This window comes from Enterobacter sp. UCD-UG_FMILLET (genome assembly GCF_000762975.1).
Classification (GTDB): Bacteria; Pseudomonadota; Gammaproteobacteria; order Enterobacterales; family Enterobacteriaceae; genus Enterobacter; species Enterobacter dykesii.
Map to the genome: position 1 here is coordinate 1 of NZ_JRJC01000047.1, position 115,343 is coordinate 115,343.

Annotated in this window: 106 protein-coding genes and 3 pseudogenes (1 of these 109 running past the window's edge); 50 read left to right on the top strand and 59 right to left on the bottom strand. The window is 57.3% G+C overall.

What is annotated here, in order from left to right; all coding sequences use genetic code 11:
- Window positions 1-415: 415 nt before the first annotated feature.
- A complete protein-coding gene (locus tag LA04_RS21150) occupies window positions 416-1,369 on the top strand; it encodes a nickel/cobalt transporter (RefSeq protein WP_047653061.1) in 954 nt (317 codons plus the stop codon).
- A 33-nt stretch (window positions 1,370-1,402) separates the two neighbouring features.
- On the opposite strand, the gene proP is transcribed toward LA04_RS21150, so the two are convergent.
- Entirely contained in the window at window positions 1,403-2,905 is a 1,503-nt protein-coding gene (proP, locus tag LA04_RS21155; RefSeq protein ID WP_047653062.1) for a glycine betaine/L-proline transporter ProP, read from the bottom strand.
- Between the two features lie 648 nt (window positions 2,906-3,553).
- Here proP and kdgT point away from each other — a divergent pair.
- Window positions 3,554-4,546, top strand: coding sequence for a 2-keto-3-deoxygluconate transporter (kdgT, locus tag LA04_RS21160; protein ID WP_047653063.1), 993 nt, complete (start codon window positions 3,554-3,556; stop codon window positions 4,544-4,546).
- A 44-nt stretch (window positions 4,547-4,590) separates the two neighbouring features.
- Here kdgT and LA04_RS21165 read toward each other — a convergent pair whose 3' ends face one another.
- Both LA04_RS21165 and crfC read right to left on the bottom strand, forming a co-directional pair.
- Window positions 4,591-5,466, bottom strand: a complete 876-nt coding sequence (locus LA04_RS21165) for a diguanylate cyclase regulator RdcB family protein (protein WP_047653064.1) — start codon at window positions 5,464-5,466, stop codon at window positions 4,591-4,593.
- Entirely contained in the window at window positions 5,463-7,817 is a 2,355-nt protein-coding gene (gene crfC / locus LA04_RS21170; protein ID WP_047653065.1) for a clamp-binding protein CrfC, read from the bottom strand. Before crfC ends, LA04_RS21165 begins: the two co-directional genes overlap by 4 nt.
- Before the next feature lie 595 nt (window positions 7,818-8,412).
- On the opposite strand from crfC, the gene LA04_RS21175 reads away from it, so the two are divergent.
- The 16 genes from LA04_RS21175 (at window position 8,413) to phnP (ending at window position 20,064) form a co-directional block, all read left to right on the top strand.
- Window positions 8,413-8,748, top strand: a complete 336-nt coding sequence (locus tag LA04_RS21175) for a zinc ribbon domain-containing protein YjdM (protein WP_023310096.1) — start codon at window positions 8,413-8,415, stop codon at window positions 8,746-8,748.
- An 80-nt stretch (window positions 8,749-8,828) separates the two neighbouring features.
- Window positions 8,829-9,266 carry a VOC family metalloprotein YjdN gene (gene yjdN / locus LA04_RS21180; protein WP_047653066.1) on the top strand — a complete coding sequence of 146 codons (438 nt, stop codon included), beginning with the start codon at window positions 8,829-8,831 and terminating at the stop codon, window positions 9,264-9,266.
- A gap of 136 nt (window positions 9,267-9,402) precedes the next feature.
- Window positions 9,403-10,191 carry a phosphonate ABC transporter ATP-binding protein gene (phnC, locus tag LA04_RS21185; protein ID WP_023334215.1) on the top strand — a complete coding sequence of 263 codons (789 nt, stop codon included), beginning with the start codon at window positions 9,403-9,405 and terminating at the stop codon, window positions 10,189-10,191.
- Between the two features lie 24 nt (window positions 10,192-10,215).
- Window positions 10,216-11,232 (top strand): phosphonate ABC transporter substrate-binding protein, encoded by a 1,017-nt coding sequence (gene phnD / locus LA04_RS21190; protein ID WP_047653067.1) that lies wholly within the window; start codon window positions 10,216-10,218, stop codon window positions 11,230-11,232.
- A gap of 52 nt (window positions 11,233-11,284) precedes the next feature.
- Window positions 11,285-12,064 carry a phosphonate ABC transporter, permease protein PhnE gene (gene phnE / locus LA04_RS21195; RefSeq protein WP_008500063.1) on the top strand — a complete coding sequence of 260 codons (780 nt, stop codon included), beginning with the start codon at window positions 11,285-11,287 and terminating at the stop codon, window positions 12,062-12,064.
- 20 nt (window positions 12,065-12,084) lie between these two features.
- Entirely contained in the window at window positions 12,085-12,810 is a 726-nt protein-coding gene (gene phnF, locus LA04_RS21200) for a phosphonate metabolism transcriptional regulator PhnF (RefSeq protein ID WP_047653068.1), read from the top strand.
- Window positions 12,811-13,263 carry a phosphonate C-P lyase system protein PhnG gene (gene phnG / locus LA04_RS21205; RefSeq protein WP_047653069.1) on the top strand — a complete coding sequence of 151 codons (453 nt, stop codon included), beginning with the start codon at window positions 12,811-12,813 and terminating at the stop codon, window positions 13,261-13,263.
- On the top strand, window positions 13,260-13,844 hold the full coding sequence (gene phnH, locus LA04_RS21210; protein ID WP_047653070.1) for a phosphonate C-P lyase system protein PhnH: 585 nt from the start codon (window positions 13,260-13,262) through the stop codon (window positions 13,842-13,844). The genes phnG and phnH overlap by 4 nt, the downstream gene beginning before the upstream one ends.
- The gene (locus LA04_RS21215; protein WP_047653071.1) at window positions 13,844-14,908 is read left to right on the top strand and encodes a carbon-phosphorus lyase complex subunit PhnI; all 1,065 of its coding nucleotides are present in this window, start codon (window positions 13,844-13,846) and stop codon (window positions 14,906-14,908) included. Before phnH ends, LA04_RS21215 begins: the two co-directional genes overlap by 1 nt.
- Window positions 14,901-15,746, top strand: a complete 846-nt coding sequence (phnJ, locus tag LA04_RS21220) for an alpha-D-ribose 1-methylphosphonate 5-phosphate C-P-lyase PhnJ (RefSeq protein WP_047653072.1) — start codon at window positions 14,901-14,903, stop codon at window positions 15,744-15,746. The genes LA04_RS21215 and phnJ overlap by 8 nt, the downstream gene beginning before the upstream one ends.
- On the top strand, window positions 15,743-16,498 hold the full coding sequence (gene phnK / locus LA04_RS21225; RefSeq protein ID WP_047653073.1) for a phosphonate C-P lyase system protein PhnK: 756 nt from the start codon (window positions 15,743-15,745) through the stop codon (window positions 16,496-16,498). The genes phnJ and phnK overlap by 4 nt, the downstream gene beginning before the upstream one ends.
- A gap of 9 nt (window positions 16,499-16,507) precedes the next feature.
- Window positions 16,508-17,188 carry a phosphonate C-P lyase system protein PhnL gene (phnL, locus tag LA04_RS21230; RefSeq protein WP_047653074.1) on the top strand — a complete coding sequence of 227 codons (681 nt, stop codon included), beginning with the start codon at window positions 16,508-16,510 and terminating at the stop codon, window positions 17,186-17,188.
- Window positions 17,185-18,321 (top strand): alpha-D-ribose 1-methylphosphonate 5-triphosphate diphosphatase, encoded by a 1,137-nt coding sequence (gene phnM, locus LA04_RS21235; RefSeq protein WP_047653075.1) that lies wholly within the window; start codon window positions 17,185-17,187, stop codon window positions 18,319-18,321. Before phnL ends, phnM begins: the two co-directional genes overlap by 4 nt.
- Entirely contained in the window at window positions 18,318-18,869 is a 552-nt protein-coding gene (gene phnN, locus LA04_RS21240; RefSeq protein WP_152594386.1) for a ribose 1,5-bisphosphokinase, read from the top strand. The genes phnM and phnN overlap by 4 nt, the downstream gene beginning before the upstream one ends.
- Window positions 18,862-19,296 (top strand): aminoalkylphosphonate N-acetyltransferase, encoded by a 435-nt coding sequence (gene phnO / locus LA04_RS21245; protein ID WP_047653076.1) that lies wholly within the window; start codon window positions 18,862-18,864, stop codon window positions 19,294-19,296. Before phnN ends, phnO begins: the two co-directional genes overlap by 8 nt.
- A 9-nt stretch (window positions 19,297-19,305) precedes the next feature.
- Window positions 19,306-20,064 (top strand): phosphonate metabolism protein PhnP, encoded by a 759-nt coding sequence (gene phnP, locus LA04_RS21250; RefSeq protein ID WP_047653077.1) that lies wholly within the window; start codon window positions 19,306-19,308, stop codon window positions 20,062-20,064.
- A gap of 40 nt (window positions 20,065-20,104) precedes the next feature.
- On the opposite strand, the gene yjdP is transcribed toward phnP, so the two are convergent.
- Both yjdP and LA04_RS21260 read right to left on the bottom strand, forming a co-directional pair.
- Window positions 20,105-20,425, bottom strand: coding sequence for a DDRRRQL repeat protein YjdP (gene yjdP / locus LA04_RS21255; protein ID WP_047653078.1), 321 nt, complete (start codon window positions 20,423-20,425; stop codon window positions 20,105-20,107).
- Window positions 20,426-20,494: 69 nt separating this feature from the next.
- Complete coding sequence (locus tag LA04_RS21260; protein WP_047653079.1) at window positions 20,495-22,777, bottom strand: ATP-binding protein; 2,283 nt, start codon at window positions 22,775-22,777, stop codon at window positions 20,495-20,497.
- Between the two features lie 169 nt (window positions 22,778-22,946).
- Between LA04_RS21260 and LA04_RS21265 the strand changes: the two genes are divergently transcribed.
- From LA04_RS21265 to LA04_RS21290, 6 genes are read left to right on the top strand one after another with little or no spacing between them, the layout of a single operon-like run.
- A complete protein-coding gene (locus LA04_RS21265; RefSeq protein ID WP_047653081.1) occupies window positions 22,947-24,467 on the top strand; it encodes a sugar ABC transporter ATP-binding protein in 1,521 nt (506 codons plus the stop codon).
- On the top strand, window positions 24,464-25,459 hold the full coding sequence (locus LA04_RS21270) for an ABC transporter permease subunit (protein ID WP_047653082.1): 996 nt from the start codon (window positions 24,464-24,466) through the stop codon (window positions 25,457-25,459). Before LA04_RS21265 ends, LA04_RS21270 begins: the two co-directional genes overlap by 4 nt.
- A gap of 32 nt (window positions 25,460-25,491) precedes the next feature.
- Complete coding sequence (locus tag LA04_RS21275; RefSeq protein WP_021242935.1) at window positions 25,492-26,433, top strand: ABC transporter substrate-binding protein; 942 nt, start codon at window positions 25,492-25,494, stop codon at window positions 26,431-26,433.
- Between the two features lie 49 nt (window positions 26,434-26,482).
- Window positions 26,483-27,169, top strand: a complete 687-nt coding sequence (locus LA04_RS21280; protein ID WP_047653084.1) for a D-lyxose/D-mannose isomerase — start codon at window positions 26,483-26,485, stop codon at window positions 27,167-27,169.
- A 10-nt stretch (window positions 27,170-27,179) separates the two neighbouring features.
- Window positions 27,180-28,040, top strand: a complete 861-nt coding sequence (locus LA04_RS21285; RefSeq protein WP_047653085.1) for a ketose 1,6-bisphosphate aldolase — start codon at window positions 27,180-27,182, stop codon at window positions 28,038-28,040.
- Window positions 28,040-29,044, top strand: a complete 1,005-nt coding sequence (locus LA04_RS21290) for a carbohydrate kinase family protein (protein ID WP_047653086.1) — start codon at window positions 28,040-28,042, stop codon at window positions 29,042-29,044. The genes LA04_RS21285 and LA04_RS21290 overlap by 1 nt, the downstream gene beginning before the upstream one ends.
- Here LA04_RS21290 and LA04_RS21295 read toward each other — a convergent pair.
- Window positions 29,041-29,772, bottom strand: coding sequence for a response regulator (locus LA04_RS21295; protein WP_029740750.1), 732 nt, complete (start codon window positions 29,770-29,772; stop codon window positions 29,041-29,043). The genes LA04_RS21290 and LA04_RS21295 overlap by 4 nt on opposite strands.
- A gap of 256 nt (window positions 29,773-30,028) precedes the next feature.
- On the opposite strand from LA04_RS21295, the gene fdhF reads away from it, so the two are divergent.
- From fdhF to LA04_RS21315, 3 genes are all read left to right on the top strand, one after another.
- Window positions 30,029-32,176: a formate dehydrogenase subunit alpha gene (gene fdhF / locus LA04_RS21305; protein WP_081957739.1), complete on the top strand. Its 2,148-nt coding sequence runs from the start codon at window positions 30,029-30,031 to the stop codon at window positions 32,174-32,176.
- A gap of 322 nt (window positions 32,177-32,498) precedes the next feature.
- Window positions 32,499-32,651: a Hok/Gef family protein gene (locus LA04_RS21310; protein ID WP_047653088.1), complete on the top strand. Its 153-nt coding sequence runs from the start codon at window positions 32,499-32,501 to the stop codon at window positions 32,649-32,651.
- Between the two features lie 121 nt (window positions 32,652-32,772).
- On the top strand, window positions 32,773-33,447 hold the full coding sequence (locus LA04_RS21315) for a tetratricopeptide repeat protein (RefSeq protein ID WP_047653089.1): 675 nt from the start codon (window positions 32,773-32,775) through the stop codon (window positions 33,445-33,447).
- Window positions 33,448-33,500: 53 nt separating this feature from the next.
- On the opposite strand, the gene gltP is transcribed toward LA04_RS21315, so the two are convergent.
- Window positions 33,501-34,814, bottom strand: a complete 1,314-nt coding sequence (gltP, locus tag LA04_RS21320) for a glutamate/aspartate:proton symporter GltP (RefSeq protein WP_023310067.1) — start codon at window positions 34,812-34,814, stop codon at window positions 33,501-33,503.
- Window positions 34,815-35,237: 423 nt separating this feature from the next.
- Between gltP and acs the strand changes: the two genes are divergently transcribed.
- The 3 genes from acs (at window position 35,238) to actP (ending at window position 39,235) form a co-directional block, all read left to right on the top strand.
- Window positions 35,238-37,196, top strand: coding sequence for an acetate--CoA ligase (gene acs / locus LA04_RS21325; protein WP_047653090.1), 1,959 nt, complete (start codon window positions 35,238-35,240; stop codon window positions 37,194-37,196).
- Between the two features lie 78 nt (window positions 37,197-37,274).
- Window positions 37,275-37,589, top strand: coding sequence for a DUF485 domain-containing protein (locus tag LA04_RS21330; protein ID WP_023310065.1), 315 nt, complete (start codon window positions 37,275-37,277; stop codon window positions 37,587-37,589).
- Window positions 37,586-39,235 carry a cation/acetate symporter ActP gene (actP, locus tag LA04_RS21335; protein WP_047653091.1) on the top strand — a complete coding sequence of 550 codons (1,650 nt, stop codon included), beginning with the start codon at window positions 37,586-37,588 and terminating at the stop codon, window positions 39,233-39,235. Before LA04_RS21330 ends, actP begins: the two co-directional genes overlap by 4 nt.
- A gap of 32 nt (window positions 39,236-39,267) precedes the next feature.
- Here the strand turns inward: actP and LA04_RS21340 are convergent, their stop codons facing one another.
- Entirely contained in the window at window positions 39,268-39,957 is a 690-nt protein-coding gene (locus LA04_RS21340; RefSeq protein ID WP_047653092.1) for an LrgB family protein, read from the bottom strand.
- Entirely contained in the window at window positions 39,950-40,360 is a 411-nt protein-coding gene (locus LA04_RS21345; RefSeq protein WP_047653094.1) for a CidA/LrgA family protein, read from the bottom strand. The genes LA04_RS21340 and LA04_RS21345 overlap by 8 nt, the downstream gene beginning before the upstream one ends.
- Window positions 40,361-40,462: 102 nt before the next feature.
- Between LA04_RS21345 and LA04_RS21350 the strand changes: the two genes are divergently transcribed.
- On the top strand, window positions 40,463-41,350 hold the full coding sequence (locus LA04_RS21350) for a LysR family transcriptional regulator (RefSeq protein ID WP_047653095.1): 888 nt from the start codon (window positions 40,463-40,465) through the stop codon (window positions 41,348-41,350).
- 47 nt (window positions 41,351-41,397) lie between these two features.
- Here the strand turns inward: LA04_RS21350 and LA04_RS21355 are convergent, their stop codons facing one another.
- The 4 genes from LA04_RS21355 to soxR form a co-directional block, all read right to left on the bottom strand.
- On the bottom strand, window positions 41,398-43,044 hold the full coding sequence (locus tag LA04_RS21355) for a Na+/H+ antiporter (RefSeq protein WP_047653096.1): 1,647 nt from the start codon (window positions 43,042-43,044) through the stop codon (window positions 41,398-41,400).
- Between the two features lie 150 nt (window positions 43,045-43,194).
- Entirely contained in the window at window positions 43,195-44,544 is a 1,350-nt protein-coding gene (ghxP, locus tag LA04_RS21360; RefSeq protein WP_023310059.1) for a guanine/hypoxanthine transporter GhxP, read from the bottom strand.
- 294 nt (window positions 44,545-44,838) lie between these two features.
- Window positions 44,839-45,510, bottom strand: a complete 672-nt coding sequence (locus LA04_RS21365) for a glutathione S-transferase family protein (protein WP_047653097.1) — start codon at window positions 45,508-45,510, stop codon at window positions 44,839-44,841.
- Between the two features lie 267 nt (window positions 45,511-45,777).
- Window positions 45,778-46,236, bottom strand: a complete 459-nt coding sequence (soxR, locus tag LA04_RS21370; protein WP_023310057.1) for a redox-sensitive transcriptional activator SoxR — start codon at window positions 46,234-46,236, stop codon at window positions 45,778-45,780.
- A 98-nt stretch (window positions 46,237-46,334) separates the two neighbouring features.
- Here soxR and soxS point away from each other — a divergent pair, with 98 nt between their 5' ends.
- Entirely contained in the window at window positions 46,335-46,661 is a 327-nt protein-coding gene (gene soxS, locus LA04_RS21375) for a superoxide response transcriptional regulator SoxS (RefSeq protein ID WP_013095071.1), read from the top strand.
- 6 nt (window positions 46,662-46,667) lie between these two features.
- Here the strand turns inward: soxS and LA04_RS21380 are convergent, their stop codons facing one another.
- Window positions 46,668-48,233: an EAL domain-containing protein gene (locus LA04_RS21380; RefSeq protein ID WP_047653098.1), complete on the bottom strand. Its 1,566-nt coding sequence runs from the start codon at window positions 48,231-48,233 to the stop codon at window positions 46,668-46,670.
- Window positions 48,234-48,879: 646 nt separating this feature from the next.
- Between LA04_RS21380 and LA04_RS21385 the strand changes: the two genes are divergently transcribed.
- The gene (locus LA04_RS21385; protein ID WP_047653099.1) at window positions 48,880-49,161 is read left to right on the top strand and encodes a YjcB family protein; all 282 of its coding nucleotides are present in this window, start codon (window positions 48,880-48,882) and stop codon (window positions 49,159-49,161) included.
- Between the two features lie 62 nt (window positions 49,162-49,223).
- Here the strand turns inward: LA04_RS21385 and ssb1 are convergent, their stop codons facing one another.
- On the bottom strand, window positions 49,224-49,754 hold the full coding sequence (ssb1, locus tag LA04_RS21390; RefSeq protein ID WP_047653100.1) for a single-stranded DNA-binding protein SSB1: 531 nt from the start codon (window positions 49,752-49,754) through the stop codon (window positions 49,224-49,226).
- Between the two features lie 250 nt (window positions 49,755-50,004).
- Between ssb1 and uvrA the strand changes: the two genes are divergently transcribed.
- Window positions 50,005-52,827: an excinuclease ABC subunit UvrA gene (uvrA, locus tag LA04_RS21395; protein WP_047653101.1), complete on the top strand. Its 2,823-nt coding sequence runs from the start codon at window positions 50,005-50,007 to the stop codon at window positions 52,825-52,827.
- A 3-nt stretch (window positions 52,828-52,830) separates the two neighbouring features.
- Here uvrA and LA04_RS21400 read toward each other — a convergent pair whose 3' ends face one another.
- The 8 genes from LA04_RS21400 to dnaB form a co-directional block, all read right to left on the bottom strand.
- Window positions 52,831-53,184 (bottom strand): MmcQ/YjbR family DNA-binding protein, encoded by a 354-nt coding sequence (locus tag LA04_RS21400; protein ID WP_023310053.1) that lies wholly within the window; start codon window positions 53,182-53,184, stop codon window positions 52,831-52,833.
- A gap of 2 nt (window positions 53,185-53,186) precedes the next feature.
- A complete protein-coding gene (locus tag LA04_RS21405) occupies window positions 53,187-53,603 on the bottom strand; it encodes a secondary thiamine-phosphate synthase enzyme YjbQ (RefSeq protein ID WP_023310052.1) in 417 nt (138 codons plus the stop codon).
- Between the two features lie 113 nt (window positions 53,604-53,716).
- Window positions 53,717-54,430, bottom strand: a complete 714-nt coding sequence (gene aphA / locus LA04_RS21410; RefSeq protein WP_032662578.1) for an acid phosphatase AphA — start codon at window positions 54,428-54,430, stop codon at window positions 53,717-53,719.
- 217 nt (window positions 54,431-54,647) lie between these two features.
- The gene (gene tyrB / locus LA04_RS21415; protein ID WP_047653102.1) at window positions 54,648-55,841 is read right to left on the bottom strand and encodes an aromatic amino acid transaminase; all 1,194 of its coding nucleotides are present in this window, start codon (window positions 55,839-55,841) and stop codon (window positions 54,648-54,650) included.
- A 75-nt stretch (window positions 55,842-55,916) separates the two neighbouring features.
- On the bottom strand, window positions 55,917-56,927 hold the full coding sequence (locus LA04_RS21420; RefSeq protein WP_047653103.1) for an AAA family ATPase: 1,011 nt from the start codon (window positions 56,925-56,927) through the stop codon (window positions 55,917-55,919).
- A complete protein-coding gene (gene pnuC / locus LA04_RS21425) occupies window positions 56,924-57,481 on the bottom strand; it encodes a nicotinamide riboside transporter PnuC (RefSeq protein WP_047653104.1) in 558 nt (185 codons plus the stop codon). The genes LA04_RS21420 and pnuC overlap by 4 nt, the downstream gene beginning before the upstream one ends.
- A 22-nt stretch (window positions 57,482-57,503) precedes the next feature.
- Window positions 57,504-58,583 carry an alanine racemase gene (gene alr / locus LA04_RS21430; protein ID WP_032662599.1) on the bottom strand — a complete coding sequence of 360 codons (1,080 nt, stop codon included), beginning with the start codon at window positions 58,581-58,583 and terminating at the stop codon, window positions 57,504-57,506.
- 16 nt (window positions 58,584-58,599) lie between these two features.
- The gene (dnaB, locus tag LA04_RS21435) at window positions 58,600-60,012 is read right to left on the bottom strand and encodes a replicative DNA helicase (RefSeq protein WP_023310046.1); all 1,413 of its coding nucleotides are present in this window, start codon (window positions 60,010-60,012) and stop codon (window positions 58,600-58,602) included.
- Between the two features lie 66 nt (window positions 60,013-60,078).
- Here dnaB and LA04_RS21440 point away from each other — a divergent pair, with 66 nt between their 5' ends.
- A complete protein-coding gene (locus LA04_RS21440) occupies window positions 60,079-61,062 on the top strand; it encodes a quinone oxidoreductase (RefSeq protein ID WP_047653105.1) in 984 nt (327 codons plus the stop codon).
- Window positions 61,063-61,246: 184 nt separating this feature from the next.
- On the opposite strand, the gene pspG is transcribed toward LA04_RS21440, so the two are convergent.
- The 4 genes from pspG to LA04_RS21460 all read right to left on the bottom strand — a co-directional run bounded on the left by pspG (window position 61,247) and on the right by LA04_RS21460 (window position 64,675).
- The gene (pspG, locus tag LA04_RS21445) at window positions 61,247-61,489 is read right to left on the bottom strand and encodes an envelope stress response protein PspG (RefSeq protein ID WP_023310044.1); all 243 of its coding nucleotides are present in this window, start codon (window positions 61,487-61,489) and stop codon (window positions 61,247-61,249) included.
- 136 nt (window positions 61,490-61,625) lie between these two features.
- Entirely contained in the window at window positions 61,626-62,621 is a 996-nt protein-coding gene (dusA, locus tag LA04_RS21450; protein ID WP_047653106.1) for a tRNA dihydrouridine(20/20a) synthase DusA, read from the bottom strand.
- An 82-nt stretch (window positions 62,622-62,703) separates the two neighbouring features.
- Window positions 62,704-63,963 carry a conjugal transfer protein TraF gene (locus tag LA04_RS21455; protein ID WP_126304323.1) on the bottom strand — a complete coding sequence of 420 codons (1,260 nt, stop codon included), beginning with the start codon at window positions 63,961-63,963 and terminating at the stop codon, window positions 62,704-62,706.
- A gap of 223 nt (window positions 63,964-64,186) precedes the next feature.
- Window positions 64,187-64,675, bottom strand: coding sequence for a cupin domain-containing protein (locus LA04_RS21460; RefSeq protein ID WP_047653107.1), 489 nt, complete (start codon window positions 64,673-64,675; stop codon window positions 64,187-64,189).
- A gap of 115 nt (window positions 64,676-64,790) precedes the next feature.
- On the opposite strand from LA04_RS21460, the gene zur reads away from it, so the two are divergent.
- Window positions 64,791-65,303, top strand: a complete 513-nt coding sequence (gene zur / locus LA04_RS21465; protein ID WP_008503369.1) for a zinc uptake transcriptional repressor Zur — start codon at window positions 64,791-64,793, stop codon at window positions 65,301-65,303.
- A gap of 69 nt (window positions 65,304-65,372) precedes the next feature.
- On the opposite strand, the gene LA04_RS21470 is transcribed toward zur, so the two are convergent.
- The 4 genes from LA04_RS21470 to LA04_RS21485 all read right to left on the bottom strand — a co-directional run bounded on the left by LA04_RS21470 (window position 65,373) and on the right by LA04_RS21485 (window position 68,189).
- Entirely contained in the window at window positions 65,373-65,582 is a 210-nt protein-coding gene (locus LA04_RS21470) for a CsbD family protein (RefSeq protein WP_014830284.1), read from the bottom strand.
- 120 nt (window positions 65,583-65,702) lie between these two features.
- Complete coding sequence (gene dinF / locus LA04_RS21475) at window positions 65,703-67,040, bottom strand: MATE family efflux transporter DinF (RefSeq protein WP_047653108.1); 1,338 nt, start codon at window positions 67,038-67,040, stop codon at window positions 65,703-65,705.
- A 63-nt stretch (window positions 67,041-67,103) separates the two neighbouring features.
- Window positions 67,104-67,712, bottom strand: coding sequence for a transcriptional repressor LexA (gene lexA, locus LA04_RS21480; RefSeq protein ID WP_047653109.1), 609 nt, complete (start codon window positions 67,710-67,712; stop codon window positions 67,104-67,106).
- Window positions 67,713-67,820: 108 nt separating this feature from the next.
- Window positions 67,821-68,189, bottom strand: coding sequence for a diacylglycerol kinase (locus LA04_RS21485; protein ID WP_047653110.1), 369 nt, complete (start codon window positions 68,187-68,189; stop codon window positions 67,821-67,823).
- 154 nt (window positions 68,190-68,343) lie between these two features.
- On the opposite strand from LA04_RS21485, the gene plsB reads away from it, so the two are divergent.
- The gene (gene plsB / locus LA04_RS21490; protein ID WP_047653111.1) at window positions 68,344-70,764 is read left to right on the top strand and encodes a glycerol-3-phosphate 1-O-acyltransferase PlsB; all 2,421 of its coding nucleotides are present in this window, start codon (window positions 68,344-68,346) and stop codon (window positions 70,762-70,764) included.
- A gap of 118 nt (window positions 70,765-70,882) precedes the next feature.
- Here the strand turns inward: plsB and gntU are convergent, their stop codons facing one another.
- From gntU to LA04_RS21515, 5 genes are all read right to left on the bottom strand, one after another.
- Entirely contained in the window at window positions 70,883-72,223 is a 1,341-nt protein-coding gene (gene gntU, locus LA04_RS21495) for a gluconate transporter (protein WP_010436459.1), read from the bottom strand.
- Window positions 72,224-72,226: 3 nt separating this feature from the next.
- Entirely contained in the window at window positions 72,227-72,754 is a 528-nt protein-coding gene (gene gntK, locus LA04_RS21500) for a gluconokinase (RefSeq protein ID WP_008503362.1), read from the bottom strand.
- Window positions 72,755-72,880: 126 nt separating this feature from the next.
- On the bottom strand, window positions 72,881-73,876 hold the full coding sequence (gene gntR, locus LA04_RS21505; RefSeq protein ID WP_024906706.1) for a gluconate operon transcriptional repressor GntR: 996 nt from the start codon (window positions 73,874-73,876) through the stop codon (window positions 72,881-72,883).
- Window positions 73,877-73,977: 101 nt separating this feature from the next.
- Window positions 73,978-74,673: a pirin family protein gene (locus LA04_RS21510; RefSeq protein WP_003861565.1), complete on the bottom strand. Its 696-nt coding sequence runs from the start codon at window positions 74,671-74,673 to the stop codon at window positions 73,978-73,980.
- Between the two features lie 122 nt (window positions 74,674-74,795).
- The gene (locus tag LA04_RS21515) at window positions 74,796-75,833 is read right to left on the bottom strand and encodes an oxidoreductase (protein ID WP_047653112.1); all 1,038 of its coding nucleotides are present in this window, start codon (window positions 75,831-75,833) and stop codon (window positions 74,796-74,798) included.
- A 256-nt stretch (window positions 75,834-76,089) separates the two neighbouring features.
- Between LA04_RS21515 and yhhY the strand changes: the two genes are divergently transcribed.
- A complete protein-coding gene (gene yhhY / locus LA04_RS21520; RefSeq protein WP_047653114.1) occupies window positions 76,090-76,578 on the top strand; it encodes an N-acetyltransferase in 489 nt (162 codons plus the stop codon).
- A gap of 91 nt (window positions 76,579-76,669) precedes the next feature.
- Here the strand turns inward: yhhY and ggt are convergent, their stop codons facing one another.
- Window positions 76,670-78,415, bottom strand: coding sequence for a gamma-glutamyltransferase (gene ggt / locus LA04_RS21525; protein ID WP_200882538.1), 1,746 nt, complete (start codon window positions 78,413-78,415; stop codon window positions 76,670-76,672).
- A 123-nt stretch (window positions 78,416-78,538) separates the two neighbouring features.
- On the opposite strand from ggt, the gene LA04_RS21530 reads away from it, so the two are divergent.
- Complete coding sequence (locus LA04_RS21530) at window positions 78,539-78,916, top strand: DUF2756 family protein (RefSeq protein ID WP_032650582.1); 378 nt, start codon at window positions 78,539-78,541, stop codon at window positions 78,914-78,916.
- Here the strand turns inward: LA04_RS21530 and ugpQ are convergent.
- From ugpQ to livK, 10 genes and pseudogenes are all read right to left on the bottom strand, one after another.
- Window positions 78,900-79,646, bottom strand: coding sequence for a glycerophosphodiester phosphodiesterase (ugpQ, locus tag LA04_RS21535; RefSeq protein ID WP_045888354.1), 747 nt, complete (start codon window positions 79,644-79,646; stop codon window positions 78,900-78,902). The two genes, LA04_RS21530 and ugpQ, sit on opposite strands and share 17 nt — an antisense overlap.
- Window positions 79,643-80,713 (bottom strand): sn-glycerol-3-phosphate import ATP-binding protein UgpC, encoded by a 1,071-nt coding sequence (locus tag LA04_RS21540; RefSeq protein WP_047653115.1) that lies wholly within the window; start codon window positions 80,711-80,713, stop codon window positions 79,643-79,645. Before LA04_RS21540 ends, ugpQ begins: the two co-directional genes overlap by 4 nt.
- A 1-nt stretch (window position 80,714) precedes the next feature.
- The gene (gene ugpE / locus LA04_RS21545; protein WP_013099125.1) at window positions 80,715-81,560 is read right to left on the bottom strand and encodes a sn-glycerol-3-phosphate ABC transporter permease UgpE; all 846 of its coding nucleotides are present in this window, start codon (window positions 81,558-81,560) and stop codon (window positions 80,715-80,717) included.
- Window positions 81,557-82,444 carry a sn-glycerol-3-phosphate ABC transporter permease UgpA gene (gene ugpA / locus LA04_RS21550; protein ID WP_047653116.1) on the bottom strand — a complete coding sequence of 296 codons (888 nt, stop codon included), beginning with the start codon at window positions 82,442-82,444 and terminating at the stop codon, window positions 81,557-81,559. The genes ugpE and ugpA overlap by 4 nt, the downstream gene beginning before the upstream one ends.
- A 120-nt stretch (window positions 82,445-82,564) precedes the next feature.
- A complete protein-coding gene (ugpB, locus tag LA04_RS21555) occupies window positions 82,565-83,881 on the bottom strand; it encodes a sn-glycerol-3-phosphate ABC transporter substrate-binding protein UgpB (RefSeq protein WP_023310025.1) in 1,317 nt (438 codons plus the stop codon).
- A 239-nt stretch (window positions 83,882-84,120) separates the two neighbouring features.
- Complete coding sequence (gene livF / locus LA04_RS21560; protein ID WP_008500102.1) at window positions 84,121-84,834, bottom strand: high-affinity branched-chain amino acid ABC transporter ATP-binding protein LivF; 714 nt, start codon at window positions 84,832-84,834, stop codon at window positions 84,121-84,123.
- A gap of 1 nt (window position 84,835) precedes the next feature.
- Window positions 84,836-85,474: pseudogene (gene livG / locus LA04_RS21565) on the bottom strand (high-affinity branched-chain amino acid ABC transporter ATP-binding protein LivG); the annotation flags it as partial.
- Window positions 85,450-86,673 carry a high-affinity branched-chain amino acid ABC transporter permease LivM gene (locus tag LA04_RS21570; RefSeq protein WP_052119566.1) on the bottom strand — a complete coding sequence of 408 codons (1,224 nt, stop codon included), beginning with the start codon at window positions 86,671-86,673 and terminating at the stop codon, window positions 85,450-85,452. The gene LA04_RS21570 and the pseudogene livG, both read right to left, overlap by 25 nt.
- A complete protein-coding gene (gene livH / locus LA04_RS21575; protein ID WP_013099131.1) occupies window positions 86,670-87,596 on the bottom strand; it encodes a high-affinity branched-chain amino acid ABC transporter permease LivH in 927 nt (308 codons plus the stop codon). Before livH ends, LA04_RS21570 begins: the two co-directional genes overlap by 4 nt.
- A gap of 46 nt (window positions 87,597-87,642) precedes the next feature.
- A complete protein-coding gene (gene livK, locus LA04_RS21580) occupies window positions 87,643-88,752 on the bottom strand; it encodes a high-affinity branched-chain amino acid ABC transporter substrate-binding protein LivK (RefSeq protein WP_047653117.1) in 1,110 nt (369 codons plus the stop codon).
- Window positions 88,753-89,175: 423 nt separating this feature from the next.
- On the opposite strand from livK, the gene panM reads away from it, so the two are divergent.
- Complete coding sequence (gene panM / locus LA04_RS21595) at window positions 89,176-89,565, top strand: aspartate 1-decarboxylase autocleavage activator PanM (RefSeq protein ID WP_023310021.1); 390 nt, start codon at window positions 89,176-89,178, stop codon at window positions 89,563-89,565.
- A 92-nt stretch (window positions 89,566-89,657) separates the two neighbouring features.
- Here the strand turns inward: panM and LA04_RS24600 are convergent.
- From LA04_RS24600 to clpS, 5 genes and pseudogenes are all read right to left on the bottom strand, one after another.
- Window positions 89,658-89,822 (bottom strand): annotated as a pseudogene (locus tag LA04_RS24600) (IS481 family transposase); the annotation flags it as partial.
- A 54-nt stretch (window positions 89,823-89,876) separates the two neighbouring features.
- A complete protein-coding gene (locus LA04_RS21600) occupies window positions 89,877-91,019 on the bottom strand; it encodes an IS481 family transposase (protein WP_047653119.1) in 1,143 nt (380 codons plus the stop codon).
- A gap of 91 nt (window positions 91,020-91,110) precedes the next feature.
- A pseudogene (locus LA04_RS23955) lies at window positions 91,111-91,263 on the bottom strand (helix-turn-helix domain-containing protein); the annotation flags it as partial.
- Between the two features lie 157 nt (window positions 91,264-91,420).
- Window positions 91,421-93,700, bottom strand: coding sequence for an ATP-dependent Clp protease ATP-binding subunit ClpA (gene clpA / locus LA04_RS21605; protein ID WP_014831269.1), 2,280 nt, complete (start codon window positions 93,698-93,700; stop codon window positions 91,421-91,423).
- A 27-nt stretch (window positions 93,701-93,727) separates the two neighbouring features.
- Entirely contained in the window at window positions 93,728-94,048 is a 321-nt protein-coding gene (gene clpS, locus LA04_RS21610; RefSeq protein ID WP_006174393.1) for an ATP-dependent Clp protease adapter ClpS, read from the bottom strand.
- 267 nt (window positions 94,049-94,315) lie between these two features.
- Between clpS and cspD the strand changes: the two genes are divergently transcribed.
- Entirely contained in the window at window positions 94,316-94,537 is a 222-nt protein-coding gene (gene cspD, locus LA04_RS21615) for a cold shock-like protein CspD (protein WP_006809408.1), read from the top strand.
- Between the two features lie 70 nt (window positions 94,538-94,607).
- Here cspD and macB read toward each other — a convergent pair whose 3' ends face one another.
- Window positions 94,608-96,548, bottom strand: a complete 1,941-nt coding sequence (macB, locus tag LA04_RS21620; RefSeq protein WP_047653120.1) for a macrolide ABC transporter ATP-binding protein/permease MacB — start codon at window positions 96,546-96,548, stop codon at window positions 94,608-94,610.
- The gene (gene macA / locus LA04_RS21625) at window positions 96,545-97,660 is read right to left on the bottom strand and encodes a macrolide transporter subunit MacA (RefSeq protein WP_047653122.1); all 1,116 of its coding nucleotides are present in this window, start codon (window positions 97,658-97,660) and stop codon (window positions 96,545-96,547) included. Before macA ends, macB begins: the two co-directional genes overlap by 4 nt.
- Before the next feature lie 159 nt (window positions 97,661-97,819).
- Between macA and LA04_RS21630 the strand changes: the two genes are divergently transcribed.
- Complete coding sequence (locus tag LA04_RS21630) at window positions 97,820-98,776, top strand: VirK/YbjX family protein (RefSeq protein ID WP_047653124.1); 957 nt, start codon at window positions 97,820-97,822, stop codon at window positions 98,774-98,776.
- Here the strand turns inward: LA04_RS21630 and LA04_RS21635 are convergent.
- Window positions 98,773-100,431: an ATP-dependent endonuclease gene (locus LA04_RS21635; protein ID WP_047653126.1), complete on the bottom strand. Its 1,659-nt coding sequence runs from the start codon at window positions 100,429-100,431 to the stop codon at window positions 98,773-98,775. The two genes, LA04_RS21630 and LA04_RS21635, sit on opposite strands and share 4 nt — an antisense overlap.
- Window positions 100,432-100,721: 290 nt before the next feature.
- Here LA04_RS21635 and aqpZ point away from each other — a divergent pair, with 290 nt between their 5' ends.
- The 4 genes from aqpZ (at window position 100,722) to hcr (ending at window position 105,274) form a co-directional block, all read left to right on the top strand.
- Window positions 100,722-101,417, top strand: coding sequence for an aquaporin Z (aqpZ, locus tag LA04_RS21640; protein WP_047653128.1), 696 nt, complete (start codon window positions 100,722-100,724; stop codon window positions 101,415-101,417).
- A gap of 181 nt (window positions 101,418-101,598) precedes the next feature.
- Window positions 101,599-102,498, top strand: a complete 900-nt coding sequence (locus tag LA04_RS21645) for a lysine exporter LysO family protein (protein ID WP_047653130.1) — start codon at window positions 101,599-101,601, stop codon at window positions 102,496-102,498.
- Window positions 102,499-102,642: 144 nt separating this feature from the next.
- On the top strand, window positions 102,643-104,295 hold the full coding sequence (hcp, locus tag LA04_RS21650) for a hydroxylamine reductase (protein ID WP_047653131.1): 1,653 nt from the start codon (window positions 102,643-102,645) through the stop codon (window positions 104,293-104,295).
- Between the two features lie 10 nt (window positions 104,296-104,305).
- Entirely contained in the window at window positions 104,306-105,274 is a 969-nt protein-coding gene (gene hcr / locus LA04_RS21655) for an NADH oxidoreductase (RefSeq protein ID WP_047653132.1), read from the top strand.
- A 45-nt stretch (window positions 105,275-105,319) separates the two neighbouring features.
- Here the strand turns inward: hcr and LA04_RS21660 are convergent, their stop codons facing one another.
- On the bottom strand, window positions 105,320-105,754 hold the full coding sequence (locus LA04_RS21660; protein WP_033145069.1) for a DoxX family protein: 435 nt from the start codon (window positions 105,752-105,754) through the stop codon (window positions 105,320-105,322).
- 151 nt (window positions 105,755-105,905) lie between these two features.
- Here LA04_RS21660 and poxB point away from each other — a divergent pair, with 151 nt between their 5' ends.
- The 4 genes from poxB to LA04_RS21680 all read left to right on the top strand — a co-directional run bounded on the left by poxB (window position 105,906) and on the right by LA04_RS21680 (window position 111,218).
- Window positions 105,906-107,624: a ubiquinone-dependent pyruvate dehydrogenase gene (gene poxB, locus LA04_RS21665; protein ID WP_023310968.1), complete on the top strand. Its 1,719-nt coding sequence runs from the start codon at window positions 105,906-105,908 to the stop codon at window positions 107,622-107,624.
- 39 nt (window positions 107,625-107,663) lie between these two features.
- A complete protein-coding gene (ltaE, locus tag LA04_RS21670) occupies window positions 107,664-108,665 on the top strand; it encodes a low-specificity L-threonine aldolase (protein ID WP_047653133.1) in 1,002 nt (333 codons plus the stop codon).
- Window positions 108,666-108,675: 10 nt separating this feature from the next.
- Window positions 108,676-110,112: an SDR family oxidoreductase gene (locus tag LA04_RS21675; protein WP_047653134.1), complete on the top strand. Its 1,437-nt coding sequence runs from the start codon at window positions 108,676-108,678 to the stop codon at window positions 110,110-110,112.
- 92 nt (window positions 110,113-110,204) lie between these two features.
- Complete coding sequence (locus LA04_RS21680; protein WP_047653249.1) at window positions 110,205-111,218, top strand: NAD-dependent epimerase/dehydratase family protein; 1,014 nt, start codon at window positions 110,205-110,207, stop codon at window positions 111,216-111,218.
- 77 nt (window positions 111,219-111,295) lie between these two features.
- Here LA04_RS21680 and LA04_RS21685 read toward each other — a convergent pair whose 3' ends face one another.
- The 3 genes from LA04_RS21685 to LA04_RS21695 form a co-directional block, all read right to left on the bottom strand.
- Complete coding sequence (locus tag LA04_RS21685; protein ID WP_047653135.1) at window positions 111,296-113,125, bottom strand: chitinase; 1,830 nt, start codon at window positions 113,123-113,125, stop codon at window positions 111,296-111,298.
- Between the two features lie 141 nt (window positions 113,126-113,266).
- Complete coding sequence (gene iagB / locus LA04_RS21690) at window positions 113,267-113,719, bottom strand: type III secretion system invasion protein IagB (RefSeq protein ID WP_047653136.1); 453 nt, start codon at window positions 113,717-113,719, stop codon at window positions 113,267-113,269.
- A 133-nt stretch (window positions 113,720-113,852) separates the two neighbouring features.
- On the bottom strand, window positions 113,853-115,343 hold the 3' portion of the coding sequence (locus LA04_RS21695) for a glycosyl hydrolase family 18 protein (RefSeq protein WP_047653137.1). Its footprint extends 1,278 nt past the window's final position; only the last 1,491 of its 2,769 coding nucleotides appear in the window; its start codon lies off the right edge, out of view; the stop codon is at window positions 113,853-113,855.

The window sequence follows — 115,343 nt, forward strand, 5'->3', positions numbered from 1 at the left end:
CATTAAGAATCCATGTCACTTTGAGTGCCCACACAGATTGTCTGATAAATTGTTAAAGAGCAGTTGCAACGCGGCTTTCGCTCACCGTTGCGAGGTGGCGTATATTACGCTTTCCTCTTTCAGAGTCAACCCGTTATTTCAGGATTTTTTCTCTTCAACCGACCGGGCTGTCTGTGAAGTGATTCACATCCGCCGTGTCGATGGAGGCGCATTATAGGGAGTTCTCAGCAGGCCGCAACCGCTAAATGACAGAAAAATGACTGACTGCTGCATTCCACAGCAAAACCCCGCCTTATACCCTTTTATGCACAAAGTTATCCACAATCATGAGCGGATCGCGATGCGATCCTACGAATTGAACGGGAAGATCAACTATACTAGCGGCAAATACTCTCCTCAGTGCAGGCCCACCCTCATGACCACACAACCCCTCGCCCGCGACTGGCGTCTCCCTACAGCAGGGGTGATGCTGCTGGCACTCCTCTTTGCGGGTTTTACCCTGCATGCGCACTGGAACGCCTTTATCCAGTGGTGTCTCGCCACGCAAATTACGCTGCACCGCTATCTTGTGATGTATCTGCTGCAGCTTAATAACCACCAGTACAGCGGCGGATTATGGCTGTTAACGGGGGCTTTCCTTTATGGTGTCCTTCACGCCATCGGACCCGGGCACGGAAAGTTCATCGTGACGACCTATCTGACCACCAATAAGGAAAGCGAGCTGGCCGCCCGGGTCGTCCCCTTCCTGGGTAGCCTGATGCAGGGCGTCAGCGCCATTCTGTTTGTCTTTATTCTGGCGGTGGGGTTTAACCTCGCCTCAGGGGATATCAGTACCAGCCGCTGGTACGTGGAGAAGATAAGCGCTGTGCTTATTGGCGCTTTTGGTGCGTTTGTTATTTACCAGGCGCTGAAGAGCCTGCGCCCGCGTAGGATGGCTATCTCCGCCATCAAGCCTCTTCATCAGCACGATGAACACTGTGGCTGCGGCCATCACGGCGTAGGTACAGACCTCACGCAGGGCGACTGGAAAACCCGTCTGGGCGTGATTCTGGCAATTGGCGCACGCCCGTGCAGCGGAGCGATCATGATTCTGATGTTTTCGAATGCGCTGGGCATTGTCACCTGGGGAGTGGCCGCGGTCATGACCATGTCTTTGGGAACCGCACTCTCTATTGTGGGGCTTTCACTGGCAGTACGTTACGCCCGCGAGCGCACGGTGAGCTGGTTCGGAGAAAGCGCCTCATTAAGATGGCTCGTACCGGCAGTCAAAATAGCCGGAGGGATAGTCCTGATCCTGTTTGCGACGGTACTGTTCCTGACGGTGATACCCATCAGCGCCAATGGCGACTACATCGCTGCCGGATGCTAATAAAAGAAAACCCGCCGTTGGCGGGTTTCTTTATTACTCGTTGATGCGTGGATGTTGGTCCACCAGTCGGGAGCGTTTTTTCTGCAGCTCTTCAATCTCTGCGTCAATATCCTCAATCTTCTGCTCTACGTTGTCGTAGTGCTCGCGCAGGATCTCTTTCGCTTCCTGGATGTCAGACGCCGCAGGCGTTGCACCTTTCAGAGGACGATTCGCCGTCTCCTTCATGGTAAGACCGGTAATCAAACCAATCACCGCAATCACCATCAGGTAATAAGCCGGCATCATCAGGTTCTGCGTGCTCTCGACCAGCGAGGCGGCAAGCGTCGGGGTCAGACCGGCAATCAGCACCGAGATGTTAAAGGCCGCGGCCAGCGCGCTGTAGCGAATATGCGTCGGGAACATCGCGGGCAGCGTAGAGGCCATCACCCCGATAAAGCAGTTAAGGATCACCGCCAGCATCAGCAGACCGGCAAAAATCAGCCCCAGCACATCACTGTTAATCAGAATGAATGCCGGAATTGCCAGTGCAAACAGCGCAACGCTTCCCAGGATAATGAACGGTCGACGACCAAAACGGTCACTCAACAGGCCCATAATCGGCTGCACAAACAGCATACCCACCATGATGGCGATAATAATCAGCACACCATGATCTTCCGAGTAGTGCAGGTTATGCGACAGGTAGCTCGGCATGTAGGTCAACAGCATGTAGTAGGTCACGTTGGTCGAAATCACCAGACCAATACAGGTCAGCAGGCTGCGCCAGTGCTTAGTGGCAATCTCTTTAAACGACACCTTCGGACCATCCTGCAGCCCTTCGCGGTCACCCTGTTCCAGTTTATCGACGTGCTGCTGGAAAGCAGGCGTCTCTTCCAGCGCATGACGCAGGTAAAGACCAATGATCCCCAGCGGCAATGCCAGGAAGAACGGGATACGCCAGCCCCAGTCGAGGAAGTTATCTTCACCCACCACGGTTGAAATCAGTACGACTACGCCCGCGCCCATGACAAACCCGGCAATCGAGCCGAAGTCCAGCCAGCTCCCCATAAATCCGCGCTTACGGTCCGGGGAATACTCGGCAACGAAGATCGAGGCACCGGTATATTCACCGCCTACGGAGAAGCCCTGCGCCATCTTACAAATCAGCAGCAGAATGGGTGCCCAAATGCCGATGGTGGCGTAAGACGGTATAAGGCCGATACAGAATGTACTGATCGACATAATGACGATGGTGATGGCCAGGATCTTCTGACGACCATATTTATCGCCGAGCATACCGAAGAACAGACCGCCCAGCGGGCGAATCAGGAAGGGAACGGAGAACGTACCCAGTGCGGCAATCATCTGCAGGCTGGGATCGGCCCCGGGGAAAAACACTTTACCTAACGCATAGGCCACAAAGCCGTAGACACCAAAATCGAACCATTCCATCGCGTTACCGAGCGAGGCTGCGGTAATGGCTTTACGCAGCTTTGCGTCATCAATAATGGTGACGTCGCGAAGCGTGATGGGTTTAATCTTTTTCCTTCTCAGCATAGCTATCCTCGTTGACTCGGCCCTGTCTGTTTCACAGTTCAATTAGCGTTCTGTGAATCATGGGATCCGCTCCATGCGAATCGCCTTATTCAAGCGTAGCAGGTTTACTTACATTGACGTTTTACGTCGATACAACCGAACCTGTTGACGCCTGCCTGGGCAGTTAATGACCTTTTTACCCTACCAGCGTTTATATTTGTGATCAACTTCACACATATTTTCGTATCTGGTCAACTCAGGCAAATTTTTGTCAGGGAGTGCCAATAAGTACTTCCTTACCCCACCTGAAGAACATCCTCCCGCACGTCATTATTTCTTTCGTAACAGAAAAACAAACCACGTTAATTCACATCAGATTTACATAAATTTTCATCAACGGGAACCGGCCTCAGGTTTTACATTGAATATGTGATAAAGATAACTAAAACGATGTTTTATTTTCATTGAATCAATATTCCAATGATCGCATCATAAATCCGAGTTCAGCGTTTTACGTGTTTCAGGAAAAGGTTAATTGAGAGCACGCATTTAATTTTGTTGCAGGGCTTTCGAAAAAACACCACAAGCAATACGAGCAATCAATTGAATTTATTGACTAATTTTTAACACCTATCCCCCGTACTGCGGGATCCGATGTGAGGTTTGTCTATGAAGATTAAAGCCACGATAGAACGTATACCCGGCGGTATGATGCTAGTTCCGCTGGTACTGGGCGCGATCCTGAATACCTTTGCTCCCAATACCGGAGCTTATTTTGGCGGTTTCACAAAAGGCATGATAACAGGCACGGTTCCCATTCTTGCCGTCTGGTTTTTTTGTATCGGCGCATCCATTAATTTGCGGGCAACGGGGACAGTATTACGGAAATCCGGCACGCTGGTGATAACCAAAATAGCGGTAGCCTGGGCGGTGGCAATGATATGCGCGACGTTCATGCCGGAGAATGGAATTCAGACCGGGTTTTTTGCGGGTTTATCGGTCCTGGCAATTGTCTCGGCGATGGATATGACCAACGGCGGATTGTACGCCAGCCTGATGAACCAGTACGGGACGAAAGAAGAGTCCGGCGCATTTGTGTTGATGTCTCTGGAGTCCGGCCCGCTTATGACGATGCTGATCCTGGGGTCTGCTGGCCTGGCCTCGTTTGAACCGCACCACTTTGTCGGCGCGATCCTGCCCTTCCTGGTCGGTTTCGCCCTTGGCAATCTCGACCGCGATCTGCGTGATTTCTTCAGCAAAGCCACGCCGGTGCTGATCCCGTTCTTCGGTTTCGCGCTGGGGAACACCATCAACCTGAAGGTCATTCTCGATACCGGCCTGCTGGGTATTGTGCTGGGTATCGCCGTGATCGTCATCACCGGTATTCCGCTGATTATTGCCGATCGCGTAATCGGAGGAGGAAACGGCACGGCCGGCGTCGCCGCCTCTTCAGCCGCCGGTGCTGCTGTTGCAAACCCGGTGATTATTGCCCAAATTAACCCGGCCTTCGAACCGGTCGCCGCTTCAGCGACGGCGCTGGTTGCCGCGAGCGTGATCGTCACCGCGATTCTGGTCCCCATCATCACGGCGCTGTATGCGAAACGCTACGGGAATATGCAAGAGACCCTGCCAGAACCGAAGCCGATAGGAATGAATCATTAACACACCGCTCCGTTCCCTCTCCCAATGGGGAGAGGGGGAAAGATTTACCCAAAAATCTCTTCCACCATCGCGTCCACCAGCCGTTTTGCCGAACAAAGCCTCGGCATGCCCAGCGCGACGGTCTGCCAGTTTTGCGTCACTGACCAGCTCACCGGATGTTGATCCGCCTGACACCAGTCCCCCAGCCAGCCCAGCATGTCTTTATGATCGATTAAACCCGGAGAGGCCGGCGTTGTCAGCCACTGGTGATAGAAATGGCGGGTCGTGGGGGACGCACTGATGCCCTGTGCCAGATAGTTAGCCGCCATGCTGCGCAGGTTATCCTTAAGCATTGCCGCCACATCTTCATTCGCGAGGCGGCATGCGTCACCAAATGCCCCCCAGCGCAGCTCTTCCAGGATGATAAAACAGCGCCCGGCCAGCGACCAGCCATCATAATGCCCGGCCCGCCAGCGGGTAAAAATCTGCTCGCTGTGCTCACCCGCCTGCACCGTCAGTCCGCGCTGGGTTAGCGCCTTCTCTTTATAGGCGGCGCGTTGGGTAAAATGAGAAGCGAGTTCAGCGTACTGCTGCATCAGACCGGGGGACTGCTGGGCGCGCGGGTGCGTCTGCTGGCGCAAAGTAATCAGCTTCTCTGCCATCAGCGTCAGCGCGAGATGACCCGGGTCAAGCATGCCGGCCAGTTTTTCCGCCAGTCCCAGGCGCAGCGCTGCATTTTCATTGAGCATACCCGCCATCGCCCAGGGGCGTAGCCGGGTATGCGTCATGATTTCCTGAGTCAAACGCTCACGAAACTGAAGCTGTTGTGGTCCCAGGTGAGGATGACGCGCCGCGTCCACGCCCTGCACCAGATCGACCATAAATTTTGGATTAATACACTCCAGCGTTCGCCCGGGGCCGTCCAGTAGTGGTGTTGTCATGGTTGCTCTGCCGCGAATAGAGTTTGAATATCATCGCGTAACAGTCGGGTATCTTCCTGTATCCACGTCGCAGTCGTAATGCTTTGCTTCAACAGCTGGCAGAGCGCTCGGGTTGAATGCTCATTCTGTTGACGCACTGCGAGGCTATCACGCAAGCTTTCCTGTAACCCGGTCAGGCACAGCGAAAATTCTGCAAAAAACGTCGCCATTCCTGCCGTAACAGAGACATCGACCTGCGCGGACAAAGCTTTACGTATTTGTTCACAAAACAGCTCAATATGTTGCTTAAATTTGTCATGTAGCTGCGCAATATCGATAACATAACGCGTGCGCGTTTCCACATATTCATCCCAGCCCCAGCCCGGGCTATTGAGCCAACGAGCGACCGTTTCTCGCATGCTGCTCCCGCCTGATGAGGGGCCTGCCTGGCTGTCATCATGTGCTATCGCATCATTAAACAGCGCCCGCGTGTTGAAGTTAAGCTGGTGAGCCTGAAACGCCGGGAAACTGATTCGCGCCCGAAAACCCGCATGGCTCAGATGCTCTTTAATACGCGTTTCGATGGGGCGCATGGCTTCGTTCAGGGAACGCGCCAGCGTAGATTCAAGCTGGTCGAAGCGTAACGCCAGCTCACGGCAGATCTTCGTCTGTGCATCCAGCATCACCCGTTCGCAGGAGGAGCGGATTTTACTCAGCGCGATCTGCGCCTGCCCTTCATCGTCCAGAACCAGCTGCTTCAGCTCGTGCGTCTCCTCACCGTGAGGGGTCTGCCGATCGATGCCAGCCAAATCAAGAATATGCTGAGCGCTGAACACCTCGCCAATCGCCTGGTTAAGCGCGGTTTTTTGCGCTCCTATAAAGTCCGCAGTGGCGTTTAGCGCCTCCTCAACTTCATGTTTCACCTCATCGCTCACCACGCTCTGACGCGTCTGGAGAAGCGCCATGTCCTCTTCCAGACGTGCGATATTCAGTTCCAGCGCCTCAAAGGCAACCGTCAGCCCCTGATAGCGGAAGTCGAGGTACTCCCGGGCATTTTGTGCGTAGTTGAGCAGCTTATGCGAGGCCGAACGCAGCGCGTAAAGCGAGGCATTGGCATAGGCGGCGTAGATCAGCTTGCGTATCGGTTGTTCGAAAAGCGAATCTTCCCAGAGCAAATCGGCAGCATGACGAATATGGTCGATATCGTCCAGGTCCGCCGTACGCCAGCGCCGCCCAAGCGCCGCTTCGGCAAAATCCTGCACCCAGGGTTGCTCCTGATGATCCGGCAGTTGTCCGTGGGTACTCATCTCGTAGCGAGCGCGGTTTGCCAGATAGGCCCACATGGACGAAACGGGGTAGATCTGGCCAGGCGAAATATTGCCTTTCATTAAGGTGCCGGAGATCATCGCCCGGATCTGCTCTTCATCATCGCTATTGCGATCTTTCTGATCGAATTTATTAACCAGCGCATATAGAGGCACGGATTTTCCCGCCGCGGAAATGGCCTGCCGGACTTCTTCATCAGAAATGGATTTAAGCTGGGTATAATCCATCACGGCCAGCACCGCCGACGCGCGGGACAACTGCTCGCTGAGCATTTTTTGCAGATGCGGCTGTCCCGCCTCATTCGGCCCGGGCGTATCGAGCAGCGTCAGCTGCCCGAGGTGAGCATCCAGACCCGCAAGATGCACGAACTCCACTTCAATGACCGGAATGTGTTCGATAGCCGCATATTCAGAGAACGGAAACGCCACGCCTAACGCCCGGGATAGTCTCACCAGATCGTTGAGGCTTTTCAGACAATGAAATATCGGCTGCGCGCCCAGGTGATGCTTCTCAAAAGCCTCTCCTTTTTCAATGCGCTCCAGCAGCGTATTCATGTCTTTATCAATTTCCAGATGCTGGGCCAGCTTCCCGCGATCGTAATCGCATAGCTTTTTCTGGAGCAGTTGGATCAATTCATCAATGGGCGAGGCATGTGAGAAATGCAGCACCGGCTCCTTCTGGCCCGGCGTGTGGCGAATCAGGGTAGGAAGCGCCGTCATCGGACGATTGCGGTTCGGCAACACTTCAGTCCCCACAATCGCATTAATGGTGGTCGATTTCCCCGCTTTCATGGTGCCCACAATAGCCAGGACCATTTCCAGCCGGGTTATTTTTCGTAATTCATTATTCAGCATCGCCTGCTGCGCTTCGACACCACGCGCACTAAAATGCAAAGGTAAAACGTTGTTCTTTTCACCCGTAATAGCAGCCGCGGTGCTCTCCAGCATTGCAGTCGGCATTGATTTCAAGGTATCGAGGTTTTGCAGGGCGAGCTGTAGCAAACGCTCAGCTTCCTGGCTTAATTCAAAAATGGTCTGTGTGTGCATGATAAAAGCCTTTCCTTAACGCAAATTTATTACTTTTATTAAGCCACTGGTATTAATTATGTTGTTCAGGCTTATATGATCACGTGTGGAAAACATGTTCGCCGAAATATAACTGATTGATGATAATCAGAAATATTTCGCTATCCTTGCATGGCGTGTATAGCTCCCCTTCTGGCCTGACGGCCAAAGGAAAAAAGCGTAGCCCAATTTTAAGAAACTTCAGGATATATCATCATTATTTACCCACCTAAAAAGAGAGGTAATACGCCCCTGCCAGAAGATATGGATGGCAGCGAAGTCAGGAGATAAATAACAATGTGTCGCTTCACCTTATCCGAAATGAAGGAGCGTAGCAATTTGCTGCAATAAAATATTCGATATATTTAGCGTCATTTCTTCCCACCGTGTTAATGAGGTAAGCTTCGCTTAACTGACTGACAGGAAGTGTCACTCCCGATACGCTTTTTGCATTTTTTTAATTCACAATGTCACCGACAAACGTGTGGATTTGCGCTATACTTGCCGCCTTTTTCGGCACGCTGCCGTTATTTAGCTGGCACTTTCCAGCGTGTTTACACTTTTTGAGGATACCGATATGTCACTCCCACACTGCCCAAAATGCAATTCTGAATACACCTATGAAGATAATGGCATGTTCATCTGCCCGGAATGCGCTCACGAATGGAATGATGCCGAACCATCACACGATGCTGATGCACTTGTCGTAAAAGATGCAAATGGCAATCTGCTGGCGGACGGCGACAGCGTAACCGTGATTAAAGATCTGAAAGTGAAAGGCAGTTCTTCCATGCTGAAGATCGGCACCAAAGTGAAGAATATCCGTCTGGTTGAAGGCGATCATAATATCGACTGCAAAATTGACGGCTTCGGTCCGATGAAGCTGAAATCAGAGTTCGTGAAAAAGAACTGATTTACCCGCCCGGTGGCGCTTCGCTTACCGGGCTTTCGGGAACTACACTTAACGGGCTTTTCTTACGTGAGGTAAAGATTATGCCGTTAAGTCCCTACATCTCTTTCGCCGGCAACTGTGCAGAAGCCACTTCTTTCTACCAGCAAGCCGTCGGCGCTGAGCTTCTCTATAAAATCACCTTCGGCGAAATGCCAAAAAGCGATAACAGCGATGAAGGCTGTCCGTCCGGCATGCAATTTCCGGATTCGGCTATCGCTCACTCCAACGTCCGCATTGCGGGCAGCGATATCATGATGAGCGACGGGATGCCGCCGGGCAGCAACGCGCAGTACGCGGGCTTCACCCTGGTTCTCGACACCCAGGACGTCCATGAAGGCAAACGCTGGTTCGACAACCTCGCCGCGGGCGGGAATATCGACATGGCCTGGCAGGAAACCTTCTGGGCACACGGTTTCGGTAAAGTCACCGATAAATACGGCGTGCCGTGGATGATTAACGTCGTTAAGCAACAGCACTAATTTTCGGGCGGTGGGCGGTCTGCCTCCGCCTGTCATCAAATTCCGCTCAACTCTTCAAACTCCCGCAACCCAGACTTAACCCAAATGTCACATTGATGCGCCAGCATGAGGCCACATTTATCGTGAGGCCCAGCACATGCAAACCGTCATCCGCGTCGAGAAACTGAGCAAGACCTTCAATCACAATAAGGCTCTGCATGCCGTTGATCTGACCGTCCAGCAGGGCGAAATGGTGGCGCTGCTGGGGCCATCCGGTTCCGGTAAATCCACCCTTCTGCGTCATTTAAGCGGCCTTATCACCTGCGATAAAACGCCGGAAAGCCACGTCGAGCTGCTGGGCAATACCGTGCAACGCGCGGGCCGTCTCGCCAGCGATATCCGCAAGAGCCGCGCCCAGACTGGCTATATCTTCCAGCAGTTCAACCTGGTGAACCGCCTGACTGTGCTGGAGAACGTGCTGATTGGCGCGCTCGGCAGCACCCCGTTCTGGCGCACCTGTCTGCGCTGGTTCTCCCCTTCGCAGAAGCAGGAAGCCTTGCAGGCGCTGACCCGCGTCGGCATGGCGCATTTTGCCCACCAGCGCGTCTCCACCCTGTCCGGTGGACAACAGCAGCGCGTGGCGATTGCGCGTGCGCTGATGCAGAAAGCGCAAATTATTCTCGCTGACGAACCCATCGCCTCGCTGGACCCGGAGTCCGCCCGCATCGTGATGGAAACCCTGCGCGACATTAACCAGAACGACGGCATCACCGTGGTGGTCACGCTGCATCAGGTGGATTACGCCCTGCGCTACTGCGAACGCATTGTCGCCCTGCGTCAGGGACACGTGTTCTTTGATGGCGCGAGCCATCAGTTTGATAACGAACGTTTTGACCATCTCTACCGCAGCATTAACCGCGTCGAAGAGAACGCGCAGGCTGCTTAATTAAACCTGATCCGAGGAAAGTACATGAGCTACAAAGCCGTTGCCGCGCTGGCCTTTACCAGCATGTTCAGCCTCAGCACCCTGTTAAGCCCGGCGTATGCACAAGAGCAGGAAAAAGCGCTGAACTTCGGCATTATTTCGACGGAATCACAGCAAAACCTGAAGCCTCAGTGGGAACCGTTCCTGAAAGATATGGAAACCAAACTGGGGATCAAAGTGAACGCCTTCTTCGCCCCGGACTACGCGGGCATCATCCAGGGGATGCGCTTTAATAAAGTGGACATCGCCTGGTACGGCAACCTCTCCGCCATGGAAGCGGTGGACCGCGCGAACGGCCAGGTCTTTGCCCAGACCGTCGCGGCTGATGGCTCCCCGGGCTACTGGAGCGTGCTGATCGTCAACAAAGACAGCCCGATCAACAACCTCAACGACCTGCTCGCCAAACGCAAAGAGCTGACCTTCGGCAACGGCGACCCGAACTCGACCTCCGGTTACCTAGTCCCTGGCTACTACGTCTTCGCCAAAAACAACGCCTCCGCCAGCGACTTCAAACGCACGGTGAACGCCAGCCACGAAACCAACGCCCTGGCCGTGGCCAACAAGCAGGTGGACGTTGCCACCAACAACACCGAGAACCTCGACAAGCTGAAAACTTCCGCGCCGGACAAGCTGAAAGAGATCAAGGTTATCTGGAAATCGCCGCTGATTCCGGGCGACCCGATCGTCTGGCGTAAAAACCTCTCCGAGAGCACCAAGGACAAGGTTTACGACTTCTTCATGACCTATGGCAAAACGCCGGAAGAGAAAGCGGTCCTGGCGCGTCTGGGCTGGGCACCGTTCCGCCCGTCAAGCGATCTGCAGCTGGTCCCGATTCGCCAGCTGGCGCTGTTTAAAGAGATGCAGGGCGTGAAGGACAACAAAGGGCTGAAGGACGAGGAGAAGACCAGCAAAGTGGCCGCAATTGAGGCCCAGCTGGAAGACCTCGACCGCCTGACCGCCGCGCTCGGCGCGATGACGAGCGTGAATAAAGCGGTGCAGTAGTGCCTTTCTCCCTCTCCCTGTGGGAGAGGGGACTAAACCCAAAGGAGCCAACATGCAAACCATCACACTCCCGCCGCCTAAGCGCAGCTGGTTCTCGCTGATAAGCTGGGCCATCCTGCTGGCGGTGCTGGTTATCTCCTGGAAGGGCGCGGAAATGGATCCGCTGCTGCTCTTCAAAGACGCGGGCAACATGGCGACCTTCGCCGCCGACTTCTTCCCGCCGGACTTCAGCCAGTGGCAGGACTATCTCAGCGAAATGGCGGTCACCCTGCAAATCGCCGTCTGGGGCACCGCGCTGGCCGTTATTCTCTCTATTCCGTTTGGCCTGATGAGCGCCGAAAACATCGTGCCGTGGTGGGTATACCAGCCGATGCGTCGCCTGATGGACGCCTGTCGCGCCATCAATGAAATGGTCTTTGCGATGCTGTTCGTGGTCGCCGTTGGCCTGGGTCCGTTCGCCGGCGTGATGGCGCTGTTCATCCACACCACCGGCGTGCTCTCCAAGCTGCTCTCCGAAGCGGTCGAAGCCATCGAGCCCGGCCCGGTGGAAGGCATCCGCGCAACGGGCGCCAACAAAATCGAAGAGATCCTTTACGGCGTGTTGCCTCAGGTGATGCCGCTGCTGATCTCCTACTCCCTGTACCGATTCGAGTCCAACGTCCGCTCCGCGACGGTGGTCGGCATGGTGGGCGCAGGCGGGATTGGCGTCACCCTGTGGGAAGCGATTCGCGGTTTCCAGTTCCAGCAAACCTGCGCCCTGATGGTGCTCATCATCGTCACCGTCAGCCTGCTGGATTTCCTCTCTCAACGTTTGCGTAAGCACTTCATCTGAGAAGCGAGGCTTTGTTTTGTATGCACTTATCCAGACATCCGACCAGTTACCCCACCCGCTGGCAAGAGATTGCGGCAAAGCTCGAAGTGGAGCTGCGCACGCACTACCGCTGCGGGGACTACCTGCCCGCCGAGCAGCAGCTTGCCGACCGCTATGAGGTGAACCGCCACACCCTGCGTCGCGCCATTGACCAGCTGGTCGAGCGCGGCTGGGTCCAGCGCCGTCAGGGCGTGGGCGTGCTGGTGCTGATGCGCCCGTTCGACTATCCGCTGAACGCCCAAGCGCGCTTTAGCCAGAACCTGCTGGATCAGGGCAGCCACCCGACCAGCGAAAAGCTGCTCTCGGTATTGCGTCCCGCCTCCAGCCACGTGGCGGACGCGCTGGGTATTCAGGAAGGCGACGACGTCATTCACCTGCGCACCCTGCGTCGCGTTAACGGCGTGGCGGTATGCCAGATAGACCACTACTTTGCGGACCTCGCCCTCTGGCCCGTGCTCCAGCATTTCTCCAGCGGCTCGCTGCATGATTTTCTTCAGGATGCGACCGGCATTGCGCTCAAGCGCACCCAGACGCGCATCAGCGCCCGTCGCGCGCAGGCGAAAGAGAGCAAGGTGCTCGAAATCCCCAATATGGCCCCGCTGCTCTGCGTGCGCACCCTCAACCACCGTGACGGCGAGATCGACGCGACGGAATACTCCGTCAGCCTGACCCGCGCCGACATGATCGAATTCACCATGGAGCACTGAATGCACTTCGATACCGCCACCCGACAGCGCTGGATGCGCGTGCTGGCCCACAGCCAGCCTGCTGCGCTGGTTGCCCGCATGTACGCGCTCAGCCTGACGCCAGACTACGACACCCTTCGCGCCCCGGAGATCGGCCTTGTTCAGATCCAGGCGCGCATGGGCGGCACCGGCGAGCGCTTCTTCGCCGGAGACGCCACCCTCACCCGCGCCGCGATCCGTCTGAACAGCGGCACGCTGGGATACAGCTACGTGCTGGGGCGCGATAAGGCGCACGCCGAGCGCTGCGCGGTGATCGACGCGCTTTTACAGGAACAACCCTATTTCCAGTCGTTAATGGAAACCCTTATTGCCCCGCTGGAAGCCGACCGCGCCGCGCGCATTGCCGCGCGTCAGGGCGAAGTGAACACCAGCCGGGTCGACTTCTTTACGCTCGTTCGCGGAGACAACGCATGACGCTTCAACCTGCTTTTACCCTGGCCGTCCAGGATGCCCAACACAGTTTTCGTCGCCTGCTGAAGGCAATGAGCGAGCCGGGCGCGATCGTCTCGCTGCACCAGCTCTCTCAGGGCTGGCTGCCGCTGAACCTGGCGACCACCAGCGTGCTGCTGACGCTTGCCGATAACGACACTCCGGTGTGGCTCTCGGGCGCGCTGTCGAACGATATCGCCAGCCAGAACCTGCGTTTTCACACCAGCGCTCCGCTGGTCGATCAGCCCCAGCAGGCGGTTTTTGCCGTGGCCGATGAGCAAATCAGCCATGAGCAATTGAACGCCCTGAGCGAAGGCAGCGCCGTCGCCCCGGAGACCAGCGCCACGCTGATCCTGCAGGTCTCCAGCCTGAGCGGCGGCCGCATGCTGCGCCTCACGGGGGCAGGCATCGCCGACGAGCGCATGGTCGCGCCGCAGCTGCCGGAGTGCATCATTCACGAGCTGACCGAGCGCCCGCACCCGTTCCCGCTGGGCATTGACCTGATCCTGACCTGCGGCGAGCGCCTGCTGGCAATTCCGCGGACCACCCACGTGGAGGTGTGCTGATGTACGTTGCCGTCAAAGGGGGCGAGAAGGCCATCGCCGCCGCCCATGCGCTACAGGCGCACAGACGACGGGGCGATGAACGGCTTCCCGAGCTGAGCGTCGCCCAGATTGAACAGCAGTTAAACCTCGCCGTTGACCGCGTGATGACCGAGGGCGGCATCGCCGACCGCGAGCTGGCGGCGCTGGCCCTGAAGCAGGCCAGCGGCGACAGCGTGGAAGCCATCTTCCTGCTGCGCGCCTACCGCACCACGCTTGCCAGACTGGCGGTCAGCGAGCCGGTGAATACGGCACAGATGCGTCTGGAACGCCGCATTTCAGCGGTTTATAAAGACGTTCCCGGCGGCCAGCTGCTTGGCCCCACCTATGACTACACCCACCGCCTGCTGGATTTTACCCTGCTGGCGAGCGGCGAAGCGCCGCAGCTCAGCACTTCCGACGCCGAACAGGAACCGTCTCCGCACGTCTTCAGCCTGCTGGCAAAACAGTGCCTGGCGAAGGCGGAAGAAGATTCAGGCGCGCAGCCGGATGACATCACCCGCACGCCGCCGGTTTACCCGTGCTCGCGCTCGTCCCGCCTGCAGCAGCTGATGCGCGGCGACGAAGGCTATCTGCTGGCGCTGGCCTACTCCACCCAGCGCGGCTACGGGCGCAACCACCCGTTTGCCGCCGAAATTCGCAGCGGCTACATCGACGTTGAGATCGTACCGGAAGAGTTGGGTTTTGCGGTGAACGTCGGCGAAATGCTGATGACCGAGTGTGAAATGGTCAACGGTTTCGTCGCTCCGGAAGATGAAGACCCGCACTTTACCCGCGGCTACGGGCTGGTGTTCGGCATGGGCGAGCGCAAGGCCATGGCAATGGCGCTGGTTGACCGCGCCCTGCAGGCACCGGACTACGGCGAGCACATTGCAGGCCCGGCGCAGGACGAAGAGTTCGTGCTGGCCCACGCGGATAACGTTGAGGCCGCCGGCTTCGTCTCGCACCTCAAGCTGCCGCACTACGTCGATTTCCAGGCCGAACTGGAACTGTTGAAACGCCTGCAACGGGAGCGCGCCAATGGCTAACTTAAGCGGCTACAACTTTGCCTATCTGGATGAGCAAACCAAACGCATGATCCGCCGCGCCATTCTCAAAGCGGTGGCGATCCCGGGCTATCAGGTGCCGTTCGGCGGCCGCGAAATGCCAATGCCCTACGGCTGGGGCACGGGCGGTATACAGATCACCGCCAGCGTAATCGGCGAGGCGGACGTGCTGAAGGTCATCGATCAGGGCGCCGACGACACCACTAACGCCGTGTCGATCCGCAGCTTCTTCCAGCGCGTCACCGGCGTCAATACCACCGAAAAAACCGAAGACGCCACGCTGATCCAGACCCGACACCGCATCCCGGAAACCCCGCTCACAGAAGATCAGATTTTGATTTTCCAGGTGCCGATCCCGGAGCCGCTGCGCTTTATCGAGCCGCGCGAAACGGAAACTCGCACCATGCACGCGCTGGAAGAGTACGGCGTCATGCAGGTCAAACTCTATGAAGACATCGCCCGCTTTGGCCATATCGCCACCACCTACGCCTACCCGGTGAAGGTGAACGGGCGCTACGTGATGGACCCGTCGCCAATCCCAAAATTCGATAACCCGAAGATGGACATGATGCCGGCCCTGCAGCTTTTCGGCGCCGGGCGCGAAAAACGCATCTACGCCGTTCCGCCTTACACCCGCGTGGAAAGTCTCGATTTCGACGATCACCCGTTTACGGTGCAGGAGTGGGACGAGCCGTGCGCCATCTGCGGATCCAAACACAGCTATCTGGACGAAGTGGTGCTGGACGATACGGGCAAACGGATGTTTGTCTGCTCCGACACCGATTACTGCCGCCAACAGAGCGAGGCGAAAAGCCAATGAAACCGCTGCTTTCGGTTAATCACCTGACTCACCTGTATGCGCCGGGCAAAGGCTTCAGCGACGTCTCGTTCGAGCTGTGGCCGGGCGAAGTGCTGGGGATCGTCGGCGAGTCCGGCTCCGGCAAAACCACCCTGCTGAAGTCCATCTCCGCGCGCCTGACGCCGCAGAACGGCGACATTCTGTATGAGGGCGCCTCGCTGTACGGCATGAGCGAGGCCGAACGCCGCCGCCTGCTGCGCACCGAGTGGGGCGTGGTGCATCAGCACCCGATGGACGGCCTGCGCCGTCAGGTCTCCGCCGGGGGCAACATCGGTGAACGCCTGATGGCCACCGGCGCGCGCCACTACGGCAACATCCGCGCCACGGCGCAGCACTGGCTGATCGATGTGGAAATCCCCGCCTCGCGCATCGACGACCTGCCCACCACCTTCTCCGGCGGGATGCAGCAGCGCCTGCAGATCGCCCGCAACCTGGTCACCCATCCGAAGCTGGTGTTTATGGATGAACCCACCGGCGGGCTGGACGTCTCGGTGCAGGCGCGCCTGCTCGACCTGCTGCGCGGTCTGGTGGTGGAGCTGAACCTTGCGGTGGTGATTGTCACCCATGATCTGGGCGTCGCGCGCCTGCTGGCGGACCGTCTGCTGGTGATGAAGCAGGGCCAGGTGGTGGAAAGTGGGTTAACCGACCGCGTGCTCGACGATCCACACCATCCGTACACCCAGCTTCTGGTGTCGTCCGTGTTGCAGAACTAAGAGGCCAACATGATCCACGTACAAAACGTAAGTAAGACCTTTGTGCTCCACCAGCAAAACGGCGTGCGTCTGCCGGTGCTGCAAAATGCCTCGTTAGAGGTCAGCAGCGGCGAATGCGTGGTGCTGCACGGCCATTCCGGCAGCGGAAAATCCACCCTGCTACGCTCCCTGTACGCCAACTATCTGCCGGATGAAGGCCACATTCATATTCGCCACAACGATGAGTGGGTCGATCTGGTGCAGGCCCCCGCGCGTAAGGTGCTGGACGTGCGCCGCACGACGATCGGCTGGGTCAGCCAGTTTCTGCGTGTGATCCCGCGGATCTCCGCCCTGGACGTGGTGATGCAGCCGCTGCTGGATCTCGGCGTGCCGCGCGAAGCCTGCGCCGCCAAAGCCGCCAGCCTGCTGACGCGCCTCAACGTGCCGGAGCGCCTGTGGCACCTCGCCCCGTCGACCTTTTCCGGCGGCGAGCAGCAGCGCGTCAATATCGCCCGCGGGTTTATTGTCGACTACCCGATTTTACTTCTGGATGAACCCACCGCCTCGCTCGACGGTAAAAACAGCGCCGCCGTGGTGGAGCTGATCGAACAGGCCAAAGCGCGCGGCGCGGCGATCATCGGGATCTTCCACGACGACGCCGTACGCAGCCGCGTGGCGGACAGACTACACCCGATGGGGGTCCACGCATGATTATCAATAACGTCAGGCTGGTGCTGGAAAATGAAGTCGTTGATGGCTCGGTTGAAGTCCATGAAGGCGTTATTCGCGCGTTTGCTGAAACCCAGAGCCGCTCACCGGAGGCAATGGACGGTGAAGGCGGCTGGCTGCTGCCGGGGCTGATTGAGCTGCACACCGACAATCTGGACAAATTCTTCACCCCTCGCCCGAAGGTCGACTGGCCCGCTCATTCTGCGATGAGCAGCCATGACGCGCTGATGGTCGCCAGCGGCATCACCACCGTGCTGGACGCGGTGGCGATTGGCGACGTGCGCGACGGCGGCGATCGCCTGGAGAATCTTGAGAAGATGATCAACGCCGTGGAGGAGACGCAAAAACGCGGCCTCAACCGCGCCGAGCACCGTCTGCACCTGCGCTGCGAGCTGCCGCACCACACCACCCTGCCGCTGTTTGAAAAGCTGGTCGGACGCGAGCCGGTCTCGCTGGTCTCCCTGATGGACCACTCGCCGGGGCAGCGCCAGTTCGCCAACATTGAAAAGTATCGTGAATACTATCAGGGCAAATATTCTCTCAACGATGCGGAGATGGCCCGCTACGAGGAGGAGCAGCTGGCGCTTGCCGCGCAGTGGTCGCAGCCGAACCGTCTCAGGATTGCCGCGATGTGTCGGGACCGTAATATCGCGCTGGCTAGTCATGACGATGCCACGCACGATCACGTGCGCGAATCCCACCAGCTAGGCAGCGTGATCGCCGAATTTCCCACCACGTTTGAAGCGGCTGAAGCCTCCCGCGGGCACGGCATGAACGTGCTGATGGGCGCACCGAACATCGTGCGCGGCGGCTCGCACTCCGGTAACGTGGCGGCAAGCAGGCTCGCCTCCCTCGGCCTGCTGGATATTCTCTCGTCCGACTACTACCCCGCCAGCCTGCTGGATGCGGCGTTCCGGGTTGCCGAGGACGAGAGCAACAGCTTCACGCTGCCGCAGGCGATTCGCCTGGTGACGAAAAACCCGGCCTCGGCGCTTAATCTTCAGGATCGCGGGGAAATCGCCGAGGGTAAACGCGCGGATCTGGTACTCGCCCACCGCAAGGGCGAGCATGTTCATATCGACCACGTCTGGCGTCAGGGAAAAAGGGTGTTCTGATGGGAAGGCTCATCTGGTTAATGGGGCCCTCGGGCTCCGGTAAGGACAGCCTGCTGTCCGCCTTACGGCAGCGGGAACATCCGCAGCTGCTGGTCGCGCACCGCTATATTACCCGCGCGGCCAATGCCGGGAGTGAAAATCATATCGCCCTGAGCGAGCAGGAGTTTTTCATCCGCGCCGGGCAAAACCTGCTGGCGCTGAGCTGGCATGCCAACGGTTATTACTATGGGATCGGCATTGAGACCGATCTGTGGCTGCACGCGGGCTTCGACGTGCTGGTTAACGGCTCGCGCGCGCATCTGCCACAGGCTCGCGCCCGCTATGAGGCGGCCCTGCTGCCGGTCTGCCTGCAGGTTTCGCCGGACGTTCTGCGCAGCCGGTTGCAGAGTCGGGGGCGTGAATCGGCCCGTGAGATCGATCAGCGGCTTGAGCGGGCGGCCCGCTATGCCCCGTCGGACTGCCACATCCTCAATAACGACGGAAGTTTGCTACAGTCAGTCGATACCTTTTTATCGCTTATCCGCCAGAAGGAGAAACAGCATGCCTGACTGCCAGCTTCGCCCCGCTACTGCCGACGATGCGCAAATCGTTTATGCGTTAATCTGCGAGTTAAAGCAGGCAGAGTTCGACCATCAGGCGTTTCACGCGGGCTATCTTGCCAATCTGCAGGATCGCAACATGCGCTATCAGCTTGCCGAACTGGGCGGGCAGGTCATCGGCATGATCGGCCTGCACCTGCAGTTTCATCTCCATCACGCGCGCTGGATCGGCGAGATCCAGGAGCTGGTGGTGATGCCGCAGGCGCGCGGGTTAAAGGTGGGCAGCCAGCTGCTGGCCTGGGCGGAAGAGGTGGCACGAGAGGCCGGCGCGGAGCTGACCGAACTTTCCACCAGCGTGAAGCGCACCGACGCGCACCGTTTTTACGTTCGTGAAGGATACACGCAGAGCCATTTCCGATTCACCAAACCGCTGTAGAGGTGCGTTATGAGTCTGACCATCACGTTGACGGGAACGGGTGGCGCCCAGCTGGTGCCGGTCTTTGGCTGCGACTGCGCGGCGTGTCGCCGGGCGCGCCTGCAGGATAACTACCGCCGTCGCCCGTGCAGCGCGGTGGTGAAATTCAACGATGCGGTGACCCTGCTGGACGCGGGTATTCCGCACCTGATGGACGACTGGCCGGCGGGCAGCTTCCAGCAGTTTTTGCTCACCCATTACCATATGGATCACGTTCAGGGGCTGTTCCCCCTGCGCTGGGGCGTGGGGGCGACGATTCCGGTTTACGGTCCGCCGGACGAAGCGGGATGCGACGACCTGTTTAAACACCCCGGCATTCTGGATTTCAGCCACACGGTCGACCCCTTTGTGATGTTTGAGCTTCAGGGTCTGCGGGTCACGCCGCTGCCGCTCAACCATTCGAAACTGACCTTCGGGTATTTGCTGGAGTCGGCCCACAGCCGCGTGGCCTGGCTTTCCGACACCGTCGGATTGCCGGAAAAAACGGTAAAGTTCCTGCTCAACAACCAGCCGCAGGCGATGATTATCGACTGCAGCCATGAGCCACGCGAGGAAACACCGCGAAACCATTGCGACTTAAATACCGTGATTGCGTTAAACGAGGCGATTGGCTGCCCGCAGGTGATCCTGACGCACATCAGCCATCAGTTTGACGTGTGGATGATGGATAACCCGCTGCCGCAGGGCATAGAAGCGGGCTATGACGGGATGGTGCTGGTGCTGGATTAGGTTTTCTCCCTCTCCCGTGGGAGAGGGCACCAGGCCGCACTTAGCCTCGATCGTAATCGTCTTCTAACCGCCGCTCATCCTCTTCCAGACGACGTCTGTCGTCATCCAGCTGACGCTGACGTTCATCTAAACGGCGGCGTCTGTCTTCGAGCTGCCGACGACGATCGTCGTACTGTCGGCTGTCGATTTGACGGCTGCGATCGTAACGATCGTCGTCATTGCTGCGGCTGCTGCCGGGGTTATAGGCATCGTTGATCGCCTGCTGAATGTTGCCAATAGCATCATCAACAATATCGGCATGAGCCAGTTGGCTGGTGAGTGACAGCAGACCGAATAACAGAGCAGTTGAGTAACGTTTCATAAGGCCAGACTCGCAGGTGAACTGGCCTTACGATAATGAACGGCGGGAAGCCGGGGTAGCGGAGGAATCTCAAATTACCATAACCTTGCGCAGCGCCTGCGCCAGCTGCACCCGCGTAAACGGCTTACGCAGTAGCTGAACGTCCGGCAGTTGCGGGTTATGCGCGGGACGTAGATCCTGGCCGCTGATCAGCAGTACAGGAAGCAGCGGGTAATGGCTGCGCACATGGTTAATCACCTCGGCGCCGCTGAGGCTGCCGGGCAGCATCAGGTCGCTGATAAACATGCCAATATCCGGTGAAGCCTCCAGCATATTCAGCGCCTGCTCGCCGTTGTCCGCTTCCAGCGTCAGGTAGCCGAGCTGATGCAGCTGCTCGCACAGGGTTTGCCGAACATCGGCCTCATCTTCCAGCACCAGCACCAGCCGCTCGCTATCGACGGAGGCGGTGGCTGACAGCGCTTCATCGTCTGCCGCAGCAGGCAGCACCGAGCGCGGGAGGTGAAGCCGGACGGTCGTTCCCTGCCCCGGCGCGCTTTCAATTTCCACGCGGCCGCCGGACTGACGCACAAAGCCGTAGACCATCGACAGGCCTAACCCGCTCCCGCTTCCGGTTTGCTTGGTAGTGAAGAACGGTTCAAAGACCCGGGATTTTACCTCCTGCGACATGCCGCTGCCGCGGTCAATCACCTCCAGCGCCACCATATCCTGCCTGCGCCCGTCGCTGCGGGTGACGCGCTGATTCCAGGTGCGGATTTTAATCACCCCGCTTTGCCCTTCCATCGCATCGCGCGCGTTCATTACCAGATTGATGATGGCGTTTTCCAGCTGGCTAACATCAATCCACGCGGGCCACGCCGGGGTTTGCGCTTCAATCTCCAGGGTCAGGGTGGCAGGCAGGGAGTGTCGCAGCAGTTCCCGGAGGTTCTCCAGCAGCGGCAGCATCTCTACCGCATGCGGCGTCAGGGATTGCTTGCGGGAAAACGCCAGCAGGCGCTGCGTCAGTAAGGCGCCGCGCTCGGCCGCCTTCAGCGCCCGGGTAATGCGCGGCGCGTCTTTTGATTCGGGGTCGGTGAGCTCAAGGCTGCCGATGATCACCGCCAGCAGGTTGTTAAAATCATGCGCCAGCCCGCCGGTCAGCTGTCCGACCGCCTTCATCTTCTGGCTGTGCAGCAGCGCCTCTTCCAGCCCCTGACGCTCAACGCGGTCGATCTCCATCTGCGTGGTTTTCTCTTTCAGCAGGCGCGTGGTGTGCTCAAGCGAGGCGGTATTACGGGCAAAAACGTTAAACGCGCGCGCCAGCTCGCCCAGCTCATCTCGCCGCTGGAGGGCGGGAACGGAGACATCCTGTTCGCCGTGAGCAAGGCGCGACATCGCCCGGGAAATCGCCGTCAGGTTAGAGGCCAGATTGCGGTAGATATACCAGCAGGCGCACCCGGTAATGATCAGCGCCAGCACGGCGAAGATGCTGATAAACACGCTGATGGACTGCAGCTCGTGATGGCTCTGGGCCGTGCGAAGCCGGGAGGCCTGCGCCACCTGCCCGACGTACTGATTAATGTCGCTGTTGAGGATTGCCACCAGCGCCTTGATGTGGAACATATACCAGCTTATCGCCAGATCGCTCTCTTCCAGCTGCTTCGACAGCGGGGCGAGCTTGCCTAACTCGGCATTAAAATCTGGCAGAACTTCCTTCACGACCGGCTGTACGGCACTCCGGGGCAGCGCAGCGGCCACGGCGTCCAGCTGCTGAACGGTCGCGCGCGGCGAAGGCGTGTCGATGGCGGCAGCGATCAGCCGGTCCATCTCCATCAGCTGCTGCGCATCCGGCACGTTGCTGTCGTAACGGCGGTTAATGTCCTGAAGATGACGCAGGTAGCTCTGACTTTGATACAGCGAACTCAGCAGCGCGTTACGCTCCAGATGGCGCCGCTGGCCGCGCTCAAGCATCTCCGTCACGCTCTGCTGTAGCTCATTGCTTCGTTGAATAATGCGCGCCACCAGCGCTGGCTCCTGCTGCGCCAGCGGCGCATCCGCAAGCTGTTCCAGCGAGCGGCGCAGCGCCATTTGCGTCTGCTTCAGGCGCTCGGCTTCGCCTTTGTACTCCAGCGCCCCGACGACCTGCGAAAGCCGCACCGCCGCCGTCGCCACGTTGGCGGTATCGCGGGCCAGGTTCATGCTGCCGGTCATGTCATCCAGCGTTTGCTGCTGAACCTGCTCCTGGATTTGGCTGGCGTGACGAAAGCCGAGCACCGCCACGCCGCTCACCATCAGCGTCACGGCGACCACCAGCAGATTAAAAATCAGCAGGCGGCCTCGGGCGCTGGCGAAAAAGGGCGGACGGCGTGATGGCATGGGTTTGGGCTCCTGTGCGGTTTGGCGCCCTCACCCACCGGGAGAGGGAAAAGGAAAATGTGATGGCGATTAGCTTTTCATAACTATGACAAATATGAACAGCTTCTGACATTTTGCATTTACGCACCTGTGATGAAGTGCAGATATCGGCATTCGCAGGAGATCCGCCATGAGCAGAACCCCGGTATTAGAGATGCGCAGCATTGCCAAAACGTTTGGCAGTTTCCACGCGCTCAAGGGTGTAGATTTGACGGTCTTTCCCGGAGAGATCCACGCGCTGATGGGCGAAAACGGCGCGGGAAAAAGCACGCTGATGAAAATCCTCGCGGGAGCCTATACCGCCACCAGCGGCGAGATCCTGATCGACGGCCAGCCGTTTCACATTAAAGGGCCGAAAGATGCGCTGGCCGCAGGCATTACCCTGATTTATCAGGAGATGCAGCTCGCGCCCAACCTGACCGTTGCCGAAAATATCTTTCTTGGCAGCGAGCTGTCGCGCGGTGGGATGGTACAGCGCAAAGAGATGGCTGCCCAGGCGCAGGCGGTGATTGACCGCCTCGGCGCGCAGTTCAGCGCCACCGATCTGGTGATGAAGCTGACCATCGCCGAGCAGCAGCAGGTGGAGATCGCCCGCGCGCTGCACCGTAACAGCCGCATTCTGGTGATGGATGAACCCACCGCCGCCCTCTCCTCGCGGGAAACGCATCGCCTGTTTGAACTGATTTTGCGCCTGCGTGATGAAGGGATGGCAATCATCTATATCAGCCACCGGATGGCGGAAGTGTATGAACTCTCTGACCGCGTCAGCGTTCTGCGCGACGGGCAGTACGTCGGCAGCCTGACGCGCGACAAGCTAAACGCCTCCGAGCTGGTGCGCATGATGGTGGGCCGCCCGCTAAGCGATCTGTTCAACAAGGAGCGGGATATTCCCCTCGGCAGCCCGCGTCTCAACGTCCACCACCTCACCGACGGTAAAAAAGTACAGCCCTGCAGCCTGCAGGTACGTTCCGGCGAAATCGTCGGGCTGGCGGGCCTGGTGGGGGCCGGACGCTCCGAGCTGGCGCAGCTCATCTTCGGCGTGCGTAAGGCCACCGGCGGCATGATTGAGGTCGACGGCGAGCCGGTGGTGATCCACTCTCCGCGTGCGGCCATCGAAAACGGCATCGGTTTTCTCACCGAGAACCGCAAGGAGCAGGGGCTATTTCTGGAGCTGGCGGCGCAGGAGAACATCACCATGGCGACGCTGGAGCGCGACGCGACCTTCGGTATGTTAAACCGCAAAAAAGCCCAGTCGATTTCCGATGACGCCATCGCCCTGCTCAACATCCGCGTGCCCCATTCGCAGGTGCGCGCGGGCGGGCTGTCCGGCGGCAATCAGCAGAAGCTGCTCATCTCCCGCTGGGTGGCGATTGGCCCACGCATTCTGATTCTGGACGAACCCACGCGCGGCGTGGACGTCGGCGCGAAAAGCGAGATCTACCGCATCATGAACCAGATGGCGCGCAAAGGGGTGGCGATTTTAATGATCTCCAGCGAGCTGCCGGAAGTGGTGGGCATGAGCGACCGGGTGTACGTGATGCGGGAAGGCAGCATTGCGGGTGAACTCCACGGGCGCGACATCTCTCAGGAAAACATTATGACGCTGGCAACCGGCGTGAACGACACTCATCATCAGGCGGTGCAATCATGACAACTCCAACCCATCCGCAGCAGGTGGCGAAATCCGCCTCCGCCAAAAAAATGCTGATGAGCGATCTGATGCAAACGGTCGGCATCCTGCCGATTCTTATCCTGATAGTGGCGGTATTTGGCTTTATCGCCCCGAACTTCTTCACCGAGAGCAACCTGCTCAACATTACCCGTCAGGCGTCGATCAACATCGTGCTGGCGGCGGGAATGACCTTCATCATTTTAACCGGCGGGATTGACCTCTCCGTGGGCTCGATTCTGGGCACCACGGCGGTAGCGGCGATGGTGGTCTCGCTTATCCCTGAATTTGCCATGCTCTCCATTCCGGCTGCGCTAATGCTCGGCATGGTGCTGGGGCTGTTCAACGGCGCGCTGGTGGCCTTTGCCGGGCTGCCGCCCTTCATCGTGACGCTCGGCACCTATACGGCGCTGCGCGGCGCGGCCTATCTGCTGGCGGACGGCACGACGGTCATTAACTCCAATATTAACTTCGAGTGGATCGGCAATAACTACCTCGGCCCGATCCCGTGGCTGGTTGTCATTGCCCTCGCGGTGATTGCGGTTTGCTGGTTCATCCTGCGCCGCACCACGCTCGGCGTACATATCTATGCGGTGGGCGGCAACATGCAGGCGGCGCGACTGACCGGCATCAAGGTCTGGCTGGTGCTGCTGTTTGTCTACGGCATGAGTGGCCTGCTCTCCGGGCTTGGCGGCGTGATGAGCGCCTCGCGCCTCTACAGCGCCAACGGCAACCTCGGTATGGGTTATGAGCTTGACGCGATTGCGGCGGTGATCCTCGGCGGCACCAGCTTCGTCGGCGGGATCGGCACGATCACCGGCACGCTGGTTGGCGCGCTGATCATCGCCACCCTCAACAACGGCATGACGCTGATGGGCGTCTCCTACTTCTGGCAGCTGGTGATCAAAGGGGCGGTGATCATCATAGCGGTGCTGATCGACAAATACCGTACCCGACACCATCAAAGTGCATAACAACAACACCCTACAGCTTCGAGGAAAACCCTATGCGTTTGAAACCGTTAGTAACCGCGCTCTGTGCTGGCGCACTGCTTGCCGCAACGCCGTTTGCGCAGGCAAAAGATCTGAAGTCCATCGGCGTGACGGTGGGCGACCTGGCCAACCCGTTCTTCGTGCAGATCACCAAAGGTGCCGAGCTGGAAGCGCGCAAGCTGGCTGGCGATAACGTCAAGGTGACGCTGGTCTCCAGCGGTTACGATCTGGGCCAGCAGGTGGCGCAGATCGATAACTTCATCGCCGCGAAGGTGGACATGATCATCCTCAACGCTGCGGATTCCAAAGGGATCGGCCCGGCGGTGAAGCGCGCGAAGGACGCCGGGATCGTGGTCGTTGCGGTTGACGTGGCGGCGGAAGGGGCGGATGCGACCATCACCTCCGATAACACCCAGGCGGGCGAAATGGCCTGTAAGTACATTACCGATCGCCTGAAAGGCAAAGGCAACGTGGTGATCATCAACGGACCGCCGGTCTCTGCGGTGCAAAACCGCGTGGAAGGTTGTCAGACGGAATTCAAAAAACATCCGGATATCAAGGTGCTCTCGGATAACCAGAACGCCAAGGGCAGTCGTGAAGGCGGTCTGGAAGTCATGACCTCCCTGCTGGCGGCCAATCCGAAGATCGACGGCGTGTTTGCGATTAACGATCCGACGGCGATCGGCGCCGATCTGGCCGCGAAGCAGGCTCAGCGCAACGAGTTCTTTATCGTCGGCGTCGATGGCAGCCCGGACGGCGAGGAAGCGCTGAAGCGCGAAAACTCACTGTTTGTCGCGACCCCAGCGCAGGATCCGCAGGTCATGGCGGCAAAAGCGGTGGAGATCGGCTATGACATTCTACAGGGCAAACCTGCGCCGAAAGCGCCCGTGCTGATCCCGGTGACGATGATCGATAAAAAGAACGTCGGCACGTATAAGGGCTGGACGGTTAAATGATCCTTTTCCCTCTCCCGCAGGGAGAGGGAACTGTTTTCAAGGAGTCCCCATGAAACGCTCCGACATCAATGAAATTCTCGGCCACACGCGACAGTTCTTTTCCATGCACGACGTGCATCTCCCGCCGTTTGCCAGCTTCCCGCCCACAAAATGGCAGCAGCTTGACCAGGCAGCATGGCAGGAAGTGTTCGACCTCAAGCTCGGCTGGGACGTGACGGCGTTCGGCGGCAACAGCTTTGCCGCTGAGGGCCTGACGCTGTTTACCCTGCGCAACGGCTCGCCCAACGGCGTGCCTTATGAAAAGTGCTATGCCGAAAAAATTATGCACGTGCGCGACGGCCAGGTGACGCCGATGCATTTTCACTGGCGCAAGCGGGAAGACATCATCAACCGGGGCGGCGGGAATCTGATTATTGAGTTATGGAATGCCGGGGCGCATGAAGAGACGGAAAACACCGACGTGACGGTCACCGTCGACGGCTGTCGTCAGACCCACGCGCCCGGCAGCCAGCTGCGCCTCATGCCAGGGGAAAGCATCTGTCTGACACCCACTCTGTACCACAGCTTCTGGGGCGAACGCGGCTTCGGCGACGTGCTGGTTGGGGAGGTGTCATCGGTAAACGACGACGAGCACGATAACCACTTTTTGCAGCCCGTTGCCCGCTATAACAACATCGAAGAAGACGAACCGGCGCTGCTGGTGCTGTGCAACGAGTACAACCTGTTTCGGATATAAGGAGTAAATGATGCCATTGATCTCTCTTGCCGACGGTCTGGAGCACGCCAGGGCGCATCGCTACGCGCTGGGCGCGTTTAACGTGCTCGACTCCCACTTCCTGCGCGCGCTGTTCGCCGCCGCGAAGCAGGAACGCTCGCCGTTTATCATCAACATCGCCGAAGTACACTTTAAGTACGTGTCTCTGGATTCGCTTGTCGAAGCGGTTAAGTTCGAAGCCGCCCGTCACGATATCCCCGTGGTGCTCAATCTCGACCACGGCCTGCATTTCGAGGCGGTGGTGCGCGCCCTGCGCTTAGGGTTCAGCTCGGTGATGTTCGACGGCTCTACGCTGAGCTATGAGGAGAACATTCGCCAGACGCGGGAGGTGGTGAAGATGTGCCACGCGGTCGGCGTGTCGGTGGAAGCGGAGCTGGGCGCGGTCGGTGGCGATGAAGGCGGCGCGCTGTACGGGCATGCGGATGAAGCCTTCTTTACCGACCCGCAGCTGGCGCGCGAATTTGTCGATTCAACCGGCATCGACGCGCTGGCGGTTGCCATCGGCAACGCGCACGGCAAATACAAGGGCGAGCCAAAGCTTGATTTCCCACGCCTGGACGCCATTCGCCAGCAGACGGGGCTGCCGCTGGTTTTACACGGCGGCTCCGGGATTAGCGATGCCGACTTCCGCCGCGCCATCGAGCTCGGCATTCATAAAATCAACTTCTACACCGGCATGTCGCAGGCCGCACTCGCCGCCGTTGAGCAGCGCATGGCGAACCGCCAGCCGCTGTACGATGAATTTGCCGAGCTGCTGCTGGGGATAGAAGAGGCGATTACCGATACGGTCGCCGAACAGATGCGCATCTTCGGCAGCGCGGGGAAAGCCTGATGGAACGTAAAGGGATCATTGCCGCAGGCAACATGCTGGTGGATCACGTCCACCAGATCGTGCAGTGGCCGGAGCGCGGCTGGCTGGCGGAAATCACCCACAGCGAACGCTCAACCGGCGGCGCGCCGCTCAACGTGCTGCTGACGCTGGCGAAAATGCACGTTGGCCTGCCGCTGCAGGCGGTGGGGCTGATTGGCGAAGACGGCGACGGGGATTACATTCTGGCGATGCTCGACCAGTACCACGTCAACCGTCAGCGCGTTCAGCGCACCACCTTTGCACCGACCTCCATGTCGCAGGTAATGACCGATCCCAGCGGACAGCGCACCTTTTTCCACTCGCCGGGCGCCAACCGCCTGCTGGATCTTCCCGCCTTCGATCGCTTAGACGGATCGATGAAGATCTTCCATCTCGGCTACCTGCTGCTGCTCGACAGCCTGGATATGCCCGATGACGAGTTTGGTACCCGCAGCGCGCGGCTGCTGGCGCAGATGCGCGACCAGGGGTATGAAACGTCGCTCGATCTGGTGTCCCGCAAGGGCGACCCGCGCTATCAGCCGCTGGTGCTCCCTGCCCTACGCCACCTTGATTATCTGGTGATTAACGAGCTGGAAGCCGGGGAGTTTAGCGGACTGGAGATGCGCGACGCCGACGATGCGCTGAATATCGCCCATATCGCCGATGCCGCGACGCAGCTGCTGGCGGCAGGCGTGCGTCAGCGGGTGGTGATCCACTGTCCGGAAGGCGCATGGGGCGAAGCGCCGGGTGAGCAAGGTCGCTGGCTCCCCTCATGGCTACTGGAGCAGAAGGACATTGTCGGCAGCGTCGGTGCGGGCGATGCGTTTTGCGCGGGGTTTTTATACGGCTGCCACGAATCGCTCCCGCTCACGGAGAGCATTTATCTGGCACACGCCTGCGCGCGGGCCAGCCTGCTGGCGGCCAACGCGATTGACGGCGCGAAAACGCTGGCCGAGCTGCAGCTGTTTATCAAAGAGAATACCTAGGCCGCTTTCTCGCTATGGGAAACATCGGTGGCAAACACATAGCCCAGCCCGCGGATAGTTTTGATGAGCGCAGGCTGATGCGGGTTGGCCTCAATCTTCCGGCGCAGGCGCATGATCAACACGTCAATCGTGCGATCGAACACGTCGGCGCTTTCGCTGTGGGTCAGCTCAAGCAGCCGGTCACGGCTCAGCACCCGACGGGCATTTTGCGTGAGCGCCAGCAGCAGGCCGTACTCGCCCTGGGTTAAGGGGACAGGATTACGCTGCGGATCGCTCAGCTCACAGCGGGTGGTATCGAGCGTCCATCCGTTAAAAGCAATGCCCGCTACGGGCGCTGCGGGGACTTCCGCAGCCAGCACGCCCGTACGCCGCAATACCGCTTTTACGCGGGCGACCACCACGCGCGGGTTGAACGGTTTGCCAATATAATCGTCGGCCCCCATCTCCAGCCCCACCACCACGTCTGACTCACTGCCTAGCCCGGTTAACATGATCACCGGTAGCGCCGGGCGCTGCTTTTGCAGCTGCAGCAAAACCTGTAAGCCGTTGATATCCGGCAGCATCATATCCAGCAGCACCAGCGCGATATTCGGCTCCTGCTGTACCTGCCGCAGTGCATCCTGGCCGTTATGGCAGACAAGCACGCTAAAGACGTGCTCGCTCAGCACGTCCTGAAGCAGTTCGCAGACTGCCGTATCGTCATCAACCACCAGGATCGCCGGTTTCATCGTATGCTTCCGTCAGGGGATTATGTTAAGTCTGAACCATTCTGCCGTCGGCTCCAGTCAAATGGTTTTTTCAGTGACGGAAATTCAACCCATGTCACATCCGCTGCCCTGTCGACACGTCAATTTTGACGATTGACTGCTTTTTGTCAGGGTTTTCACCGCGAAGGGACCGTAAAGTCAGGGTATACCCATACAAAAAACATGGCATAGAAGCTGCATAGTGGGTGCGAATGATTCGATTAACTGGAGCAGACTGATGAAAAAAGTCGTCACGGTTTGCCCTTATTGTGCATCAGGTTGCAAGATCCACCTGGTGGTCGATAACGGCAAAATCGTCCGGGCGGAGGCCGCACAGGGGAAAACCAACCAGGGCACGCTGTGCCTGAAAGGTTACTACGGCTGGGATTTTATTAACGATACCCAAATCCTCACCCCGCGCCTGAAAACCCCTATGATCCGCCGCGAGCGCGGCGGCAAGCTGGAAGCCGTCTCCTGGAACGAGGCGCTGGATTACGTCGCCACGCGCCTAAGCGCCATCAAGGCCAAGTATGGCCCGGATGCCATCCAGACTACCGGCTCTTCCCGCGGGACGGGAAATGAAACCAACTATGTGATGCAAAAATTCGCGCGCGCCGTTATTGGTACCAATAACGTCGACTGCTGCGCTCGCGTCTGACACGGCCCATCGGTTGCAGGTCTGCACCAGTCGGTCGGTAACGGCGCAATGAGTAATGCCATCAACGAGATAGATAACACCGATCTCGTCTTCATCTTTGGTTATAACCCTGCGGATTCTCACCCTATCGTCGCGAACCACGTTATTCGCGCTAAACAGAATGGGGCGAAAATCATCGTCTGCGATCCGCGCAAAATTGAAACCGCGCGCATTGCGGATATGCACATCGCGTTGAAAAACGGCTCGAACATCGCGCTGTTGAACGCAATGGGGCACGTCATTATTGAGGAGAACCTGTACGACCAGGCGTTTGTCGCGACCCGTACGGAAGGCTTTGAAGAGTATAGGAAAATTGTCGAAGGCTATACGCCAGAGTCGGTGGAAACGATCACCGGCGTCAGCGCGCAGGAGATCCGCCAGGCGGCACGGATGTATGCCGGGGCGAAAACCGCCGCCATCCTGTGGGGCATGGGCGTGACCCAGTTCTATCAGGGCGTGGAAACCGTGCGTTCTCTGACGAGTCTCGCGATGCTGACCGGCAATCTGGGTAAAGCGCACGTCGGCGTCAACCCGGTACGCGGTCAGAATAACGTCCAGGGCGCCTGCGATATGGGCGCGCTGCCGGACACCTACCCGGGCTACCAGTACGTGAAGTTCCCGGAAAACCGCGAGAAATTCGCGAAGGCCTGGGGCGTGGAAAGCCTGCCAGAACACACCGGATATCGCATCAGCGAGTTGCCGCACCGCGCGGCGCACGGCGAAGTGCGTGCGGCCTACATCATGGGTGAAGATCCGCTCCAGACCGACGCAGAGCTCTCTGCGGTGCGCAAAGGGTTTGAGGATCTGGAGCTGGTGATTGTCCAGGATATTTTCATGACCAAAACCGCGGCGGCGGCGGATGTGATTTTACCGTCGACCTCGTGGGGCGAGCATGAAGGCGTCTACACGGCGGCGGACCGCGGCTTCCAGCGCTTCTTTAAGGCGGTCGATCCGAAGTGGGACCTGAAAACGGACTGGCAGATCATCAGTGAAATCGCCACCCGCATGGGCTACCCGATGCACTACAACAACACCCAGGAGATCTGGGACGAGTTGCGCAGTGTGTGTCCTGACTTCTACGGCGCCACCTATGAAAAAATGGGTGAGCTTGGGTATATCCAGTGGCCGTGTCGCGATGAGTCCGAAGCCGATCAGGGGACGTCATACCTCTTTAAAGAGAAGTTCGACACCCCGAACGGGCTGGCGCAGTTCTTCACCTGCGACTGGGTCGCGCCGATCGATAAACTCACCGATGAGTATCCGATGGTGCTCTCCACCGTGCGTGAAGTGGGCCACTACTCCTGCCGTTCGATGACGGGCAACTGCGCCGCGCTGGCGGCGCTGGCGGACGAACCGGGCTACGCGCAAATCAACACCGCCGACGCAGAGCGCCTCGGCATTGAGGATGAAGCGCTGGTGTGGGTGAATTCGCGCAAAGGCCGGATCATTACCCGTGCGCAGGTCAGCGATCGTCCGAACAAAGGGGCGGTCTATATGACCTACCAGTGGTGGATTGGCGCCTGTAACGAGCTGGTCACGGAGAACTTAAGCCCGATAACCAAAACGCCGGAGTATAAATACTGCGCCGTACGCGTGGAGCCGATTGCGGATCAGCACGCTGCGGAACAGTATGTCATCGACGAATATAACAAGCTGAAAGCCCGGCTGCGCGAAAGCGCAATGGGGTGAAGCCGTTAATTCATCGATGAATAAAGGGAGTGAAATATTCACTCCCTTTTTATTTCCGATTAACTCATCAACGATATTAATTATTGTTCTGGAAAGCGGCTCGCAGAAATAATGTAATTTTCGCGAAAAATAATTACATCTTTGCATTTTAATTCAGAGGGATAAGATGTGCGGCGGGTGCTTAAGACTTTCTGTCTTGAGCATTGTTGAGGGACAGAAAGTAGAAAGCCCCGGGAAATTTTCATTTACCCGAGGCTACTCCCTCAACTCCGAACAAGTTGAGAGTAGCCTCTTATTCTTTTTTTGACAAGGAGTAAAAGGCATGACGCCATTAAAAACTGCGTTAGGCATCGTCTTTATTATTTGCCTGACGATAGTGATCTTTACCTTTATTACTCGAGGTAAGTTATGCGAGTTTTCAATAAAGGGTGAACATCAGGAGGTGGCGGCAAAATTAGCCTGCAACCCAGGCTAACCTCTACGGGCGGAACCACGGTTCCGCCCGGCTTGCAGGATGCTGAGGTCTTAATGCACCCATTTTTTTCTTTCGCCACCGCGATTATACTGCGCGGCGTGTACCCAGATGATAAGAGTCCATGAAAGCCATTTTTCTGTTGTTAGTGTTTTTAACGTCCTTCGCCCGCGCGGATGAGATAGGCAGCCAGTATCTGAAACAGGCAGAAGCCGGCGATGCCCGCGCCCAGTATTATCTTGCCGATACGTACTTCAGCTCTGGTGACATTAAGCAGGCCGCTCTGTGGGCCGAGAAAGCCGCTAAAGGCGGCGATGTCGATGCCATGGGGCTTCTCTCGCAAATCCTCTTTACCCAGGGAAATTATGCGCAAGCTAAGGCACTGGCACAGCAGGCAACCATCGCGGGCAGCAAACGCGGCGCGATCATGCTGGCGCGCGTGCTGGTCAACACTCAGGCTGGTACAACCGACTATCCCCAGGCCATCAAACTGCTGCAAACGGCGACTGAAGATATCGACAACGACTCTGCGGTAGATGCGCAAATGCTGCTGGGGCTGATTTATGCCAACGGCGTTGAAGTGGCCCAGGACGACGTGCAGGCCGCCTCGTGGTTCAAGCGGAGCTCGGCACTTTCACGCACGGGCTACGCCGAGTACTGGGCAGGGATGTTGTTCAGGCAGGGTGAGAAAGGCTTTATCACGCCCAATAAACAGAAAGCGCTGTACTGGTTGAACCTGAGCTGTACGGAAGGGTTTGATACGGGGTGCGAAGAGTTTGATGCGTTGAGCGGGGAATAAAATCCCCTCACCCTAACCCTCTCCCCAAAGGGGAGAGGGAAGAAAACGTTACATTACTGGTCAGCAGTCTTATCAAAACGACCCAGCACCTCGCGTTCATACGCCAGCGCTTTTTTACGATCGAATTTGTGTTCCCACTTGGCGATAACTAGCACCGCCAGGGCATTCCCCACCACGTTCAGCGCGGTACGCGCCATGTCGAGGATACGGTCCACACCGGCGATAAACGCCAGACCTTCCAGCGGAATACCGACGCTGCCAAGCGTCGCCAGCAGCACCACGAAGGAGACGCCTGGAACGCCTGCAATACCTTTGGACGTCACCATCAGCGTCAGCACCAGCACGATCTCCTGCCACAGCGACAGGTCAATACCGTACAGCTGCGCAATAAAGATAGCGGCGATGCTCTGGTACAGCGTCGAACCGTCCAGGTTAAAGGAATAGCCGGTCGGTACCACGAAGCTGGTAATAGAAGCTGGCGCACCGTAGGCTTCCATCTTCTCAATGATGCGAGGCAGCACGCTCTCAGAACTTGCCGTGGAGTACGCCAGAATCAGCTCGTCTTTCAGGATGCGAATCAGGATCCAGATGCTCAGCCCGCACAGACGCGCCACGATCCCCAGCACCACCAGCGCGAAGAACAGAATGGCGAAGTGCACCAGGAGCACCAGCTTCGCCAGCGGCCACAGGGAGGCAAAACCGAAGTTCGCCACGGTGACGGCGATAAGCGCAAACACCCCTACCGGCGCATAACGCATCACCATGTGCGTCACTTTAAACATGGTTTCAGAGATAGAGCGGAACACGGTCACCAGCGGCTCACGGTGCGTCGCCGGCAGGGAAGAGAGCCCCAGACCGAACAGCACCGAGAAGAAGATGATAGGCAACATCTCGCCCTTCGCCATTGACGCCACAATGTTGGTCGGCACCAGCGACAGGATAGTGCCCATCAGGCCGTGCGCATGGCTTTGCACGTCAGCGGTCGTGCTTTGGTATTTCGAAATATCCACCGTCGCCAGCTGCGACATATCAATCCCGGAACCCGGCTGGAACACGTTCGCCAGCGTGATACCGAGGATAATCGCAACCGTAGTGATCACTTCGAAATAGATAATGGTTTTCGCGCCAATACGGCCTAACTGCTTCGCATCGCCGACGCCCGCAATACCGACCACCAGCGTCGAGATCACAATCGGTACCACAATCATCTTGATCAGATGAATAAAGATATCCCCTGCCGGTGAAAGCAGGTTCGCAATCAGCCATTCGCGGCTGTCGCTATGATAGTGGAGGTAACTGCCCAGCAAGATGCCCAGCACAAGGGCGATTAAGATCTGCCAGGCAAGGCTGACTTTAACGTTTTTCATAGAAACTGACTTCCTCAATGAAGCGCCTTATTCACTCAAACTGCATGAATATGGAGACATACTGAAAGGGTATGAATTGTGTTGCGTTGGTTTATGGGATTTTTTAACGCGGCGTATGAGTATCATTTGCGCGACCTGTTGCGCAAGCCTTAAAGAACGACGCGTTTCACTCACAAAAGCGACGATGACGGGAGTTTGTTCTAATTCTGATAAATAACCTTTTGTTATAAAAACGCTTTTTTAAACATAAATGTGAATAATCGTCTGCATAAATTATTTCCCTTCAAAGATTCATTCGCTCAATTTTCATACTCTTCAAACAATGCGTGATCTGCAGCCCAAATAATAAACAAAGCTTGTAAAGCCCCTACAATTAACGTTTTTGCGACATATTATTAACATCTTACAAGGAGAAAAAAAGCCATGAGCCAAATACACAAACATGACATTCCCGCAAACATTGCGGACCGTTGCCTGATCACCCCGGAGCAGTACCACGAGAAATATCAGCAATCTATCACCGCCCCGGACACCTTCTGGGGTGAGCAGGGCCATATCCTTGACTGGATCAAACCTTATCAGAAGGTGAAGAACACCTCCTTTGCACCCGGCAATGTCTCCATTAAATGGTATGAAGATGGCACCCTGAACCTGGCGGCGAACTGCCTCGATCGTCATCTCGCCGAGCGCGGGAATGAGACGGCCATCATCTGGGAAGGCGATGACGCCTCGCAGAGCAAACACATTACCTACAAAGAGCTGCACCGCGACGTGTGCCGCTTCGCCAACGTCCTGCTGGATAAAGGCATTAAAAAAGGCGACGTGGTCGCTATCTATATGCCGATGGTGCCGGAAGCGGCGGTGGCCATGCTGGCCTGCGCGCGTATCGGCGCGATCCACTCGGTGATTTTTGGCGGGTTCTCGCCAGAGGCGGTAGCGGGCCGTATTGTCGATTCCAGTTCAAAACTGGTGATCACCGCCGATGAAGGCGTGCGCGCCGGGCGCGGTATCCCACTGAAGAAAAACGTCGACGAAGCGCTGAAAAACCCGAACGTCAAAACGGTCAGTAACGTCATCGTCCTTAAGCGTACCGGCGGCAAAATCGACTGGAACGAGGGGCGCGACCTGTGGTGGAGCGACCTGATTGAGAAAGCGAGCGACCAGCATCAGCCTGAAGAGATGAACGCAGAAGATCCGCTGTTCATTCTTTACACCTCCGGCTCGACCGGTAAGCCGAAAGGCGTTCTGCACACCACCGGCGGCTATCTGGTCTATGCGGCCACCACCTTCAAATACGTCTTCGACTACCATCCGGGCGACATCTACTGGTGTACCGCCGACGTGGGCTGGGTTACCGGACATAGCTATCTGCTGTACGGCCCGCTGGCCTGTGGCGCAACAACGCTGATGTTTGAGGGCGTACCGAACTGGCCGACCCCGGCGCGGATGTGCCAGGTGGTCGACAAACACCAGGTCAACATTCTCTACACCGCACCAACGGCGATCCGCGCACTGATGGCGGAAGGCGATAAAGCCATCGAAGGCACCGACCGCTCTTCATTGCGCATCCTCGGTTCCGTGGGCGAGCCAATCAACCCGGAAGCCTGGGAGTGGTACTGGAAGAAAATCGGCAACGAGAAATGCCCGGTAATGGACACCTGGTGGCAGACCGAAACCGGCGGCTTCATGATCACCCCAATGCCGGGCGCCACGCAGCTGAAGGCCGGTTCCGCAACCCGTCCGTTCTTCGGCGTGCAGCCTGCGCTGGTGGATAACGAAGGCAACCCGCTGGAAGGCGCCACCGAAGGCAACCTGGTGATCACGGACTCCTGGCCGGGTCAGGCGCGTACCCTGTTCGGCGATCACGATCGCTTCGAGCAGACCTACTTCTCGACCTTTAAAAACATGTACTTCAGCGGCGACGGCGCGCGTCGTGACGAAGATGGCTATTACTGGATAACCGGGCGCGTGGACGACGTGCTGAACGTCTCCGGTCACCGTCTGGGCACCGCTGAGATTGAATCGGCGCTAGTGTCGCATCCGAAGATTGCCGAAGCGGCGGTTGTGGGCATTCCGCATAACATCAAAGGCCAGGCGATTTACGCCTATGTCACTCTGAACCACGGTGAAGAACCGTCGCCAGAGCTCTACGCTGAGGTGCGCAACTGGGTACGTAAAGAGATTGGCCCGCTGGCGACGCCGGACGTGCTGCACTGGACCGACTCGCTGCCGAAAACCCGTTCCGGCAAAATTATGCGTCGTATCTTGCGCAAAATCGCGGCTGGAGACACCAGCAACCTCGGTGATACCTCAACGCTCGCGGACCCTGGCGTGGTGGAAAAACTGCTCGAAGAGAAGCAGGCCATCGCGATGCCATCGTAACCCCCTTACCCTAACCCTCTCCCTCAAGGGAGAGGGAACAATAAAACCTCCCCTACAAATACTTCTGGAGACTCTGTGATGAATAACGATATTTGTCAGCAGATAGAGAATAGTGCGCACTACAGGGAGCTCGTCGATAAGCGGCAACGGTTTGCCTTCATCCTTTCCATCATCATGCTGGTTATCTACGTCGGCTTTATTCTGCTGATCGCCTTTGCCCCGCACTGGCTGGGCACCCCGCTGCACGAGGGGACCAGCGTGACGCGCGGTATTCCGATTGGCATTGGCGTGATTGTGATTTCATTCCTGCTGACCGGCGTCTACGTCTGGCGCGCGAACGGTGAATTCGATCGACTTAATAAAGCGGTACTGCAAGAGGTAAAAGCATCATGAAGAGAGTTCTGACGGCGCTCGCCGCCACGCTTCCCTTTGCCGCCCACGCGGCGGATGCCATTACCGGCGAAGTACAGCGCCAGCCAACCAACTGGCAGGCCATTGTGATGTTCCTGATTTTCGTCCTGCTGACGCTGTACATCACTTACTGGGCGTCGAAACGCGTGCGCTCCCGTAACGATTACTACACCGCAGGCGGCAACATTACCGGCTTCCAGAACGGGCTGGCGATTGCGGGTGACTTTATGTCCGCCGCCTCTTTCCTCGGGATCTCCGCGCTGGTCTACACCTCCGGCTATGACGGCCTGATCTACTCTCTCGGCTTCCTCGTCGGCTGGCCGATCATCCTGTTCCTGATTGCCGAGCGCCTGCGTAACCTGGGCCGCTATACCTTCGCAGACGTGGCCTCGTATCGCCTGAAGCAGGGGCCGATTCGCACCCTCTCCGCCTGCGGTTCGCTGGTGGTGGTGGCACTGTACCTGATTGCGCAGATGGTCGGCGCGGGTAAATTGATCGAACTGCTGTTCGGCCTGAACTACCACGTCGCGGTGGTGCTGGTGGGCGTGCTGATGGTGATGTACGTCCTGTTCGGCGGCATGCTCGCCACCACATGGGTGCAGATCATCAAAGCCGTCCTGCTGCTGTTCGGCGCCAGCTTTATGGCCTTTATGGTGATGAAGCACGTCGGGTTCAGCTTCAATAACCTGTTTACCGAAGCCATGGCGGTCCACCCGAAAGGGGAAGCGATCATGAGCCCCGGCGGGCTGGTGAAAGACCCGATATCCGCGCTCTCGCTCGGTCTCGGCCTGATGTTCGGTACCGCAGGTTTACCGCACATTTTGATGCGCTTCTTCACCGTGAGCGATGCGCGTGAAGCGCGCAAGAGCGTCTTTTACGCCACCGGTTTCATGGGTTATTTCTACATCCTGACCTTTATCATCGGCTTTGGCGCGATCATGCTGGTGGGGGCGAACCCGGCGTTTAAAGACGCGGCGGGCGCGCTGATTGGCGGTAACAACATGGCGGCGGTGCACCTGGCTGACGCGGTGGGCGGTAACCTGTTCCTCGGCTTTATCTCCGCCGTGGCCTTCGCCACCATTCTTGCGGTGGTTGCAGGGCTGACGCTGGCCGGCGCGTCTGCGGTGTCGCATGACCTCTACGCCAACGTCTTCCGCAAAGGCGCGAGCGAGCGCGACGAGCTGAAGGTCTCGAAAATCACCGTGCTGGTGCTGGGCGTCGTGGCGATTCTGTTAGGCATTCTGTTTGAGAAGCAGAACATCGCCTTTATGGTGGGGCTGGCCTTTTCGATTGCGGCAAGCTGCAACTTCCCGATCATCCTGCTCTCCATGTACTGGTCGAAGCTGACCACGCGCGGCGCGATGATTGGCGGCTGGCTGGGGCTGCTGACGGCGGTGATCCTGATGATTCTGGGCCCGACCATCTGGGTGCAGATCCTCGGTCACGCAAGCGCTATCTTCCCGTATGAATACCCGGCGCTGTTCTCGATCGCCGTGGCGTTTATTGGCATCTGGTTCTTCTCGGCCACCGACAATTCGCCGGAGGGTAACCTGGAGCGTGAGAAATTCCGCGCCCAGTTTATCCGTTCACAAACTGGCCTGGGCGTTGAGCAGGGCCGCGCGCACTAAACCTTTCTCCCCGGTCATTCTGGCCGGGGAGCTTAAAACATCACCCACGCCACCAGCGGCGCAATCAGCACCATCACTACGCCTGAGAGCATCATCACCAGGCTCGCGACAACGCCCTCCTGCTGTCCCAGCTCATACGAACGTGCCGTGCCCGCCCCGTGCGAAGCCGCGCCAAACCCCGCGCCTTTCGCCATCCCTTCACGGATCGACAAGCGCAGGAACAACATATCGCCGACGGCCATCCCAAAGACGCCCGTCACCACCACAAACAGCGCCACCAGGTCCGGCTGCCCGCCGAGCGGTTTAGCGGCCGCCAGCGCAAACGGCGTGGTCACCGAACGCACGGCCAGGCTGCGCTGAATTTCATCGGGCAGCGTAAACAGCCGCGCCAGCCAGACGGAGCTGCATACCGCGACCACCGTGGCGGTGATTACACCCGCGCTGAGCGACATCCAGTGGCGTTTTATAATGGCGAGGTTGTCGTAAACGGGGACGGCAAAAGCGATGGTCGCCGGGCCGAGCAGCCACAGCAGCCAGTGGGATTCGCCAATGTAGTTCTGCCAGGAGATGTGGCCGAAGACCAGCATCAGCACCAGCAGGATCGGCGTGAAGACCAGCGGCATCAGCGGCAGGGCGTGAAAGCGGCGATACAGCCGCTTGTTGGCGAAGTAGATCGCCAGCGTCGCAATCAGGCACAGGACGCTTACCTGAAAGTTAGTCATGTTTGTGCCTGCTGATTTCAAAGCGATACACTTTATCCACCACCCAGGCGGTCGTCCCCAGCACCATCAGCGTACTCAGCGCGATAACCGCAAAGATTCGCCAGCCGTCCACCATCAGCAGCTGCGCATAGTTCACCACCGCCACCACGGCAGGAACAAAGAACAGCAGCATTTCCGCCAGCAGCCAGCGCGCCCCGGCGCGCACCCAGTTAAGGGGGATCACGCGGCACAGAATAAGCGTCAGCATCAGCAGCATCCCGACAAGATTGGCGGGCAGCGGCAGATGCAGCCAGCCGACAAGATATTCCGCGAAAACAAACAGTCCCGCGTAGAGCAGTACCTGCACCGGGACCTGGAGTCGTTGCACAACGGCAGGCGTAACACGGCTTAACGCCACGGCCATGGGGGTTTTCCTCAAAAATGAGATGAGGTGCCAGTATAGAGAGCGCACGGTATGGACTGAAATGAATTAAAATCATCAAAGGTATAGTTTCGAGGAATAATCATGGACATAAGAACGCTGCGCTATTTTGTCGAAGTGGTTCGTCAGCAAAGTTTTACCCGCGCAGCGGAGAAGTTGTTTGTTACCCAGCCCACCATCAGCAAGATGCTGAAAAACCTCGAAGATGAACTGAACTGTACCCTGCTGATCCGCGACGGGCGCAAGCTGCTGCTGACCGACACCGGACGCGTGGTGTTCGAACGCGGGCTGGCGATTCTGGCGGAGTTTCGCCAGCTGGAAGCAGAGCTGGGCGATATCAATCATCTGAAGAAAGGGGTGCTTCGCCTCGGGATTCCGCCAATGGTGGGGATGATGATGGCCGGGCCGATTAGCCTGTTTCGCCAGCGTTATCCCGGCGTAGAGCTGAAGATTTCGGAGTTTGGTGGGTTAACCGTCCAGCAGGCCGTCACCAACGGCGAGCTCGACGTGGCAATGACCGCCCTTCCCGTTGAGGAAGATAGTGGTCTGGCGACGCTTCCGCTCTTTAGCCACCCGCTGTGCGTGCTGGTTCCCCGCTCCGGCGACTGGCTGAAGGTAGACTCGGTGAGACCTGAACTGCTCGGCGAGCACCCTCTGCTGATCTACAACGAAGACTTCGCCCTCAGCCGCCAGCTGATGACGCTGTTTAACCAGCATAACGTCAAGCCGCGCATAGCGGTGCGCAGCGGACAGTGGGATTTCCTGGCGGCGATGGTGCAGGCCGGCGTGGGGATTGCCATTCTGCCGCAGCCTATCTGCGAGCGTCTGGATAAAAATACGCTGCGCTGGATCCCGCTGGAGAGCGACCTGCACTGGCAGCTGGGGATGATCTGGCGTGAAGGGGTCTATTTGTCGCAGAGCGCGCAGGCGTGGCTGCAGTGTTGTGAGGGGTTTTGGGTGCCCTCACCCTAACCCTCTCCCACAGGGAGAGGGAAGCGATTGAGCACGTAAAAACAGCGCTACTGATTCTCTATCAACAGCGCTTCCAGCAGATCCAGATCGTGCAGCAGCTTTTGCAGCGTTTCGTTGCTGATCTGGCGCGTGGCGCGCAGATGGTACAGCTCGGCACGCTCTGAGCGCAATGCTGCCAGACGGAAGCGGCGTTCAAGGTTCTCCTCCTGCAGCGAGCTTTCCACATCGTTACGCCCGTCCGCGCGGCGGCGCAGGTTACCAATCACGCGGGAACTGACCTCCGTCAGCAGCTGATTGTCGATGTTCTCTTCCGCATCGGCGGCCAGACGCTCTTCCATCTTCTGAATCGCGACAATTGCCACTTCGGCGGTGGCCGCCCGGGCAATACGCTCCTCTTTATGCTGCTGGGTCGAATCACCGGCATCAATATGCTGGAGCAAAATCGGCAGCATAATCACGCCGACAAACAGGGAGAACAGAATCACGCCCGCCGCCAGGAAGACCAGCTCGTAGCGCGCCGGGAAGACGTCTCCCGTGGGCAGCAGCAGCGGAATGGAGAGTACACCGGCAAGGGTGATCGCCCCGCGTACGCCCGCAAAAGAGGCGATCAGCAGCTCACGCGTTGTCCACGAGCCGAACTCCATCGGCTTTTTCTTCAGGAAACGCACGCTGAAGTTTTTCATCGTCCACAGCCAGCCGAAACGCACCAGCATCAGCGCCAGGTAGATCAGCACGATGTCGGTAAACAGCATCCAGACCTCAACGTTCGGATCGGCTTCGGCCGCCACCAGCGAGGATTCCATAATGCCCGGCAGCTGCAGGCCCAACAGCAGGAACACCATGCCGTTAAAGACAAACTCCAGCATGGCCCAGGTGCTGTTGGCACGCAGGCGCATGGCCAGCGGCGCGCGACGCATTACGCCGGAACGGGTGATTGTCATCCCCGCCGAAACCGCAGCCAGAATGCCCGACACGCCGATATGTTCGGCAATCAGATAAGAGGCAAACGGCAGCAGGAACAGCAGTACGATCTGCGTTGCGGGCTCATCGCCGCCCCAGCGGCTGAGAAAGCGCAGCGAGCGGCCGTACAGCCAGCTCACCACAAAACCCGCCAGAATACCGCCAATCGCCACCTTGAAGAATTCCAGGGTTGCGCCGCCGATGGTAAAGACCATCGTGCCCATCGCAACGGCCACGGCAAACTTCAGGGCGACCAGGCCGGAGGCGTCGTTCATCAGCGCCTCACCCTGTAAAATCCCCATGATTTTCTTCGGAATACGGCCTTCACCCACAATGCCGGACAGCGCCACGGCATCGGTTGGCGACAGCACGGCGGCCAGCGCAAAAGCCGGTATTAATGGAATACCCGGTACCGCCCAGTAGATCAGAAAACCAATCCCGACGACGGTGACCACCACCAGCGCCAGCGCCAGGCCGAAGATCTCGCGCCCGTGCTCAAGAAATTCTCGCGTGGGCGTTTTCCAGCCATCGGCAAACAGCAGCGGCGGGATAAACAGCACGAGGAACAGTTCGGGGTCAAATTCCACGTGCAGGCCAAACGTCGGCCACGCCAGCAGCGCGCCGATGGCAATTTGCATTAATGGCAGGGGGACCTGAAAGGGCAGTACGCGTGTAACCACCCCGGATAACGAGACCACAAGGGTCATGATGAGTATTGTGAAGAAGATTTCCATGCGTTCCCTGTTTGCTGTGTTGCTTATGTACTCCGGAAGGCGTCGTGCCTTTTATTCTATCTTCCCCAGAGTAACGCAAAAGGCAACAGGATGAGTTCTGAAAATAAAAACGGGCGGCCTGAGCCACCCGTTTTCGCATCAATGGACAACTTAGATTGCCCAGCCGCCCGCGTAGAACGCTACCAGCGCAACGGCGATAATCACGGTGCCGACGTTCAGCTTGCGCCATTCACCGGAAACCAGACGACCAATCACCAGCGACGCGAAGCCGATCATAATGCCGGTCACGATGTTACAGGTCAGGACGATAAAGACCGCGGTAATCAGGCCAGACATCGCGTCCACGAAATCCGCAAAGTCGATTTTCGCTACATTGCTCAGCATCAGCAGGCCAACGTACATCAGCGCTGGCGCGGTCGCATACGCCGGAACCAGATAGGAGAGCGGAGAGAGGAACAGGATCAGCATGAACAGCACGCCGACGGTGATCGCCGTCAGGCCGGTTTTACCGCCTGCCGCCGTACCCGCTGCGGACTCGATGTACACCGCCGCAGGCGCCGCGCCCACCAGACCAGAGAAGACGCTGCTCAGGGAGTCGGTGGTCAGCGCTTTGCCGCCGTCAATAATCTGACCATCTTTATCCAGCAGGTTCGCCTGACCGGCCACCGCACGAATGGTACCGGTCGCATCAAACACGGCGGTCATGACCAGCGCCAGCACGCTTGGCAGGATCACCGGGTTCAGCGCGCCAACGATATCCAGGCTGCCAATCAGGGAGTTGCCTTTGTCATCGCTCAGCGACGGCATGGCAAAGATACCGGAGAAGTGTACGGTTGGATCGAAAATCAGGCCGACAATAGAAACGCCGATAATGGTCAGCAGAATGCCGCCAGGCACCTTCAGTTTTTCCAGACCGATAATCACCGCCAGGCCGATCAGCGACATGATCACCGGGAAGCTGGCGAAGTGGCCCAGCGCAACCGGCAGGCCGTCCAGCGGGTTCTTGATGACCAGACCAACGCCGTTGGCGGCGATCAGCAACAGGAACAGGCCGATACCGATGCCGGTACCGTGCGCCACGCCCTGCGGCAGGTTGCGCAAGATCCAGCTACGGATGCCGGTCGCTGAAATCACGGTAAACAGCACACCCATCAGGAACACGGCGCCCAGCGCAACCGGTACGCTAATATGCTGACCCAGCACCAGGCTGAACGCGGTAAACGCGGTCAGGGAGATGGCGCAACCAATCGCCAGCGGCAGGTTCGCCCACAGGCCCATCACGATGGAGCCCACGCCGGCCACAAGGCAGGTCGCCACAAAGACAGCCGCTGGCGGGAAGCCTGCTTTGCCCAGCATGCCCGGCACAACGATGACGGAATAAACCATCGCCAGAAACGTTGTCAACCCGGCAACAATTTCCTGGCGCACGGTGCTGCCGCGGGCCGAAATTTTAAACATGGCGTCAAGTGAACCGCCAGTACGCGCAGATGGCGTAGACATAGAAAACATCCCCTGAGAGTTTTTTAGGAAGTCCGTAAGCGAGGTGGAGACGCCACTGCCAGCTGAACGTCAAATCCTTGTGTTGCGTTTGTGACGAAAGGGCGTCACAAAAAAAGCAAACGTTTAGCTCCGCGCTTACAAACGGGTGGTCAAATTAAGGCAAACGATTATCTAGCGTAATCCCCGCCCTTTTCAACTGAACTTTATCGTTTTTCGCTAAAATTCACTTATGACGCTGAAGAAATAAACAGAGGATGCGCAAACGTTATCGTTTATGCGCAATCTGTTTACATTTCAGTCCTCGCCGGGGATAGATAACGGTCCCCCTTGTTCCAGGGTTCTTTGCCAGCCAGGGCTGTTCTCAACTTTTGTCTTCCATGCCTGAATATGTGGCAGATTTGGGATACCGCCGCGCGCCAGCAGGGCAAAGACCGGGAAGCTCATCTGAATATCGGCCATGCTGAGCGAATCCCCGGCAAACCAGCTGTTTTCGGCAAGGTGTGACTCAATAAAGCGCGCATGGGTCTCCAGCTGACGGTTGAGATACGCTTTCTGCACCCCCTGCCCCAGCGCTTTGCCCAGGGTTCTGATACCAAACGGCACCGGCGGCTTGCCGAGGCTGTTGAAGACCAGCTTCATTAACAGCAGCGGCATCAGCGATCCTTCGGCGTAGTGCAGCCAGAAGCGATACTGCACCTTATGCGCCGGATCTAAAGGCTTAAGGCGCGACTCGGGATCGTACGTTTCCTGCAGGTATTCCAGGATGGCGCCCGACTCCGCAAGGATCAGCCCGTTATCTTCGATGACCGGTGATTTACCCAACGGATGCACCTTTTTGAGAGCCTCCGGCGCCAGCATGTTCTTTTCGCGCTGGTAGTGGACGATCTCATAAGGCAGGCCGAGTTCTTCCAGCGCCCAGATCGCGCGGTGCGAGCGCGACTGGTTAAGGTGGTGTACCGTGAGCATGGCTTTCTCCTGTTATTCATACTTTTTAACTATAGAAAATTGAACAACACCGCGAAAAAAATTCGTCTAAAAAACGGTCGGTGAGGCTGGCGAAAAAACGGGTCTTGCATAGAATTAAAGTGTCAGCACAATCCGGAACCTCCCCAACCAGCTCGACACTGAGGGGTGCTGACGTCGGGGGAAACCCTCCCGTGAACCAGCGGGATAGAGAGAAAGACAAAGACCGGGAAAAACTAAAGCGCCTTTATGTGGCGCTTTAGTTCTTTATTAATCCTCTTCCAGCAACCGCGCCCCCGTCCCCTGCTCGCCCAGCCTGTCGCCGGGGTTACGCAACGGACAATCGCTACGCGACAGGCAGCCGCAGCCGATACAACCATCCAGTTCGTCACGCAGGACGACCAGCGTATGTATACGCCGGTCCAGCTCTTCACGCCACTGGGACGACAGCTCTTTCCACTCTTTCGGGCTAAGCGTATGCCCTTCCGGCAGCACGCCAAACGCCTCGCCGATCGTGGCCAGGGGAATTCCGATTCGTTGCGCAATTTTGATAATCGCAACGTAGCGGAGCACGTCGCGGGTATAGCGACGCTGGTTGCCCCCGTTACGGATGCTCTTGATTAACCCTTTACTTTCATAGAAGTGGAGCGCCGATACCGCAACGCCGCTTCGCTTCGCCACTTCACCGGGAGTTAAAAGCGCTTTAATTCGCGGCAATCTCTTTTCCATAAAACCTCTTTACCTCAAGTTAACTTGAGGAATTATACTCCCCCGCAGAGAAAACGACGAATTAACCGAGATAGTTGTATCTACAGAGGGGCAACCTTATGTCGCATCAGCAGATTATTCAGACGCTTATTGAATGGATTGATGAACATATCGACCAACCGTTGAACATTGATGTGGTCGCTAAAAAGTCGGGCTATTCGAAATGGTATTTACAGAGAATGTTCCGCACGGTCATGCATCAGACGCTGGGTGAGTACATTCGCCAGCGCAGACTGCTGCTGGCGGCGCAGGCGCTACGCTCAACGCAGCGACCCATTTTTGATATCGCGATGGATCTGGGCTATGTGTCGCAACAAACCTTTTCCCGCGTGTTTCGCCGCGAGTTTGACCGCACGCCGAGCGACTATCGCCACCAGTTGAATTAATCACTCTCAGTGCAAAGGCTGCTGCTGCCAGGTCATAAATTCCTGGGGCGGCATCGCTTTCGCGAAGTGCCATCCCTGACAAAACTGGACGCCGCGCTTCAACAGCCAGCTCACCTGCTCTGCCGTTTCTACCCCTTCCGCAATGGTTTTCAGCCGCAGGCTCTGCGCCATCTCGATAATATGCTCGGCAATCAGGTGGCTGGTACTGTTGGTCGTTAAGGTATCGATAAACGATTTATCGATTTTCAGAATATCCACGTTCAGCGAGTAGAGGTTGTGCAGGTTCGAGTAACCGGTACCGAAATCATCGATCGCGACTTCGTAACCCGCCTGACGGAAAGCCTGAATCACCGGCGTGGTTTTTGGCACATCGATAAAACCGCGCTCCGTCACTTCTATTTTGATTTGCTGCGCACGGACGGCATAGTGGCGGGCCTTGTCGGAAATCATGGCGATTAGCCGCGAGGAGTGGAAATCCGTGGCCGACAGGTTAATCGAAATATAGAGATGCGGATGCTCGGCCAGGAAATGGCCCAGATCGTTGAACACCTCCTCTACGACATAGTCCGTAATCCGCTCGCTCATACCTTCATTTTCCGCCAGCGGAATAAATTCAGCCGGGCTCATCACCTGCCCGTTAAAACCAGGCCAGCGTAACAATGCCTCCGCGCCTACACACCGGTTGTTCTTGATATCGATAATCGGCTGATAGTGGACGCAAAGCTGTCGTTTGTTCAGCGCCCGGTGCAGTAAGCGCCCCGGCGAATTGAGCTCACGATGGGTACGGGACCATACCAGCAAAATAATAATGCTGCAGATCATGCCCAGCGGTAGCGTCAACGTCGCCTGGTGATAAAGCGTTTCATAAAAGCGTTTATTCGATGTCGACACAATGGCCGCAATTGGTCTTTTGGGGGATGTTACGATCGTATAAAAGCGGTTATCTTTTTGAAATACCGATTCCTTATCCCGAATCATCGAATTTAATAAAGAAACATTGGCTTTCTGACTGACCGAAAAGAAAGCATTGGTTACCGTGTCGTACACACCCCAGGAGAGAGAATGATCCGCGGACATGACTTCGCTGTATGAAAGCGGGTTGACGACCACCACATAATTTCCGCGCTGCATATATGTCATTTTATAGCCAGTATAAAATGGGGTATCGCGATAATAATAGATAGCGACGTCTGGTTTACGCGTGTAATTAGCGACAGGAATGGCGTAGGGATGATCCGGTGTAAAAACGGTCGAACAAAGAAAATTCTGACCTTCAGCGTAAATTAAATCGGCGACAAACAGGCGGCCACGAACAACGTTCAGCATATATTGACGGTGTCCCGGCGTGCAAAGCTCGCCCTGATATTTTACAGCCTCGTCCCTGGCCAGCTCAACCTGTTGAATAACCAGCTCTGTTTTGTCTAAAGCCAGTTCAGCAAATGTGCGTAGCTGGGCGCTTGTTTCAGACACGGCTCGTAGCTGGGCAAACCATAGCGCAAGCATCACCGGCAGCATAACTACCATGATGATCCCTACCACCCTGAGCATTTTGCGCCGCGCGCTACGATTCATTTCCCGCCCTATATCCCTGCATGTTGTACGCCTGTAGTAATGAAGGCCGGATGCTTTGTTAAACAGGTGATTACGTTGCATGAATCATGCGAAGTTAGCAACTGACTTTTAGTATTAAAAATCTTAAATTTCGTTATGACGATAATATTTTCCCGTAAGTTAAACTGTAAGTATTCGTTCCGTTTCAATTAAGGAAAATAATTATCCAGCCCGCCGGGGCAGGCGGGAAGACAACACAACAGACGATCGTTGATTAAGCCAAATGTCTGACAGCATGAAAAAAGTACAACTTCACCATGACGTTTTATGCTATTTGCTCTGGGATATTGTGTTCGTTGATTTATAAATAATCAGTCTTCGCCACACTATTTTCAGGATTAGCAGAGAATAACGGCCCCACTTATAAAAACCGAATTTGAGTTACTCCCACTTGCCCGAAGGGCGTTTCCGGCACGCAGTGGGTCTGCCTCCTCATGCGCCGAGTCCGGGTCTGCCTGCTCAACCGCCTTTCCTGAGGAATAAAATCCTCTTTTTTGATCGCACAGATACTGGCGAATAAATCAACAAATGTGATATATTTCACACATATTTTGTAACGAGAAACACCGTTTCATTCAGTTCGTCTGTTTTATAGAGGATGGGTTTTATGGCAACCATTACCACCAGCATGGTTCTCCTGCGCTGGCCTTTGTTGAGTGCGATACTGATGTTTTTAGCCAGCACGCTGAACATTCAGTTTCGTAAATCTGACTATGCGGGTCTTGCTGTCATCAGCACCCTGCTGGGGCTGGGCGCAGCCTGCTGGTTTGCAACGGGCCTGCTTGGCATCACCCTGCTGGATATCGCCGCCGTCTGGGAAAATATTAAAGTGGTGATGGTTGAGGCGATGAGCCACACGCCGCCAGACTGGCCGATGGTGATTACCTGATCCCTTCCGGAATAAAAAAACCCAGACGCTAGTCTGGGTTTTTTGTTTTCAGCGCGCGGAAATCAGAACGGAATGTCGTCGTCGAAATCCATTGGCGGTTCGTTTGACTGCGCCGGAGCAGACTGCTGCTGCGGACGAGACTGCGCGCCGCCGCTGAACTGGTTGCCGCCCTGCGGCTGCTGAGGTTGACCCCAACCGCCCTGCTGTTGGCTCTGACCGCCACCTGCCGGTGCGCCACCGCCCTGACGGCCACCCAGCATCTGCATGGTGCCGCCCACGTTGACCACGACTTCCGTGGTGTACTTCTCAGCGCCGGACTGATCGGTCCATTTGCGGGTACGCAGCTGGCCTTCGATATAGACCTGAGAACCTTTACGCAGATACTCACCGGCCACTTCTGCCAGTTTGCCAAACAGCACTACACGGTGCCATTCGGTCTGCTCTTTCATCTCACCGGTCGCTTTATCACGCCAGGATTCGGAAGTAGCCAGCGTAATGTTGGCAACTGCGCCACCACTCGGCATGTAGCGTACTTCCGGGTCCTGGCCCAGATTACCGACGAGAATCACCTTGTTTACGCCTCTGCTGGCCATGTTCGTGTCTCCTGAATACGTTTCTTAATAGTGTAAACGCGCGAGTGTACCATTTCCATGCTGCACTTTGATAGTTGCGTAGCACGTTCCAGAGTTCTCTCGCAACTCCACATTGTTACACAACCAATCAGAAAATGCATTCCAATACTGTATATTCAAACAGGTCAAATTGTGTCATAATTAGCCGTTTCTGACAGCCGTTTGTCCTTCAAACAAACCAGGCAATCCGTGTTCCAACCGGGAAAGGTGAATGGATAAGATCGAAGTTCGGGGCGCCCGCACCCACAATCTCAAGAATATCAACCTCATAATCCCTCGCGACAAACTCATTGTCGTGACCGGGCTTTCGGGGTCTGGCAAATCCTCACTGGCTTTCGACACTCTGTATGCCGAAGGACAGCGTCGTTACGTTGAATCGCTCTCTGCGTACGCGCGTCAGTTCCTGTCGCTGATGGAAAAACCGGATGTCGACCACATTGAAGGGTTGTCCCCTGCTATCTCTATTGAGCAGAAGTCCACCTCGCATAACCCGCGTTCAACGGTCGGTACCATTACCGAAATTCATGACTACCTGCGTCTGCTGTATGCCCGCGTGGGCGAGCCGCGCTGCCCGGACCACGACGTCCCGCTGGCGGCACAGACCGTGAGCCAGATGGTGGATAACGTGCTGTCGCAGCCGGAAGGCAAACGCCTGATGCTGCTGGCGCCAATCATTAAAGAGCGTAAGGGCGAACACACCAAAACGCTGGAAAACCTGGCAAGCCAGGGCTATATCCGCGCCCGTATCGACGGCGAGGTGTGTGACCTGTCCGACCCGCCCAAGCTGGAACTGCAGAAGAAGCACACCATCGAGGTGGTGATTGACCGCTTCAAGGTGCGTGACGATCTCGCCACGCGTCTCGCAGAATCGTTTGAAACGGCGCTGGAACTCTCCGGCGGCACGGCCGTGGTCTCCGACATGGACGACCCGAAAGCGGAAGAGCTGCTCTTCTCCGCCAACTTCGCCTGCCCGATTTGCGGCTACAGCATGCGCGAGCTTGAGCCGCGCCTGTTCTCATTCAACAACCCGGCGGGCGCGTGCCCGACGTGTGACGGCCTGGGCGTGCAGCAGTATTTCGACCCGGACCGCGTGATCCAGAATCCGGAGCTGTCCCTGGCGGGCGGCGCCATTCGCGGCTGGGACAAGCGTAACTTCTATTACTTCCAGATGCTGAAATCGCTGGCGGAGCACTACAAGTTCGACGTCGAAGCGCCGTGGGCGAGCCTGACCCCGAACGTGCACAAAGTGATCCTGTTCGGTTCCGGCAAAGAGAACATCGAGTTCAAGTATATGAACGATCGCGGCGATACCTCCGTGCGTCGCCACCCGTTCGAAGGGGTGCTGCACAACATGGAGCGCCGCTACAAAGAGACCGAATCCAGCGCGGTGCGCGAGGAGCTGGCGAAGTTCATCAGCAACCGCTCCTGCGCCACCTGTGAGGGCACGCGTCTGCGTCGCGAAGCGCGCCACGTGTTTGTGGAAAACACCGCGCTGCCGACCATCTCAGACATGAGCATCGGCCACGCGATGGACTTCTTCAACAACCTGAAGCTCTCCGGCCAGCGCGCGAAAATCGCCGAAAAAGTGCTGAAAGAGATTGGCGATCGCCTGAAATTCCTCGTGAACGTCGGCCTGAACTACCTGACGCTTTCCCGCTCGGCAGAAACGCTCTCCGGCGGTGAAGCCCAGCGTATTCGTCTGGCGAGCCAGATTGGCGCGGGCCTGGTGGGCGTGATGTACGTGCTGGACGAGCCGTCCATCGGCCTGCACCAGCGCGATAACGAACGTCTGCTCGGCACCCTGATCCACCTGCGCAATCTCGGCAACACGGTGATTGTGGTCGAGCACGACGAAGACGCCATTCGCGCCGCTGACCACGTGATCGACATTGGTCCTGGCGCTGGCGTACACGGCGGGCAGGTGGTTGCTGAAGGGACGCTGAAGGACATCATGGCGGTACCCGAATCGCTGACCGGTCAGTTCATGAGCGGCAAGCGTAAGATTGAGGTACCAAAACAGCGCGTGGCGGCGAACCCGGAAAAAGTGCTGAAGCTGACCGGCGCGCGCGGCAACAACCTGAAAGACGTCACCCTGACGCTGCCGGTTGGCCTGTTTACCTGTATCACCGGCGTGTCCGGTTCCGGTAAATCGACGCTGATCAACGATACGCTGTTCCCGATTGCGCAGACGGCGCTGAACGGCGCGACGCTGGCCGAGCCTGCGCCGTACCGCGACATCCAGGGTCTGGAGCATTTCGATAAGGTTATCGACATCGACCAGAGCCCGATTGGCCGTACCCCGCGCTCTAACCCGGCAACCTATACCGGCGTCTTTACGCCCGTACGTGAACTGTTCGCCGGCGTGCCGGAAGCGCGCTCCCGCGGCTATACGCCAGGACGTTTCAGCTTTAACGTTCGCGGTGGTCGCTGCGAAGCGTGCCAGGGCGACGGCGTGATCAAGGTTGAGATGCACTTCCTGCCGGATATCTACGTGCCGTGCGACCAGTGCAAAGGCAAGCGCTATAACCGCGAAACGCTGGAAATTAAGTACAAGGGCAAGACCATCCACGAAGTGCTGGATATGACCATCGAAGAGGCGCGCGAATTCTTTGATGCCGTCCCTGCGCTGGCGCGTAAGCTGCAGACGCTGATGGACGTGGGCCTGACCTACATTCGTCTGGGACAGTCGGCGACCACGCTGTCCGGCGGTGAAGCGCAGCGTGTGAAGCTGGCGCGTGAACTGTCAAAACGCGGCACCGGTCAGACGCTGTACATCCTGGATGAGCCAACCACCGGCCTGCACTTTGCCGATATCCAGCAGCTGCTCGAGGTTCTGCATCAGCTGCGCGACCAGGGCAACACTATCGTGGTCATCGAACATAACCTGGACGTCATTAAAACCGCGGACTGGATTGTCGATCTCGGCCCGGAAGGCGGCAGCGGCGGCGGTGAAATTCTCGTCTCCGGTACGCCAGAGACCGTTGCAGAGTGCGAAGCCTCGCACACCGCGCGCTTCCTTAAACCGTTGCTGTAATTGTCACACGGAGAGTTGCTGTCGGGTGGTTTCCGGCAGCAGCTCAACCGCCTGCTGATAGGACGCGTCCACCAGGTAGTAAATCTGCGAGCCAGGAATCGATCCATCCAGATAGACGGTGCTCCAGTGCGCCTTATTGAGGTGCTTGCTCGGCCTCACGTCATCATGCTGTTGACGTAGCAAATCCGCCAGTTCAGGGCTGGTTTTCAGCGACGCCGCCGGACGGCCTTCCACCTCTTTCACCATCGCAAACAGCACATCACCCACCTTAATCTGCGTGGCTTTCCAGTCGCTGTGGACGCTCTGCTCCGCGCCGGGCTTGCTCATGCAGTACTGTAGTATCTCCGAAATTGTCATCTTTATTCCCCTTGTAGCGTGGCGATAATTTTACGCGAACCACCGTGAATGCGATGCTCTCCCAGCCAGATCCCCTGCCACGTTCCCAACAGCAGCCGGCCGTTGTGAACCGGCAGCATCAACGACACGCCCAGCAGGGAGGATTTAATATGGGAAGGCATATCGTCCGCCCCCTCATAGTCATGCTCGTAAGGCGCGTTGTCCGGGACGCTCTTCAGAAAATGGTGCTCCATGTCGGATCGGACGGTGGGATCGCAATTTTCATTCAGCGTGAGAGAGGCTGACGTGTGCTGAAGCAGCAGATGCAGCAAACCCGTTTTCACCCGCGACAGATCGCGGAGTTGCCCGATGACTTCATCCGTCACCAGGTGAAATCCGCGTGGTTTAGCGCTTAAGGTCAGGGTCTGTTGGTACCACATGTGCTGCTCCGTGATGAAAGATGAATCTTTCTAAGTGTGCAGCAAGAAGACGAAAGGTAAAACCCGCAGCAGCGAGATTTGATTAAAAAAGAGTCAAACCCGCTGCCGGATACTTAATACTCCGAGTTGACGATCACCTCTTCGCCAAACTTTCCGGCCATCGGCAGCGGTCGATAGGTCGAGTTAGAGGCACGCAATACCCTGATCCCTCTGGCCCCCACGTCATGCGCGGCGGTGATGTCGTTATCTGAATCACCGTAGAATACTTTGATATTTTTCTTTTCCAGCCATTGGGTTTTGGTGTTTTGCCCTTCTTTGTCACCGGCAAAAATGACCGGGTTCATGCTGGTCGCCGGGATCTGGAAATCATCCTGCAGCGTTTTAGAGACGGTTTCGGTTTTGGTCTGACTGCGGCCGGTAACAAAGTAGATGCTGTCACCACGCTTCACGTGCATAGCAATAAGCGCACGGGCAACCTCTTTCGGGATGCTGAATTCGTCCCAGCCGTTATTCATTTTTTCCCAGAATTCCGGGTTCTTCAGATACGCTTCGCTGTCGGGTGAATACGTTTTCTTCCCGCGCCAGAAGCCGGGGCTTGAGAACAGCACGGTATCGTCAATGTCAAAGCCCACGGCCATTGGCGCGCGGCCAATCAGGCTGTTTTCGATTTGGGCCACGGAAACCCAGTGAATGGGTGCCTGCTCGGCAAGAATGGCGGCGGTGGTGCCGGTGTAAAGCGGCGTCGGGGCAGAAGCTCGCGCGACGACGGCGCTGTTAAGCGAGAACAATAAGCAGGCGGCGCTGAGCGCCAGTGTGATCTTGCGCATATTTTCCCCTGAATATTCAGTTTGTTATCGTTTTAATTTGAGCGGATGGTCAAAAAACTACCCGACCATAACCCCAGCGGGAGGTGAAGGGAAGGAGTTTTTGCTTATGAAGCTGAATAAAAAGAAGATGATCACAGAATGCCGGGCAACGTCTTTGTACGGCCTGATGCCCTCACCCCGCCCCTCTCCCACAGGGAGAGGGATGGTTGGTAAGTGCTTACATTACAGCAGCAAACGCCTGCGCCACGCGATGAACGTTGCTGGCATTAAGGCCCGCCACGCACATACGGCCGCTGGCGATCAGGTAGACGCCGAACTCTTCGCGCAGACGGTCGACCTGCGCCGCGCTCAGACCGGTATAGCTGAACATCCCGCGCTGCTTGAGCAGATAGTCGAAGTTATGTCCCGGCACGGCCTCTTTCAGCACGTTAACCAGCTCCTGACGCATGGACAGGATGCGCTTACGCATCGCTTCCACTTCGGCAAGCCAGGACGCTTTCAGCTGTTCGTCACCGAGAACCGTCGCCACCACCTGCGCACCAAAGTTTGGCGGGCTGGAGTAAATGCGGCGCACCGTCGCTTTCAGCTGGCCGAGCACGCGACCCGCCGCTTCGGCGTCTTCACAGACCACGGACAGACCGCCAACGCGTTCACCGTACAGGGAGAAGATTTTAGAGAAGGAGTTGCTGACCAGCGCTGGCAGCCCGGCGCTGGCCACGGCGCGGATAGCGTAAGCATCTTCTTCCATACCCGCGCCAAAGCCCTGGTAGGCGATGTCGAGGAACGGAATCAGGTCGCGGGCCTTCAGTACCTCAATCACCGCATCCCACTGGGCGTTGGTGAGATCCGCACCGGTCGGGTTATGGCAGCACGGATGCAGCAGCACAATGCTGCGCGCCGGCAGGGTGTTCAGTTTTTCCAGCAGCGCTTCGACGCGCACGCCGTTCGTTTCGCTGTCGAACCACGGATAGGTCGCCACGTTGAAACCTGCGCCCTCGAAGATCGCAACGTGGTTTTCCCACGTCGGGTCGCTGACCCACACGCCTGAATCCGGGAAATATTTTTTCAGGAAGTCTGCGCCCACTTTCAGCGCACCCGAGCCGCCCAGCGTCTGGATGGTCGCCACACGTTTTTGCGCGAGCACCGCGTGATCGGCACCAAACAGCAACGGTGCGATGGTGTTGCGGTAGGCGTTTAAGCCTTCCATCGGCAGATAAAGAGAAGCACCGTGTGGAACAGCGTTCAGACGCGTTTCGGCTTCGGCAACGGCTTTTAATTGAGGAATGATGCCATCCTCGTTGTAGTACAGACCGATGCTGAGATTCACTTTGTCGCTGCGAGGATCTTCTTTGAAACGCTCCATTAAGGAGAGGATAGGGTCGCCGGCATAGGCGTCAACTTTCTGAAACACGCGATGATTCTCCGGAATTCGATGAGGCAGGGATTTCAACAATAAACCGGAAGCAGGTGAAGGTCGAGAGCGATATCAGGCCAGACACTCGATATATCGGCAAATGCAATCGATTCGCTCAGGCAGTGAGCCCTGCACGCGCAGAAAAGGAATATTTCGTGCCGACAGCTCCGCTTCATACCACGCTTGCTGCCGATGACGAAACGCCTCATCCTGGCGGGTACCATCCTGCACAAAGGGAAATTCATCCCCGCAGAGTACGACCAGAGAATAGTCGCGTTCGGCTAACTCCTTTAACGCCCGCGGCGCGCTGCCAAACTGATAGAGTGCGTAAAACAGGGTCGTTAAAGGTGACGTATCACAGACCAGATAAGGCGCCGTGCAGGCTAATTCTTCCCGACGCACTTGCTCGCGGGCAATATGCAGCAAATCCTCCAGATCAAGGATGCCGTTCTTCTCTTCCCAGTGTTCACGACCATACTCTGCAACGTACGGAACGTTTAGCGTTTGCGCTAGTGCCTTTGCAAGCGTGCTTTTGCCCGTCGATTCTCCACCTAATAAGCAGATACGGAAAACAAAGCTGCGATACACCTCAGGGGACATCATCTTGCGATAACGATGAACATCAGAACGGATGAGCGTTCCCGATGGAGCCTCTGGTCCCTGTTGACGCTGGAGACGCACGTGCGCAACCGGTCGTCCGAAACGCTGGCTCAGGATAGTGGCAAACCCGTCTCCATAGTCTTCGGCAGTAAATACCGCCTCTGGCTGACAATGCAAAATGTCCTCACATAGCGTTGCAACATAATGCCGGTGAAGATCGTCATCAGCGTCATTCGCTGGCGGTGGCGCAAGGCCATATGAAGCCAACACTTGCGGCGAAAGCACGAGGTGGCGACATTGCGGGAAGCGCGTTGTTAACCAGTTAAGCCGCTTTTCAGGTTCGTAACCGCGTATTTCCGGCGACGAATAGCTGATGATACAAACTGTCTCGCACTGCTCAAGTGCCGTATTGATAAGCGCTTCATGGCCCTCATGTAATGGTGCGAATTTGCCTACCACCAGACCGTTGGCATACAGCTTCATTGCGCGCGGATCTCCTTACGCCACTGATACAGTCCATGCCATGCATTAAACCAAAACAGCAGATATAACCCGGCGGTCAGATGCAGATCCCTCATCGCATACAGTGGTACCGCCAGCGTGTTAACGGCAATCCAGACGTACCAGTTTTCCAGACGTCGCCCCATCAGCATAAACTGAGCAAGAACGCTGAATGTCAAAATGATGGAGTCCAGCCAGGGTGCCCAGGCATTGGTGTAGAGATGCAATATCAGTCCGTACACCGCCGCCACGCTCATGGCACAGGCCAGGAGAATAAAAAAATGCCCCGGTCTGGTACGACGGACAGGCAATACGTCCCCGCTATTGCCTTTCAGCCAGTGCATCCAACCGGTTATGCTCGTGATAATGAAGAAGAATTGAAGCGTAACGTCAGCATAAAGCTGCACAGAATAAAAGACCCAGGCATAAAGCCCGCTGCCTATGATGCCAATCCACCACGTATGGATGTTATTTCTGGCGGCCAGCCAGACGGAGAGCGCATAGGCCAGACAAGCAGCGATTTCTGAAGGGGACATTATCCTTCCCTGGAATAAAATGTTAGTCGATGTACTTCATCGCCACCCTTGACGTCAGGCGCGTGATAAGTTCGTAAGCACTCACTTTCGTAATTTCAGCAATACGTTCGACGGGCAGCCCCTCGCCCCACATCACCACATCGTCACCGGGCTTATCCTGGGCTTCAGGCCCCAGATCGACACAAATCATGTCCATTGCCACGCGGCCAACAATCTTCACCTCGCGACCGTTGACCAGCACCGGCGTGCCCGACGGCGCGGCGCGCGGATAGCCGTCACCATAGCCCATCGCCACTACGCCGAGACGGGTGTCACGCTCGCTGGTCCAGGTACCGCCGTAGCCCACCGGCTCGCCCGCTTTATGGTCACGCACGGCAATCAGGTTAGAGACCAGCGACATGACCGGCTGGAAGCCAAAGTCCGGCCCCCAGGGCTTATTCTCCAGCGGCGACACGCCGTAGAGAATGATGCCCGGTCGCGCCCAGTCGAAATGCGACTGCGGCCACAGCAGAATCCCGCCGGATGCCGCAATCGAGCGCATCCCCGGCTTGCCTTCGCAGAAGGTGTTAAAGATATCCAGCTGGCGCTCGGTCGCACCGCACTCGGGCTCATCGGCGCGGGCGAAGTGGCTGACAATATTCACCGGCTGGCGCACGTTTTTGCACCGGCATAAACGCTGATAAAACGCTTCCGCGCTTTCCGGACGCACGCCCAGACGGTGCATGCCCGTGTCGAGCTTCATCCAGACGGTCACCGGCTCGCTCAGTTCGGCGGTTTCGAGTGCGGCTAGCTGTTCTTCGTTATGTACCGCGGTATGCAGATGCTGGTCAGCAATGGTCGGCAGATCGCTGGCTTCGAAAAAGCCTTCGAGGAGCAGAATGGGTTGGGTAATGCCGCCCGCGCGCAGGCGGAGGGCTTCTTCAAGACGGGCGACGCCAAAGGCGTCGGCATCGGGGAGCGTTCGCGCGGTCTCAAGAAGACCGTGTCCGTAAGCGTTCGCTTTCACGACTGCAACGAGCTTGCTGGCAGGCGCCAGTTCACGCAGACGTTGCAGGTTGTGTCGCAGAGCGCGGCGGTTAATAACAACAGTTGCCGCTTGCATTTGAATTCCTTAGAAATTACTCATCATCATATTGAGGACCGGCATAGTTGTCGAAACGCGACCACTGTCCGTTAAAGGTCAGACGCACCGTCCCGATTGGGCCGTTACGTTGTTTACCAATAATAATTTCGGCGATCCCTTTCAGGTCGCTGTTCTCGTGATAAACCTCATCACGGTAGATGAACATGATTAAGTCGGCATCCTGCTCGATGGAGCCGGACTCACGCAGGTCAGAGTTGACCGGGCGCTTGTCGGCGCGTTGTTCCAGGGAGCGGTTCAGCTGCGACAGCGCGACTACCGGTACGTGCAGCTCTTTGGCTAACGCCTTGAGCGAGCGGGAAATCTCCGCGATTTCCAGCGTACGGTTGTCGGAAAGCGACGGAACGCGCATCAGCTGAAGGTAGTCGATCATGATAAGACCGATGCCGCCGTGTTCACGGGCAATGCGGCGCGCGCGGGAACGCACTTCCGTCGGCGTCAGGCCGGAGGAGTCATCGATATAGATGTTACGTTTTTCCAGCAGAATGCCCATAGTGCCGGAGATGCGCGCCCAGTCTTCATCATCGAGCTGGCCGGTACGAATGCGGGTCTGATCCACGCGCGACAGCGACGCCAGAGAACGCATCATAATCTGCTCGGAGGGCATCTCAAGACTGAAGATCAGCACCGGCTTATCCTGCAACATCGCCGCGTTTTCGACGAGGTTCATCGCAAAAGTAGTTTTACCCATAGATGGACGCGCGGCGACGATAATCAAATCCGACGGCTGCAGACCGGCGGTTTTCTTGTTCAAATCGTCATAGCCGGTGTTCACGCCGGTGACGCCATCGTGCGGCTGCTGGAACAGCTGTTCGATACGGGCCACGGTGGCATCGAGCACATCGGCGATGTTTTTTGGACCTTCGTCTTTATTGGCGCGGCTTTCGGCGATTTTAAAGACGCGGGACTCGGCAAGGTCGAGCAGGTCTTCGCTGGTACGCCCCTGCGGATCAAAACCGGCCTCGGCGATCTCATTCGCCACCGAGATCATCTCGCGGACGACTGCACGTTCGCGCACGATATCGGCATACGCGCTGATGTTCGCCGCACTAGGCGTGTTTTTGGACAGTTCCGCCAGATAGGCAAACCCGCCGCAGCTGTCGAGCTGACCAAGACGCTCCAGCGATTCCGCGAGCGTGATCAGGTCGATCGGGCTGCCCGACTCCTGCAGACGCGCCATTTCGGTAAAGATGTGGCGGTGTGGGCGGGTGTAGAAATCTTCCGCGACGACGCGCTCGGCGACGTCGTCCCAGCGTTCGTTATCCAGCATTAAACCGCCCAACACCGACTGTTCCGCTTCAATCGAGTGCGGCGGGACTTTTAACCCTGCGACCTGGAAATCACGCTCGCGAGGTTCAGTCTGTTTGTTGAAGGGTTTGTTTCCTGCCATAGTGAATGGAGTTACCGAGATAAAGAGTGGGTCGAAAGATTACCATATTTTTCTTACGGAGGGAGCATGGCAACGCGCATTGAATTCCAGAAACACGGTGGGCCGGACGTACTCAAAGCGGTGGAGTTTACCCCCACCGCGCCTGGCGAAAACGAAGTGCAGGTTGAAAACAAAGCCATCGGCATAAACTACATCGACACCTATATTCGCGGCGGTCTCTACCCGCCGCCGTCAATGCCGAGCGGCCTGGGCACTGAGGCGGCCGGTGTCGTCGTCAAAGTGGGCAGCGCGGTTAAGCATATTAAAGAGGGCGACCGCGTAGTGTACGCGCAGTCTTCGCTGGGCGCTTACAGCTCCGTTCACAACGTTCCGGCGGATAAAGCCGCCCTGCTGCCTAACGCTATCTCTTTTGAGCAGGCGGCGGCCTCGTTCCTGAAAGGCCTGACGGTTTACTACCTGCTGCGCAAAACCTATGAAATTAAACCCGACGAGCAGTTCCTGTTCCATGCCGCAGCGGGTGGCGTCGGGCTCATCGCCTGTCAGTGGGCAAAGGCACTGGGCGCGAAGCTGATCGGCACCGTCGGAAATGCACAAAAAGCGCAGCGCGCGCTGCAGGCGGGCGCCTGGCAGGTGATTAACTATCGTGAAGAGAACATTGTTGAGCGGCTGAAGGAGATCACCAGCGGCAAAAAAGTGCGCGTGGTGTATGACTCGGTGGGGAAAGACACGTGGGAAGCGTCGCTGGACTGTCTGCAGCGCCGTGGTCTGATGGTCAGCTTCGGCAATTCGTCAGGCGCGGTAACCGGCGTTAACCTCGGTATTCTGAATCAGAAAGGTTCGCTGTATGTGACTCGCCCTTCCCTGCAAGGATACATCACCAACCGGGAAGAACTTGAGGAAGCCAGCAACGAGCTGTTCTCGCTGATCGCCAGCGGGGTCATCAAAGTGGATGTGTCAGATGCGCAAAAATTCGCGCTGACCGATGCGCAGCGCGCGCATGAGGTGCTGGAGAGCCGGGCGACGCAGGGGTCGAGCTTGTTGATTCCCTAAGTCTCAAAAAGAAATTGGGCTTCCCGTGGGAAGCCCTTTCTTTTTTTAGTTCGGCTGTATGTAGGGTACAGCTCGATGAATTCTTTAACGGCAGTCATAGTGACAGATTCGATAACTAAATCCTATTCTGTTCTAAGCCATGCCGCCGGAAAAGTTACAAGTATGTGACGAACCCCTCAATACCTTAGTAACGGAAGCGGTTATTGCGCTGATAACTGGGCACTTTTGGCGCTTTAATCGCCCGAATCACCCACACAACCGCAATGGCCAGCAGTAGCCACGGCAGCAGTTTGATCGTCAGCGCAAACAGTCCGCCAATAAACATGACCACCGTCGCCACCACGATAGCCGCCAGAATGCCGAGCAGCGAAACGCCTGTCGCTAACAGCATGACAAAAAAGCCAATCACAAAAAGTAGTTCCAGCATGGTGCTCTCCCACGAGTTCCCGAGTAATGCAGTAAGCATTACAAGAATCATGCCAGCATTAACCTGTTGTTATTAAAGCAAAACGCCCCGCGAACGTTCGCAGGGCGTGGTGAATTTGACGAACTTTTAGCGAAAGTTATCGCTTGTCTGCCACCAGTCGCAGCGCATGTTCCAGCACCTCAATATCGGCTCCGGCTTTATGCGCATTCTCGCTCAGGTAGCGGCGCCACTGGCGCGCGCCCGGAATACCCTGGAACAGGCCAAGCATATGGCGGGTGATATGGCCGAGATACGTGCCATTACTCAACTCGCGCTCAATGTAAGGGTACATCGCACGCACGACGGCAACCGGATCGGTGTCCGCACCTTCGATGCCAAAGATTTCGCGATCGACCGTCGCCAGAATGCCCGGGTTCTGATACGCCTCGCGCCCGACCATCACGCCATCCATATGTTCCAGATGCGCTTTGGCCTCTTCCAGCGACTTGATGCCACCGTTGATGGACATCGTCAGGTGCGGGAAGTCACGCTTCAGTTGATATACGCGCGGATAGTCCAGCGGCGGGATCTCACGGTTCTCTTTCGGGCTGAGGCCGGAGAGCCAGGCTTTTCGCGCGTGGATGATAAACATCTCGCATTCGCCTTTCCCGGATACCGTGCTGATAAAGTCGCACAGGAATTCGTAGCTGTCCTGGTCGTCAATGCCGATGCGGGTTTTGACCGTCACCGGAATGGAGACCACGTCGCGCATCGCCTTGATACAGTCCGCCACCAGCGGTGCGTTCCCCATCAGGCAGGCACCGAACATGCCGTTTTGCACGCGGTCGGACGGGCAGCCAACGTTAAGGTTGATCTCGTCGTAGCCGCGTTCTTCTGCCAGCTTCGCGCACTGCGCCAGCGCGGCCGGATCGCTGCCGCCCAGCTGCAGGGCAACCGGATGCTCTTCTTCGCTATAGGCCAGATAGTCGCCCTTCCCGTGAATGATTGCGCCCGTGGTCACCATTTCGGTGTACAGCAGCGTATGGCGGGAGAGCTGACGCAGGAAGTAGCGGCAGTGTCTGTCCGTCCAGTCGAGCATCGGCGCAATGGAGAAACGATGTGCAGGGAAAACGGTCTGTAATTCTGACGACATGGCGAAGTTTTAAGCATCTGGTGGAAAAGGGGCGCTACTATAGCACAAAGAAAAGCCGGAGGCGCAGCGCCTCCGGTGGACTTTAGAACGTCATGCTCAGCTGAGCCCCGGCGCCCCAGGTTTCGTCCTCGCCGTACAGGCCCATCAGGTCAACATGAACGGTGCTGAACGGTGCGAAACCGACACCACCGGTAAAGACGTTGCTGTCGTTACCCTTCACGTCCGCGCGATAACCCGCACGCACCGCCAGCCAGCTGAGCGGCGTAACCTCGGCACCGACACCAACGTACTGCGACGTATCTTCGCTCTTGAAGCCTTTGGTTTCCGTCAGATCGCCATCGGCGGTCAGCGTCACCAGGTCGTTATGCCAGGCGGCACCGGCTGTTACCAGCGGACGGATCTGATAGGTGTCTTTATAGCTCACCACTTCCCCCGTACGGCCGTTGCGGATACGAATATCTTTGGTATCGATGTCGCGCGACATCAGGTTTTGGCCGCTCACGCCAACGGTCCAGTGTTCGCCGAAATCAGCCGCAATACCGGCATCGACGTTAAAGCCCGTGTCGTCCGTGCGGTAGCGGCTGTCGTTCCACTTGTTACTGTCGTAATCGTAGATTGACGTGGTGTAGTTATAGACCCAGGTTTTTTGCAGCTTTGGCGTAACCCCTACGGAAACCGGGACGCCGCCGAGGTCAAACTGACGGGCAACGGCAACGCCGTAGTCGGACACAATCGCCGCACGGCCAGACGCCGTTGAGTTGAGGTTTTTAGTGATCTGATCCGTGCCGTTCAGCGCAGCGTCCAGGGCAACACCGGCAGCCACCACATTGCTTCGTTGAATACCGCGCAGATAATCAATATCTTGCTGATCGATAGACGAACTCACCCGGCCATGGGCGTACCCTTTCGCCATAAAGGCCACGGAAAGCACATCGTTAGGAATACTCACGGCAAGCCCAGCGCCTGCCGTCGCGCGTGCGGTTTTACCCTTGAGATAGTCCAGCTCATCGGCCAGATCTTTGGCCGCGCCCTGGAATTGATTAATGGAACCTAACGGATTGGTGATGACCTGAATTGGCGTAAGGTTATCAACCACATCCTTATAATGATTGATTTTGTCGTTGATGGTATCAATCTCATCCTGAAGATTGTCCTCATCCGTCACCTGGACGCCAACGGCCGGCAAAATGACCGTCACATCATCGTCCGGTTTTGCCTTTGCCAGCAACGCGGGGTTGATTAACGCCCCGCTACCATAGCTCCCGGAGGCAACGCCAGTGCCACCCATTGCGTCACTCCGTGATTCTGTCCAGGTATTGGCTGCTCCCGCCTGATTTGCCATAAACAAGGAAACAGCGATACTCACCACCGAAAATTTAAAATATTTTTTCACAGTATGCCCGTTATAGTCTGTTATGAAATAACCCCTGTCTGTTATCACCCAAACAGGAACGAACTATTGCTGTGAATAAGTAGTAAAAGACCCGCTATTTCTATCCCTAAGTAAAACTCCCTTACGGCCTGTTATATTTTGTGACGGCCCTCAATATTTATAGAAGAGGAAATTATTTTTTCCCAGGTTTTCCATCATGCGGTCCAAAAAACTGGGGCGGGTGGTCTACCCAGCGATCCTCACGGGTAGCGGCATACACCGGGTTGAGCGGATAGTAGATGCGGTTGTGCTTCTTGTTGGCCTCGCCAACGACCAGTAACCGCACCTCTTCGTCCGTGTTGTTGATAAAGGTGTGGCAAATACCGGTTCCGGCAGGAAACACCACGCTGTCGCCCGGTTCAAGTTTCCATAAATAGCCATTGATCCACGCTTCTGGATGACCTTCGAGCACATAAACGAACTCTTCTTCATCGCTTTCCGCATGCGGATAGGACGTCCTGCGCCCGGGCGGTAAACGCTCGTGATGGATACCAATGCGCCCGAGCCCAAGCTTGCGCGCCAGCGGGGCACCGATAGAAAACAGCTCGTCGCTGTCGGGATAGGTCGAATCATCCGCGCCTTCTACGTCGCGCCAGTGCCGAATACAGTCAGGTTTTTTCATTGTTTATTTCCCGGTTTGTAATGGGTCAGGTATAGCACAGACTGGCGGATCTCGGCGTTTTTACCAGAACATGATAAAGTGAGGGTTTTCCGTCCTATAACATCCGGGGTGCTAAATGGATAAGTCCACAAAAGAGCTGTTAGCGCAGGCCGAAAAGCTGTGTGCGCAACGCAATGTGCGCCTGACTCCGCAGCGCCTTGAAGTCCTACGTCTGATGAGCCTGCAGCAGGGTGCCATCAGCGCCTACGATCTGCTCGACCTGCTCCGCGAAAGCGAGCCGCAGGCGAAACCACCGACCGTGTATCGCGCCCTGGATTTCCTGCTGGAACAAGGATTCGTGCATAAAGTTGAGTCCACAAACAGCTACGTGTTGTGCCATCTGTTCGATCAGCCCACCCACACATCGGCGATGTTTATCTGTGACCGCTGCGGCGTGGTGAAAGAAGAGGCTGCGGAAGGCGTGGAAGATATTATGCATACGCTGGCAGCAAAAATGGGTTTTGCCCTGCGTCATAACGTGATTGAGGCGCACGGGCTGTGTTCTGCCTGCGTGGAAGTGGAAGCCTGTCGTCATCAGGACGCGTGTCAGCACGACCACTCTATTCTTGTGAAGAAAAAACCGCGTTAACGGCAAAAGAAAAGGCGGCTCATGGCCGCCCTCAGGGTGTACTTCCTTGTACTTGCGGGTATAGCCCGATTACCAGCGGTAGTCGTTGCGTTTTTCCCAGTCGCCCACTTCTTTTTCCGCCTGGTCTTTCGCGTAGCCGTAACGCTCCTGGATTTTACCGACAAGCTGATCGCGTTTACCTTCAATGACGGTCATATCGTCATCAGTCAGCTTACCCCACTGTTCTTTCGCTTTACCTTTGAACTGCTTCCAGTTGCCGCCGATTTCGTCTTTATTCATCATCGTGTCCTCTTAGTTAAGCGTCGGGTCGTAACGTCCGTTACGTTCTTTTCTGCTGGACGTGATAATTATTGTAGTAAAGGACTCGGCAGTTGATTTCATATTCGGAATCTTTAACCGTTACGATATATCGTGCCGCGAGGGGAGCCAGGTATTGTTCTGCCAGTGGCGCCGCCAGATAAAAGCCAGCGATAACCCACGCAGCGAGAGGAAAACGGCCAGGGCCAGCCACAAACCGTGATTACCCAGCCAGGGAAGCGTCAGCAGCGTCAGGCCGAACCCTGCGGCCGCAACAGCCATGCTGTTACGCATTTCGGCTCCGCGCGTCGCCCCAATAAACATGCCGTCCAGCAGATAACACCAGACGCCGACTACCGGTAAGATGACTTGCCAGATGAGATAGTGACTCGCCAGTTCGCGTAGCGCAGGGATAGACGTCAGCAATGCAACAATCTGCTCACCAAAGCAGGCGTAAACCAGGCCGAACGCCAACGCCACCAGCCCTGACTGGCGGCAGGCTGCCCGCCAGACGTCCCGCAGCTGCCCGCTTTCACGCGCACCGTACGCCTGGCCCGAATGCGCTTCTACCGCATAGGCAAAGCCATCCAGCGCGTAGGCGGTAAAGGTAAGCAGCGTCATCAATACCGCGTTGACCGCGACGATTTCTGGCCCCAGTCGGGCCCCGAAAACCGTCAGCGCGCCGAAGCAGAGCTGAAGCAGCAGCGAGCGCAGCATGATGTCACGATTGAGCGCCAGCAGCTTACGGATATTGCCGCGCCATGCGGTTTTGAGCAGCGTCAGGGAGATCCCGCGCATCGCCAGCACGCGCCAGACCATCCACAAGCCAATGATAAAGGTCCCGTATTCGGCAATTACCGTCGCCAGCGCCGCGCCCCGCACGTTCATATGCAGGCCCATTACCAGCCAGACATCCAGCACAATGTTGAGAAGGTTGCCTACCACCAGCAAAATCACTGGCGCACGGGCGTACTGCACGCCCAGTAGCCACCCCAGCAGAACCAGGTTTGCCAGCGAGGCGGGCGCGCTGAGCCAGCGGATTTCAAGGAAACGGCGCGCCTGAGCCAGTACCGCCTCGCTGCCGCCGACAACATGGAGCGCAAGGTCGATCAGGGGCGCACGCAATACAATGATTAATGCTCCCGCACCAAGCGCAAGAATCAGCGGCTGGACCAGCGCGCGCGCCAGGCGCAGCGGATCTTTTGCACCATAAGCCTGTGCCGTGAGCCCAGTGGTGCTCATGCGCAAAAAGAGCAGCAGCATAAACAGGAAACTGGTTGCCGTCGCGCCAATCGCCACGCCGCCAAGATAAACAGGCGAATCAAGATGACCAATAACGGCAGTATCGACCAGACCCAGCAAGGGCACGGTGATATTGGAGAAAATCATCGGCAGAGCAAGACGCCACAATGCCTTATCGGATGCCGTCAGCAGTGACATGAAAAATACCGGGAGTGTGGAATGAAGCAGGCTACAGCGGCGCCATAGCCTGTCAGGAAGAGATTATAGCCATTCACCGTTGCGAATGACCCCAACCGCCAGTCCTTCAATAGAGAAGTTGTGTTCGCGAAGATCGACCACAATCGGGGAGAACTCGTTGTTTTCAGGCAGCAGCTGAACGCTGTTACCCTGTTTTTTCAGACGTTTGACGGTCACTTCGTCATCAATGCGCGCCACAACCACCTGGCCGTTACGCACATCCTGCGTTTTGTGCACCGCAAGCAGATCGCCATCAAGAATACCGATGTCTTTCATCGACATACCGCTAACGCGCAGCAGGAAATCAGCACTCGGTTTGAACATGCCAGGATCGACCTGGTAGTGGCCTTCAATATGCTGCTGTGCCAGTAAAGGCTCACCGGCGGCAACACGGCCTATCAGCGGAATGCCCGTCTCTTCTTCCACCAGCAGGCGGATACCGCGTGACGCGCCTGAAACAATCTCAATCACGCCTTTACGCGCCAGCGCTTTCAGGTGTTCTTCGGCAGCATTTGGAGAACGGAAACCCAGACGCTGCGCGATTTCCGCACGCGTGGGTGGCATACCCGTCTGGCCGATATGATCCCGGATGAGATCAAACACCTCTTGCTGCCTGGTCGTTAACGCTTTCATTCCGCCCCCTGGGTGTATATACAGTTATGCTGTGAGTATATACAGTCAAAGGCGATTTTGGAACCAAAAACTGCACAAAAAACCAGGGACTTAATTATTCCTCGAGGCTCATCGGAAATGTGACCAAAGCAGCGTGACCCAGGTGATAACTGCAGTGATAATCGCCAGCAACACGGCAGCAGAGCCCATGTCTTTTGCGCGGCCAGAAAGCTCGTGGAAATCTGAACCAATGCGATCGACAACGGCCTCAATAGCGCTATTAAGAATTTCCACTATCATCACCAGAAGTACGGAGCCGATAAGAAGTACGCGGGTAATAGCATCAACATCAAGGAAACAGGCGACGATCACCGCGATGATAGCGGCGACGCCCTCCTGACGAAAGGCAGCTTCGTTGATCCACGCGGCACGGAAACCTTTCCATGAATAGCCGGCGGCTTTGATGATACGCGTTAACCCAGTGGTATTATTGGCCATTAAAAGAACCTTTTATGAAAAAAAGCGTCAGTAACAGGAACTGTAGCGCGTTTCGCTACAGCCTGAAGTATGACGGGTAACAACAGAAATTTTGCGCGCTTTCTGTTATCCTTGCGCCGCAATTGCATTATTAACCAGAGGCTTTACATCGTTTATGTCCGGCTGGCCACGAATTTACTACAAATTACTTAATTTACCATTAAGCATCCTGGTAAAAAGCAAGTCTATCCCAGCAGAACCCGCGCTGGAATTGGGGCTCGATACCTCGCGTCCTATTATGTACGTTTTGCCTTATAACTCGAAGGCAGACTTACTGACGCTTCGCACCCAGTGTCTGGCGCATGACTTACCTGACCCGCTTGAACCGCTTGAAGTTGACGGCACTTTACTGCCGCGCTACGTGTTCATTCACGGTGGACCGCGCGTGTTTACCTACTACACGCCAAAAGAAGAGTCCATCAAGCTGTTCCACGACTATCTTGACCTGCACCGCAGCAACCCCGATCTGGATGTGCAGATGGTGCCGGTATCGGTGATGTTTGGTCGTCGTCCGGGCCGTGAAAAAGGTGAAGAGAACCCGCCGCTGCGCATGCTTAACGGCATCCAGAAGTTCTTCGCGGTCTCCTGGCTGGGACGCGACAGCTTTGTGCGTTTCTCCCCTTCCGTTTCGCTGCGTCGAATGGCGGACGAGCACGGCACCGACAAGATCATCGCGCAAAAACTGGCGCGCGTGGCGCGTATGCACTTCGCCCGCCAGCGCCTGGCTGCCGTAGGGCCGCGTCTCCCGGCGCGTCAGGATCTGTTCAACAAGCTGCTGGCCTCCAAAGCGATTGCTCGCGCCGTTGAAGACGAAGCGCGCAGCAAGAAAATATCGCATGAGAAAGCCCAGCAGAACGCCATTGCGCTGATGGAAGAGATTGCAGCGAACTTCTCTTACGAGATGATTCGCCTGTCGGATCGTATTCTCGGCTTTACCTGGAACCGCCTGTATCAGGGCATCAACGTTCATAACGCCGAGCGCGTACGCCAGCTGGCGCACGATGGCCATGAGATTGTCTATGTTCCCTGCCACCGCAGCCACATGGACTACCTGCTTCTTTCCTACGTGCTCTATCACCAGGGGCTGGTACCGCCGCATATTGCTGCCGGTATCAACCTGAATTTCTGGCCAGCAGGTCCGATTTTCCGCCGCCTGGGCGCGTTCTTTATCCGTCGCACCTTCAAGGGCAACAAGCTCTACTCCACCGTGTTCCGCGAATATCTGGGCGAGCTGTTCAGCCGCGGCTATTCCGTTGAGTACTTCGTGGAGGGCGGTCGCTCCCGTACCGGACGTCTGCTCGATCCGAAGACCGGCACGCTGTCGATGACCATTCAGGCGATGCTGCGCGGAGGAACCCGTCCAATCACGCTGGTGCCAATCTACATTGGCTATGAGCACGTGATGGAAGTGGGCACGTACGCCAAAGAGCTGCGCGGTGCGACCAAAGAGAAAGAGAGCCTGCCGCAGATGCTGCGCGGCTTGAGCAAGCTACGCAATCTCGGTCAGGGCTACGTGAACTTCGGCGAACCGATGCCGCTGATGACGTATCTGAACCATCACGTTCCCGAGTGGCGCGAATCCATCGATCCTATCGAAGCGATTCGTCCGGCCTGGCTGACGCCAACGGTTAACGGCATCGCGTCCGAGCTGATGGTGCGCATTAATAACGCCGGTGCGGCTAACGCCATGAACCTGTGCTGTACGGCGCTTCTGGCTTCGCGTCAGCGTTCTCTGACCCGCGAACAGCTCACGGAGCAGCTGGATTGCTATCTGGACATAATGCGCAACGTGCCCTATTCCGTTGATTCAACCGTGCCTTCTGCTACCGCCAGTGAGCTTATCGATCACGCGCTGCAGATGAACAAGTTTGAAGTCGAAAAGGACACGATCGGCGACATCATCATTCTGCCGCGCGAGCAGGCAGTCCTGATGACCTACTACCGCAACAACATCACCCATATGCTGATGCTGCCGTCGCTCATGGCGGCTATCATCACCCAGCATCGCCGTATTTCGCGTCAGGAGCTATTGCGTCACGTTGAGACGCTCTATCCGATGCTGAAAGCGGAGCTGTTCCTGCGCTGGAGCAAAGACGAGCTGGCGGGCGAACTGGACAAACTGACGGAAGAGCTGCGTCGTCAGGGGCTGATCACCGTTTCAAACGACGAGCTGCACATCAATCCGTCGCGTTCACGAACCCTGCAACTGCTGGCGGCCGGTGCGCGCGAAACGCTGCAGCGCTACGCCATTACGTTCTGGCTGCTGAGTGCGAACCCGTCTATCAACCGCGGTACGCTGGAGAAAGAGAGCCGGACGCTGGCACAGCGCCTGTCCGTTCTGCACGGCATTAACGCCCCGGAGTTCTTCGACAAAGCTGTCTTCAGCACTCTGGTCCTGACGCTGCGTGACGAAGGCTACATCAGCGATACGGGCGATGCCGAGCCGGAAGAGACGCTGAAGGTGTACCAGATGCTGGCCGAACTAATCACCTCGGACGTTCGCTTGACGATTGAGAGCGCGACGCAGGGCGAGTGATGTGAAAAAGCCGGGTGGTGATTTCACCTGACCCGGCCTGGCGTTCTGCAAAATATAAAGGCCCGGTAAGCGTTAACGCTACCGGGCCTTATTTTTGAGCCTTGTTAAATCACCGCATTCAGCTCAGCAGTGTGAAAGCAATCATCCCGACAATCGCACCCGTCGTGCCGAGGATGGTTTCCATCAGCGTCCAGGTTTTCAGGGTTTGCGCTTCGGTAGCGCCGGTAAATTTACCGAACAGCCAGAAGCCCGCGTCGTTAACGTGAGAGACCACAATCGAACCGCCCGCGATACAGATAGACAGCGCGGCCATCTGCGCACCGGAGTAGTTCAGCTGTTCAATCACCGGCATCACCAGACCCACGGCGGTTAAGCACGCCACGGTGGCGGAACCCTGGATGATACGCACCGCCGCAGCCAGCACGAAGCAGGTGACCGCAATCGGCAGGCCCATCCCGGTCAGCGCTTCGCCCAGAGCCGGGCCCACGCCGGAATCCACCAGCACCTGCTTGAACACGCCGCCGGCGCCGATCACCAGGAGAATAATGCCCGCCGGCTGCAGCGCGGCACCGCAGATCTCCATCACCCGGTCTTTTGGCATCCCCTGACGCATTGCCAGGCCGTAAATCGCCACCAGACAGGCCACCAGGATCGCCGTGAACGGGTGACCGATAAACTCAAACCATTCGTAGGCGCTGGAACCCACCGGCACAAAGCGCGCGGCGATGGTTTTCAGACCCACGAGAACCAGCGGCAGCAGGATCAGCGACAGGCTGAAGCCGAAGGACGGCATTTTGCCCTCGCCCAGGTGCGGCTCGGTGATGTCATCCGGAATATGCAGCTCAACGTAACGGCTGATGAAGTTGCCCCACAGCGGGCCGGCAATAATCATCCCCGGAATTGCCGCGCACAGGCCAATCAGGATCATCCAGCCAAAGTCGGCGTGCATCTGGGATGCCAGCAGCATCGGCGCAGGCCCCGGCAGCAGAAACGCTGCAGCCGCCGCCACGCCCGCAAACAGCGGAATGACCAGCTTCACGAGGTTAGTGCCGGTATGGCGCGCCATGGAGAACGCGACGCTTATCAGCAGCACAACGGCCACTTCGAAGAACAGCGGCAGCGCGCAAATCAGTCCCGCAAGACCAATCGCGTAGTGCGCGCGGCTGTGGCCGAAGGATTTCAGCATCTTGACGGCAATCTGGTCGACCGCCCCCGTCTCGTGCAAAATCTTGCCAAACATCGCGCCCAGCGCGACCACAATCGCCAGGAAGCCCAGCGTGCCGCCCATCCCTTTTTCCATCGTCGCGGCGATCTTGTCGAGCGGCATACCGGAAAAGAGACCTGCACCTATAGAGACCACCATCAAAGCAACAAAAGCGTGCATACGCGCCTTCATCACTAAAAACAGCAGCAGCAATACCGAACCCACTGCTGTCAAAACTAGCGTTAATGTACTCAAAACTTACTGCCTTTTATTGATGACCTCGATGGTGCTGGCAACAACACCCTCCAGTGACTGATCGATATCAACCACTAAGACGTCTTTCTCGTCTTCACCCGGCTCCTGCAGCGCTTCGAACTGCGTCACCAGCATCTGGGTTTTGAAGAAGTGACCTTTACGCGCCTTCAGACGGCTTTCAATCACCTCGAAATCCCCTTTCAGGTAGATGAAAGAGAGGTTCGGGTTGCCGTCGCGCAGCAGGTCGCGGTAGGTTTTTTTCAGCGCGGAACAGACGATCAGGGAGACTTTGTTGGTGCGCTGCATCGCGAACGCGGCGTCATTCAGCGCCTGCAACCACGGTTTGCGGTCGTCATCGTTCAGCGGCTCGCCGGAGGCCATTTTCATGATATTGCTGCGCGGATGGAGGAAGTCGCCATCAAGAAACGCAGCCTGGAGTTGATGCGCCACTTCGCTGGCTACGGCTGATTTCCCGCTACCGGAAACGCCCATCAGGACGTAGACGTGGTGATCGTGATTAGTCGTGCTCAAAGGGTGTCCCTCAGTCAATTGTTACGGGTAACAGTTATCGGTAACATTGTCCTGCCGGGGCAAAAGAGAAGCAATATCCAAACGTGCGCGAAGTGAATAAGTGTGAGCTACTTCAAATTTGTCAGTTCAAATAGATCCACCCGGTGACAAGGTGAAACCTAAATCTAACATTTTCGGGGTAACTGCCTCACCACGAATGCGCGCCAGCAGGCGTTCTGCGCCAATGCGGCCCATACGTTCACGCGGGGTCAGGACGCTCGCCAGACGCGGCTCCATCACCTGGCCAATGTCGTGGCCGTGGAAACCGGCGATCGCCATATCATCAGGGATCTTCAGCCCCAGACGCTGGCACTCAAACGCCGCGCCGACCGCCAGGTCATCGTTGGTACAGAAAATACCGTCCAGTTGCGGATACTCGCGCCGCGCCTGACGCATCAGCTCAATACCCGACGTATAGGAGGAGGATTGCTCCACCATCACGCTGTACGGGGTTAAGTTCGCGTCGAGCATCGCCTGCTCGTATCCCTTCTGTTTGATGATAGTACGTTCATCAAGACGCGCACCCAGATAGGCGATATGGCGATGACCGCGGGCAATGATGGCCGCCGTCATCTGCCGCGCCGCTTCGAAGTTATCGAACCCCACGGCGATGTCGAGGCACGGCGACTGGCTGTCCATCAGCTCCACCACCGGGATACCGGCCACTTCAATCATTTTGAGCGTGCGGGCAGTGTGGGTACGTTCGGTTAAAATCAGGCCGTCGATGTTCCAGGAAAGCATCGATTCAAGACGTTCCTCTTCCAGTTCCGGCTTGTACCCGTAGTGGGCGAGCATGGTTTGATAGCCAAAAGCATCGGTGACGCTTTCAATGCCGCGCAAAACTTCGGCGAAAACCTGGTTGGTCAGGGAAGGAAGCAGGACGCCCACCGCACGGCTGGTCGCATTGGAGAGAATATCTGGCGCGCGGTTGGGGATATAACCCAGTTCATCAAGGGCAGCGGCAATCTTGCCACGTAACGCCACGGAAACCTGTTCCGGGTTACGTAAAAAACGGCTGACCGTCATTTTGGTCACACCGACGCGATCGGCGACATCCTGAAGTACGGGGCGTTTCTTTTTCATCGTCCTGAGAAATCTTGAAGTGAGAGATTTGCTCAGTTTACCACGGACAAAGCCCATCCTTCCCCTGTCAAAGGGAAGGATGGGCATTTATTTATGTTTTATTACACCGGCGGCAGGTCAAACAGCAGAATTTCACTTTCGCTGTCGGCATGCACGGAGAGCGCCTGCTCATCCCAGACGGCAAGGCCATCGGCAGTTGTCGCTTTGGTGCCGTTGATGGACACTTCACCTTTCACCACCTGGATCCAGACGCGGCGGTTGGCGGCAATCTGGTGCACAGACTGTTCGTCTTTCGCCAGCGCCCAGCGGTACAGTTCCATATCCTGATGCACCTTAAGGGAACCTTCACGCGCGTCCGGGGACAGCACCAGCTGTTTGCCCTGTTTCGCGTCGAAGCGGCGCTGCTCGTAGCGTGGCGTGATGCCGGTTTCTTCTGGAATGATCCAGATTTGATACAGGTGCAGTTTTTCCGTTTTGCTCGGGTTGTACTCGGAGTGACGCACCCCGGTACCCGCGCTCATAATCTGGAACTCGCCCGCCGGAACCTGCTCTTTGTTGCCCATGCTGTCCTGGTGTTCTACCGCCCCTTCCAGCACATAGGTCAGGATTTCCATGTCTTTGTGCGGGTGGGTGCCGAAGCCCTGGCCTGCATCAATCACATCGTCGTTAATCACGCGCAGTGCGGAGAAGCCCATGAAGTTCGGGTCGTAGTAGTCGGCAAACGAGAATGAATGCCATGAGTCCAGCCAGCCATGATTCGCGTGACCACGTTCGTTTGCTTTGCGTAAGTAGATCATTGTTTCACCCTCAGTTCGTTTCGATGGAGTAAGTGTGGACGCAAACGGCCTGGGATCATAGAGGGTGAAAATTGACTCCTCTGTTCAAAAATTATGAATAAGCGCAGAGGAGCCGTTTTTGCTTATTTCGCGAGGGTTATCGTGGCAGGAGAAGCCTGCTCGAAGGCCCGCTCGAGGATTTCCAGGTTGGTCAGAACGTCAGATTCCTTGACGTAATTCGCCGTGCCGGCTGTGAGGGTTTCATACAGCGCATCGTAGACGCGGCCATAATCGCCAATTTCCGGTTTCAGCTCTTCCCTGACCGTCACGCCCTCATCGTTTACGTACTCCAGCACGCCCACGGAATCGTCCGCCGCAAAGCCCGGCTCGCCCGGCATGATGTTGGCCTTCAGGCTGGTCTCCTGCTGGTCGATGCCGTACTTAATGAACGAGCCTCGGGTGCCGTGAACGATAAATTTCGGATAGTCGATTTTCACCAGATGGCTGGTTTTGACGATGGCTTTCAGGTCGCCGTAGAACAGCTGCGCTTCAAAGGTGTCGTCCGGGTTAGCTTTGTTACGCAGGCTGCGGATGTCGTATGCGACATGATCCGGTCGGCCAAACAGGGAGATGATCTGATCCATGGTGTGCACCCCCAGACCGTAGAACGAGCCGTCCTGCGGCAGTCCGGGCTGGGTTTCCGCCACCGGACGGTAGTAATCGAAGTGGCTTTCGATTTCCACAATGTCGCCCAGCCTGCCGCTTTCAATCGCTTTTTTCGCCGTCAGGAAGCAGCTGTCAAAGCGACGGTTCTGATACGGCGTAACGGTCAGGCCTTTACTTTTCGCCAGCGCGAACAGCTCTTTCGCTTCGGCGATGGTCGGGGTGAACGGTTTTTCCACCAGCACGTTTTTACCCGCTTCCAGCGCGCGTTTGGCATAGTCAAAATGGCTGTCGGCGTGGGTGCAGACAACAACCAGTTTGACCTGCGGGTCGTTAAGTACTTCATCAAGATCGCTGGTGAAATGGATATGAGAATACTGCGGGGATTGCTCTTCCGGCTTCGCGCGGCGGCGATAGATATGGGCCACATGCCAGGAGCCTTTACGGTTGAGAACATACGGCAGGTGGTAGCGGGTCGTACTTTTACCAAATCCAATAAATGCGCAATGTAGTGTCATGGCTCAGTCCTTTTGGAAGGTTACTGAGTCTAACCATAACAAAAAAAAAGCCAGCTAAAAGCTGGCTAAAGTAATACTGGAAGCAATGTGAGCAATGTCGTGCTTTCAGGTTCCCGTAGCGGTCTTCCTGAATGCAGAGCAATAATAATCATTCTCATTCGCACTTGTCCAATACTTTTTGCAAAAAATAGCGGTTGACTCAAATTTTAAAGTCATTGATGTTGGAAGGGACATTTAACTGACTGAGGAATAAGGAATGAGTGAGATAGTGATACGCCACGCGGAACCGAAAGATGCCGAAGCCTTACGCCAGAACTACATGCATCCCGGGGTGTATCACGACACGCTACAGCTACCTCATCCATCCCTTGAGTACTGGCAAGAACGTCTGATTACAAAACCAGGGCAAAGACGTCTGGTTGCCTGCATTGATGAACAAATCGTCGGCGATCTGATGCTTCAGGTGGAAGCCAGCCCGCGACGCAGCCATGTAGCAACGTTCGGTATCAGCGTTGCGGCGCACGCTCAAGGACGCGGCGTCGGGAGCGCGCTCATGCGCGAGATGATCAACCTGTGCGACAACTGGCTGCGTATTGAACGGATTGAATTAACGGTGTTTGCCGATAACCCTTCCGCTCTCGCGCTTTACCGAAAATTTGGTTTTGAAATCGAAGGGACCGGCAGGAAATTTGCCCTGCGCAACGGCGAGTATGTGGATGCGTACTATATGGCGCGAATGAAGTAGTTTGTTGCCCTCACCCTAACCCTTTCCCACTGGGAGAGGGAATGATAAACGTAGGCCGGGTAAGGCGAAGCCGCCACCCGGCAACAACACGTTAATACCCCGCCGTCAAATCATCCACCGAACGCGGGTCTGACGCGCCAAACAGCGCCCCGTCTGGCCCCACCATAATGCTTTGAGTGCTGCCCATCGCCTCCTTCACCACCACCTTCTGCCCGCGCTGTTCAAGCAGCTTGATGGTGTCCGGGCTAAAGCCCTTTTCCACGCGCAGCTCGTCCGGCAGCCACTGGTGATGGAAACGCGGAGCGTTGGTCGCTTCGGCGACGTTCATTCCAAAGTCGATGCTGTTCACCACCATCTGCAGCACGGTAGTGATAATACGGCTCCCGCCAGGGCTGCCGGTTACCAGCCAGGTTTTCCCGTCTTTCACGACAATGGTGGGCGACATGGACGACAGCGGACGCTTCTTCGGCCCGACGGCGTTTGCATCACCGCCCACCAGCCCGTAGACGTTCGGCACGCCCGGTTTGGCAGAGAAGTCATCCATCTCGTTGTTCAGAAGAATGCCGCTATTGCCTGCCACAATCCCGGTGCCGAAAGTGGTGTTGAGCGTGTACGTCACCGCCACCGCGTTACCGTCTTTATCCACCACCGAGAAGTGGGTGGTCTGGTTGCTTTCATACGGCGCCAGCTTGCCGGGGCGGATCTCGCTCGACGGTTTAGCCTTGTTGATATCGATCTGATCGGCAATGGATTTGGCATAGGCCTTGTTGGTCAGCGCCTGCCACGGCACCTTGACGAAGTCCGGATCGCCGAGATATTCCGAACGGTCGGCGTAGGCGCGTTTTTCCGCTTCCGCCATCACCTGCATGGCGTCCGCGCTGCCGAAGCCGAACTTGTGCATATCGAAGTTTTCAAGAATGTTGAGGATCTGCACGATGTGGATCCCACCGGAGGACGGAGGCGGCATGGAGAAGACCTCGTATCCGCGATAGGTGCCGCTAATCGGCTCGCGCTCCACCGCCTTGTATTCCGCCAGATCCGCTTTGGTGATGAGCCCTCCATTCTTTTGCATCTCTTCGGCAATCTGGTCGGCAATCGCCCCTTTGTAGAAGGCGTCGGGACCGTGCTCCGCAATCAGCTCCAGGCTTTTGGCGAGGTTCTTCTGCACCAGCCTGTCGCCCTTCTTCAGCGGCTCGCCGTCTTTCCAGAAGATGGCCTTGCTGTTTTCATGATTGGGAATGACTTCGCTGCCGTAGGTCTTAAGATCGTCCGCCAGCGCATCGTTCACCACAAAGCCGTCCCGCGCCAGTTTAATGGCAGGCTGCACCACCTTGTTCAGCGGCATCGTGCCGTATTTTTCCAGCGCCAGCGAGAAGCCCGCAACGGTGCCCGGCGTGCCGGTGGCGAGGTGCGAAGTCAGGGATTTTTTGCTGTCAGGGTTACCCTGGTCGTCGAGGAACATATCGCGGGACGCCTGAGAAGGCGCCATTTCGCGGAAATCGATGGCGGTGGTTTTGCCGTCTTTGGTGCGCAGCATCATAAAGCCGCCGCCGCCCAGGTTCCCCGCCTGCGGATGCGTTACCGCCAGCGCATAGCCGACGGCGACCGCCGCATCCACCGCGTTACCGCCCTGCCTGAGAATATCGACGCCCACTTTTGTTGCCAGGGCATCCACTGACGCCACCATGCCATGGGTTGCCCGCACGGGATGAAAAACATCTTCCTCCACGCCGTAAGAGACCGGAGGCGCCGCTGGCGGGTTGGCCGCCACGCTAAATGTACCGCCTGCCATCAGCGCGGCGATGGCGACCCAGCGCAAAAACGTTGGTTTCATCATTATTGTTCTCCAGGTGAAGGGATCCATATTCCCCGCTTAAGCCTGGTTCACAACTCCTAAAAAATCATCGTCATGGTGAAATCAGGGTAAACTTAAGAGAGACCTCAAAAGGAGGAAATGACAATGAAACGCTTACTGATTCTTACGGCGCTGATCCCGTTTGCCGCGCTCGCACAGCCGCTTAACACCATGAACAACCCGAACCAGCAGGGTTATGTCATTCCGAGCCAGCAGCGTATGCAGACGGAGATGATGAGCCAGCAACAGCAGCAGAAAGGGATGCTTAACCAGCAGCTTAAAACGCAGACCCAGATGCAGCAGCAAAGCCTGCAAAATCAGATGAACGCCAACACCCAGCGCGTGCAGCAGGGGCAGGTGCGCGAGCAGCCGCTGCCGAATAAAAACGGCGGGATGTTAGGAGGAATGACGTCGTCAGGCAGCGGACAGCAGCACATGCTGCCGCCGCAGTCGAATGGCAGTATGCTTAATCCGCAGAACTAAAGTCCGGGCCGATCAGGTCGATTGCATCGGTACAGATGCTGTCCACGCCCCAGCGCAGCAGTTCGGCTGCGCGCTGGGGTTTGTTAACCGTGTAGACCAGAATATGCAGGCCCGCGTCTTTCAGCATCTTCACCCGCGCCTCATCCAGCAGCCTGTGATTGAGATGGATAGAGACACACGCTAAGCGTGTCGTCAGCTCGCGCCAGTCCTCGCGCCACTCGTCAAGCAGCAGCCCGCGCGGCAGCTCCGGCACGGCCGCCTGTGCGGCCTCCAACGCATCGATTTCAAATGATGACAGCAGCGGTGCGGTCATCCCTTCCCACAGCTCGCGCGCGGCCAGGGCAATGACTTTGCCCGTCAGCGGCCCGGTGCCGGTGGTCGGTTTGATTTCGATATTGGCCATCATGCCGTGCTGGCGACAGCGGTCTGCCACTTCTGCCAGCAGCGGCAGCGGTTCGCCTTTGAACTCGCCGCTGTACCAGCTTCCGGCGTCCACCTTCAGCAGATCGCGCCACGGCAGCTCGCCCGCCACGCCCCAGCCGTTGCTGGTGCGTTCGAGGTTATCGTCATGCAGCAGGAAAATTTCGCCATCTTTCGACAGCTTGGCGTCGAACTCGATCATCGTATGACCGTAGCGCGCACCAACGTCAATCGCCGCCAGGGTGTTCTCCGGCGCCAGCTTACCGCCGCCCCGGTGGGCGACGACGTGGGGATAAGGCCAGTTGCTCATACTCGTTGTCCTGTTTCACCGTCAAACAGGTGCAGATGGTTTTCCGGCAGGTGCAGCCACAGCGTGCTGCCGGCTTTCGGACGCTCCTGATGCGCCAGGCGCACCACCATTTTTTGCTCGCCCCAGCGCCCGTGCGCCAGGTTATCTGCACCCAACATCTCCAGCGTGTCCATCACCAGCGGCACGCCGCCGTCCGCCTGAGTGGTTAAACCGATATGTTCCGGGCGGATACCGAGCGTCATCTTACGCCCCGCGTAGCCACGATAGTACCAGTTGATCGGCAACGCCATCCCGCTTTCCAGCTCAAAGTGCGAGCCCGCGCTGCTGATGCGCCCTTCCAGCAGGTTCATCGCCGGGCTGCCGATAAAGCTCGCCACAAAGCGGGTGGCCGGTTTCTCGTACACTTCCACCGGAGTGCCAATCTGCTCGGCGATGCCTTTGTTCATTACCATCACGCGCTGGGCGAGGGTCATGGCTTCGACCTGATCGTGGGTCACGTACAGGGAGGTTGTTTTCAGACGACGGTGCAGCTGCTGCAGCTCAAGACGCATCTGCACGCGCAGCTTGGCGTCGAGGTTAGAGAGCGGCTCGTCGAAGAGGAATACCGCCGGGTCGCGCACGATGGCGCGCCCCATCGCCACGCGCTGGCGCTGGCCGCCGGAGAGCTCCCGCGGGCGGCGCTTCAGCAGGCCGTCGAGTTCCAGAATGCGCGCCGCTTCTTTTACGCGCTCGTCGATATGGCCTTTGCCCATGCCGCGGATTTTCAGCCCCCAGGCCATGTTCTCTTCCACGCTCATGTGCGGATAGAGGGCGTAGTTCTGGAACACCATCGCGATGCCTCTGTCTTTCGGCTCCATCTCGGTGACGCGCTGGCGGTCAATCCAGATATCCCCTGACGTCACGCGTTCCAGCCCCGCCACCATGCGCAGCAGGGTGGATTTGCCGCAGCCGGACGGACCGACCATAACGATGAATTCCCCGTCCGCCACGTCGAGCGTGAGCGGCTGAATCACCTGGGTTTTGCCGTCCCAGCTTTTGGTTACTGCCTGAAGTTTTAAACCTGCCATCTTATTTCTCGCTATCGACCAGGCCGCGGACAAACGCGCGCTGCATGGCTAAAACAATGACTACGGGTGGGATAAGGGTGAGCAGCATCGCCGCCATCACCTGGTTCCAGAGGGTGGTGCCTTCGCCGGTGGCGATCATGCCTTTGATGCCCGCCACGGCGGTGCCGAGGTTAACGTCCTGAATAATCAGCAGCGGCCACAGGTACTGGTTCCAGCCGTAGATAAAGGTGATCACAAACAGCGCCGCAAGATTGGTTTTCGACAGCGGCAGCACGATGTCGCGGAAGAAGCGCATCGGCGACGCGCCGTCGATACGCGCCGCTTCAATCAGCTCGTCCGGCAGGGTCATAAAGAACTGGCGGAACAGGAAAGTGGCGGTCGCCGAGGCCATCAGCGGCAGGGTTAAGCCCGCGTAGCTGTCGAGCATCTTCAGGTTGGCAATCACCTCCACCGTCGGGAAGATACGCACCTCCACCGGCAGCATCAGGGTGATAAAAATCATCCAGAAGAAGAGGTTACGCAGCGGAAAGCGGAACCAGACGATGGCGAAGGCCGAAAGCATCGACACCGTGATTTTGCCCACCGTAATGCCGAACGCCATGATGAAGCTGTTGAGCATCATCAGCCAGAACGGCGCGCTGTTGGCGCCCACGCCCTGGGTCCAGATGGTTTTCATGTTCTCGAAAAGATGCGTGCCTGGGATCAGCGTCATCGGCGTGTCGAACACCGCTTTGGTGTCCAGCGTGGCGGCGACAAAGGCCACGTACAGCGGAAACAGGATGACGATAATCCCCAGAATCAGCATGGTATGGCTGAAAATCGTCAGCCCGCGACGGTTCTCAATCATTGGTAGCGCACCTTACTTTCGACATAGCGGAACTGCACCACCGTGAGGATGATGACGAGGAACATCAGCACGACGGACTGCGCGGCAGAGGCGGAGAGATCCAGCCCCGCAAAGCCTTCGCGATAGATCTTATAGATAAGCGTCGTTGTCGCCTGCACCGGGCCGCCTGCGGTCGCCGCGTCGATCACCGGGAAGGTATCGAAGAAGGCGTACACGAGGTTAACCACCAGCAGGAAGAAACTCACCGGGGCGATCAGCGGCAGCGACAGCCTGAAGAAACGACGAATGGGCCCTGCGCCGTCAATTGCCGCGGCTTCCACCAGCGAGCGCGGGATGGACTGCAGCGCGGCAAAGAAGAACAGGAAGTTATAGCTGATCTGCTTCCACACCGAGGCGAACACCACCAGGAACATCGCCTGACCGCTGTTCTGGGCATGGTTCCAGTCGTAGCCGAAATCTGCCAGGAAGTGGGTAATCAACCCGCGACCGGGGTTAAACAGGAAGATCCACAGCACGGCGGCGACGGCGGGAGCCACGGCGTAAGGCAGCAGCATCAGGGTTTGATAAATACGGCTGCCGCGCACCACGTAGTCCACCAGCGCGGCAAAAAACAGCGAGGCGACAAGGCCGCTGACGGTGACCAGCGCGCTGAACTTCATCGTCGTCCAGAAGGAATCCAGGTAGTAGCTGTCGTGGAACAGCGCGGTAAAGTTGTCCAGGCCAACAAACTGGCTGGAAAGCCCGAACGGGTCGACGCTTTGTACCGAGTACCACAGCGCTTCGCCCGCAGGCCAGATAAAGAAGATAACGGTGATGACCAGCTGCGGCGCGACCAACAGGTACGGAAGCCAGCGGGAACGGAACACCGGACGGGATGATGACATTGAGATTTGGTTCCTGGCGATTTCGGTTTTCTCCCTCTCCCCGTGGGAGAGGGTTGGGGTGAGGGCATCAGGCCGCATTAATCCGTAAGCCCGGAACGCTGCGCGTCACCGGGCATTTTTTTACGATTTCGTCGACTGCTCAAAGCGGCGCAGCAGCTGATTCCCGCGCTCTACCGCAGAATCCAGCGCCTGCTGTGGCGTTTTCTTACCGGTCCACACGCTTTCCAGCTCTTCATCCACGATGGTGCGGATCTGCGGCATGTTGCCCAGGCGCAGGCCTTTGGTGAACGGCAACGGCGGCTTGTTCAGCATCTGACGCGTCGCGATGTCCGCGCCCGGGTTCTTGCTGTAGAAGCCCTGCTCGCGGGTCAGGTCGTACGCGGCTTTGGTGATCGGCAGGTAGCCGGTCTTCTGGTGCCATTCGGCGGCGTTTTCCGGCTTGGCCAGGAAGTCGAGGAACTCGGCTACGCCTTTGTAGGTGCCCTTGTCTTTACCCTGCATCACCCACAGGCTCGCTCCGCCGATGATGGCGTTCTGCGGCGCACCCTTCACGTCAGCGTCGTATGGCATCATGCCCACGCCGTAGTTGAATTTGGCGTAGTGGCGGATATCCGCCAGCGAGCCGGACGAGGCGGTGGTAATGGCGCAGTCGCCGTTGTAGAACTTCTCGGTGGATTCGTCTTTACGTCCGAAGTAGCTGAAGTCGCCCTTCTTGTTAAGATCGGCAAGCAGCGCGATGTGCTTCACCTGTTCCGGCTTGTTGAACTCCAGCACCGCGTCGGTACCGTCGAAGCCGTTGTTTTTGGTCGCAACCGGCAGGCCGTGCCAGGCGCTGAAGTTTTCAATCTGGATCCAGCCCTGCCAGCCGCTGGCGTAGCCGCACTTCATCCCCGCCGCTTTCAGCTTCGCGGTGTACTCCGCCAGGTCCTGCCAGGTTTTTGGCGGCTGCTCCGGGTCTAAACCGGCTTTTTTGAAGGCGTCTTTGTTGTAGTACAGCACAGGCGTGGAGCTGTTAAACGGCTGGGACAGCAGGTGGCCGGTTTTGGAATCGGTGTAGTAACCCGCTACGGTCGGCACGAACTGCGACTCATCGAAGTTGATGCCCGCTTCTTTGAACACTTCATAGACCGGCTTGATGGCTTTGGAAGCCATCATGGTGGCGGTACCCACTTCATAAACCTGCAACAGCGCAGGCGCGTTGCCGGTACGGAAGGCGGCGATACCCGCGCTCAGGCTCTGCTCGTAATTGCCTTTGTACACCGGCACAATTTTGTAATCCGGATGGGTGTCGTTGAAACGCTGCGCCAGGGAGTCAACTTCTTTACCCAACTCCCCTTCCATGGAATGCCAGAACGGAATGGTCGTCACAGCCATTGCGTTCGTCGCAAAAGCCAGACCCAGTGCCAGACCCAAAGCTGTGTGTCGTAACGATGTCATTGTCATCTCTCTTATTGTGCCGGATGCGCGATATCACGCGTTTTATGCTCGCGAGGTAACATGACATGCTCGAATTACAGAAAAATAACTTTTTGTTTACAGATAAGTGACAGCCAGGCGTCAGGGGGATGATGGTTGTGTGAAGGGGGGGTTGGTTTGGGTGCTGTCTGGTGCCCTCACCCACGGGGCGAGGGAGAAAACATTAAAAAAGGCAACTTGCGTTGCCTTTTTGCTTTTACCTATCCGCCCAGATACGCGCTCCGCACCGCTTCGTTCGCCAGCAGCGCGTCGCCGGTATCCTCCAGCACCACGCGGCCGTTCTCCAGCACGTAGCCACGGTCAGCGAGCTTCAGCGCCTGGTTGGCGTTCTGCTCAACGAGGAAGATGGTCATCCCCTCTTTGCGCAGCTGCTCGATAGTGTCGAATATCTGCTGGATGATGATCGGCGCCAGACCGAGCGACGGCTCGTCCAGCAGCAGCAGGCGCGGCTGGCTCATCAACGCGCGGCCAATCGCCAGCATCTGCTGCTCACCGCCGGACATGGTGCCCGCACGCTGAATGCGGCGCTCCCACAGGCGCGGGAAGAGTTCGTACACCCACTTGATGCGGGTCTGGTATTCATCGCGGTGGGCGAAGAACCCGCCCATCGCCAGGTTCTCTTCCACCGTCATGCGGGAGAAGACGCGGCGCCCTTCCGGAACAATCGCCACCGCCTCGCGCATGATTCTGGCGGTCTGCCAGTCGGTAATGTCTTTACCATCGAACACAATCCGCCCGCTGGTGGCGCGCGGGTCGCCGCACAGGGTGCCGAGCAGCGTGGTTTTGCCCGCGCCGTTGGCGCCAATCAGGGTCACGATTTCACCCTGATTGATGTGCAGGCTGACGTCGTGCAGCGCCTGGATCTTGCCGTAGTGCGCGTTGACCTTGTCGAACGTTAACATCGCTTTTTCCATCTTATGCCTCACCAAGGTATGCGCGGATCACGTCCGGGTTGTTGCGGATCTCTTCCGGCGTGCCGTTTGCCAGCGGCGTGCCCTGGTTTACCACGTAGATACGGTCCGAAATGCCCATCACCAGCTTCATGTCGTGCTCAATTAGCAAGATGGTGGTGTCGTGACTGTCGCGCAGCTCGGCAATCAGCTCGTCCAGCTCTTTGGTCTCTTTCGGGTTGAGCCCTGCCGCCGGTTCGTCGAGCATCAGGATTTCCGGCTGGGTCACCATGCAGCGCACAATCTCCAGACGACGCTGGTCGCCGTAGGCCAGGTTGCTCGCCTGACGGTTGGCGTGCTGCAGCAGGCCAATTCGGTCGAGCCAGGTCGCCGCGCGATCGAGCGCTTCATCCTGCGCGCGGCGGAAGGCCGGGGTTTTCAGCAGGCCGGAGAACAGCCCGGTTTTCAACTGCTGATGCTGGGCCACCAGCAGGTTCTCAATCACCGTCATCTCGCGGAACAGACGCACGTGCTGGAAGGTACGCACCACGCCCATGCGGGCGATCTGCTGGCCCGGCAGCCCTTCCAGGTGCTGATCGCGCAGCATGATGGTGCCGCCCGTCGGCTTGTAGAAGCCGGTCAGACAGTTAAAGACCGTGGTTTCCAGATCATCATCAGCACCATCAAACCACCCAGCATCAGCATGCTGTATTCGTTAAAGTCGCGCATCAGCTCGCGCGAGACCACCAGCAGGATAGCCGCGAGGATAACGGCGAACTGCGAGCCCATCCCGCCCAGCACCACAATCGCCAGCACAAAGGCGGATTCGGCAAAGGTGAACGATTCCGGGCTAACGAAGCCCTGACGCGCGGCAAACAGCGTTCCGGCGAAACCGGCAAACGCGGCGCTGATGGTAAACGCGGTCAGCTTGATGCGGGTCGGGTTCAGGCCCAGAGAGCGGCAGGCGATCTCATCTTCACGCAGCGCTTCCCACGCGCGGCCCAGCGGCATGCGCAGCAGACGGTTGATCACAAACAGGGTAATCACCACCAGCAGCAGCGCCACCAGATAGAGCCAGATCACGCGGTCGGACGGGTCATACTTCACGCCGAAGAAGTTGCTGAAGGTATCCCAGCCGCCTTCGCGGGCGGTACGGCTAAATTCCAGTCCGAAGAAGGTCGGTTTCGGGATCTGGCTGATGCCGTTCGGGCCGCCGGTCACTTCGGTGTTGTTGAGCAGCAGGATACGGACGATTTCGCCGAAGCCTAAGGTCACAATCGCCAGGTAGTCACCGCGCAGGCGCAGCACCGGGAAGCCGAGCAGGAAGCCTGCGGCGGCTGAAACCAGCCCCGCCAGCGGCAGGCAGGTCCAGAAGCCGAGACCGTAATAGTGGTTCAGCAGCGCGAAAGTGTAAGCTCCGATGGCGTAGAAGCCGCCGTAGCCCAGCACCAGCAGGCCAGAGAGCCCCACGACCACGTTCAGACCGAGACCGAGAATCACGTAGATCATGGTCAGGGTGGCGATATCCACGGTGCCGCGAGACACCACAAACGGCCACGCCACGGCGGCCACCAGCAGCGCCACGAGGAACAGCTTCTGCTTAACGGTAGACCCGTCGATTGCCGGCAGGACGAACTTCGGTCCGGAGACGTTTTTCAGCGTCTTCTGGAACAGCGGACGCAGCAGCTGGAACAGGAACACCACGGCCGTACCGATAAACACCCACTGCCAGCGGATGTCAGCTGCGGTATCGACAACCAGTTTGGTGCCATTCAGCTCAAGCTGGACGCCCATAAAGACGCTGGCCAGCACGAAGAACATGGCGGCAGAGAGCAGCGCCATTGCAAAATGCATCGGTTTCATACTTTCTCTACCTCCGGACGGCCCAGAATACCGGTAGGCATCACCAGCAGAACCAGAATCAGCAGGGCAAACGACACCACGTCTTTATATTCCGTGCTCAGGTACGCCGAGGAGAGCGCTTCCGCCACGCCCAGGATCAGGCCGCCAATCATCGCGCCCGGAATACTGCCGATACCGCCCAGTACCGCCGCGGTGAAGGCTTTCATCCCGGCCATAAAGCCGATGTACGGGTTGATCACGCCGTAGAACTGGCCGAGCAGCACGCCCGCCACCGCCGCCATCGCTGCACCAATGACGAAGGTCAGGGCAATCACGCGGTCGGTGTTAATGCCGAGCAGGCTCGCCATCTTCAGGTCTTCTGCGCACGCGCGGCAGGCGCGTCCCATACGCGAGTAGCGGATGAACAGCGTCAGGGCGAGCATCGCAATAAAGGTCACGACCCAGATAACCAGCTGCATGGTGGTGATAGAGGCAGAGAAGTTTTCGCTGGCCCCCACGATCCACTGGCCGTTAAACAGGCTTGGCAGCGCCACGTCGCGCGAGCCTTCGGTCAGGCTGACGTAGTTTTGCAGGAAAATGGACATACCGATCGCGGAGATCAGCGCAATCAGGCGCTTGGAGCTGCGCACCGGCCGGTAGGCCACGCGCTCGATGCTCCAGCCGTAGGCGCTGGCAATCACAATCGCGCCGACAAACCCGGCGGCGACCAGCAGCCAGCTGCTGTCGATGCCCATCATCATCAGGGCGGCGATAATCATAAAGGAGACGTAGCTACCGATCATGTACACCTCGCCGTGGGCGAAGTTGATCATGCCGATAATGCCGTAAACCATCGTATAGCCGATGGCGATCAGCGCGTAGGTGCTTCCCAGCGTGACGCCGTTAAACATCTGCTGCAGGAAATAGAGAAACTGCTCGGACATATGCAAACCTTTTTATACCCGCCCGTCATGCCGGGCGGTGGGATAATTATTTGGCGGCCGAGGATGAACCGTCGGCGTGCCACTTAAAGACACCAAACTCAAATCCCTTCAGATCGCCTTTCTCATCCCAGTTCAGCGGCCCAATCACGGTGTTCGCCCCGTGCGCTTTTAAATCTTTCACCAGATCCAGCGGTTCTTTGCTGCCGGAGCGTTCCAGCGCGGTGGCCAGAGACTGTACGGCCGCGTAGGTGATCCAGACGTACGGACCACTCGGATCTTTCTTCTGCGCCTTGAGCGCATCCACGATAGCCTTGTTAGCCGGATCCTGGTCATAGCGTTTTGGCATCGTCACCAGCATGCCTTCGGCAGAATCCCCCGCGATATTTGACAGAGAGGCATTGCCTACGCCCTCTGGCCCCATAAACTGAGTTTTCAGACCGGTGGCGCGCGCCTGACGCAGCATCTGGCCCATCTCCGGGTAGTAGCCACCGTAGTAAACGAAGTCGATATTCTCTTTTTGCAGGCGAGCAATCAGCGCGGAGAAGTCTTTCTCACCGGCGGTAATGCCGTCGAAGAAGACGATGTTCGCGCCGCCTTTTTTCAGGCCGTCCTGCACGGAGCGCGCCAGGCCTTCGCCGTACTGCTGTTTGTCATGAATAATGGCAATGCGCTGTGGCTTAACGGTCTCGAGGATGTATTTGGCGGCGGTGGGGCCCTGCGAGGAGTCCAGACCGGCGGTACGCATGATGTGCTGGTAGCCGCGCTGGGTCAGCTCCGGGTTAGTTGCGCCCGGGGTGATCATCAGAATGCCTTCGTCTTCGTAAATATCAGAGGCAGGCTGCGTGGAGGATGAGCACAGGTGGCCGATCACATACTGAATACCGTCGTTAACGATTTTGTTGGCGACCGCGACGGCCTGTTTAGGATCGCAGGCGTCGTCATATTCCACGCCTACCAGCTTGTCGCCTTTGATGCCGCCCTTAGCATTGATGTCTTTGATGGCCTGGCGCGCGCCGTTGAACTCCATGTCACCCCACTGGGCAACAGGGCCGGACATCGCGCCCACTACCGCAACCTTAATGTCCTCCGCCATGGCGGCATGCGAGATCGACAGTGCGACCATCCCCGCGATTAACGTCTTCGCGTTCCTTTTCATCTCTGAATCCCCATTCGTGATGTCGTGTTTATATTTTGTTTTATTATGGTTAAAAAGCATTCTGTACTTTTAATGAACAACGCTATTTTACCAGTGCCTTTAATGGTTTAGCGCATGTTTTTGTCAAAAACCAGACTAAAATCTCTATTTTTCAGGCGATTAAGCAAAGATAATATTCTGAAATCAGGCAGAGATAAACAAATAAAAGTGCAGTTTGCAGCATAAAATAACGGTACAAAGCGCCGAATAAATCACTACCATTCAGGTTAAAATTCTGCTTATTTTTCGATCCATGTGTTTTCAAACTGCCCATCGCGTTGTCAAAAAACTAATCACCTGGTTAATGAGAATAAAAAGAGAAAGCCGCTGAGGGAATAAATTGAGTACACTGCGTCTACTCAATTTGATTTGGACAAGTAGCTAATGAAACTGACTATCGTGCGTCTGGTGACCTTTAGCGACCAGGATCATATCGACCTGGGCAAGATCTGGCCGGAATATTCCCCTTCGTCGCTGCGCGTGGATGAGACCCACCGCATTTATGCCGCGCGTTTTAACGAGCGCCTGCTGGCAGCGGTTCGCGTCACCCTGAGCGGTACGGAAGGGGCGCTGGACTCGCTGCGCGTACGTGACGTCACCCGTCGTCGCGGCGTGGGCCAGTATTTAATTGAAGAAGTGATCCGCGAAAACCCGAGCGTGACCTCATGGTGGATGGCTGACGTGGGCGTGGAAGACCGCGGCGTGATGGCGGCGTTTATGCAGGCGTTAGGGTTTACGGCGCAGGAGAGCGGGTGGGAGAAGCGCCAGGGCTGATTTGTGAGGCCTGATGCCCTCACCCCGGCCCTCTCCCACTGTACAGTCCGGGGACATGGTAGACAGGTGTTCGGGGACATGGTGAACACTTTTTAACATCCTTTACCCATGGTGATCGACTTTTTCTTCAGGTCGATCACCCCCACTTTCGTGCTGTACCACCACACCTCATAGCTGCCGTCTTCCTGCATTTCCTTCAGCCCGACCCGTTCTCCCCTGAACGCCTTGCCTGCGCTCAGGCTTACCCCTTTCACGCTCTGTACAGTCCGGGGACATGGTAGACAGGTGTTCGGGGACATGGTGAACACTTTTTAACATCCTTTACCCATGGTGATCGACTTTTTCTTCAGGTCGATCACCCCCACTTTCGTGCTGTACCACCACACCTCATAGCTGCCGTCTTCCTGCATTTCCTTCAGCCCGACCCGTTCTCCCCTGAACGCCTTGCCTGCGCTCAGGCTTACCCCTTTCACGCTCAGCTTTCCGCTGATATCCACTTTCCTGACCATCACGCCCTCGTCGTAGTCCGGAGGCGTTGTGTTGCCGCTGTACTCCCGCGCTGACGGCTGATACCGCGAGCCCGGTACCGCCATATCCAGCGCCTCGTGCGGGCGTTCAAGGTTGTACACCGTCCGCCAGTGGTCGAAGGCACGCTGCAGTTCGCCCTCGTTCGCGAACCACTTCCCCTGCAGCACTTCCGCCTTCAGGCTGCGGTGAAAACGCTCCAGCTTGCCCTGCGTCTGCGGATGATAAGGCCGGGAATGGCCCACCCGGATACCGTGGCGCATCAGCCACAGCTCCAGCGCCGTCCAGGTACCGGTGGTGTCGCCCCACGGTGAGCCGTTGTCCATCGTCATCCGGTCCGGCAGGCCGTAACGTTCAAACACGCTGACCAGCTGCTGCTGCACGGTCTCGCGCCGTTCATCGGTACAGGGCGCCAGGCACAGGGAAAAACGGGAGTGGTCGTCCAGCAGGGTGAGCGGATGGCAGCGGCCGCCGCCAAAGGGAAAGTGGCCCTTAAAATCCATCTGCCAGAGGCGGTTCGGCGCGTCGTGTTCGAACCGTCCCGTGGCGGGTATGCCCGGTGAAGCGCCCGGCAGCAGACCATGGCGGGCCATCAGGCTATGGACGGTGCTGAAGGCGGGCATGCGGTGCCCCTGGTCTTCGAGCCAGCGCTTAATCTTGCGGGCTCCCCAGCGCTCATGGCGGTCATGGGCCATGCGCAGCAGGGCAGTGATGTCGTCAGATGAGCGGTTCGGGGAATGGTGCGGTATGCGCGGGCGGTCCTGAAGGCCGGACGGGCCTTCCTGAGCCCAGCGCTGAAGCCACTTGTAGCCGGTGGCAGGTGAAATGCCGTAGTGACGGCAGAGGTAACGGATGTTCGCCCCGTCCTGCGAGGCGAACAAAACAAACTCAGTACGTAATGACATGGTATCTCTCGCATCCCAGGGCATAAGCGACTCCATAAACGGGTTCTTATGCCTTAGTTGTAAGTGTCTACCATGTCCCCGAACAAGTGTTCACTATGTCCCCGGACCGTACAGGGCCTTCCTGAGCCCAGCGCTGAAGCCACTTGTAGCCGGTGGCAGGTGAAATGCCGTAGTGACGGCAGAGGTAACGGATGTTCGCCCCGTCCTGCGAGGCGAACAAAACAAACTCAGTACGTAATGACATGGTATCTCTCGCATCCCAGGGCATAAGCGACTCCATAAACGGGTTCTTATGCCTTAGTTGTAAGTGTCTACCATGTCCCCGAACAAGTGTTCACTATGTCCCCGGACCGTACACCCACAGGGAGAGGGAGAAAACAAAAAAAACGGCAACCGAAGTTGCCGTTTTGCTTTTACCTTATAACTCAGTGAGCCGCTTCCGGCTTGTGCTTCGCCGCACTCTGGAAATCGTACGTCAGTTCGTTCTTCGCCTGGTCCAGCGCCACGGTCACCTGGCCGCCGTCCACCAGCGAGCCAAACAGCAGCTCGTTCGCCAGCGGTTTCTTCAGGTTGTCCTGAATCACGCGCGCCATCGGACGGGCCCCCATCGCGCGGTCATAGCCTTTCTCGGCCAGCCAGTTGCGGGCCTCCTGGCTCACTTCCAGCGACACGCCTTTCTGATCCAGCTGAACCTGCAGCTCGACGATGAACTTGTCCACAACCTGATGGATCACCTCGGTAGACAGGTGATCGAACCAGATAATGTTGTCCAGACGGTTACGGAATTCCGGCGTGAAGATCTTCTTGATCTCCTCCATCGCATCGGTGCTGTTATCCTGGTGGATCAGGCCGATGGATTTACGCTCGGTTTCACGCACCCCGGCGTTGGTGGTCATCACCAGCACCACGTTGCGGAAGTCCGCCTTGCGCCCGTTGTTGTCGGTCAGCGTCCCGTTGTCCATCACCTGCAGCAGGATGTTGAACACGTCCGGGTGCGCCTTCTCGATTTCATCGAGCAGCAGTACCGCGTGCGGATGCTTGATTACCGCGTCGGTGAGCAGGCCGCCCTGGTCAAAGCCCACGTAGCCCGGAGGCGCACCAATCAAACGGCTGACGGTGTGACGCTCCATATACTCGGACATATCAAAGCGCAGCAGCTCAATGCCCAGCGCTTTGGAGAGCTGAACCGTCACCTCGGTTTTCCCCACGCCGGTTGGACCGGCAAACAGGAAGGAACCGACAGGCTTATGTTCATGCCCCAGCCCGGCGCGGGCCATCTTGATCGCTTCGGTTAAGGCCTCAATGGCTTTATCCTGACCAAAGACCAGCATTTTCAGGCGATTGCCGAGGGTGCGCAGCGTGTCGCGGTCGCTCTGAGAAACGCTCTTCTCAGGAATACGCGCGATGCGGGCCACCACGGACTCAATATCCGCCACGTTAACGGTTTTCTTACGCTTGCTGGCCGGCATCAGGCGCGCACGCGCCCCTGCCTCATCAATCACGTCAATCGCCTTATCCGGCAGGTGACGGTCATTAATGTATTTCACCGCCAGCTCCACCGCCGCACGTACCGCTTTCGCGGTGTAACGCACGTCGTGGTGCGCTTCGTACTTCGGCTTCAGGCCGTTGATGATCTGCACCGTTTCCTCGACGGACGGTTCGGTCACGTCGATTTTCTGGAAGCGACGCGCCAGCGCACGGTCTTTCTCAAAGATGTTGCTGAACTCCTGGTAGGTCGTGGAGCCAATCACGCGGATCTTGCCGCTGGAGAGCAGCGGTTTGATCAGGTTCGCGGCATCCACCTGGCCACCGGAGGCCGCACCTGCGCCGATGATGGTGTGGATCTCATCGATAAACAGGATGCTGTTGGTGTCCTGCTCCAGCTGTTTCAACAACGCCTTGAAGCGTTTTTCAAAATCACCGCGGTATTTGGTGCCCGCCAGCAGCGAGCCGATATCCAGCGAGTAGATGGTGCAGTCGGCAATCACTTCCGGCACGTCGCCCTGCACAATGCGCCAGGCAAGCCCTTCAGCAATCGCGGTTTTACCCACGCCTGACTCGCCCACCAGCAGCGGGTTGTTCTTGCGGCGACGGCACAGCACCTGGATCGCGCGCTCCAGCTCTTTATCGCGACCAATCAGCGGGTCGATACCGCCAACGCGAGCAAGCTGGTTAAGGTTGGTGGTGAAGTTTTCCATACGATCCTCCCCGCCTGCTTGCTCTTCATTGTTATTGACCTGATTGCTGGAATCCGATGCCTGGTTAGGCTCGTCTTTACGCGTTCCGTGAGAAATAAAGTTAACCACGTCGAGGCGGCTGACTTCGTGTTTGCGCAGCAGGTAGGCAGCCTGTGACTCCTGCTCGCTGAAGATGGCGACTAAGACGTTTGCGCCAGTCACTTCGCTACGCCCGGAAGACTGGACGTGGAATACCGCGCGCTGCAGCACGCGCTGGAAGCTGAGCGTCGGCTGCGTGTCGCGCTCTTCTTCACTGGCTGGCAGCACCGGTGTGGTTTGTTCGATGAAGGCTTCGAGTTCCTGACGTAGCGCCACCAGATCCACGGAGCAGGCTTCCAGCGCTTCGCGGGCAGATGGGTTGCTAAGCAGTGCGAGCAGTAAATGCTCGACGGTCATAAACTCATGTCGGTGCTCACGCGCTCTGGCGAAAGCCATGTTTAAACTGAGTTCCAGTTCTTGATTGAGCATAGGCACCTCCCCCAATTTTATGCCTTATCAGGCCTTTTCCAGCGTACACAGCAACGGATGCTCGTTCTCCCTCGCATAGTCGTTCACCATCGCCACTTTGGTTTCCGCCACTTCGGCTGTGAAGATGCCGCAGATAGCTTTGCCACGATAATGAACGGTAAGCATCAGTTGCGTTGCACGTTCTACATCATAAGAAAAGAACTTTTGTAGCACGTCAATAACAAATTCCATCGGCGTGTAATCATCGTTCATTAACATAACTTTATACATAGATGGCGGTTTTAGCGCATCGCGCACTTTGTCTTCCGCCAGCTGGTCGAAATCCAGCCAATCGTTGGTCTTACCCATTATGCATAACCACTTTGAATCTACCTCAGATGTTAGATAACAATCATCTATTACTGTCATCCGCGATGTCTGTCACAAACTGTTGCAATAGCGTTAACTGCTTCAAACTTTGGTTGATTATTGTCCCATCTCCAGCGCCAAACGCTTGACGACTTCTTTCGTTTCTCTAAATTGTACAAGCGTGAGATGGCGAGGTTTTGAACAGCCCCCACTCCACCACCGGTTCATTCCATCTTAACTTATAAGATTTACGAAGGATGTCGAAGCATGGAAATGGGTACTGTTAAGTGGTTCAACAACGCCAAAGGGTTTGGCTTCATCTGCCCCGAAGGCGGCGGCGAGGATATCTTCGCTCACTATTCCACCATTCAGATGGATGGTTACAGAACGCTCAAAGCCGGGCAGTCCGTCCGGTTCGATGTACATCAGGGACCAAAAGGCAATCATGCCAGCCTAATCGTACCCGTTGAAGCAGAGACGGTTGCATAGCTCTTTGTTTTATTGTGTACATCCCGCAGTCAAAATGCCAGCCCGATCGGCTGGCATTTTTATTTTCGGGTTATTCCCGAGCCAGCGCGTCCACCGGATCCAGCCGCGCCGCGTTGCGGGCGGGCAACCAGCCAAACAAAATGCCGGTAAAGGTCGAACATAAAAACGCGGTGATAATCGCAACCGGCGAGAAGCCAATCTCCCAGCCGGGTAAAAAGAGCTGGAGCGCAAACGCGATCATCATCGAGAGCGCAATGCCCATCGCCCCGCCGACCAGACACACCAGTACCGCTTCAATCAAAAACTGCTGCAGCACGTCGCTGGCCCGGGCCCCGACCGCCATGCGGATGCCGATCTCCCGGGTGCGCTCGGTGACCGACACCAGCATGATATTCATCACCCCGATACCGCCGACGACCAGCGAGATCACCGCCACCAGCGTGAGGAACAGCTGAAGAGTACGTGTGGTCTTTTCCGCCGTTTTCAAGAGGCCGTCCATATTCCAGGTGAAGAAATCTTTCTTCCCGTGACGCAGGGTTAACAGCCGCTCAAGCTGCTGTTCGGCCAGCGCGCTGTCGTAGCCCTCCTTCACGCGTACGGTGATGGAGTTCAGCCATGACTGCCCCATAATCCGCCCTGAGATGGTGGTGTAGGGCAGCCAGACGCGCAGGATTTTACTGCTGCCAAACATCGACTGCTTCTCTTCCGCCACGCCGATGACCGTGGCAGGCATGTTGCCAACCAGAATCACTTCGCCCACCACGTGGGCTTTATTTGGGAAGAGCTGCCTGCGCGAGTTTGCGTCCAGCACTACCACCTGCGCCCTGCCCGCCAGCTGCTCGGCGTTGAAGGTGGCGCCTTCGCTGAAGGTCATGCCGTAGACGTTGAAATAGTCTCCGCTCACGCCGTTAGCGCTGGCGGCCACGTCAACATTGCCCACGCGCAGACGCAGGTTCTGCGAAACCGCAGGCGTGGCGGAGTTCACCCACGGCTGCTTCTGAATCGCCGCCAGATCGTCATACTTCAGCGCCTGCTGATACTGCGGCTCGTCGTCGCCAAAGTCTTTGCCGGGATAGACGTCAATGGTATTGGTGCCGATGGCGCGGATATCGGCCAGCACCAGCTGCTTCGCCGCGTCGCCCACCACCACAATCGACACCACCGAGGCGATACCAATAATGATGCCGAGCATCGTCAACAGGGTACGCATTTTGTTGGCCGCCATCGCCAGCCACGCCATGGTCAGCGCCTCGCGAAAGCCGCTGGAGAACTGCCCCCAGCCGGTTGATGCCGGCAGCGCTTCTTTCGGCGCCGCAGCCCTGGACTCACGCGGCGGCGGGTTGCTGACCAGCTCGCCGTCGTGGATCTCAATAATGCGTTCCGCCTGCGCCGCCACCTGCGGATCGTGGGTGACGATGATCACCGTATGCCCCCGATCGCGAAGCTGGTGCAGGATCGCCATCACCTCTTCGCCGGAATGGCTGTCGAGCGCGCCGGTCGGTTCATCCGCGAGGATCACCTGCCCGCCGTTCATCAGGGCGCGGGCAATACTCACGCGCTGCTGCTGGCCGCCGGAAAGCTGCGACGGCTGGTACTCCACCCGTTCCGCCAGCCCCAGACGCGTCAGCAGCATCTGCGCGCGCTCAAGGCGCTTTTTCCGCTCAACGCCCGCATAGACCGCAGGCACTTCCACGTTCTGTGCCGCATTAAGGTGAGAGAGCAGATGGTAACGCTGGAAGATAAAGCCGAAATGTTCCCGGCGCAGCTTCGCCAGCGCGTCGCCGTTCAGCGTGGAGACATCCATCCCGGCCACGCGATAGGTCCCGCTGGTCGGCTTATCCAGGCAGCCGAGAATGTTCATCAGCGTCGATTTACCGGACCCCGATGCCCCGACAATAGCCACCATCTCGCCCGCCTCCACGCGCAGGGAGATGCCCTTCAGCACCTCCACCGGGCCGTCGCCGGACGGATAGCTGCGACGAATGTTATTCAGCTCAAGCAGCGCCGTCATTTGGCGGCTCCGGGCAGGCTTTCGCTGACAACAACCTCCTCGCCCTCTTCCAGCCCTTTCACCACCACCACGTCGGTGTCGTTGCGCGCGCCGATCACGACCTCGCGCTCGCGCGTTTCGCCGTTGCGCAGCACTTTCACTTTATAACGGCTCTCCCCGGCGGACTCGCCGAGCGCAGAGAGCGGAATGGTCAGCACGTTCTTCACGCCGGTCAGCTGGATATGCACCTGTGCGGTCATGTCCAGACGCAGCACGCCCTGCGGGTTTGGTACCTCAAAGCGGGCATAGTAGAAGATAGCGTCGTTAACTTTTTCCGGCGTCGGCAGAATGTCCTTCAGCACGCCTTCGTAGCGCGTTTGCGGGTCACCCAGCACCGTAAACCAGGCCTTCTGTCCCGGCTTAAGATGGATCACATCCGCCTCTGAAACCTGGGCTTTGACCAGCATAGTGCTCATGTCCGCCAGCGTCAGAATGTTTGGCGCCTGCTGCGCGGCAATCACCGTCTGGCCCTGCAGCGTAGTGATCTGGGTGACTTCGCCCGCCATCGGCGCGACGATTTTGGTGTAGTCGAGGTTGGTTTTTGCCGTATCCAGCGAGGCCTGGTTGCGCTTGATTTGCGCGTCAATCGTGCCAATTTGCGCCTGTTTCACCGCCAGTTCGGTGGTGGCAGTATCTAAATCCTGTTTCGAAATAGCCTGAGTTTTAGCCAGCGCCTGCTGACGAGTCAGCGTCACCTGTGCCAGGTTACGCTCTGCCAGCGCCTGCGCACGCTGCGCGCGCAGCTCCATCAGCGTGGCTTCCACCTCGCGGATCTGGTTCTCAGCCTGCTCAGGATCGATAACGCCGAGCAGCTGACCTTTTTTCACCTTGTCGCCAATCTCAACCGACAGCGTTTTCAGCTGGCCGCTGACCTGAGCGCCGACGTCAACCTTGCGCAGCGCGTCAAGCTTGCCCGTCGCGAGGACGTTTTGCTGCAGTTCGCCCGGGCGAACAATCAGCGTCTGATACTGTGGCACCGGCGCATTCAGCACCTGCCATAGCCAGTACCCACCGGCTAAAACCGCGACCGCCAGCAGCAGAAACCACGTTCTGCGTTTTCCCTTGAGGTTCATAAATATTCCAAATAAATGTTCTGGCAATTATAAATGTTGATTCTATCTAAACGACTCCTCAACGAAACCCCTGTTCTCCGAAATCGCCCTAATTTGTTTACGAGACGTTGACATTCCCCCTGCTGAAATAGCGATATTCCAAAAGGATCAGGATCTACCATGTCTTCTATCGTCGATACATCACTTTCAAACCTGCCGCAGCCAAAATCCGGCTGGCAGCTCTTCAAAAACCTGGCTTTCGGTGAGATCGCACCCGGGCTGGCATGGGAAAACACCGCCTACCGACGTAAGTTCATGCTGCGTTCACTGGCGACACCGCTCAGCACCGCGCGTCTGCTTTCTGAGCTTGCCAGGCATCCGCACCTGATGCAAATGCTCCAGGTTCAGCCGGGGCTGCCCTGCCGCCTTCATCGTCCATGGCTGACGGTCAATATGGATCGACAGCGTGCGCTGGAATCGCTGTCCTGGCACTACCAGATGATGTGTCGCCAGCTGCCGGCGACGCTGACAAAGGGTTACCTCTCAAAGCAGGGCGTGACCCTGCTGACCATAGCCGGAAAAGATGAACAGCAATTTACCGTCCGCCTGTGTGCCGATGCGTTTATGGATAAAGAGGGAGAAGCTACCCTCGTTTTCCGTGACGCTAAAAATACGGCGCTGGCGGAGATGACCTTTACGCTATGCCAGTTTGAGGGAAAATCAACGCTGTTCATTGGCGGTTTGCAGGGCGCAAAAGCACATGTTCCCCATGAGCTGATCCAGAGTGCGACGAAAGCCTGCCACGGTCTGTTCCCGAAACGTCTGCTGGTCGAGGCCGCCATGACCCTCGGCGCCGCGTTCCCGGTAGAGCAAATTGTCGCCGTCAGTAACGATACGCACATTTATCGCAGCTGGCGCTACCGCAAGAAAAAAGAGGGCAAACTGCTGGCCGATTACGACAGTTTCTGGCTTTCCCTCGGCGGTGAAAAGCAGGACAGCGGTAACTTTATGCTGCCGCTCGTCATGCCGCGTAAACCAATGGAAGAGATCGCCAGCAAAAAACGCTCCGAATATCGCCGCCGCTACGAACTGCTGGATAGCCTGATTCAGCAGGTGAAACAGGCGACCCAAGGCTAATCCGCTTTCCCGCGTGCCAGCCACAGCACGCGGGAGAACATCTTCCGCAGCAGGGTCGGCACCGCCTCCACGCCCCGCCTCCCCGCTTCCGTCGCCACTTCAATGGCTAAATCCGGTTTTGACGAACGATGAATGGCTTTGGCGATTACGCGCCGCATGTTCATCGGGACATCGATCGGCACCATGGCAATTCGGTGGAAGACGTCGTCGAACCCCTGACGATACATAAAGTGCTCCATGTCCATCGCGGGCAGCATGGTTAAATGGTCGCGCTCTTCCTCGCGCTCGTTGTTCAGCAGGCTGCGCACGGTCGAGGCATATTTTTTGCCCGCCTCATCACCGTCTACCAGCACGTGCCACTCGATCCCCATCCGGCGGGCAAATTTTATCAGCGGCTTTAATCCCGATTGGGCGAATTCGATCACCTTAATGCCTTCCGCATCAAAATGGTGGCCGCACTGGCGCGCCAGCTCGTTGATAACCCAGGTTTCCGTTTCCCCCTCCACCAGCAGCCAGCAGCGGGCAAAGAGCGACGACGCCCGGTTAAAGCGAATATGAAACGCGATGCGCCGCCCGTCTTCCGCATTCAAACCGCCCGGCCCAAGCCGGAAAGCGGAGACGCGGGAGGATTCACGCACCAGGCGACATACGTGTTCTACCGGCGTCAGCGATAATAATTCTCCGGAATTGGTGGTCGTAATGCGCTGGAGCGGCAGCAGATTCAGCAGATGCCATGCCACGGAGAGCATGATGGGATGCAGGCGCGTTTCCGGGTCTTCCACCAGCAGCAGCGGCCGGGCGTCCCGGTCCAGACGAACGGTGCCTTTGGCCTGCAGAAGCGTTGAAAACAGCCCCAGCAGAATCACCCGATGGGTGCGACCGCCGGGCCGGTCGATCATCCGGTTAATGATGTCGAGGTAACGCCAGCTTCGCTGCTCATCATGAGAGCGGCGGCGCATCAGACGGTGGCGCGACTCCGAGGTTCCCTGCTCGGAAAAATAGTGCTCCAGAAGCTGTACCATTGCGGACAACCCCTGACGAATTTGGCCATCAGTAAGATTCTGCGGACGCGACACCAGCTCTCTGGCCAGGAAATCCAGCTCGCGGGCGGTGACTTCCACTTCCGGCATATTGGGTACGGTTCCGTTACGAATACGCCGCATAAAACGCGCATCGCGCAGGCGTAACACCGGCGTCAGGCGGATCAGATGGCGGGCCAGATCGTCGATATTGTCCAGCGGGATCGGGTTAGCTTTCTCATCGAGAAAATCACGCAGGGTGAGTACCCCCTCGTTCTCCGCCATCTCGCCTTCCAGCCGATAGAAAATTCGGTGGAAACCGTCATCGCAAGGCACCCAGCAGGGCGACAGCGGGCGGAAGCGACGCACGCGGTGACGTCCGGGCTCGGATTCGCGGAACGTCAGGATGATATGCAGGTGCTTCTCGCGCCCCGTTACGTCACCGGGCGGAAACCAGAAATCGTCGCGGACGAAGTGATACAGATCGTCTTCGGGAGAAAGCAGTAGCGTCAATGCATCCAGCAGGCTGGACTTACCCCACGCGTTCTCGCCAATCAGGACGTTGTTCTGCTCCAGCTGCAGCGACAGACGGTTAATACCGCGAAACCCGACAATTTCCACACGTTCGAGAAGCATAAATCCCCCGCGAAATGATCACTTTTTCCTTCAAGTTATCAGCAGTATAGCGGGAGGCGCTCTGCCACGACAGCATAACATTCGCCCTTACCAGAATTGGTCTATGCTCTATTTACCGCTGATTTGAACAAGGATTGACATCACATTGCCTTAAATCAAATTAATCGAATTTATTTAAGTGGCGAAGGGGTGTTATTGGTTTTTAAAATACGGGCTCTTTGAGTCGTCATCCCTTTATGGCGATATATCCCGCGCGCGGGAATGCGTGCGGAAAATTATTTGAGGTGGTTATGTTTAGAAAATTGGCAGCAGAATGCTTTGGTACATTCTGGCTGGTATTTGGTGGCTGCGGTAGCGCCGTTCTGGCAGCAGCATTCCCGGAATTAGGCATTGGTTTTGTCGGCGTCGCACTGGCGTTTGGTTTAACCGTATTAACCATGGCGTTTGCCGTGGGACATATTTCCGGCGGTCATTTTAACCCGGCAGTCACGTTAGGTTTATGGGCGGGTGGCCGTTTCCCGGCGAAAGACGTAATTGGCTACATTGTGGCACAGGTGGTTGGCGGTATTATTGCGGCTGGCGTTCTGTACGTGATTGCCAGCGGTAAAGCCGGCTTCGACGCGGCGGCCAGCGGCTTTGCCTCTAACGGCTTTGGCGAGCACTCTCCGGGCGGCTACTCCATGCTGTCTGCCATCGTGATTGAAATCGTGCTTACTGCCGGCTTCCTGCTGGTGATCCACGGCGCAACGGACAAACTCGCGCCAGCCGGTTTCGCCCCGATCGCCATTGGTCTGGCGCTGACGCTTATCCACCTGATTTCTATTCCGGTCACCAACACCTCCGTTAACCCGGCGCGCAGTACCGCCGTCGCCATCTTCCAGGGCGGCTGGGCGCTTGAGCAGCTGTGGCTATTCTGGGTGATGCCAATTATCGGCGGTATCCTGGGCGGCGTGCTGTATCGCACCCTGCTGGAAAAACGCGATTAATCTTTCCTCCCTCTCCCCGTGGGAGAGTGCCGGGGTGAGGGCTGCAGGCCGCACACCCCACATAGACACAAGCCGGGTAAGGCGTAGCCGCCGCCCGGCTTTCTTTTGCCGCTTTACTGAACAGTCTTTATTGGGTAGTGTCACTGGCGCTTAACCGATACTCAAAAAGGACCGGCTGTTCATGTTTTCAGGACTCCTCATCATTTTGCTGCCCTTGATCGTGGGCTATCTTATTCCGCTGCACCGTGAATCCGCATTAAGGCTCATTAATCGATTCCTGAGCTGGATTGTCTACGTTATTCTTTTCTTTATGGGGATTAGCCTGGCATTTTTGGACAACTTATCGGCGAATTTACTCTCCATCCTCCATTATTCTGTCGTCACCGTGGTGGTTATTTTGCTGTGCAATATTGCCGCGCTGCTGTGGCTGGAGCGCACTATTCCATGGAAAAATCACCACCATCAGGAAAAACTCCCTTCACGAATTGCAATGGCGCTTGAATCATTAAAATTATGCGGCGTCGTGGTGCTCGGTTTTCTTCTTGGGCTGACCGGTTGGGCATTTTTACAGCACGCGACTGAGGCCAGTGAATATACGCTGATCTTCCTGCTGTTCCTGATTGGTATTCAGCTGCGAAATAATGGCATGACGCTAAAACAAATTGTCCTCAACCGTCGGGGGATGATGGTTGCCGTTATGGTTGTCGCCAGTTCAATGGTGGCGGGCGTCATTAACGCCTTTATTCTCGATCTGCCGCTGAAAACCGGCCTGGCGATGGCGTCTGGTTTTGGCTGGTATTCGCTCTCCGGTATTCTGCTGACCGAATCGTTCGGTCCGGTGATCGGCAGCGCCGCCTTCTTTAACGATCTGGCGCGCGAGCTGATTGCCATCATGCTGATCCCGAGCCTGGTTCGCCGCAGCCGTTCTACCGCGCTGGGCCTGTGCGGCGCAACGTCAATGGACTTTACCCTGCCGGTATTACAACGCTCCGGAGGGCTGGAGATGGTGCCCGCGGCTATCGTGCACGGCTTTATTTTAAGCCTGCTGGTTCCGGTCATGATGGCCTTCTTCTCTGCCTGATACTTCTTTGGCGGTAGGTTTCCTGCCGCCAAAATTGCGCTAAATCAATATCCCTCTATTTTGTAGCAGAAAGCCCTTTTCTCCGTTCTGGCACAGGCATAACCTTAAACATGTATATCAAATATAACTTTAACAGGTGTGATTATGTTTTGTGTGCAATGTGAACAAACCATCCGTACCCCGGCAGGCAATGGCTGCTCTTACGCACAGGGTATGTGCGGCAAAACCGCAGAAACATCTGACCTGCAGGACCTGCTGATTGCGGCCCTGCAAGGCCTTTCCGCATGGGCGTTCAAAGCCCGCGAATACGGCATTGTCGACCACTACGTCGATAGCTTCGCCCCGCGCGCGTTTTTCTCCACGCTGACCAACGTCAACTTCGACTCTCCGCGCATTGTCGGCTACGCCCGCGAAGCGATTGCCCTGCGTGAAGCGCTGAAAGCACAGTGCCTGAAGGCGGACGCCAGCGCCCGCGTGGAAAACCCGATGTCTGAACTGCAGCTGGTCAGCGACGATCTCGGCGACCTCCAGCGTCAGGCGGCAGAATTCACCCCGAATAAAGACAAAGCGGCGATTGGCGAGAACATTCTCGGCCTGCGCCTGCTGTGCCTGTACGGCCTGAAAGGCGCTGCGGCCTATATGGAACACGCGCATGTGCTCGGTCAGTACGACAACGACATCTACGCCCAGTACCACAAAATCATGGCGTGGCTGGGTACCTGGCCTGCCGATATGAACGCGCTGCTGGAATGCTCAATGGAAATCGGCCAGATGAACTTCCGCGTGATGAGCATTCTTGATGCCGGTGAAACCAGCACCTACGGCCATCCGACGCCGACGCAGGTCAACGTCAAAGCAACTGAAGGCAAGTCCATCCTGATTTCCGGTCACGACCTGAAAGATCTCTACAACCTGCTGAAGCAAACCGAAGGCACCGGCGTTAACGTTTATACCCACGGCGAAATGCTGCCGGCGCACGGCTACCCGGAGCTGCGTAAATTTAAGCATCTGATCGGTAACTACGGCAGCGGCTGGCAGAACCAGCAGGTGGAGTTCGCCCGCTTCCCTGGCCCTATCGTGATGACCTCTAACTGTATCATCGACCCGACCGTCGGCGCGTACGATGACCGCATCTGGACCCGCAGCATCGTCGGCTGGCCGGGCGTGAGCCATCTTGAAGGTGACGATTTCGGGCCGGTGATTGCGCAGGCGCAGCAGATGGCGGGCTTCCCGTACAGCGAGATCCCGCACCTTATTACCGTCGGCTTCGGTCGTGAAACCCTGCTGGGTGCCGCTGATTCGCTGATCGATCTCGTCAGCCGTGAAAAGCTGCGCCACATCTTCCTCGTCGGCGGCTGCGATGGCGCGCGCGGCGAGCGTAACTACTTCACCGATTTCGCCACCCGCGTGCCGGAAGACTGCCTGATCCTGACCCTGGCGTGCGGCAAATACCGTTTCAACAAGCTGGACTTCGGCGACATCGAAGGTCTGCCGCGCCTGATCGATGCGGGCCAGTGTAACGATGCTTACTCGGCCATCATTCTGGCGGTCACCCTGGCGGAGAAACTGGGCTGCGGCGTGAACGACCTGCCGCTGTCGCTGGTGCTGTCATGGTTCGAGCAGAAAGCGATTGTCATCCTGCTGACCCTGCTCTCTCTCGGCGTCACCAACATCGTGACCGGCCCGACCGCGCCTGGCTTCCTGACGCCGGACCTGCTGGCGGTGCTGAACGAGAAATTCGGCCTGCGTTCCGTGACCAACGTTGAAGACGATATGAAACAGCTGCTGAGCGCATAAGGAGTAATTCATGACCATGCCAACCTCACAATGCCCGTGGCGGATGCAGGTTCATCACATCCATCAGGAGACGCCGGATGTGTGGACGCTGTCGCTGCTGTGCCATGACTACTATCCGTACCGTGCAGGTCAGTATGCGCTGGTCAGCGTTCGCAACTCGGCGGACACCCTGCGCGCCTATACCCTCTCCTCAACGCCGGGCGTGAGCGAGTACGTTACGCTCACCGTCCGCCGCATTGACGACGGCGCGGGCTCTCAGTGGCTGACGCGGGACGTGAAGCGCGGGGATTATATCTGGCTGTCTGACGCGCAGGGTGATTTCACCTGTGACGACAAAGCAGACGATAAATTCCTGCTGCTGGCGGCGGGCTGTGGCGTAACGCCAATTATGTCGATGCGCCGCTGGCTGGCGAAGAACCGCCCGCAGGCCGACGTGCAGGCGATCTTCAGCGTCCGTTCCCCGGAAGACGTGATTTTTGCCGGGGAGTGGCGTGATTATCCGGTGACGCTGGTGGCTGAGCACAACGCGACGCACGGCTTTGTGCCCGGTCGCCTGAGCCGCGAGCTGCTGCAAAGCGTGCCGGATATCGCGAACCGTACCGTGATGACCTGCGGCCCGGCGCCGTATATGGACATCGTGGAAAAAGAGGTGAAAGCACTTGGCGTGACCCGCTTCCTCAAAGAGCAGTTCTTCACGCCGGTGGCGGAAGCGGCCACCGGCGGCGTTAAGTTCACCAAACTGCAGCCTGCGCAGACCTTCTTTGGCCGCGTAGGGACCACGCTGCTGGAGGCGCTGGAAAGCAACAAGGTTCCGGTAGCGGCGGCCTGTCGCGCGGGCGTGTGCGGCTGCTGTAAGACGAAAGTGGTATCCGGGGAGTACACCGTCACCAGCACCATGACGCTGTCCGACGCGGAAATTACTGAAGGCTATGTACTGGCGTGTTCATGTCATCCGCAGGGTGATTTGGTTCTTGCCTGATAAAAAATGCCCGGTGGCGCTGACGCTTACCGGGCCTACAAAACATCACCGCCACGCGGGCGCTTTACCCAGGGCAAACCGCCCCGCCCCTAAAAACGCGACCGCCAGCGAGCCGATAAAGAAGTACACCAGGCTTTCAATCGCCCATGCGCCTACCTTATCAAGGGCGAGCGTTTCACCCATTCCCACCATCAGCCACGCCACAATCATCGTAAAGGCCAGCACCAGCGCGGCCGGGCGCGTAAAGAGCCCAACGATAATGAGGATCGGTGCCACCACTTCGCCAACCAATACGCCGTAGGCGATAAATCCCGGCAGCCCTTTTTCCACCAGCATGCCGCTAATAAAGCCCACGCCGCCAAAAAGCTTGTGCAAACCGTGAAAAAGCATCAGCCCGCCGACGGCAAGTCGTAACAAGAGTTTGCCAAGATCGTCGCACGATAGCTTTTCATTAACAGCAATTAACAATGATTTAACCATCTGAAATGATTCCTGTTTTCACCGAGACATCACCAGATTATGCCGAATAATTGCGCGTGAAAAGCACCTTTTAATTGGGGGGATGCGACGGGCAATACGGAGACTTTCTTCTAAGCTTGTAAGCGATATCACAAAAAGGAGACGGACAACCATGAAACAAACCGTGGCTGCATATATAGCGAAAACGCTCGAACAGGCTGGCGTGAAACGTATCTGGGGCGTAACCGGCGATTCCCTGAACGGACTTAGCGACAGCCTCAACAAGATGAAGACCATCGAATGGATGCCCACCCGCCATGAAGAGGTTGCCGCCTTCGCCGCAGGCGCTGAAGCACAGCTCACGGGGGAACTGGCCGTCTGCGCCGGATCGTGCGGGCCGGGTAACCTCCATCTGATCAACGGGCTGTTCGACTGTCACCGTAACCACGTGCCGGTGCTGGCCATTGCCGCCCATATCCCCTCTTCCGAAATCGGCAGCGGCTATTTTCAGGAGACGCATCCGCAGGAGCTGTTCCGTGAATGCAGCCATTATTGCGAGCTGGTTTCATCCCCGGAGCAGATCCCGCAGGTGCTGGCGATAGCCATGCGTAAAGCCGTGCTGAACCGCGGCGTTTCTGTGGTCGTTATCCCGGGCGATGTGGCCCTCAAGGCCGCGCCGGAAGGAGCCAGCACCCACTGGTATCACGCGCCGCAGCCTGTGGTGACCCCTGCGGAAGAAGAGCTGAAAAAGCTGGCACAGCTGCTGCGTTACTCCAGCAATATCGCCCTGATGTGCGGCAGCGGCTGCGCGGGCGCGCACAAGGAGCTGCTTGAATTCGCGGGTAAGCTTAAAGCCCCCATAGTTCACGCCCTGCGCGGCAAAGAGCACGTTGAATACGACAACCCCTTTGATGTGGGGATGACCGGTCTGATCGGTTTCTCCAGCGGCTTCCACACCATGATGAACGCCGACACGCTGATCCTGCTCGGCACCCAGTTCCCGTATCGCGCGTTCTACCCGACGGATGCGAAAATCATTCAGATTGATATCAACCCGGCCAGCATCGGCGCGCACAGCAAGGTCGATATGGCGCTGGTGGGCGACATCAAATCCACGCTTGCCGCCCTGCTGCCGCTGCTGGAAGAGAAAACCGACCGCAAGTTCCTCGATAAAGCGCTAAGCGACTATCGCGATGCCCGCAAGGGGCTGGACGATCTCGCCAAACCGAGCGACAAAGCCATTCACCCGCAATATCTGGCGCAGCAGATCAGCCATTTCGCGGACGACGATGCCATCTTCACCTGCGACGTAGGCACGCCAACCGTCTGGGCGGCCCGCTATCTGAAGATGAACGGCAAACGCCGCCTGCTCGGCTCGTTTAACCACGGCTCGATGGCCAACGCCATGCCGCAGGCGCTGGGTGCAAAAGCGACGGCCCCGGAGCGTCAGGTGGTGGCGATGTGCGGCGACGGCGGGTTCAGCATGCTGATGGGGGATTTCCTGTCGGTAGTACAGATGAAGCTGCCGCTGAAAATCGTGGTCTTTAACAACAGCGTGCTGGGCTTCGTGGCGATGGAGATGAAGGCCGGTGGTTACCTGACGGACGGCACCGAGCTGCACGACACCAACTTCGCGCGCATCGCCGAGGCCTGCGGCATCACCGGTATTCGCGTGGAGAAAGCCTCAGAGGTGGATGAAGCCCTGCAGCGCGCGTTTTCCATCGACGGTCCGGTGCTGGTGGATGTCGTGGTCGCCAAAGAGGAGCTGGCGATCCCGCCGCAGATCAAGCTTGAACAGGCCAAAGGCTTTAGCCTCTATATGCTGCGCGCCATCATCAGCGGGCGCGGCGACGAGGTGATCGAACTGGCAAAAACCAACTGGCTCAGGTAAAACATTTCGCGTGACCTCTTAAATTAAAAGGGATGTGAAATGATTGATTTACGCAGTGATACCGTAACCCGCCCGAGCCGCGCCATGCTCGAAGAGATGATGGCCGCCCCGGTCGGGGACGACGTCTACGGCGATGACCCGACGGTCAACGAGCTGCAGCGCTACGCGGCTGAACTGAGCGGCAAGGAGGCCGCGCTGTTCCTGCCGACCGGAACGCAGGCTAACCTGGTGGCGCTGCTCAGCCACTGCGAGCGCGGGGAAGAGTATATCGTCGGCCAGGGCGCGCATAACTATCTCTACGAAGCCGGCGGCGCGGCGGTGCTCGGCAGCATCCAGCCGCAGCCGATTGACGCCGCGCCGGACGGCTCCCTGCCGCTCGATAAGGTCGCGGCGAAAATCAAAGCTGACGATATTCACTTCGCCCGCACCCGACTGCTCAGCCTCGAAAACACCCACAACGGCAAGGTCCTGCCGCGCGAATACCTGAAAGCAGCGTGGGAATTCACCCGCGAGCGCAAGCTCGGCCTGCACGTGGACGGCGCGCGCATCTTTAACGCCGTGGTGGAGTATGGCTGTGAGCTGAAAGAGATTGCGCAATACTGCGACTCTTTTACCATCTGCCTCTCTAAAGGGCTGGGCACGCCGGTGGGTTCCCTGCTGGTCGGCAACGCGGACTACATCAAGCGCGCCAACCGCTGGCGTAAAATGACCGGCGGCGGCATGCGTCAGGCGGGTATTCTGGCGGCTGCCGGGCTGTATGCCCTGAAAAACAACGTGGCGCGCCTGAAGGACGATCACGACAACGCCGCGTGGATGGCGGCGCAGCTGCGCGAGATTGGCGCCGACGTGATGCGCCACGACACTAACATGCTGTTCGTCCGCGTGGGCGAGGATCGCGCCGCAGCGCTGGGTGAGTTCATGAAAGCACGTGGCGTGCTGATCAACGCCTCACCCGTCGTGCGCCTGGTCATGCATCTCGACGTCAGCCGCGAGCAGCTGGCCGACGTGGTGAAACACTGGCAGGCGTTTTTACAGCGATAAGGAGCATCACGTGCCGCAACGCATTCTGGTGCTCGGCGCCAGCGGGTACATCGGTCAGCATCTCACCGCGGCGTTAAGCCAGCAGGGACACCAGGTGCTGGCCGCGGCACGCAACACCGAACGCCTGCAAAAGCTCGGTTTGCCGGGCGTTACCTGCCACAGCGTTGACCTCAACTGGCCGAAGGAGCTTCCCGCCCTGCTGGAGGAGGTCGACACGCTTTACTACCTGGTGCACAGCATGGGCGAAGGCGGGGATTTTATCGCCCACGAGCGTCAGGTGGCGATGAACGTTCGCGATGCCCTGCTGCAAACCCCGGTGAAGCAGGTGATTTTTCTCAGCTCACTCCAGGCACCTGAACACGAGCAGTCCGATCACCTGCGCGCCCGCTATCTGACGGCTGAAACCCTGCGCGGGGCGAATATCCCCGTCACCGAACTGCGCGCCGGGATCATCGTCGGCGCAGGCTCCGCCGCCTTCGAAGTGATGCGCGATATGGTCTACAACCTGCCGGTGCTCACGCCGCCGCGCTGGGTACGCTCGCGCACCACGCCGATTGCGCTGGAGAATTTACTGCATTATCTGGTGGCGCTGCTGGATCATCCGGCAGAGCAACACCGCGTGCTGGAGGCGGCAGGCCCTGAAGTGCTGAGCTATCAGGAGCAGTTCGAACACTTTATGCGCGTCAGCGGCCGCCGCCGCTGGCTGATCCCCATCCCTTTCCCGACCCGCTGGATTTCGGTATGGTTTTTGAATGTGATCACCTCCGTGCCGCCGACGACCGCCAAAGCGCTGATCCAGGGGCTTAAGCACGATTTACTGGCCGACGATCGGGCGCTGCGCGCCTTAATTCCCCAGGATCTGATCCGCTTTGACGATGCCGTGCGCAATACGCTGAAAGAAGAAGAGCAGCTGGTGAACTCCAGCGACTGGGGTTACGACGCCCAGGCGTTTGCCCGCTGGCGGCCGGAGTACGGCTATTACCCGAAACAGGCGGGCTGCACGGTGAAAACCCACGCCAGCCTGACCGCCTTGTGGGAGGTGGTGAACCAGATTGGCGGCAAAGACGGTTATTTCTTCGGTAATATCCTCTGGCAAACGCGCGGAGCAATGGATCTGCTGGTGGGGCACAGGCTGGCGAAAGGCCGCCCGACACGCCCGTATCTTGAGATAGGCGACGCGGTCGACAGCTGGAAGGTCATCATCGTCGAGCCTGAAAAACAGCTGGCGATGCTGTTCGGCATGAAGGCCCCGGGATTGGGTCGCCTTTGCTTTACCCTGAAAGACAAAGGCACCCACCGTGAACTGGACGTTCGCGCCTGGTGGCATCCGCACGGAATGCCGGGTCTGTTCTACTGGCTGCTGATGATCCCTGCCCACCTGTTTATCTTCCGGGGAATGGCGAAACGCATTGCGCAACAGGCAGAACAAAAGACGGAAAAGATCTAAATAAAACTCTCTTTCTTTCACCTTTCCCATTGCATAGCGCCGTAATTCACGAAAGAATGCGCACGAAATTCTTTTCAACACAGTGGATTGATATGAAGGTACTGGTTACCGGGGCGACCAGCGGCTTAGGCCGAAATGCGGTCGAATTTCTGCGCAACAAGGGCATCAGCGTCAGGGCTACCGGTCGCAACGAAGCGATGGGAAAACTGCTGCAAAAAATGGGCGCGGAGTTCGTCCATGCTGACCTGACGGAGCTGGTCTCCTCGCAGGCGAAAGTGATGCTCGCCGGTATCGACACGCTGTGGCACTGCTCCAGTTTCACCTCTCCGTGGGGTACCCAGGAAGCCTTCGATCTCGCCAACGTGCGGGCCACCCGTCGTCTGGGCGAATGGGCCGTTGCCTGGGGCGTGCGCAACTTTATTCATATCTCGTCACCGTCGCTCTATTTCGACTACCACCACCATCGTGACGTGCAGGAAGATTTCCGCCCTGCCCGCTTTGCCTGCGAGTTTGCCCGCAGCAAGGCGGCCAGCGAAGAGGTGATTGACCTGCTGGCGCAGTCGAACCCGCACACCCGTTTTACGGTATTGCGTCCGCAGAGCCTGTTCGGGCCGCACGACAAAGTATTTATTCCGCGTCTGGCGCAGATGATGCACCACTACGGCAGCGTGCTGCTGCCGCGCGGCGGCGATGCGCTGGTGGATATGACCTACTACGAAAACGCCGTTCACGCCATGTGGCTGGCAAGCCAGCCGGACTGCGATAAGCTGATCTCCGGTCGCGCCTACAACATCACGAACGGCGAACCCTGCACGCTGCGCAGCATTGTGCAGCGCTTAATTGACGAACTGCAGATCGACTGCCGCATCCGTTCAGTCCCTTACCCAATGCTGGATATGATTGCCCGCAGCATGGAGCGTTTTGGCAGTAAAACGGCCAAAGAACCTGCGCTAACGCATTACGGCGTATCGAAGCTTAACTTTGATTTCACGCTGGATATTTCGCGGGCGGAGAACGAGCTTGGGTACAAACCGGTTGTGACGCTGGATGAAGGGATTACGCGTACGGCGGCGTGGCTGCGGGATCACGGGAAGCTTCATCGGTAGATCTGGCCCTGCATTTTTACGATGAGAAAAAAATGGCAACCCGAAGGTTGCCGTTTGTCATTTTGCTGTTTTGCTGATTACAGCGCAGTCCACGCGTCCTGCCATGCAATCCCTTTACCTGGCTCGTAGTAGGATGGCGCGTTATTGCACCAGCCGCTGTACGGATAAGGTTTGCACTGGAACAGCTGGCCGCGGTTGTTAACGATATCGCCTGCTTTCCATTTGGTTTTGGAGGTCCAGGTCGGGTAAGTCCCGGTCTGGCCGCCGTTGGTCTGCTTAGCCTGTACGTTCAGCGTATAGCTGGTGGTGCTGCTCAGCTCGCCGTCACTGACGGTAAGGTTGATCGGGTACTGCGTCGCCGCTGCCACTTCCGGCGCATTGAAGGTAATAATCGCTTTATCTTCGCCGCTTACGGTCTGGCCGTTCGGAGCCGTCCAGGTATAAGTCAGGTGGTTACCGTCTTCGTCGGTCGAGCCAGACGCGTTCAGAGAAACTGATTTACCCGCTTCAACCGCACCCACCGGACCGGCGATTTTTGCTACCGGCGCATGGTTTACCGGCGCTGGCGTATTATCGTCCGGAGCCGGGGTGTTATCGTCTGGCACCGGCGTGGTGTTGCCTTCGTCCGTTGGGTCGACAGGGGTCGGCGTCGGGGCTGGCGTGACGCTACCGCCGTCGGAAGTCCCGTCTTCACCCACCACGTTCACATTGAAGAAATGCTTCACGCATTTGGTGTAGTCACCCTCTTTAAAGGCGCTGAATGGCGTCTGGTAACCCACCAGCTGGCAAGAGTAGGTCTGGCCTGACGGGGTATCCGCGCTCCATCCCCAGTCCTGTTCCCAGTAGATCTTCAGCGCGCCAGCACCGCCTTCGTCGAACTGCTTCATGTTGGCGCAGCCCAGCACTTCGTTAGACGGAACAGGCACTTTCAGGTAGTTGGCGAACTCTTTGTAGTATTTGATACGGTTTTGAGACTGGGCGATCTCAGTCGGGCCGCCACACTCCACGCCGCCGTTGATGATCTGCGTGGTCACTCCGAAGCCCGGTACCAGACCATTCGCCTTATCGTGATCGTTCGGCTGCCATGTGCCGTCGATAACCTGCAGCATGCTTGGTTTTGGCGGCTGCGGGTAGGCGAAGAAGAAGATCGCGGAAGCAAGGTTCAGCCAGGTGTCCGCCACCAGCTCAGGTTTGTCCAGCAGTACGCGGACGTCGCCGTACATCGCTTCAGAGAACGGGCCGTAGTTGTAGTTATAGGAGAGCTGTTTCGCACCGCGGCCAAAATAGCTAACGAAATCGCCATCTTTGTCTTTACCGCACGGCCAGGTCTGCCCCTGCCAGACATCCGGGTTACATTCGCCGTTATATCCGCCCTTCTGACCTTCGCTCCAGCCCATCTCACGCACGTAAACCAGCGCCTGACGCCACTCGGCTTCCGGACGCCAGGACTCGTGGCCGCCAGTTTCCTGCGCGAAGTGCGCGAACATGGTTGCCAGAGACTTACGGCAGATGGCATCGCTGTTACGACCATCGGTATAGGTCTGGCACAGTGCCGGGAATTTACCGACCGCTTTCAGGAAGTTGCTGTACGTATATTCCGGCGCACGCAGTGGGAAGAGATAATCCCAGTCGCTGGCCTTGATAATCCCTTCCACGCGCTTAACGTTTTCCGGGTTTGTCGATTTACCAGGCTCAATTTGTTCCACCAGGCTGTTGTCCAGCGTGCGGATGGTTGACTTCACCGAAGCCATCAGCGGGAAGTTGGTTAACTCCTGCTCTTTCTTCTGCAGATCGCTGGCCTTAAGGGTGTAAGGTTCGCTGCTGGCCTGCAGCAGGGTTGCCTGAGCCATAAACGGTGCAACACATGCGCCCGCAATAAGAACACTGAGTAATGTTCTTTTGTTCATGTCAATGGTCCTCTTAATGATATTAAGGGTCTATAAAAGTTAATTTTTTCGCGGTTTATTTATTAATCATTTAATAAATAAACCCGGGAGCAGTTTTCGTTTTATGAAGAACACTATTCGGTACTCTTCAAAAAACAAAAATCAATAATAATAACGGTTACGGGTGCTACGTTTTAACTTCTGATATTTATTCCAGACCTTACGGGCATAGACCATGCGCTGCGGGTAATTCTCTTTTTTCAGACCCGCGTTATAGGCGCCGACCGCCTCCCAGTTATAGCCATAAACTTTAATCATTCCGGATAATATCGATGCGCCAACCATAATCGAGGTGCAGGGCTCGGTAATTAACCGGTACTCATTAATGCCTTTTCGCTCCAGCTCGGAAAAATGTGAACTGTTAATCTGCATCAGGCCGACATCACGCGTGCCATCATTATTCTGTCCAATCGCATTGGGGTTCATTCCCGATTCAACATTAGCAATGGCATACAGCAGGTAAGGATCCACATGATAATAACGGGCGGCTTTATCCCAGCAGTTGGCAAAGACGCTATGGCTTATTATCAGCAACAATAAAAATAAGGTTTTCATTTTCAGTCCGGCTCTTTTTCATTGTCTCCTTACGCGCTTATTGCTCTGTTTCCTGATTTACGGTCCACGTCCGTCGCAGGACGTGAACCGTGAGGGCGGGCAAGTTTCTTACCCGCATTGTTATGGCCGTGACTTACTGGCAGTCAGCCGCAGGGCCTTTTTTCACCCATACATCGCTGCTACCTGGTTTATCACCCTTCGTCCACCATTTTGCGGTGTAGGTGTAACCGTTGTAGGTCGTGGTGTCGCCGCCGTTATAGACCACGTCGGAGCGCCAGTTGAATTTCACCTGACTGACCAACTCCCATGCATCCACACCGAAGCCCGGCTGGTTGCCCTGAGTCCAGTATTTTGCTTTCCAGACCAGGTTGTCGAAGCTGACGGTATTGCCCGCGTTGTAAACCTTGCTTGCGCTCCAGGCAGCATATTTGCTGGCGTTGGCGTCAACAGGCTTATCGCAGCTATTGGTGGCAGAACCTTCGTCAGACGGCGTATTGCCTTCATCGGATGGGGTGTTACCTTCATCAGACGGCGTGTTGCCTTCATCGGATGGGGTGTTACCTTCGTCAGACGGCGTGTTGCCTTCATCGGATGGGGTGTTACCTTCGTCAGACGGGGTTTCAGCCGCTTTAGGCGTTACCGTCACCTGGACGTTAGTCTGTACGCTGGACTTGCCATCGCTTACCACCACGGTCAGCGTGTAAGTGGATTCCGTGTCCACGTCCGGCGCGGTGATGTTCAGGTTCGCGGTATCCGCGCCTGTCGCCTGCATATTCGCAGGAACGCTCCAGGAGTAGGTCAGCGCGTCGCCATCTGGATCGCTCGCCTGCGCGTGCAGAGAGTAGCTCTGGCCCGCTTCCAGCGTCACGGCTTCCATCTGGTTCACCACCGGCGCCTGGTTTGCTTTCGGCGCTTTGTTCACGACCTGAACGTCAGCGGTGCTGCTCAACCCTTTCGCGTCAGTGACCGTCAGGCGGAACGCCAGAGTCTGGTTACTGGTGACAGCGGCAACGTTGAAGGTCGCTTTCGCTTTGGTGCTGTTGGTGATGGTCACCGACGGGCCAGAGATCTGCGTCCACTTGTAGGTGATGGCATCGCCATCCGGATCGGTGGAGGCAGAACCATCCAGGGTCACGGTTACCGGACCGGTGACAGTCTGGTCAGCGGAAGTCGCCACCGGCGCATGGTTGGTCACCACCGGATCAACCGGCGCAGCGCCGCCGCCCGTCAGGCTTTCATTCATCGCGTTCAGAATGTCTCCGGTATCGGAGTCGATGGACCAGGCAAACAGACCGCCCAGGTTTTTCGCCAGCACATACTGACCTTTCGCCGTTGCGGAACGCGCGTCTTCATAGGTGATCAGATCGCCGGTGGTTTTATTAAACAGATATGGCGCTTCAGCGGTGGCATCATAGTTGTATTCCCAGCCAGCTTTGCCTTTGTACTCGTTAACGATCTGACGATAGTCAACCACGCCCGGCTCCCAGGTCCCTTTCACCATGCCCGTTGCCGTGCCGGTGAACGGGTTGTTATTGCTGTAACCGTGAACGCCGGTCCAGCCGCGACCGTACATGGCCGTCCCCACGACAATTTTGCCGGGCTGTACACCCTGCGCCAGCAGCGC

Coding starts and splice junctions, on each gene's coding strand:
- LA04_RS21150 (WP_047653061.1), top strand. CDS start 416: ATGACCACACAACCCCTCGCCCGCGACTGGCGTCTCCCTACAGCAGGG.
- proP (WP_047653062.1), bottom strand. CDS start 2,905: ATGCTGAGAAGGAAAAAGATTAAACCCATCACGCTTCGCGACGTCACC.
- kdgT (WP_047653063.1), top strand. CDS start 3,554: ATGAAGATTAAAGCCACGATAGAACGTATACCCGGCGGTATGATGCTA.
- LA04_RS21165 (WP_047653064.1), bottom strand. CDS start 5,466: ATGACAACACCACTACTGGACGGCCCCGGGCGAACGCTGGAGTGTATT.
- crfC (WP_047653065.1), bottom strand. CDS start 7,817: ATGCACACACAGACCATTTTTGAATTAAGCCAGGAAGCTGAGCGTTTG.
- LA04_RS21175 (WP_023310096.1), top strand. CDS start 8,413: ATGTCACTCCCACACTGCCCAAAATGCAATTCTGAATACACCTATGAA.
- yjdN (WP_047653066.1), top strand. CDS start 8,829: ATGCCGTTAAGTCCCTACATCTCTTTCGCCGGCAACTGTGCAGAAGCC.
- phnC (WP_023334215.1), top strand. CDS start 9,403: ATGCAAACCGTCATCCGCGTCGAGAAACTGAGCAAGACCTTCAATCAC.
- phnD (WP_047653067.1), top strand. CDS start 10,216: ATGAGCTACAAAGCCGTTGCCGCGCTGGCCTTTACCAGCATGTTCAGC.
- phnE (WP_008500063.1), top strand. CDS start 11,285: ATGCAAACCATCACACTCCCGCCGCCTAAGCGCAGCTGGTTCTCGCTG.
- phnF (WP_047653068.1), top strand. CDS start 12,085: ATGCACTTATCCAGACATCCGACCAGTTACCCCACCCGCTGGCAAGAG.
- phnG (WP_047653069.1), top strand. CDS start 12,811: ATGCACTTCGATACCGCCACCCGACAGCGCTGGATGCGCGTGCTGGCC.
- phnH (WP_047653070.1), top strand. CDS start 13,260: ATGACGCTTCAACCTGCTTTTACCCTGGCCGTCCAGGATGCCCAACAC.
- LA04_RS21215 (WP_047653071.1), top strand. CDS start 13,844: ATGTACGTTGCCGTCAAAGGGGGCGAGAAGGCCATCGCCGCCGCCCAT.
- phnJ (WP_047653072.1), top strand. CDS start 14,901: ATGGCTAACTTAAGCGGCTACAACTTTGCCTATCTGGATGAGCAAACC.
- phnK (WP_047653073.1), top strand. CDS start 15,743: ATGAAACCGCTGCTTTCGGTTAATCACCTGACTCACCTGTATGCGCCG.
- phnL (WP_047653074.1), top strand. CDS start 16,508: ATGATCCACGTACAAAACGTAAGTAAGACCTTTGTGCTCCACCAGCAA.
- phnM (WP_047653075.1), top strand. CDS start 17,185: ATGATTATCAATAACGTCAGGCTGGTGCTGGAAAATGAAGTCGTTGAT.
- phnO (WP_047653076.1), top strand. CDS start 18,862: ATGCCTGACTGCCAGCTTCGCCCCGCTACTGCCGACGATGCGCAAATC.
- phnP (WP_047653077.1), top strand. CDS start 19,306: ATGAGTCTGACCATCACGTTGACGGGAACGGGTGGCGCCCAGCTGGTG.
- yjdP (WP_047653078.1), bottom strand. CDS start 20,425: ATGAAACGTTACTCAACTGCTCTGTTATTCGGTCTGCTGTCACTCACC.
- LA04_RS21260 (WP_047653079.1), bottom strand. CDS start 22,777: ATGCCATCACGCCGTCCGCCCTTTTTCGCCAGCGCCCGAGGCCGCCTG.
- LA04_RS21265 (WP_047653081.1), top strand. CDS start 22,947: ATGAGCAGAACCCCGGTATTAGAGATGCGCAGCATTGCCAAAACGTTT.
- LA04_RS21270 (WP_047653082.1), top strand. CDS start 24,464: ATGACAACTCCAACCCATCCGCAGCAGGTGGCGAAATCCGCCTCCGCC.
- LA04_RS21275 (WP_021242935.1), top strand. CDS start 25,492: ATGCGTTTGAAACCGTTAGTAACCGCGCTCTGTGCTGGCGCACTGCTT.
- LA04_RS21280 (WP_047653084.1), top strand. CDS start 26,483: ATGAAACGCTCCGACATCAATGAAATTCTCGGCCACACGCGACAGTTC.
- LA04_RS21285 (WP_047653085.1), top strand. CDS start 27,180: ATGCCATTGATCTCTCTTGCCGACGGTCTGGAGCACGCCAGGGCGCAT.
- LA04_RS21290 (WP_047653086.1), top strand. CDS start 28,040: ATGGAACGTAAAGGGATCATTGCCGCAGGCAACATGCTGGTGGATCAC.
- LA04_RS21295 (WP_029740750.1), bottom strand. CDS start 29,772: ATGAAACCGGCGATCCTGGTGGTTGATGACGATACGGCAGTCTGCGAA.
- LA04_RS21310 (WP_047653088.1), top strand. CDS start 32,499: ATGACGCCATTAAAAACTGCGTTAGGCATCGTCTTTATTATTTGCCTG.
- LA04_RS21315 (WP_047653089.1), top strand. CDS start 32,773: ATGAAAGCCATTTTTCTGTTGTTAGTGTTTTTAACGTCCTTCGCCCGC.
- gltP (WP_023310067.1), bottom strand. CDS start 34,814: ATGAAAAACGTTAAAGTCAGCCTTGCCTGGCAGATCTTAATCGCCCTT.
- acs (WP_047653090.1), top strand. CDS start 35,238: ATGAGCCAAATACACAAACATGACATTCCCGCAAACATTGCGGACCGT.
- LA04_RS21330 (WP_023310065.1), top strand. CDS start 37,275: ATGAATAACGATATTTGTCAGCAGATAGAGAATAGTGCGCACTACAGG.
- actP (WP_047653091.1), top strand. CDS start 37,586: ATGAAGAGAGTTCTGACGGCGCTCGCCGCCACGCTTCCCTTTGCCGCC.
- LA04_RS21340 (WP_047653092.1), bottom strand. CDS start 39,957: ATGACTAACTTTCAGGTAAGCGTCCTGTGCCTGATTGCGACGCTGGCG.
- LA04_RS21345 (WP_047653094.1), bottom strand. CDS start 40,360: ATGGCCGTGGCGTTAAGCCGTGTTACGCCTGCCGTTGTGCAACGACTC.
- LA04_RS21350 (WP_047653095.1), top strand. CDS start 40,463: ATGGACATAAGAACGCTGCGCTATTTTGTCGAAGTGGTTCGTCAGCAA.
- LA04_RS21355 (WP_047653096.1), bottom strand. CDS start 43,044: ATGGAAATCTTCTTCACAATACTCATCATGACCCTTGTGGTCTCGTTA.
- ghxP (WP_023310059.1), bottom strand. CDS start 44,544: ATGTCTACGCCATCTGCGCGTACTGGCGGTTCACTTGACGCCATGTTT.
- LA04_RS21365 (WP_047653097.1), bottom strand. CDS start 45,510: ATGCTCACGGTACACCACCTTAACCAGTCGCGCTCGCACCGCGCGATC.
- soxR (WP_023310057.1), bottom strand. CDS start 46,236: ATGGAAAAGAGATTGCCGCGAATTAAAGCGCTTTTAACTCCCGGTGAA.
- soxS (WP_013095071.1), top strand. CDS start 46,335: ATGTCGCATCAGCAGATTATTCAGACGCTTATTGAATGGATTGATGAA.
- LA04_RS21380 (WP_047653098.1), bottom strand. CDS start 48,233: ATGAATCGTAGCGCGCGGCGCAAAATGCTCAGGGTGGTAGGGATCATC.
- LA04_RS21385 (WP_047653099.1), top strand. CDS start 48,880: ATGGCAACCATTACCACCAGCATGGTTCTCCTGCGCTGGCCTTTGTTG.
- ssb1 (WP_047653100.1), bottom strand. CDS start 49,754: ATGGCCAGCAGAGGCGTAAACAAGGTGATTCTCGTCGGTAATCTGGGC.
- uvrA (WP_047653101.1), top strand. CDS start 50,005: ATGGATAAGATCGAAGTTCGGGGCGCCCGCACCCACAATCTCAAGAAT.
- LA04_RS21400 (WP_023310053.1), bottom strand. CDS start 53,184: ATGACAATTTCGGAGATACTACAGTACTGCATGAGCAAGCCCGGCGCG.
- LA04_RS21405 (WP_023310052.1), bottom strand. CDS start 53,603: ATGTGGTACCAACAGACCCTGACCTTAAGCGCTAAACCACGCGGATTT.
- aphA (WP_032662578.1), bottom strand. CDS start 54,430: ATGCGCAAGATCACACTGGCGCTCAGCGCCGCCTGCTTATTGTTCTCG.
- LA04_RS21420 (WP_047653103.1), bottom strand. CDS start 56,927: ATGAAGCTGTATGCCAACGGTCTGGTGGTAGGCAAATTCGCACCATTA.
- pnuC (WP_047653104.1), bottom strand. CDS start 57,481: ATGTCCCCTTCAGAAATCGCTGCTTGTCTGGCCTATGCGCTCTCCGTC.
- alr (WP_032662599.1), bottom strand. CDS start 58,583: ATGCAAGCGGCAACTGTTGTTATTAACCGCCGCGCTCTGCGACACAAC.
- dnaB (WP_023310046.1), bottom strand. CDS start 60,012: ATGGCAGGAAACAAACCCTTCAACAAACAGACTGAACCTCGCGAGCGT.
- LA04_RS21440 (WP_047653105.1), top strand. CDS start 60,079: ATGGCAACGCGCATTGAATTCCAGAAACACGGTGGGCCGGACGTACTC.
- pspG (WP_023310044.1), bottom strand. CDS start 61,489: ATGCTGGAACTACTTTTTGTGATTGGCTTTTTTGTCATGCTGTTAGCG.
- dusA (WP_047653106.1), bottom strand. CDS start 62,621: ATGTCGTCAGAATTACAGACCGTTTTCCCTGCACATCGTTTCTCCATT.
- LA04_RS21455 (WP_126304323.1), bottom strand. CDS start 63,963: ATGGCAAATCAGGCGGGAGCAGCCAATACCTGGACAGAATCACGGAGT.
- LA04_RS21460 (WP_047653107.1), bottom strand. CDS start 64,675: ATGAAAAAACCTGACTGTATTCGGCACTGGCGCGACGTAGAAGGCGCG.
- zur (WP_008503369.1), top strand. CDS start 64,791: ATGGATAAGTCCACAAAAGAGCTGTTAGCGCAGGCCGAAAAGCTGTGT.
- LA04_RS21470 (WP_014830284.1), bottom strand. CDS start 65,582: ATGAATAAAGACGAAATCGGCGGCAACTGGAAGCAGTTCAAAGGTAAA.
- dinF (WP_047653108.1), bottom strand. CDS start 67,040: ATGTCACTGCTGACGGCATCCGATAAGGCATTGTGGCGTCTTGCTCTG.
- lexA (WP_047653109.1), bottom strand. CDS start 67,712: ATGAAAGCGTTAACGACCAGGCAGCAAGAGGTGTTTGATCTCATCCGG.
- LA04_RS21485 (WP_047653110.1), bottom strand. CDS start 68,189: ATGGCCAATAATACCACTGGGTTAACGCGTATCATCAAAGCCGCCGGC.
- plsB (WP_047653111.1), top strand. CDS start 68,344: ATGTCCGGCTGGCCACGAATTTACTACAAATTACTTAATTTACCATTA.
- gntR (WP_024906706.1), bottom strand. CDS start 73,876: ATGAAAAAGAAACGCCCCGTACTTCAGGATGTCGCCGATCGCGTCGGT.
- LA04_RS21510 (WP_003861565.1), bottom strand. CDS start 74,673: ATGATCTACTTACGCAAAGCAAACGAACGTGGTCACGCGAATCATGGC.
- LA04_RS21515 (WP_047653112.1), bottom strand. CDS start 75,833: ATGACACTACATTGCGCATTTATTGGATTTGGTAAAAGTACGACCCGC.
- yhhY (WP_047653114.1), top strand. CDS start 76,090: ATGAGTGAGATAGTGATACGCCACGCGGAACCGAAAGATGCCGAAGCC.
- ggt (WP_200882538.1), bottom strand. CDS start 78,415: ATGATGAAACCAACGTTTTTGCGCTGGGTCGCCATCGCCGCGCTGATG.
- LA04_RS21530 (WP_032650582.1), top strand. CDS start 78,539: ATGAAACGCTTACTGATTCTTACGGCGCTGATCCCGTTTGCCGCGCTC.
- ugpQ (WP_045888354.1), bottom strand. CDS start 79,646: ATGAGCAACTGGCCTTATCCCCACGTCGTCGCCCACCGGGGCGGCGGT.
- LA04_RS21540 (WP_047653115.1), bottom strand. CDS start 80,713: ATGGCAGGTTTAAAACTTCAGGCAGTAACCAAAAGCTGGGACGGCAAA.
- ugpE (WP_013099125.1), bottom strand. CDS start 81,560: ATGATTGAGAACCGTCGCGGGCTGACGATTTTCAGCCATACCATGCTG.
- ugpA (WP_047653116.1), bottom strand. CDS start 82,444: ATGTCATCATCCCGTCCGGTGTTCCGTTCCCGCTGGCTTCCGTACCTG.
- ugpB (WP_023310025.1), bottom strand. CDS start 83,881: ATGACATCGTTACGACACACAGCTTTGGGTCTGGCACTGGGTCTGGCT.
- livF (WP_008500102.1), bottom strand. CDS start 84,834: ATGGAAAAAGCGATGTTAACGTTCGACAAGGTCAACGCGCACTACGGC.
- LA04_RS21570 (WP_052119566.1), bottom strand. CDS start 86,673: ATGAAACCGATGCATTTTGCAATGGCGCTGCTCTCTGCCGCCATGTTC.
- livH (WP_013099131.1), bottom strand. CDS start 87,596: ATGTCCGAGCAGTTTCTCTATTTCCTGCAGCAGATGTTTAACGGCGTC.
- livK (WP_047653117.1), bottom strand. CDS start 88,752: ATGAAAAGGAACGCGAAGACGTTAATCGCGGGGATGGTCGCACTGTCG.
- panM (WP_023310021.1), top strand. CDS start 89,176: ATGAAACTGACTATCGTGCGTCTGGTGACCTTTAGCGACCAGGATCAT.
- LA04_RS21600 (WP_047653119.1), bottom strand. CDS start 91,019: ATGCCCTGGGATGCGAGAGATACCATGTCATTACGTACTGAGTTTGTT.
- clpA (WP_014831269.1), bottom strand. CDS start 93,700: ATGCTCAATCAAGAACTGGAACTCAGTTTAAACATGGCTTTCGCCAGA.
- clpS (WP_006174393.1), bottom strand. CDS start 94,048: ATGGGTAAGACCAACGATTGGCTGGATTTCGACCAGCTGGCGGAAGAC.
- cspD (WP_006809408.1), top strand. CDS start 94,316: ATGGAAATGGGTACTGTTAAGTGGTTCAACAACGCCAAAGGGTTTGGC.
- macB (WP_047653120.1), bottom strand. CDS start 96,548: ATGACGGCGCTGCTTGAGCTGAATAACATTCGTCGCAGCTATCCGTCC.
- macA (WP_047653122.1), bottom strand. CDS start 97,660: ATGAACCTCAAGGGAAAACGCAGAACGTGGTTTCTGCTGCTGGCGGTC.
- LA04_RS21630 (WP_047653124.1), top strand. CDS start 97,820: ATGTCTTCTATCGTCGATACATCACTTTCAAACCTGCCGCAGCCAAAA.
- LA04_RS21635 (WP_047653126.1), bottom strand. CDS start 100,431: ATGCTTCTCGAACGTGTGGAAATTGTCGGGTTTCGCGGTATTAACCGT.
- aqpZ (WP_047653128.1), top strand. CDS start 100,722: ATGTTTAGAAAATTGGCAGCAGAATGCTTTGGTACATTCTGGCTGGTA.
- LA04_RS21645 (WP_047653130.1), top strand. CDS start 101,599: ATGTTTTCAGGACTCCTCATCATTTTGCTGCCCTTGATCGTGGGCTAT.
- hcp (WP_047653131.1), top strand. CDS start 102,643: ATGTTTTGTGTGCAATGTGAACAAACCATCCGTACCCCGGCAGGCAAT.
- hcr (WP_047653132.1), top strand. CDS start 104,306: ATGACCATGCCAACCTCACAATGCCCGTGGCGGATGCAGGTTCATCAC.
- LA04_RS21660 (WP_033145069.1), bottom strand. CDS start 105,754: ATGGTTAAATCATTGTTAATTGCTGTTAATGAAAAGCTATCGTGCGAC.
- poxB (WP_023310968.1), top strand. CDS start 105,906: ATGAAACAAACCGTGGCTGCATATATAGCGAAAACGCTCGAACAGGCT.
- ltaE (WP_047653133.1), top strand. CDS start 107,664: ATGATTGATTTACGCAGTGATACCGTAACCCGCCCGAGCCGCGCCATG.
- LA04_RS21680 (WP_047653249.1), top strand. CDS start 110,205: ATGAAGGTACTGGTTACCGGGGCGACCAGCGGCTTAGGCCGAAATGCG.
- LA04_RS21685 (WP_047653135.1), bottom strand. CDS start 113,125: ATGAACAAAAGAACATTACTCAGTGTTCTTATTGCGGGCGCATGTGTT.
- iagB (WP_047653136.1), bottom strand. CDS start 113,719: ATGAAAACCTTATTTTTATTGTTGCTGATAATAAGCCATAGCGTCTTT.